This is a genomic window from Pseudomonas sp. FG43 (genome assembly GCF_057809175.1).
On record NZ_JBMDJL010000005.1, the window covers coordinates 1 to 115,343 of the forward strand.

Consider the following 115,343-nt stretch of genomic DNA (forward strand, 5'->3'; position numbering starts at 1 on the left):
CACATTTTCAGCGCCTGAAACCGGGCTGTCGCGGCCAAGGCCCCTCCCACGGATTGTGACTCCAGCCACCCGTTTTTTTTGAAATCAGCCTCTTAACTGATCAGCATTACGGTGTAGTAGCCCACAAAAAAGCCCGCATCGCTGCGGGCTTTTTTGTGGGGTTCAGACTTAGAAGCGGAACACTTCAAGGTCTGTACGTATCGGTGAAGCCATCGGGATCTTCGGCTTGTCGGGCTCTTTGGCCTTCACAACCGGCACCTTCTTCGGCTCGTCGACGACTTGCCAGGAAATCGGCTTGACCGCGACGCTGACCTGTTCGGCAAGACGTTGCAGCAGAATACCCTGCGCCCTGACCTGATCGGCAGAGCCACCAGTGTGAACCTCTTCCAGGTGGACAAGGCGGCTGTCGCGGACATTGCCCTTGCGGTCCAGCAAACGCCATTGCGCATCGAGCACGGCAGGTTGCTTGGCCCCCGAATCAAGGCGGGTGATCGACAACACGATCTGTACATCCGGATTGAAATTCGCGACAGCAGGAGCGAGTACGACTCGCTGGCTATCGAGCTTCCAGGCCAGTTGACGCAGAAGAAGCTGGTCAATGTCCGAAGACAGGTTGCCAGCCCAACGGCCATCAGGTGAAGCCGTCAATGTACCGTCAGGTTGACGTTGCAGCAGGGTTTCACGTTGCAGGTAGTCAGCAACTGAAACCGGACCCAGCAAAACAGCAAGCCCCGTGCTCTGTTTTGGCTGGCCCGGGTCACCACTGTCCAGCTGATACAGCGCGGTAGGCTGATGCATACTGCAACCAGCCAACCCCAAAACGCCCGTCATCAACAAGACAAAGGGAAGGCGTAGAAAATTCATCGTCCCATCCAGGTGGCCGCCTCAGGCGGCCACAGTGTAGATACTTATAGGCTCATGCAGGCACTGCGCCACGCCGAGACCCCAAGACACCATATCATCCGTGAATATTCGCCATGACTCCAGCGATTATGCGTCGATCTTCATGGCAAAACGAAGACCGCTGGCTCTAAATGAATATTCCTAGCTGTTTTCCACCAACAGGGCATCCACACGCTGGAAGCCTCTTGGCAGTTTGTTCCCTCGTCGACCACGTTCTCCTTTGTAATGTTCAAGGTCTTCGGCCTTGAGCGACAGAGTACGCTTGCCAGCCTGAAGCACCAGCGTAGCGCCTTGCGGGATTACCGCCAGATCTGTCACATACTCTTCCCGGCTCGCGACACGCTCGCCTGGAATACCGATGATCTTGTTGCCTTTGCCCTTACCCAACTGAGGCAAGTCGCTGACTCTGAAAACCAGTAATCGGCCTTCAGTGGTCACGGCTGCCAGCCAGTTATGTTCACGATCTGCCACAGGCCGCGGCAGAATGACTTTCGAGCCTGTCGGCAGGCTCAGCAATGCCTTGCCAGCCTTGTTCTTGGCCTGCAAGTCTTCACCTTTTACCACAAAACCGTAACCGGCATCCGACGCGATAACGTACAGCGCTTCATCTTCCGGCAACAGCACGCACTCGAAGGTCGCGCCTGGCGGTGGTTGCAGTTTGCCGGTCAATGGCTCGCCCTGACCACGCGCATTCGGCAAGGTATGGGCTGCCACCGAGTAGCTGCGCCCGGTCGAGTCGATAAAGACGGCAAACTGGTTGGAGCGCCCGATGGCCGAGGTCTTGAAGCCATCGCCTGCTTTATAGGAAAGCCCTGTGGCGTCGACATCATGGCCCTTGGCGCAACGCACCCAGCCTTTTTCGGACAATACGACCGTCACCGGTTCGGTCGGCATCAGTTCGTTTTCGGACAACGCTTTGGCTTCGGCACGCGCAACGATAGGCGAGCGACGGTCATCGCCATAGGTTTCGGCGTCGGCAATCAGCTCGCTACGCACCAGTTTGCGCAGCTTGGACTCGCTGCCCAGCAGGGCCTGAAGCTTGGCCTGCTCCTTGAGCAAGGCATCCTGTTCACTGCGCAGCTTCATCTCTTCCAGACGCGCCAACTGACGCAGACGGGTATCGAGAATGTAGTCAGCCTGGATTTCTGTCAGACCAAAGCGCGCGATCAGCTCTGCACGCGGATGTTCGGCGGTACGGATGATGTGGATAACTTCATCCAGGTTCAGATACGCCGTGAGCAAACCGTCCAACAGGTGCAGGCGATGCTCGACCTTGTCGAGACGGTACTGCAAACGACGGCGAACGGTTGCGATACGGAATACAAGCCACTCGTTGAGCAGTGCTTTCAGGTTCTTGAGCTGTGGCTTGCCGTCCAGACCGATGATGTTGATGTTCACCCGATAGCTGGACTCAAGCTCGGTCGTGGCGAACAGATGCTGCATCAACTCGTCGAGTTCGACCCGGTTGGAGCGCGGGATAATCACGATGCGGCACGGGTTTTCGTGGTCCGACTCGTCACGCAGGTCTGCGACCATCGGCAACTTCTTGGCCTGCATCTGGGCCGCGATCTGCTCCAGCACCTTGGCGCCCGATACCTGATGCGGCAGCGCAGTGACCACGATGTCGCCATCTTCAACGCGATACACGGCACGCATGCGCACCGAACCGCGACCGCTTTCGTAGATTTTCAGCAGGTCGGCGCGTGGCGTGATGATTTCCGCCTCGGTCGGGTAATCCGGGCCTTTGACGTGCTCACACAGGTCTTCGATGCTGGCCTTGGGGTCATCGAGCAGATGCACGCAGGCACTGGCCACTTCACGCAGGTTATGCGGCGGCACATCAGTGGCCATGCCCACGGCGATACCGGTGGTGCCATTGAGCAGGATATTCGGCAAACGTGCTGGCAAGACAGCAGGTTCATCCAGGGTTCCGTCAAAATTCGGAACCCAGTCCGCAGTTCCCTGGCCCAGCTCGCTGAGCAGCACTTCGGAATAACGCGACAAACGGGCTTCGGTGTAACGCATGGCAGCGAAAGACTTGGGATCGTCCGGCGCGCCCCAGTTACCCTGCCCGTCCACCAGCGTGTAGCGATAGCTGAATGGCTGGGCCATAAGGACCATGGCTTCGTAGCAGGCCGAGTCGCCGTGCGGGTGAAACTTGCCGAGCACGTCGCCCACGGTACGCGCCGACTTCTTGTGCTTGGAGTCAGCACCAAGGCCCAACTCGCTCATGGCGTAGACAATGCGTCGCTGTACAGGCTTGAGGCCGTCACCGATATGCGGCAAGGCACGATCCATGATTACGTACATGGAGTAATTGAGGTAGGCCTGTTCGGTGAAGTCAGCCAGTGATCGGCGTTCTACGCCATCCAGGCTGAGGTCAAGGGAGTCGCTCATGCGGGCCTCATCATTTTGTCGTCTGACGCAGCAGCAAGGTGCCGCCGCGCTGGGTAAATTCGAGTTGTTTCATTGCACTCATGCCAAGCAATATCTGTTCGCCCTCAAGGCCGGGCGCTACAAAGGCACGCACGTTGCGCAGGACGATATCGCCCACTTGCAGGCTGTCGAGCACTGCCCGATAGCCACGGCTTTCGCCATTGGCGGTGCTCACCGTAACCGGTACGCCTCGTGACAGGCTCAGCTTATCGGCCACCTCAGAGGGTATCGCCACATCGGTCGCACCGGTATCGATCATGAACTCCACTGGCCGACCGTTGATCTGCCCGGTACTGACGAAGTGCCCCTGACGATTGGCCAGCAATTGCACTTCTATATAACCCTTGCCGTGTTGCGAAGCGACATGGGTATTGGGGTTCTGTTGCCGGTCTTCCCAGTCGCCGAAAAAGCGCGTGGCCAGAAACAGCCCGGCGCCCCAGGCAAGGAACATCAGGATCTTGCCAGCACGCTTGCCGGGAAGCGGCTGATTCATTGCGTGGCGCTCCAGCCACCAGCCGGCGCTGCAAAGCGCCAGACAATCGGGCGTTTCTCGCCGTCGGCACGGGCGCTGAAGTTATTGTCGATACCGATCCAGGCACCGGTTTCATCCACCACCAAGGCCTCAGTCAAACCATAAGGCTGATCGTAGACACGCTTAGGCAGCAAGGCTTCACTGGCGAAGGACCAGCAGCGCTCGACCTTGGCCGTTTCCAGCGTCCGGCGGCAGATGCGATAGACCGAGCGCTCAAGGGTGTACAGCTTGCCGTTGAACAGTGAAATATCCGAGAAATCCTTTGTGGATAACTTGTCGCCCTTCAACTGCGGTGGAGGGGTGACTTGTCCGGGATCTGCAAGCAACACGCAGCTTTCCTTGCAGCTCCACTTATCCTGTTCACGCCGCACTACTAATAAGCCGCGACTCTCGCGTTCGGCCGCCAGCCAGATCCGGTCACCCGCCGCATTGACGGCAATGCCTTCGAATATTGCATTGAAACGTTGCAGCATGCCTTGAGCGCGAGCCTGATCCACCATCGCTTCTGGCAGATCGAGCCAGACAGGCTCCCCCGTGACAGGCACTTTCAAAACCGTGCCGTGAGCCTCACTGACCAGATAGCGATTACCAGCGGCATCGCAGCTCACGCCTTCAAAGTCCATGCTGCCGCCACGCACTACCGACGACAGGCTGGCCATGGAGCGCAGATTCAAGGGCAAATAGCTGACCGGCTCAGGCACGACCATGGTGTGCGGCTCAGCCACCCAGGTAGTCTTCGAGGTATCGAGACTATAAAGCAGCGTGTCGTCACGATCCGAGACAGTCCACAGCCGCCCATTGCACATCACCAGCCCTGACAGATTGCCACCAGTCATGCCATCCACCGGATGCTCGGACACCAGTTTCAGCTCTTCAAAGGGCGCAGCAAAAGCCGGTGCAGTCACCAGCATCAGGGCGGCAAGCCAATTTCTCGTCAAGTCAGGACCTCGGCAAGGTTGCCTTTGGATTCAAGCCAGGTCTTGCGATCGCCAGCGCGTTTCTTGGCCAGCAGCATGTCCATGATTTCAGAGGTCGCGGCGAAGTCATCCAGCGTGAGCTGCACCAGACGCCGGGTGTTCGGGTCCATGGTGGTTTCACGCAGCTGTGGCGGGTTCATCTCGCCCAGGCCTTTGAATCGGGTGACCTGTGGCTTGCCACGTTTCTTCTCGGCCACCAGACGATCCAGAATGCCGTCACGCTCGCTTTCATCCAGGGCATAGAAGATTTCCTTGCCCAGATCGATGCGGTACAGCGGCGGCATGGCGACATACACATGACCCGCATCCACCAGAGGGCGGAAATGCTGGACGAACAGCGCACACAGCAGCGTCGCGATGTGCAGCCCGTCCGAGTCGGCGTCGGCGAGGATGCAGATCTTGCCGTAACGCAACTGGCTGATATCGGCAGCCCCCGGATCGACACCGATGGCAACCGCGATATTGTGGACTTCCTGGCTGGCCAATACTTCGCCACCATCGACTTCCCAGGTATTGAGGATCTTGCCGCGCAACGGCAGGATGGCCTGGAACTCCTTGTCACGTGCCTGCTTGGCCGAACCACCTGCGGAATCACCTTCCACCAGGAACAGCTCGGAACGCGCCGGGTCCTGTCCGGCACAGTCGGCCAGTTTGCCGGGCAGCGCAGGCCCTTGGGTGATGCGCTTGCGCTCGACTTTCTTGCTGGCTTTCAGGCGACGACCGGCGTTGTTGATCGCCAGATCCGCCAGTTGCAGGCCCAATTCGGAGTGAGTGTTCAGCCACAGGCTGAAAGCATCCTTCACAACGCCGGAAACAAAGGCTGCCGCCTCACGGGACGACAGACGCTCTTTGGTCTGGCCTGAGAACTGCGGCTCCTGCATCTTCATCGACAGCACGAAGGCAATCCGCTCCCAGACGTCTTCCGGTGCCAGCTTCACGCCACGCGGCAGAAGGTTGCGGAACTCACAGAACTCACGCATCGCGTCCAGCAAGCCCTGGCGCAGTCCGTTGACATGGGTACCGCCCTGCGCGGTCGGGATCAGGTTGACGTAGCTTTCCTGAACACTGTCGCCACCCTCGGGCAGCCAGAGCAAAGCCCAGTCCACGGCTTCCTTGTTACCCGCGAAGCTGCCGCAGAACGGCTCGTCCGGCAGGCGCAGGAACTCGGTGACCGAATCCTGAAGATAGGAACGCAGGCCGTCTTCGTAATGCCACTCGACCTTTTCGCCAGTGGACTTGTCCTCGAAGCTGACCAGCAGCCCCGGACACAGTACCGCCTTTGCCTTGAGCACGTGCTTGAGGCGGCTGACGGAGAATTTGGGGCTGTCGAAATACTTGGGGTCCGGCGCGAAATATACGCTGGTGCCGGTATTACGCTTGCCCACAGTGCCGACAACGGCCAGTTCCGAGGCCTTGAAGCCGTCGGCAAAGGTCATCTCGTACTCATTGCCATCACGCTTGACCCGAACCCGGACCTGAGTCGAAAGCGCGTTGACAACGGAAATCCCGACACCGTGCAGGCCGCCGGAAAACTGATAGTTCTTGTTGGAGAACTTGCCCCCGGCGTGCAGCTTGGTGAGGATCAGTTCAACACCGGACACACCTTCTTCGGGGTGAATGTCCACCGGCATGCCGCGACCGTCGTCGGACACTTCCAGCGAGTTGTCGGCGTGGAGGATCACCTGGACCGATCTGGCATGGCCAGCCAGCGCTTCGTCGACACTGTTGTCGATCACTTCCTGGGCAAGGTGATTCGGCCGCGCGGTGTCGGTGTACATGCCCGGACGCTTGCGAACCGGGTCGAGGCCCGAGAGGACTTCGATGGCGTCTGCGTTATAAGAGCTAGCGCTGGGATTGGCCATGGGTTCTCATCATCAATAATTCATGGATATGCAGGAGCGCGTTTGCTTGCACAACAGCGCGGTGTCTGGGACACAGCGCAATTTCCTGCGATTACAACCTGGATAGATCAATTGCCCGCAACAGATCGGGCGCAAATCCGGCAAAACTCAGCAAAGCCGGCATCTGCTCGGCAAAGCCTTGATAACTGTGGTCGCCACCGGCCTGGATACGCAGTGCGCAGGCGCGGTAAAACGCTTCGGCGCGGCGGTAATCAAGGGTTTCATCACCGGTCTGCAACCATACCTGAATACGCTCAGGGTCCAGTGGAGCCGGTACTTCAAGCTCCGCCAATGCCGTTATGTGGTCGCGGGTCAATTCCCAGCTCTCACCGGTATACAGGTTTTGCTGGGTACCGAGGTAGCCATCGAACAACTGGTGCGGATTGACAGCCGGATTGATCAGGACCGCCTTGAGGCCGTGCCGATGCGCCAAATGAGTCGCATAGTAGCCGCCGAGCGAGCTGCCGACCAGCAAAGGCCGCCCAAGCGCCTGGATTGCGGACTCCAGTTGAGCCATGGCCTGACGTGGATGGTGGTGCAGTTCAGGTACAAGCAGTTGCTCACCCACACCCAATGAGCTCATCAGGGCGATCAACAGGCTGGCCTTTTTCGACAGAGCCGAGCTGTTCAGGCCATGAATGTACAGCAATGTTGGTGTGTCGCTGATCAAGCCGTCTCTCCCGAAGCCCGGAACAAAACCACGTAGTTTACAGGGATGTACGACTCAAGGCCTTACTGGAATGCGTCGTTCGACAGCGCTCAATAGCCGGTGCCGCCATAGTCGACTTTGAATTGCATGCCGACAACACGGGAAACGCCGGTTTCGAGCTGCCCGTCATCATGCAGGCGCAGCCAGCGATAGCCCGGCGCGGCGGTATCGAGGGTGAAATCCACACTGCCCGGCGCGAACTGGATACAGGTGGACGGCGAAGCCAGTAGCCTCACCCCGTTACGCTGCTGATCGAACTCCTGATGCACATGCCCCCACAGCACGGCCCGCACCTGGGGAAAACGGTCCAGCACCGCGAACAGTGCGTCGGCATTACGCAAACCGATAGGTGCCATCCAGTCACAGCCGATTGGCACCGGATGATGGTGCAGGCAAACCAGATGATGTCGATCCGGCGCCTCGCTCAAGGACTGCTCCAGCAATTGCAATTGCTGCTCCTGCAGGAAACCGGGCACCGAGCCGGGCACCGCCGAATCCAGCAGCGTGACTCGCCAGCGGCCGACATCTACCACAGGTTCCTGAAGGTCACTGTGCTGCGCGGCATGAGCCATTTGCGGCAATTCATCGTGATTACCGGGAAACCAGCGCGCAGGGGCTGCGATCTGTTCGCTGATCTGACGAAACGCCTGATAGGACTCCACGCTGCCGTCCTGGGAAACATCGCCACTGGCAATCACAAGGTCGATGCCTTGCTGCTCGGCCAGTACCAGCTCAACGACCTTTTCCAGACTGTCACGGGTATTCATGCCCAGCAACGTACCGTCCGTTTCAGCAAACAAATGGCTGTCGGACAGTTGCACCACTAAAACTGATGATGATCGGGATGCGCTCGGCAAGGCCGTCTCCTTGAGCGAATTCAGCGCGATTATGAGATGCGGGAAGAGGCAGGTAAATCAGGAAAATGGACCTGGATCACATTTGGCAGAGCAGGCAGGTTTCAGCGTACCGCTTCAAACTCGTGACCACACGCCAGACAGTGGCTCAGCCACTCGCCCAGGAAGAGGTTGAGCTGCGCCTTTTCGTCAGGTTGATGCATGTCGGCATTGGGGTACGGATAAATCCCCCGAAAACGTCGGGCATGCTCGGCACCGATGACTTCGGCCATGCGCGCATCGTGGTAGACCTGGACTTCAAGGCGCGGGACCGGCAGCCAGGGCAGGCTGTGCTCCTGGCGGACTTGCAGGGTTGTGGTGTACGGGCAGTCGAGCAGCACTTCGACAGCAAGGACGCCAAGCATCTGGTCGCCCTGGGTCACCGCCACCCGGCGCGAGCTTTGCTGGTTACGCATGTCGGGAAGCAGACGCATCAAGCGCGCGTAGTTGGCCTCGCACGCCGCCTGTAGCCCGGCAAGATCGACACGGTAGCGCTCGCGCAAAAGATTCACGACCATAACCCCCTTATTTCAGCGCGGTTCAACGCCAGCCATTGCAAGGCAATGATCGTTGCCGCATTCATGATTCGTCCGTCAGCCACGGCTTGTATCGCATCGTCGAACGACCAGACCGTCACGCGGATATCTTCGCCCTCGGACTCAAGCCCGTGCAATCCGCCTGCCCCATGACTGTCACACTGCCCCATGAACAGATGAACGAATTCGTCACTGCCACCGGGCGAAGGGAAGTACTTGGTTATCGGCCATAACGCGCTGAAGACAAGCCCAGCTTCCTCCTCTGCTTCGCGATGAGCAACTTCTTCCGGCTGTTCATCCTTGTCGATCAAGCCGGCCACCAGCTCGATCAGCCAGGGGTTGGTACTCTTTTCAAGTGCGCCCACGCGAAACTGCTCGATCAGCACCACTTCATCACGCCTGGCGTCATAAGGCAGCACGCAGACGGCATCATGACGAACGAACAGTTCGCGGCTGATTTCCTTGCCCAGGCCACCGGCAAACAGCTCGTGGCGCAGGTACAACTTGTCGAGCTTGTAGAACCCCCGGAAGCAGCTTTCGCGCCGGGTGATCTCAAAAGCCGTTGGCGTTGATCGGGTGTTCTGAGGCATAGGTTTCTCGCTTACGACCATCTTTGACTTCGGGCCATCCTAACGCGCATCGACTCCCGGATGCAGCCCCCTTGAAGATGCAGGGTAGACGGCCATGGCCTAAAACACTTCTAATCCGCCAAGTGGCGAACCGAAGACGTTGTTTGCAGTCCAAGCAGCCTGCATGCGAACAACGCAACCGCCTCCATTGATATCGCCAAGGACCAACATGTCGTTATTGAGGATCACTTCACTGGCTTGTCTGGGCCTGATGCTGGCTGCCTGCCAAAGCATTTTCACGCCCAACATGCGCACCCCGCTGCAAGTCCAGCGCGATGCTTCCGAGCTGATAAAGCCAGGTTGCACCACCACCGATTGCCCGCTGGTCAATGTCGACACCGTACACTTTCCCGACGAGCCAAGGCTGGACGCCATTGTCCAGAAGACCTTGCTGCAACTGACCCGCACGGATTCAGGCGCACCGCTGCCGGCCTCGATCAAGGATTATCAGGAACAGTTTCTGAGCCGCGCCACAGGTCGCAACAGCAGCTATCTGCAAGCCAAGGTACGCGAACAGCATGACGGTATCGTGGTGGTCGAGCTGTCGAGTTATCTGGACACCGGCGGTGCCCATGGCAACCCTGGCAGAGCGTTCATCAACTACTCACGCCAGCAGCAGAAAGTCCTGACCCTGGCCGATATGGTAGTTCCAGGCAAGGAAAACGAGTTCTGGGAAAAGGCCGAGCTGGCCCATCAGGCCTGGCTGGTTTCTACCAAGATGAATCAGGACAGTGAGTTCATGCAGACCTGGCCGTTCAAGAGGACGCCCAACATTGCCCTGACGTATGGCTCGGTGATTCTGAAATATCCGGTGACCACCATTGCGCCCTACTCCATGGGCCATATCGAGCTGAAGATTCCTTATCCGCAGCTCAATGGGGTTATCAGGCCGGATCTGTTCCCCGGCCGCGGCTGAAAATCTGTAGGAGCGACTTCAGTCGCGAAAATTCGCGAATGAATTCGCTCCCACCAGTTGATCAGACTTTCTTGTAAAGCTGGCTGCCTTCCTGCTTGAAACGCTCCGCCTGCTCACGCATTCCTTCTTCCACGGACAGGTCGACCGCCGCGATTTTCTGGTTGGCCGCGTACTCGCGCACTTCCTGAGTGATCTTCATCGAGCAGAACTTCGGCCCGCACATGGAGCAGAAGTGTGCAACCTTGGCCGAGTCCTTGGGCAGGGTTTCGTCGTGGTACGAACGAGCGGTGTCCGGGTCCAGGCCGAGGTTGAACTGGTCTTCCCAGCGGAACTCGAAACGCGCCTTGCTCAAGGCATTGTCACGAATCTGCGCGCCCGGATGACCTTTGGCCAGATCCGCCGCGTGGGCCGCAATCTTGTAGGTGATGATCCCGGTCTTCACATCATCCTTGTTCGGCAGCCCCAAGTGTTCCTTGGGCGTCACGTAGCACAACATTGCGCAACCGAACCAGCCGATCATCGCCGCACCGATGCCGGACGTGATGTGGTCATAACCGGGCGCGATATCCGTGGTCAGCGGGCCGAGGGTGTAGAACGGCGCTTCGTCGCAGCACTCAAGCTGCTTGTCCATGTTCTCCTTGATCAGTTGCATCGGCACGTGGCCCGGGCCTTCGATCATGGTCTGGACGTCGTGCTTCCAGGCAATCCTGGTCAGCTCGCCCAAGGTCTCCAGTTCACCGAACTGGGCTTCGTCGTTGGCGTCGGCAATCGAACCGGGGCGCAGGCCATCGCCCAGCGAGAAGCTGACGTCATAGGCCTTCATGATTTCGCAGATTTCCTCGAAATGCGTATAGAGGAAGTTTTCCTTGTGATGCGCCAGACACCACTTGGCCATGATCGAACCACCACGGCTCACGATCCCTGTGACGCGCTTGGCGGTCAAAGGTACGTAGCGCAGCAACACGCCGGCATGGATCGTGAAGTAATCGACGCCCTGCTCGGCCTGCTCGATCAGGGTGTCGCGGAACAGTTCCCAGGTCAGGTCTTCGGCCACGCCGTTGACCTTTTCCAGCGCCTGATAGATAGGCACGGTGCCAATCGGGACCGGCGAGTTACGGATGATCCACTCACGGGTTTCATGGATGTGCTTGCCGGTGGACAGGTCCATGACCGTGTCCGACCCCCAGCGAATGCCCCAGGTCAGCTTGGCCACTTCTTCTTCGATGGAAGAACCCAGCGCGCTGTTGCCGATATTGCCGTTGATCTTCACCAGGAAGTTACGGCCGATGATCATCGGCTCCAGCTCGACGTGGTTGATGTTGGCCGGGATGATTGCGCGACCACGGGCGATTTCTTCACGCACGAATTCAGCGGTGATTTCCTTCGGGATGCTGGCGCCGAAACTGTGGCCGGCGTGCTGTTGTTTCAGCAGCCCCGCAGCGCGTGCTTCCTGAAGCTTCATGTTTTCGCGGATGGCGACGTATTCCATCTCGGCAGTAATAATCCCCTGACGCGCATAGTGCATCTGGCTGACATTGGCGCCCGCCTTTGCACGACGCGGGTTACGCACGTGGGCGAAGCGCAGGGCTGTCAGCTCGGGATCGTCCAGGCGTTGCTGGCCGAAGTGGGAACTCAGGCCGGCCAGACGCTCGGTATCGTTGCGCGAGTCGATCCAGGCCGAACGGACGTCGGCCAGGCCTTTGCGCACATCGATGACCACATTGGGGTCGGTGTAAGGGCCTGAGGTGTCGTAAACCGTGACCGGAGCGTTGATTTCGCCGCCGAAGTCAGTGGGCGTCACATCAAGGGTGATCTCGCGCATCGGCACGCGGATATCGGGGCGAGATCCCTGGACATAGACTTTCTGCGAGCGGGTAAAAGGTTGTACCGATCCAGAATCGACCTGGGCGGACTCACTCAAGTGGGGGGCGTTTTTTGCTTTTGTACTCATCACGGCTCTCCAGACGGTTTTATTGTCGGAGTAACCTGATAAACGGACGGACGCACCCTGACAGGTGCTGAGTATCGACGGGCGTGTTACTGTTCATTTTTTGAACAGCCGACCCCGGACGACACTCAAGAGGACTCGCCGGGAGACGAGAAATCTTGTTCCCTACGCAGGCGCTAACCTGATCAGGTTCAACGGGATCCGGTTTAACCGATCTCAGCCTCACAGCAAGGCACCCCGACAAGAACGTCGCAAGTCTATGATGGTCGGCCCTGCAAACACCAGCCTATTTATGCCGCCAGCGATAAATGGCCAATAGCCGATTGTTGCAGTCAAGTTCTGGCTCTACACTCGCTAACCCGGTTTTGCATCAAACCGGCATCATTACCATGAACAGGGAATGCATCATGTTGCGCAAACTTTCGTTGGTCATTGCCGTGTCGTGTGCCTGCAGCGTACAGGCACGGGCAGCGGATGCGCCTCTTCCGACAAAGACCGGGCTGGTCAATGTCTACCAACAAGCCGTGGACAACAACGCCGACCTTGCAGCGGCGCGCGCCGATTACGACGCCCGCAAGGAAGTGGTGCCCCAGGCCCGCGCTGGCTTGCTGCCCAACCTGTCGGCCAGTGCTCAGGCCAACAACACCCGCACCAGCATCGACCAGCCCAGCGCCATTGCCACCCGCAGCGGCACGGTCTATCAGGCGACCCTGAGCCAGCCGATCTTCCGCGCCGATCGCTGGTTCCAGTTGCAGGCCGCCGAAGCCGTCAATGAACAGGCCGCTCTGGAACTCTCGGCCACCGAGCAGAACCTGATCCTGGAGTCAGCCCAGAGTTACTTCGCGGTATTGCGCGCCCAGGACAACCTGGCGTCGACCAAGGCTGAAGAGGCTGCTTTCAAGCGCCAGCTGGATCAGGCCAACGAACGGTTCGATGTCGGCCTTTCCGACAAGACCGATGTCTTGCAGGCCCAGGCCAGCTACGACACCGCACGGGCGAACCGGATCATCGCCAAGCGTCAGGTGGACGATGCCTTCCAGGCGCTGGTGACGCTGACCAATCGCGAATACAACTCCATCGAAGGCATCGTCCACACCTTGCCGGTACTGGCCCCGATCCCCAACGATGCCAAGGCCTGGGTCGATACCGCCGCCCAACAGAACCTGAACCTGCTGGCCAGCAACTATGCCGTCAGCGCCGCCGAGGAAACCCTGCGCCAGCGCAAGGCCGGCCATGCACCGACACTTGATGCGGTCGCTACTTACCAGCGCGGCGACAACGACGCACTGGGCTTCAGCAACCCCAACTATACGGGCCGCAACTATAGCGGCGATGTGGAACAACGCAGCATCGGCGTACAGCTGAATATCCCGATCTACAGCGGTGGCCTGACCAGTTCGCAAGTACGCGAAGCCTATTCCCGCCTGACCCAGAGCGAACAGCGCCGTGAAAGCCTGCGCCGTCAGGTGGTGGAAAACACCCGCAACCTGCACCGGGCCGTGAATACCGATGTGGAACAGGTGCAGGCCCGCAAGCAGTCGATCATCTCCAACCAGAGTGCTCTGGAAGCCACGGAAATCGGCTATCAGGTCGGGACCCGCAATATCGTCGACGTACTCGATGCACAGCGTCAGCTCTATGCCTCGGTGCGTAATTACAACAACACCCGCTATGACTACATCATCGACAACCTGCGCCTGAAACAGGCGGCCGGCACTCTGAACCCGGGAGACTTGCAGGACCTGTCGCGCTATCTGAAATCCGACTACAACCCGGACAAGGACTTCCTGCCACCGGATCTGGCTGCAGCGGCGCAGAAGAATTTCGAGAAACCGGCACAGCGACAGTAAATGCCAAGCTCGGGTGTAGGAGCGAATTCATTCGCGAAGGCCAAATTCGCGAATGAAGTCGCTCCTACAAACGCAGGGCAACTCCATCCAGCAGGCGCTGCAACGCGCCTTGATTGGCCTTCATCACTCCCGTCCCGGCATCCGCCATGGTCCGCGCCAGTTTTGGCTGATCGAACAGACGCTGCACCGCTACCGCCAGCGCAACCGAGTCACTCACCTCTTCCAGCGCCCCGGCCTGACGCAGCAAGGCGGCAATTTCCAGGAAGTTGAACAGGTGCGGACCGCTCAGGACGGGCTTGGCCAGTGCCGCGGGCTCCAGCAGGTTGTGTCCGCCATTGGGCACCAGGCTGCCGCCGACGAAGGCATTGTCTGCCAGCGCATACAGAAACAGCAGTTCACCCATGGTGTCGCCCAGCAGCACTGACGTATCAGGCGTGACTGCCTGCCCGGATGAGCGCCGCACGGTTGTGAAACCTTGCTGCTGACACAGGGCATGCACGCTGTCGAAACGCTCGGGATGGCGCGGCACCAGAATCAGCAAAGCCTCGGGATGGCTCGACAGCAACTGACGATGGGCCGCCAGTACGCTTTCGTCTTCGCCAGCATGGGTGCTTGCTGCAATCCAGACCGGCCGCTGCGTCGCCTGCCACTGCTCGCGCAGTTGTGCAGCCTGAACGGGAAGCTGCGGATCGATACTCAGGTCGAACTTGATCGAGCCGGTCACCGTCACGCATTCAGGACGTGCGCCCAGGTCACGAAAGCGCTGGGCCTCCGCCTCGGTCTGCACGGCAAACCAGCTCATGGCTGCCAGCATCGGGCGGGTCAGCCCTGCAAAGCGAGCGTAGCCACGAGCCGAGCGCTCCGACAGCCGCGCATTGGCGAGCACCACGGGAATATTGCGCCTGGCACACTGGTGAATGTGATTGGGCCATAACTCGGTTTCCATGATGATGCCGAGGCGAGGCTGCACATGATCCAGAAAGCGTCCCGCCGCCCAAGGCAGGTCATAAGGCAGATAACAGTGCTGGATCCGTGGCTCATTGGCGAACATCGCCTTGATCCGCTCCGAACCTGTCGGAGTCATGCAGGTCACAGTAATCGGCAACGCCGGGTATTGCGCCAGCAAGGCACGAATCATGGGAGCCGCGGCGATGCTCTCGCCCACAGACACCGCATGCACCCAGATGCCACCACGCTGCATCGCAGGCAGGCCAATAGCAAAACGCTCGCCGATTCGCTGGCGATACGCAGGCGCCTTGCGTGCTCGCAACCACAGCCGCAGGGCAACCAGCGGCAAGCCAAGATGAAACAACAGGGTATAAAGAGTTCTATTCATGGGCGCGGAGTTTATCAGCACGCCTCATCAAAGCCACGACCTCGTGCAGGCGTGAACACACTTGCCCGTGGCGTACGGAATGCCATGGCCGCCGGAAGAAATCGCTAAGATACGCAGCCCCCAAGGAGAGACACCATGACTGCCTACTATCTGCTGGCCATCGCGATCTGCGCCGAAGTCATCGCCACCACATCCATGAAAGCCGTCAAAGGTCTGAGCACACCGCTGCCTTTGCTGCTGGTGATCGTCGGCTACGGCATTGCCTTCTGGATGCTGATTCTGGTGATGCGCACAATTCCGGTGGGCATTACCTATGCCATCTGGTCAGGCATGGGGATCGTCATGGTGAGTATCGCGGCGTTCTTTATCTATGGTCAGAAACTGGATCTTCCGGCCTTGCTGGGCATGGGAATGATCGTGCTCGGGGTGGTGGTCATCCAGTTGTTCTCGAAAACCGCCGGGCATTGAAATCGCGATCCCCTATAATGGCCCATTCTTCACGCCACTGAGGTGTCCATGCCATCTGTTATTTCCACTGACGTCCTGATTGTCGGAGGCGGTGTTGCCGGTCTCTGGCTCAATGCCCGGTTACGTCGTCAAGGGTTCTCGACAGTCCTGGTAGAAAGCGCGAGCCTGGGTGGCGGGCAAAGCCTGAAGTCACAGGGCATCATCCATGGCGGTGCCAAGTACGCTCTGCATGGTGCGCTGTCAGGTGCCTCCGAAGCGATTGCCGACATGCCGCGCCGCTGGCGTGAATCCCTCAATGGCACAGGCGAGCTGGATCTGTCGGGTGTTCGTCTGCTGTCCGAGGCCCACTATCTATGGTCGCCCGGCACCATCGCCGGCAACCTGACCAGCTTCTTCGCCAGCAAGGCTGTGCGCGGGCGCGTGGATCAGGTCAAGGGCGAGCAACTGCCGCCCGCGCTGCAAAACCCGAAATTCAAAGGCAAGGTGTATCGACTGGCCGAACTGGTGGTCGATGTCCCCAGCCTGATCGAGCGTCTTGCCAAGCTGGCCGGTGACAGCCTGCTCGCCGCTCAGCAGATCGAACCCCTGCATGACAATGGCGAGCTGGCAGGCTTGCGTGTGGATGGTCGCGAGATCCGCGCTCAGCGAGTGGTGCTCAGCGCCGGTCCGGGCAATGCGGACCTGCTTGAAACCCTGGGCATTTCCCAGCCCAGGATGCAGCGCCGCCCCTTGCATATGGTGCTGGTCAAAGGCCCGACCCTGAAGCCGTTGTACGCTCATTGCCTGGGCGGCGGCCCCAAGCCGCGCATTACCGTCACCACTCATCCTGCGGCCGATGGTCAGTGGGTCTGGTATCTGGGCGGCGACCTTGCCGAAGCCGATGGCGTGGCCCGCGAACCCGCCGCCCAGATCGCAACAGCCCGCAAGGAGCTGGAGTCGCTCCTGCCATGGATCGACCTGAGCCAGGCGCAGTGGGCCACCTTGCGTGTCGATCGGGCAGAACCGGCTCAATCAGGCCTGGTGCGTCCAGACAACGCCTTTCTGGATGTCCAGCAGCGCCTCATGGTCGGCTGGCCGACCAAACTGGCCCTGGCACCGGACTTTTCCGACCGTGTCCTGGCAGCCCTGTCGAACGATGGCATCCATCCGACGCCTCAGCCATCCACGACCGACCTGCCCAAACCGCCTCTGGCGATACCTGTCTGGGATCAACTGCTGCCATGACCGTCAAAACCCTGCATGACCTGCATCGCCCGTTGGGCAGCACCGGCCTGAGCATTTCGCCACTGGGCCTGGGCACCGTCAAACTGGGCCGCGATCAAGGCGTGAAGTACCCCAATGGCTTCACGATCCCCGACGATCAGCAAGCACAAATGCTGTTGAAGATGGCCCGCGACATGGGCATCAACCTGATCGACACGGCACCGGCCTACGGCACCAGCGAAGAACGCCTTGGCCCGCTGCTACGCGGCCAGCGTCAGGACTGGGTGATTGTCAGCAAGGTGGGAGAAGAGTTCGAGAGAGGGCAATCGCGTCATGACTTCAGCGCGGGGCACACACGACTGTCGGTGGAGCGCAGCCTGAAACGTCTTGAAACCGATTTCATCGATCTGGTTCTGGTGCATTCGGACGGCAACGATCTGGCGATTCTCAACGAAACAGAGGTCTATCAGACGCTGGCCGATCTCAAGCGCGAAGGCAAGATTCGTGGCTTCGGCTTTTCCGGCAAGACGGTCGAAGGAGGCCTGCTGGCATTGCGCGAAGGCGACTGTGCGATGGTCACCTACAATCTCAATGAGCAGGGTGAAAAGCCGGTTCTGGACTACGCTGCTGCCCACGGTAAAGGGATTCTGGTGAAGAAAGCATTAGCCAGCGGTCATATATGCCTGAGCCCCGGAGTCGACCCGGTCCAGGCCAGTTTTCAGTTGCTGTTTGAACATCCGGGTGTTGCCAGTGCTATTGTCGGGACCATCAATCCCCTGCATCTGGCCCATAACGTTGCAAGTGCAGCTGCTGTGATTCGCCGTCAAGCCTGATGTAGGCGGCCGACCCCAACGCAAGAAGGAGCCGATATGCCGCGAACCCTGATCCGCAAAAACCCCAGCGACTTCAAGACCCTGCCGTTATTCGTCGAAGCGACTCCCGAGAGCCTGAGTTATCAGAGCGTCGGGATGCCGTTGAATTTTTCCCAGACCTTGCAGCGGCGCCGCAAGATCGAAGTGCCGGACAACGAGCGCTTTGCAACCGAACTGGCCAACCTGGGCGTGTCGATACGGCTGACCCTGCACTGGCAGAACCGTGATTACTGGGTATTGGTCAGGCAGCGACGCCAGGACCGTGGCGACGTGGTGCTCAAGCTGATTTCCGGTTATGTACCGGCTCACGAAATCACCCTGCCGCTGCACACTGCCATTCAGGAAGTCGCCGAAGAATGCCTGATAGAAACGCCTCAAGGCTGGCTGAGCGGGCGCTTCAACGACACCTGGTTGCCGGCGCCTTATGCCGCAGCGCTGCATTATCGCGAGGCCATGCCTTTTCGACTGAGTTCTCTGTCGGGTGCGGCACGACCGGTGCGTTGCGGCAGCATGACCCTGATCGAACGTCCTCGCGCCTACGTGCATTTACCGACAGCGTCACTGCAACTGATCTACGACATGCGCCTGGAGATTCCCAAGGAAGCACGCCCTCTGAGCCTGTTTCATGTGGATGAAACCCTGGAAAAAGAACAACTGGTCGCCCGCCTCAATCGCAGCAAGCCCGATCTGTACCTGATGCCTCTGGAAAACGGAGTGCCGCTGCCCGAGCTTTATACCCTCAAGCAGGACAAGCTGGCGCCGGTCAGTACACGCGGTTTGTATCTGGCAGAAAGCTTCGCCGCCCAGGATGGCTGGGTGGTGCATGAAGAGCGGATTCGCTGGAAGGACTGGCTTCGGCAACAAGGCCTGACGCCACCTCCCAGAAAGAGCAGCCTCAACAACCTGACCGGCAAGGCCAAGGAGTTACTGCAAATGGCGCGCAAGAGCCTGAGTAAATAAGCCGTAGGAGCGAATTCATTCGCGAAATGGCCTTTCGCGAATGAATTCGCTCCTACGGGTGGTCCGCGTCACTGACCGCGGATTTTCTCGACAATGGCTGTGGTCGAGCTGTTTTCCACCAGCCCCAACACCTTCACTTCACCGCCATAAGCCTGAACGATTTCAGCGCCGACCACCTGGTCGATCCCGTAATCCCCGCCCTTGACCAGCACGTCCGGTTTGACGTGGCGCAGCAGGTTTTCAGGCGTGCCTTCAGGGAAGCTGATCACCCAGTCCACAGCGCCCAGACCGGCCAGAACGGCCATGCGGCGGTCAACGCTGTTGATGGGGCGGCCCGCCCCCTTGAGGCGGCTGACGGATGCATCGTCATTGATCGCAACGATCAGGCGATCACCCTGAGCACGAGCCTGTTCCAGATAGGTCACATGCCCTGCATGCAGAATGTCGAAACAGCCATTGGTGAAGACGATCTTCTCCTGATGCGCACGAGCGTCGTCGATGGCCAGCAACAGTTGCTCCAGCCCCAGGACACCACGCTCGGAACCTTCTTCACGCTGGATAGCACGCCGCAGCTCCGGGGCGCTGATCGCCGCAGTACCCAGCTTGCCGACAACGATGCCCGCCGCCAGATTCGCCAGAGCAACGGCATGGGGCAGATCCTCGCCAGCAGCGATGGCAGCCGCCAGAGTGGAAATGACCGTATCTCCGGCACCGGTCACATCGAATACTTCACGGGCCCGAGCGGGCAGATGCAAGGCCGGGTGCTCAGGGCGCAGCAGGGTCATGCCATGCTCACCGCGCGTCACCAGCAGAGCACCAAGTTCCAGGTCGTGCATCAACTGCGCGCCCTTGGCGACCAGATCACCTTCGTCGACACAATGACCGACGATAGCCTCAAACTCGCTCAGGTTCGGAGTAATCAGGCTGGCACCGCGATAGATGGCAAAGTCCTTGCCCTTGGGATCGGCCAGCACCGGAATGCCACGATCACGCGCAGCCTTGATCAGCACCTGATGGTTTTTCAGCGCGCCTTTGCCGTAATCGGAAAGCACCAGCACCTTGATGCCATCGAGCAAGGTATCGACTTCCACGCTCAAGGCCAGAGCATCGGTCATGAAGGGTTCTTCGAAGTCGATGCGCAGCAATTGCTGGTGACGGCTCATGACCCGCAACTTGACGATGGTCGGCTGATGGGCGATGCGCTGGAAGTGCGCACGCACGCCGGCAGCCTTCAAGCTATTGGCCAGACTGTTGGCAGCCTCGTCTTCGCCCGTCACACCGACCAGCGAAGCAGGTGCGCCAAGAGCGGCAATGTTCAGGGCAACGTTGGCAGCACCGCCTGGACGATCTTCGATCTGATCGACCTTGACTACAGGCACCGGCGCCTCAGGAGAGATCCGTGAGGTACCACCATGCCAGTAACGGTCGAGCATGACGTCGCCGACCACAAGGACAGGCGCTTGATCGAAACGCGGCATGGACAACTTCATGGAAACTCCGAGGGCAAAAAACGACGCGGATCATAACATAGCCAATTTGGCTCAAGACGCCAGCAAGCAGCTATACCTTTTCAGTGGAAGACCGGGGCTTTACGTCCTGCACCCAGAACAACTCATGCCGCCGTACAGCCTTGCGGAAAAACTCGTTATCTCCGGTAGCAGGCCAGCGCCGGCCAGCCAGTAACTGTTGTATCCACCGCCGGACCTGCTTTTTGAAAGGCAGCGGATCCTGCAGGTCATGCTGCATGGCCAGAGCCATTGCCTTGTCAATGCGTTGAGCATCATCCAGAAGGATGCTGCAGACAGGCAATGGCTTCACAGGAGCCGTCGCAGGTGGCAAGGCGATGCCATACCCCGCAGGTCCCATGGGCCAGCGATCATTGTCATGCAAGTGATTGGCATACAACAACAACGTAGCGGGTCGCCACTCACTCAACTCAATGGCCTGCAGCAACGCTTCGGTCGCCGCGACATGGTCACGGTGAGGATCCAGCTCCAGATGCGGCGTGACAACTACTTGCGGTCTGAAATGTTCCAGAACACGCACAATGTCAGCCACCAGATTCGTCCAGGTGGGAAGGCCATCGGCCTCGGAGGGCAAGGAAAACGCCGAAGCCTGACGCCAGAGACGAATATCGCTTTCCCCAGACTCACGGGACCCGAACGGCACTGCCGGCTGCTCCTGCATTTCGGCAAGGCGCAGGCAGTAATAACCCAACTGGACACAATGGTCCTGAGCCACACCGCCCCATAAAGGCACAGCCAGGCTATCCCAGGTCCGCAAGCGCCCCTTGAGCACCGCAGCTTGCACAGGGTCCAGCCCCAAACGACGATAACTGTCGGCTTCTATCTCGCCCTGAGTCAGGGTCATGATCGCAGCGTCAGGTGCGCGACTGTAAAGGCCGAAGGCAGCAAGCTCTGCATCATCGGCATGAGGTGCCAGCACCAGGAGCGACTGGGCGCTGTAATCGGGGTTGCTCATGGCATAAAGCGTGAGCGAGCCGACGGACTTGCAGCGGCATGGCGCAAAAGAAAGCGTCCCTTGCAGCAAGGCAGCTTCCTGGCCGGACAGGTTCAAATAGCGCTTGCCTGCGACACCGCGCTCAAAATCCTGACGATCACTGCCCAGCCGCACGTAAGGATCAAGCCAGCGTCCCAGCCAGCTGGCTTTCAACTCGACAGCCAGAATCAGTGTATCGCCGCCTGACAGCGATGTGCCGGCCGCCAGCTCCAGCTTGCCATTGCGCAATCCGACTTCGAGGGTTCGGGCGCTGTCAGGGAAGTCGTAGCAGTAGTCGCTGTCCGGCTCGTAGAACAAGTGATCTGCAAACCAGGCTTCGTGAGCCAGCCACGCCAGAAACACAAGCGCAGGCGGCAACCACCATGCCACAAGAACCCCCACCAGAATCAGTACACCCAGCACCAAAACGGCCAGGTAACGCTTGCGTCGCCTGTGGCGTTTAAGCAACTCGTCCTTACGCCCGCTCATGGCAGCCCTCATCTTTAAATCTGATACACCGGATGAGTGTTACACCACCGGCTTTTGTATTCCCGATCAGCGCGCCCAAACGAATAACGCAAGGGTTTGCCTAGGGAATCTGCATATTCCCATTGAGCCTGAGTGTTCACAAAACTCAGAACACTGCCTGGGCTCAACTCATTGAACTGCGGATCGACACCGCCGTTCACGTACTCAAGACTTACCCATTCAGGAGCCTCGACACGGTACAGAACCTGTATGGCCGCAGGACGGTCGGCAACGTACACGACAGAACCTGTCATGAACTCCCGCAGAAGGGAAAACACATCGACCAGATGGTCCTTGCCGGGCACATCAAAACCCCAACGCTTGTGAAACAGATCGGCGTAGATCGACGCCTGTTCCTGGGAGGTCAGTTCACTCATCTGGCGGATCAGCCCGCCAGCTTCCTCCAGCAGGCGTTGTTCACGGCGCTGGTTATAACGGAACTTCTTGCTGTATTCCTCGGGGCGACGGGCCAGCGCCAGACCTTCGGACTGGATGCGCAGGTTGCCGATCCGGCCACTGTTGAGCTCCGAGACATAGCGCATGCGGTGCCGCACTGGCACGCTGCAATCCTGGGCCACGGGCAGGATGATCTCGGAGTTACCCAGATCGAACATGCCCCGCAACCCTTTGCGCTTGGTGACATCACGCGAAAGGGCAATATGACGCCCCCAGGAAGGCAGCGCGGCAATTGTCTGGCCATCGCGCACTACGCCCAGATAACGCACGGGAATACCGACCAGCGATGACAATCGTTCTATGACCTGAGGATGGGTGGCAACGCTGCCACCATAGCGCGCCCAGACCTGGGCATACTCGTCTGCATCGATAGGGGTCCAGCCACGTTCACGCCAACTGCGAAGATGCCCGAGAATCAAAGGGCGCCTCCTGTAACGCCCTCGCTTTCTTCCTTGAAATCCTTCTCGTGAAGACGCGCGTAGTAACCATTGAGAGCAAGCAATTGCTCATGGGTACCGCGCTCGACAATCTGGCCACGGTCCATGACCAGGATCAGATCAGCCTTCTCGATGGTCGTCAGGCGGTGAGCGATGACCAGAGTCGTGCGGCCCTTGACCACTTCATCCAGTGCAGCCTGGATATGGCGCTCGGATTCGGTATCGAGTGCCGAGGTCGCTTCATCGAGGATCAGCAGCGGCGCATTCTTAAGCAGGGCACGAGCAATCGCCAGACGTTGACGCTGACCACCGGAAAGCAGAACACCGTTCTCGCCCACCAGGGTCTCGTAACCCTGAGGCATCTGTACGATGAACTCGGCGGCATAGGCGGCTTCGGCGGCCTTTTGCACATCTTCGATGGGCGCACCGGCAAGATCACCGTAGGCGATGTTGTTGGTGACGGTATCGTTGAACAAGGTGACCTGCTGGTTCACCAGCGCGATGTGCTGGCGCAGATTGTTCAGTTTGTAATCTTCTACATCGACACCATCGAGAAGGATCTGCCCTTCGCTGTGGTGATAGAAACGCGGAATCAGGTTGGCCAGTGTGGATTTCCCGCTACCCGAGCGTCCCACCAGCGCGACCATCTGCCCCGGCTCGGCAGTGAAGGAAATATCCTTGAGCACCGGCGTCTCGACATTGGGATAGGCGAACGTCAGGTTACGCACTTCCAGACGACCGGAAACATGTTCCTGCTCGCATGTGCCGCTGTCCACTTCAGGCTCTTCGTCCAGTTGCTCGAAAATGTTTTCGGCAGCCGCCAGGCCTTTCTGGATGGTCGCACTCACTTCCGAAAGCTGACGAATCGGCTTTGGCAACAGGCCTGCCGCAGTGATGTAAGCGATCAGTTCACCAGCAGAAGCATCGCCACGCATGTACAGCACCAGATACATCAGAATCGCCATCGCCACATAAATGACAAGCTGCAGCATCGGCGTGTAGATGGACTGCGTGCGGGTCATGCCGAGGCTGCGGTTCATGTTACTGGCGCTGGCATCCTGAAAACGCTGCTTCTCGTATGTCTCTCCGCCGAAACTGCGTACAACCCGATAACCCTGAATCGCCTCTGAAGCGACATGGGTAACGTCGCCCATCGCTTCCTGGATTTTCTTGCTTTGCTTGCGAAATTTCTTGCTGGCGCTGCTGACCATGACCGCGATGATCGGCAGGATGGCCAGCATGACGAGGGTCATTTTCCAGTTGCTGTACAGCAGGTAACCGATCAGGAATACAACCGTGAACCCTTCACGAATCACCACTTTGATTGCATCGGTGGCCGCACCGGTCACCATGGTCACGTTGTAGGTGATACGTGAAATCAAGTGGCCGGAATTGTGGTTATCGAAATAACGGTTTGGCAGGGTCAGCAGGTTATCGAACAAGGAGCAACGCAGGTCATGAACAACCCCGCGAGCCACTTTGGCCAGGTAATAGTTACCCAAAAATGAGCCTATGCCTTGGTAGACCGCAATGAGTACAATCAGCAGCGGCACCCCGAGGATCAGCGACACACCGAGAAACTTGGTGCCGTCCGGCTCCTGCAAGGCGTTGAGAAAGTGTTTGAGCATGTCGGCCAGCATCGGCTGACTGGAGGCGAACAAAAGAAAGCCAATGATACTGACGGCAAACGCCCTCCAGTAGGGGAGCACGTATTTCAACAATCTCAGATAGATTTTCATGCTTGACTGCTGGGTAGAACTGGCCATTAACGCGCCCCGTACCATTCAAAAGAGAGACAGATGCGCATTGTAACAGCGAACCAAATGCAAGATTGGCTAACCGAAGGGACCGTACTGGAAAAAGACAGCCATGGCCCCAAGGTCATCAGCCTTGCCAGCGGTGAGCTATTGAAGATTTTTCGCAGCAGGCGCCATCCACTGCTGGTTCGCCTGAACCCCGATGCACAGCGCTTTTATCAGCAAAGCTGTCGCCTGCGCGAACGAGGCATCAGCACGCCACAGGTCAATGATGTTTTCTGGGTAGAACCTGCAAAAGGTATCAGCGCATGCCTTTATCAACCCTTGCCAGGCACCCCGCTGGACTCACTCTACAAGCAGTCGTTTGAAGCCTTCATGAACCTGCTGCCCGAGCTTGCCCAGTACATCCATTTCCTGCATCAACGTGGCATCTATTTCCGCTCATTGCACCTTGGCAATGTGCTGCGTACGCCCGACCAGGGTTTTGGGCTGATCGACTTCCTCGACACCCGCTTCAAGAGAAAGCCGCTAAGCAAATCGATGGTCAGACGCAACTTCCAGCATCTGCAGAACTACCTGCGACGCAGCAAGATTTCCGACTTTCCGTGGGAAGAGCTGATGCGATCTTATGAGCTGGCAGCGACCAAGACAGCCGCCTGAGACAAGCCCTCTCCCGATGCGAGAGGGCGGATCAGCAAGTACGGTTATCCTTTAGAGAAAAGCTTAAGCACTAACCGGTCAAGAAGACTCATCGGGCCGCCCGCCGAAAACTCACCCGATAGATGCTGAAAAACAACTTCAGACTGTTTGAAGTAATCAAGATGCTGCCTCGCGAAAAGCATCCCCTGTTCAGCTATACGGGCAAGTAGTGCGGGGTCGCTGCGTAACAAAGCCAGCTTCTCCGAGAACTCGTTATCGTCACTGTAGAGCATGACGTTGACGCCATCCTCAAGCCCAAGAGCCTGCTCTTCACCGTGCCCTTGGCGGTAGGCCAGCAATACACAACCGCAAGCCATGGCCTCGAAGTTTTTCGCCATATATTCGCCAAGCCCGATATCGGCACTGACAAATACTCGAATGCGATTGAGCGCTTCACGATACTCATCGCCGGGCGCAGTTCGCATGAGCTCAAGCTGATAACGATCAACAGCCTGCTGCAGGAAATCACGCCGCTCACGGTATGTATCACTGCCCAGACGACCGATGAACCCTAGTTCGATATCGCGCTCGGCACCATTGGCATACAGCGAGGAAGAGTTATAACCCTTGGCCAGAAAACGGGTATCAACGCCCAGTTCCCGAAAGCGCTCGGCCACCCAAAAGCCCGTCATGATTATTTTGGCGTGGGGAATCTTGCGATAGAAAGCAGAGAATTTTCCCTGCCACCGAGAACCGGAAATGAATTCCTGGCAGGCGTCTTCCTCGTAGATCAGCAACCCTGAAATACGCTTGAGCTGGCGAGCCTGCTTGCACAGGTATCGGAAGAGCAGATCAACCACGACCCTGTCATAGAGCGAGAAATCGATCGCACTCAATACACGGCCCAACTGTTTGTGCTGGTCACGGTCAACGTGGCGCACTTCCACATCGGCAAAGCGCTTGAGCCCTTCCCACAACTGGCGGTTGTCGGGTTCTCTCGGAGTACAGGTCAGCACCAGAATGCGCATCAGCGCTTCCCGAACTTGAGCGCCTTGCGCAAGTAACTCCACTTCAGAGCCTGCAAGGGACTGAAACGAAGAGCACGCAGATAATAACGACGCGCTACGGAGTAATCGCCAGCCAGTTGAGCGGCACGGAACAACGAGAGATAGACCTGAGCCGAATAGCGAGGCAGAAGAGACCTGCACTCGTCCGGCAGGTGCGCAAATACTTCCTTGATCAACCCTGTGGCCACGCTTTCTTCATCGGCACGGCTATGGCGCAAGCTATCGGCGTGCTTATAGATACGCGCTATTGGCTGATGAACCAGAGCAACCGGAGCACTGACCAGGGCATAGGCAAACACCGGTATATCCTCGCCCGAGCGCAGGCTTTGCGGATAAGGGCGCTTGAGCAGAAGATCGCGCCGCAGCAGGGTGCAGCAATGGGAAACAGCGATTTTCTTCTGCAACAGATACCGGCGCACCAACTGCTCCGGGCTGCCCTGGGCCGGCGTCGGCTGGCGAACCCGCTCACGCCCGTCCGGGTAGACCGAGATCTGGCCTCCCAGCACCAAACCCGCATCAGGATTGTCAATCACCGCCTTGCGCATCGAAGCCAGCGCATCCGGCAACAGCTCGTCATCGGCGTCCAGCATCAGGGCATAGCGCCCCCGAGCCAGGCGCACACCATGATTACGCGCTGCCGCCGCCCCCGCATTGGCTTGATGCACAACGGTCATGCCACTGCCATGGCGGGCCTGATAATCATCAAGCACCCGCTGGGTATCGTCGGTGGAACCATCATTGACGACAACCAGCTCAACATCGTCGGTCAACTGAGACAGCACTGAATCAATCGCTCGCGGCAACAACAAGGCATAGTTGTAAGCGGGGATGACGACGCTGATCAGTGGCTCAGGCATTCTCGTACGTATCCACGCCGTCCTTGACGACCAGAATGTCTTCCATGATCAGGTACTGCAGATCCGACCCGAAGAACATGTTCAGCGCATCGGTGGGCGAGCAGATCATCGGCTCACCGCGACGGTTGAGCGAGGTGTTGAGCGACACACCGTTGCCGGTCAGGTTTTCCAATGCCTTCATCATGTCGTAGTAGCGCGGGTTGTATTCGCGCTTGAGTACCTGGGCACGGGACGTTCCGTCTTCGTGGACGACTTCCGGCACGCGGGTCTTCCACTCTTCAGCCACTTCGAAGGTGAAGGTCATGAACGGCGCCGGGTGATCGATGGTGATCATCTGCGGCGCCACGGTGTCGAGCATCGACGGGCAGAAAGGCCTCCAGCGCTCGCGGAACTTGATCTGTTCGTTGATGCGGTTGGCAACGCCCGGAATGCTTGGGCAACCGATGATAGAACGACCACCCAGCGCACGCGGACCGAACTCCATGCGGCCCTGGAACCACGCCACCGGATTGCCTTCGACCATGATTCGGGCGATGCGCTCGGGGGTATTTTCGATCTGGCGCCAGACCGGCTTGTCCGGGTGACGGGCGCAGGCTGCGATCACGTCCTCGTTGCTGTAGGCCGGGCCGAGGTAGACGTGCTCCATCTTCTCGACCGGCACGCCACGAGCGTGAGAGACATAAGCCGCTGCACCGACCGCCGTACCGGCGTCGCCGGAGGCTGGCTGGACGAACAGTTCTTTCACTTCCGGACGGGCAATGATGCGCTGGTTCAGCTTCACGTTCAGCGCACAGCCGCCCGCGAAGGCGATCTTGCCGGTTTCCTTGAGGATGTCACCCAGGTAGTGATCCATCATTTGCAACGCCAGTTTCTCGAACAGCGCCTGCATGCTGGCGGCGTAGTGGATGTAAGGCTCATCGGCCACATCGCCTACACGTTTCGGACCCAGCCATTCGATCAGTTTCGGCGAGAAGTAGAAGCCCTTGCCGTTCTCTTTATAGCGACGCAGGCCGATGACGTTGGCCAGCTCGGTATTGATGATCAGCTCGCCGTTTTCAAAGGTCGCCAGACGCGAGAAGTCGTACTTGCTGGCATCGCCATACGGCGCCATGCCCATGACCTTGAACTCGCCGTCGAGCATCTCGAAACCGAGGAATTCGGTGATCGCGCCATACAGGCCGCCGAGGGAGTCCGGGTCGAAGAATTCCTTGATCTTGTGGATCTTGCCGTTTTCGCCATAGCCGAAGAAGGTCGTGGCGTACTCACCCTTGCCGTCGATACCCATGATCGCGGTCTTTTCCTTGAAACCGGAACAGTGGTAGGCGCTGGAAGCGTGGGCCAGGTGGTGCTCGACCGGCTCGATCTTGATCTTTTTCGGATCGAAGCCCAATTGCTCGAGGCACCAGACGATCTTGTTGCGGTAGCGCTTGTAACGGCGGTTGCCCATCAACAGTGCATCGAGTGCGCGGTCAGGTGCGTACCAGTAACGCTTGGCGTAGTGCCAGCGAGCCTTGCCGAACAGGCTGATCGGCGCGAACGGAATCGCCACCACATCGACGTCCGAAGGCTTGATGCCTGCCTGCTCCAGGCAGAACTTCGCCGACTCGTAGGGCATGCGGTTCTTTGCATGTTTATCGCGAACGAAACGCTCTTCTTCAGCCGCCGCAATCAGCTTGCCGTCGATATAAAGCGCTGCGGAAGGATCATGGCTAAGGGCGCCGGACAGGCCAAGGATCGTCAATGCCACTAGGGTCTAGCCTCTTTAGTCTGCATGCAGGCGCATCGCGCCCGATAAAAGGTGTGCCCCCCGCACTGCGGGCCAGGGACAGCTAAAGCGCGCGATTATAGCGTAATGACCGGGGATTTGGCTCGGGGACTGAAAGCCGATCCGAATATATAGACAGGCTTTGCATCCAATAACTATCTACGCCCTCGCTGCGCACTGCTTCTGATTGATTGAGCCCATCACTGTCGGCCCGACGGCCCTCAATCAAACCTCAGCGCTTGAAGTGCTCAACGGAAAGTAGACACATGGAAACATTGCCCCCTCCAACCGGGCTCCCCGACGATACATTGCCAGCAGCCTCGGCCGCCCTCAAAAGGCTCGCAGAGCTGAGTACCAGCCTGCAGACAGAGTTGGGCGAACTGCCTACAGCGCAGGATACCTTGCTGGATGCAATCACGACCTCGGACACCTCACAGCGAGAGCTGGAAGTAGCCCGCCTGTTGCAACGCATCGATGATTACTGGGATTCGCCCAGCGCGTCAGACGGAACCCGTTACGAGAAATTCCTGACCGGCATGCAGCAAACCCTGCGTGACGAACTCAGCGTCAAGATCCACGAACGAGATCTCACCACACAATATCTGGCGTGCCTGCCCGCCTCGCGCCGTCGGTCGGACAGTCCGACGGCGGTTCCTCCCAAAATCTTTTCTCTGCATGTAAAGCTTCAGGAGCAAGAGCAGGTCGAAGTGGCCGGCGCTCTGGTAATGAGCCAGGATCAGGGTCATACCTTGCTGATAATGCCGGGCATCGGCGCAACGGGTTTCACCAGCCAGGCACAGATGCTTGAAACCCTGCCCGACTGGCTAAACAGCCCGACCTTGAGAGATGCCCTGTTCAACTGTATCGAGCAGCGCCATCAGGACGTGCTGACAGAGATCGGCAACGATCCTGATCTGCATCTTGAGCCGTTCACGGCAGCCGACCTGCTGCTCACGCCCATCAGCGATTCTCCCTACGCTCACGCCATGGACAGGCTGATCGACAAACAGCGCAAAGATGTCCGCTACGCCTGCATGTTGACGAGCGTCGATAACCGGGAAAAACATCAGGCACTGATCCAGAATGCCATTGGCATGCGCGGCCTGTTCGGCCCCGGAGCCCTGCTGGAACTGCGCGAACTGGCCTCTCTGGAAAGCCGCTATCGCCGCAGCCTGCCGGACTGGATCAAGATGGCCAGCCAGGATGACCGCAGCACCTATGCCGAGCGCCTGCAGCAGTATGATCAGGCACGCGCAGTCACGGTGAGCGCCCTCAATGCGGCGGCATCCCCGGAGCAGTTTGCCAGGGCACAACTGCGCATACGGATGGCAAACGATCTGGGTTACGACCTGGACCCGAGCACCATCAAGGCCAACACTCAGCGCACACTTCCAGTGACAGGCGAAGCCTACACGGTGACCCGCTCATTGACGGAACTGGCGCTGTACGGCCTGCATCCGGGCGACGGCAAAGCCGGTTCGGAATTTCTCGGGCACACGACGCTCAGCCTTGAAGACGCGCCGCTGGCAGAAGAGCACTCATCCTTGACCCCGGCCTATCTGGTCAAGGTCATCGAAGAACTCGACCTGCGGCTGACCTTCGCAGCCTTTCAACAGGCGCAGTACCGTAAAGAACACAATCAGCAACTCATGCACTTGCTGACTCGCAGACAGATAAGCGCCCTGGCTTACGCCGCCAAAATGCAAGGCCATATCCGGCCCGAGGATTTCACGATTGTCGAAACGGTCACGAATCCGGCACAGGGCAACACGGATTTCCGCCTGATCGTCCAGCAGGTCAAACTGAACCGCCAGGTACTGAGCAAATTGCTGGTCGTTCGCCAGGAAACGACAACAGGTCAGTTGGAGCGCCTGATCATGGTTGCAGTGGACGCTCCGCAGACTCAGTGTTTCTGGGCCTTCGACAATCAAACCCAACTGCGCAATGAACTGGTCGGCTGGGTGGTTTCGGACAAGCTGTGCGACTACCTGCTCAATCAGGTGGAGGTTGCGGCTCGCGCCGGGCTTGCAGCGCAACTGGCGGCTTTGAAACTCAAACCCTACCCGCCCGAGGGCTTCCTTGAACTGGTCAGCCTGTCAGGCTTTGATGCTGGCCTGCGCATTCTCGCCGAACAGCACATTCGTGTGGCGTTATCCGAGCAGCAGCGACACACGCCTGACTGGTATCGGCATGCCACCCCGGCACAACGCCAGGAACTGGTGGCTCTTGAGGATGCAGCCAACGGCGCACGCAAGAATTACGACGCCAAACCGCATACCCATATGCAATCCTTCAAGGCCTACACCCATGAACGGGCAAGCAGGCAGATCAGCAAACTGCTCGACGTACCGGTAGGCCGCGTAGATCCCGACCTGATTGTGATCAGCAGCGAGCGCGAGACGCTGACCTATACCGACATGCTGCTCAATGGCTACGACGACAGCATCGGCATCATCCGCAGTACCGCCGACACCCAGGCAACCTTCCGTGGCCCGGAGGGCGTGAACCTGAGCGCGCTGTCGCCTGTGAAAGTCGCCGAGTCGGTACGCAACCAATGGCTGGCCGACGACTACATCGCTCTCGTGAAAAACACCCTGCTCAATACCGGCTCGCAAGGTTATGAATACCGTCGCAAGACCAGCCTGCTGATGACACAGCTACAGATGAAAGCGGCGGCCTTGCGCAGCCTGCTCAAGGGACATATCAGCGCGACGCAGTATCAATGGCTTTGGGATTCCATCGACCACGCCCATCTGAGCGATGCAAGGACGCGCGAGCAATACCCGCTGTATCCGTTACAGATCCATGTGGATAAACCCTTTATCGCCTCAGGCGTGGGAGGCATCGATCAACTGGTCATTCCCGACACCAACCTGATTCACGTCGAAACAGTGCAAGGCTGCATCGCCATCCTTCCCATGTCCATCAGGCAGGCGTCGCTTCTCTACACGCCACAGGCACCGGACGGCATAGAGTTCCGCCTGTTCAGCAGTTTCACCGATTCACTCGGCACACCGGGCATGATCGACTACTACAAGGACCGCTGCCGCCTAAAATCACGCAAGGCCCTGTCGTTCTTCCTGAGAGACATGCAGAAGGGCAACGCCAGCAAGGCACCTTTTCTACCCAGGGAATCCATTTCCGACTTCGCCGACACCTGCTTCAATCGCCCGATCCTGCGCAAACTGCGGGATGTGGAAGAAACCACCACCGGGCGCAATGACATGCTGGCCAAACTGATATGGGTCAGCATCGAGGTGATAGCCACCATTGTCACTCTGCCCTTTCCGCCTGCCAGCTTTGCCGTGGGTGCCTTGCTGTCCCTGCATGACACAGTTCGTGCGCTCCAGTCCTTGCGTGACGGCGACAGCGAAACCGCCAGCGCCTACATACTGACCGCCATGCTCAACAGCTTCGGCGCGGCAGGTGATCTGCATTCAGGCCTCAAGGGTTTCGGCGGCGTGGTACGCCAGATCGGTCCGCCACCTTCACCCGACTCGGCTCTACGCCCGGTGAAACGTGTGCCCTCGTTACCCCGCTACGAAGACCTGTATCCCATAAACCTGCACGACGAAGCCCTTCTGGTCGGCAAACCGGATACCAACGGTTACTTCCCGGTCCTGCGCACTATCAGCAGTTCCTCGACCGAGGTCAGTAGTACCGGACAATTCGTAAAACCCGGTGCCCGCGGCACATGGCAAACGCCGGCCCCTGCACTCGATACCGCATCCGCCTCCGCTACGGGCGTGCGCGACGGGCTTGAAGTGCATCTTTCATTGAGTAACGTACCGCGTATCGGCGACGGTCACGCCAAAGGCATCAGCACAGTCAACGGCAGGCAGTACATCGAGCTTTCCGGCAAGACCTTTGAGGTCCAATACGACGCGCAGATCCGCAGTTGGCAGATCATCGACCCGGCCAACCCGTTCGCTTTTTTCGGCAAGCAGCCCGTATACCTGGATGAACACGGTACATGGCAGCTCGCTGACCGTCAGCAGTTACGAGGCGGCGGACGGGACAGCCCGCAGAACTACAGACCGTTGCCAGAAGCAGAAGCCACCGGCACAGGCACGACGCCTGGCGACTACGAGTTGCCGGCACAGATGCAACCCCACATGGAGCTCATTATCAGCGGAGAGGGCTATGACCCGAGCGGGCTGGGCATGATGCAGTACTTTGAAACCTACTTCGTGGAGATGCGCCTGAGATTCACCGTCCTCAGGGAAAAGCTCTACCACGATGCCCATGCCTTTTTCAGTGCGCCGTCATTACCACCACGCCCTTCATTACCGACGCTTGAGTCCGGGGCAAGCCTCGACACGCTGTTCGAGAGCCTGCTGGCACACAATAGCGGCCTGGTCCTGAGCGAAGCGCCCAGGTCGGTCGCCAGCAAGCGCCTGCTTATCCAGAACATGCCTCTTCTGGCCAAGGAACGGGTCGAGATTCTGTACATCGAGCATCTGTTCACTGACAAGCATCTGCCAAAACTTGCCCGCTATCGCCAACTGGGCAAGAAGACCCGCTCCGGCTCCCATGAAATCAAGGAGCATCTGGAATATCTCAACGACAAGGCCCTGAATAACCAGACAACAGAGTACGACTATTACCACTTGATCAAGATCGCCCACAGACATGGCATCGAAGTGCGCCCGTTCAGCTCTTCGATCAGCTATCCGCTCATCCGGCACCCCGTAGCGGCTGCCGCAGGCGATACAGCAGCCAGCCAGAAAATGAGCAATTTCTTTGGCCATAAACTCATCAGCAGCGACGTAGCGAGTGAGCCATCAAGACGCTGGATCGCCCTTCTGGATGAAAAGCTGGCAACCACCCATGGCCAGATTCCTGGTATTGCCGAGCTTCAAGGCGTGCCCAGCGTTCATATCCAGGACGTTGCGAGCGGCAGCCCGACACGGATCAAAACCACTGCAGGCTCAGCGCCAGCAGACCCGGCAGCCCGTTGCGACTTCACGATAGAGTTCGCCAACCCGTTGACCATCCCCCCCGCAAAAACATTACCCGAGAGCACCCTGCTGGACATGGCTCTGTTCAAGGAACTGGGCAACAGGAAAAGCATCGAGAACCCACAACTCTGGTCGGGCGAATACGGTTTTCGCTGGGCTGACACCAAGGGCTGGTTGCGTATAGAGCCCGATCACTGGACGCCCAACAGTCCATCGAGCGCCATTCAGAAGTCGCTGGCAGATGCCACGTACGAAGTCCCGCTGGAGAACAGAAGCACTCTGTATCAGTTGGCGAACTTCGAGCATAAAGGGCTGGATCAGCATTACTTTTTCATGGACCCGGAACTGAGCGCGGTACGGGGCAAGTTTTTCCAGGTGCGCGCCAAGCTGCAAGCCGATGCCCGAAATATTGCAGCCATCGAACTGCCTGTGCGCCCGAAAATGCCTAACGTAGAGTCAAAGGTTCCATTGCCGGACTTTCTACAGACGCTGTACCAGCACACCGATGGCCTGGTGATTGGCGAGTCTCACTCTTCAGTGGCCAGCAAAAAGCTGATTATCGACAACCTGCCATTGCTGTCGCAGCAGAAGGTCAAGACGCTGTACCTGGAGCATTTGCTGGCTGACCTGCACCAAGCGGATCTGGACCGTTTTTTCGAGACCGGGCAAATGAGCAAGACCCTGCTGCATGACCTGAAAAGGCTCGACAGAGGACACTATACCGACCCGAACAGGATCTATACCTTCGAGCAATTGGTACTCAAGGCCCAGCAGAATGGCGTGGAGATCCGTGCGATCGACTGCTCGGCGAGCTACCACCTCAAGGGCATCCTGGGAGAAGCACCTACCACTCGTCAGCAAATGATGAATTACTTTGCGCACCTCACCATTCGCAAACATCAGGAAGTCATGGGCTCACACAAATGGATCGCTCTGGTGGGCAACACTCACGCCAACACCTACCAACAGATCATACCGGGCATCGCCGAACTGGAAGCCGGGATCGGCCTGCGCGTTATCGATACCCCGCCCGGACAATCCAGAGGCGTGATAGCCGATCCGGGCGACAGGATCAGACGCGGCCTGATCCCTGAAACCGTGCCGATCAAAAGCGATTATCTGGTGGAAATGGAAATCCCGGGAGCAACCCAGGCTATCGTCACACGCCCTGTGCAAACGCTGCCCGTCGAACAGCGACTGACCCGGCCCGGAATGTTCCTGATCGAACAATCGGAGGACGGCCTGCAAACCATCGTCCACCGATCACGGGACACCTTCATTCACCGCACGCCGATACAGGTCAATGCCGAAGGCAAGCTCTACATCGACCGCCCGACCTGGACCAACACCCACATGACGCCTTACAACAACATGTTTGCGCTGGTGGCGGCACTTGAGGAGTTGAACCTGATGCACGTGACCTGACTGGTGGCAGGCAAGTAAGGATCACAATTCGTGGGAGGGGCCTTGGCCGCGACAAGTCAGTTTCAGGCAATGCAAATGTGTTGCCTCAAGCTGGTCGTCGTGGCCAATGCCTCTCTCAATTCATGACTGATCGGCATTGGCAACTACCCAGGCAAGCGCTCCTCCAGCAACTGGTGCAGCGCACTTCCTGCGGGCCAGTTACGCATGAAGCGCGCCCGGTCGCGGGCATATGCGGTTGCAAACGACGACTGGGAGCTGTGTTGCTGCATGGCGTCCAGATCGATCAAGGCCCAGCGGTCTTGATGCCAGAACAGGTTATGGCCCTTTAAGTCACCATGGCTGATGCGTTCGCGGATCAGTTGCTCGAAGAGCAGGTCCAGTGCCAGCAGTTCATTTTCCGGCACATCACCCGACTCAACGTAAGGCGCGAACCGCTTGATGATATCCGGCCCCGACAGGAACTCGGTGACCAGATACGCCTTGCGGCGCAAGCCCAGTACACGCTGCTCCAGCACCGCCAGCGGTCTGGGCGTGGCGATCCCCAGGAACTCCAGGCGATTGGCTTCACGCCAGGAATGCCACGCACGGCTCGGACGCCAGAAGCGTTTTAGCCAGTGGGCGAAGTGCTTGATGTTGTAGCGTTTGATGAGCAGTGTGCGGCCATTGACCTCGACACGACCTACAGTCGCAGCACCGCCGGTCTTGTACAGATGGCCTTTGTCCAGCAAGTCGTCGGCCTGCTCCAGAACGGGCAACAGGGCAGACTCTTCTTCGCGGCGGATCGCCCGGAATTGCGAAGCCGTGTCTTCGACGCTGAACAGGCTGCAATCACGCCCGGTCTTGTTCAGGTAATCCTTCAAGCGCCAGCTACGCACCTTGTCGATCTGCTTTTGCAGGGCCTCCATGGGCAAGGCATGTTCGGCGTTGCTCAACAGATAATGCACCAGCAGTTCTTCGGTAAACGGCTCCAGTGCCTTGGGCAACTGGGCGAAAAACACGCCAAGGTTTTCCAGCACGGCCTGACGGGATAACGGCTTGCCTGCCTCTTCGACACGAATGCCCGCGCCGTCAATCAGGTACAACTGGCCGCTATGGCGCAGCAGGTTGTCCAGATGCAGGTCTTCCTGCCACAGGCCTTTGGCATGCAACCGGGCAATGGCTGATAGCGCTTCACCCAGCACAAGCTGTTGCTCATCGGCCAGCGGCGGCAGGTTCTCAACCTGATTCCAGGCATCACCCAGGCTCTGGGCGTTATCCAGAAACTCGAACAACAACCAGCCGCCTTCGCCTTCCTGCAAGCCATCGGCCAGTAGCAGAGGCGTGGTCAAGCCCTGTTCGGCCAGCAGGCGGACGCCATCCAGTTCACGCTGAAAATGCCGGGCAGCCTTATTGCCCACCAGCAGCTTCGCCAGCACCGTACGACCGCGCCAGACACCCGCGCCGACATAGCGTTGACCCGGCAGCACCCGCAATAGCGTCAAGAGTTGCAGATCGGCCGGACCAATGGTGTCGGCCAGGGTCACGTTCAGAGGCAGCTCAGGTGTGCGTCCGGCATTCTTGAGTTCAGACAAACGCATCAGCGCGCCTCTTTGTTGTCACGGTGGTGAAGGTCGCGCTTGTGCTTGCCACGCTTGCCCAGACGCAAACACCAGGCATCGACCTGGGCGCTGTCGGGAGCCGCCTGCAGATAGGCAGCCAACAATACCCGCAATTCGCTATCCCCCCACGCCGTCGCACGTCGCAACAAGGGCTCCAGATCCTTGATCAGATCACGCTTGCCGAAGAAAACCGGGCGGGTCTTCTCCAGATCGATCAGCTGTGCCTGATAAACGTCGCCCTGAGCCTGCAGAAAAATATGCTTGGGGTAGAAGCAACCATGAACCTGTCCGGCCTGATGCAGCTTGCGAGCCAGTTGCCCGCAAGCCTGAAGAATCGCAGTGTGCTGACTGGCACTCAGCCTGGACCATTGCTCAAGCAAGACATACAGGTCAGTCCAGCCATCCAGAGCACGGGTCATCAGAATTGCACGATGCTCGCCATTGACCTTGCTATCGCCATAGAACACGGCCTGCAACGCTGGAATACCCAGCTTCCGATAGCGGCTGATATTGCGAAACTCGCGGGAGAACGATGGCTCACCAAACGGATGATGCAGCGTATAGGTCAGGTAATTGCTCTGACGCTTCAGATAAAAGCCCTGACCTTCCAGCTCCAGACGAAACACACTGCTCCAGCCGCCGCGACCGGTATTGGGTTCATCAACAGCGTCGAGCTGTATGTCCCATAGCGACTGAAAGTCGATCAGACCATGACGCTCAAGCAGGGCACGGTCGGAATCGGCAATGAAAACGCTCATTCACGCCCCTCGAAAAAACTGACGACATGACGGATGCGCTTCTTGTCGGAAGCGTTCAAACGATCCCGCTGACGGTACTGCAAGTAGAAGCGCAGACGTTGGGTCGCGGACAAATGGTATTTGGCGACCTTGTCCAGGCAGGCCAGATCCTTGGTGACTCGATAGCGAAGCATGAAGCTCCACCAGAACGCACCGTTGGGGCAATCGATGAAAAACAGCCTGGACTGGTCGTCGACCAACAGATTGCGCCACTTCAAATCGTTATGGGTGAAATGCTGGTCATGCATGATCCGGGTGCAGCGCGCCAGTTGCCGACTGATGACATCGACCCAGGCACGATTCGACAACCGGGCATCCTTGTGCCGCGCCAGCTCGGACAGGTCTTCGGTACGGGGAAGTTCGCGTGTGATGAGCGCGCCGCGATCATAGGCCGCGCCCTTGCGCTCCAGGCCCCAGGCCACCACGTCGGCAGTCGGGATACCCCATTTGGCGAAACGCTTGAGGTTTTGCCATTCGGACTTGACCCTCGGGCGGCCCAGATAGCGGCGCAGGCCTTTCCCTGCGCCGGTGTAGCGCTTGACGTAATAGGTCACGCCGCCACGCTCCACACGAATCACTTCGGAGAGCAGATCGCTGGTCAGTTGTTCGCCCTGCAAGGCAAAAACCGCATCCAGGTTGCCAAAGTCCTCAGCCAGGAAGGCGTATTCCGGCTCAAGATTCCAACCAGCCATCAGAGCGCATCTCCGTAACGCAATTTACGCTGATACAACTTGTCCGCCTTTTTATCCAGCCAACGCAGCAATGAGGCTTCCCGAGCCAGTACTTCACGTAATGGCTTCTGGAAATACCCCTTGAGAAAACGCAATTTGTCGCGTTTGGTAAGACCTATGTCCAGCGCCGAGAAATACAGCGCGGCCAGATCCTTGTTACGCCAGCGCGGCGTGATTGCACGGCGGGTCTGGGCACGGTGCAGGTCGATGACTGACAGTTTGAAATCATCGGCCGTCACCGGCTTGTCGGTATGCAACAGGAAGTGGCAGATGTAGCAGTCCCGATGGTTTACACCGGCGCGGTGCATCATCCCGACCATCCGTGCGACTTCGGCGATGAACGCCCGCTTCAAGCGCGGTTCGGGCGGCTCGTTGCGCCAGTTGATGCTGACATCTTCCAGGCTTTCGGTGGGTGCCAGCTCTTCGGTGACGATGAACGAATGCTGAGCCGCCGGATTGCTGCCACGCTCGCCATAGGCCACGGCGGTCATGGTCGGCACGCCGACTTCCTTGAGACGCGCTATCGCGTCCCACTCCTTGCCCGCTCCCAGCACCGGCAGCTTGGCGGTCACCAGATTCTTGGCGATTTCACCCCAGCCGATACCACGGTGAATCTTGACGAAATAACCGCGGCCATCGACTTCGGTACGCAGCGTGCGACGACCTTCCAGCTCGCGATAGACCTGTCCATCCAGAGCCTCGACCTCGGCAAATGCATCTCGCCCGGCCCACCGGCTCTTGAAGGGTTCAGCGAGGAACAGCTTCATTGATAGTGCTCCGCCAGAATCACATCGGCAGCGTGCTGCGGCATGCTGTAAAGGTCAGCCGTATCGGCGAACGCCAGACCATTGAGGCCCCAGGTGCGGCGCGCCGCATCGTCTTCGAGCATCTTTACCAGATATTCGTTGAGCTGCGCCTGCTCGAACGGGTCATCCAGCACCAGACCACTGTCGGCTTCGGCAATGTAATGAGCATAACCACAGACCGCACTGACCAGCACCGGCAAGCCGGCCACCAGCGCTTCAAGCAGCACAGTGCCAGTGTTCTCGTTATAGGCCGGATGAATCAGAAGATCGGCGCAGAGCAGGAAACGCGGAATATCGCTACGCCCTTTCATGAAGGTCACCTGTTCGCCCAGCCCCAATGCTGTGCTTTGCAGCTGGAATACTTTGGGGTCGTCCTGGCCGATTACAAACAGGCGCGTGCGTTTTTTAAGTTCGGCAGGCAAGGCGGCCAGCGCCTTGAGGCTGCGATCCACGCCTTTGGTCTTGAAACCCGATCCGATCTGCACCAGCAGCAGGTCGTCGTCGGCCAGCCCGAATTCCTGACGGAACCCGGCGCGAATATCCGGCGCATCGAGCGGCGCACGGCGGTCCTGGGAAATACCCGGCGGCAGCAGGTGAAAGCGCGACAATGGCGTGTCGTAGTGCTTGATGAACAGCGGCTGCTGCACTTCGGAAATCATCAGCACCTGAGTTTTCGCGTCTTTGGCGAATACCGCCCGCTCGTATTCGGCAAAGTGGCGATAACGGCCCCATTTGCGATACAGGGAGTTGCGCAGGTTCTGCGCCTTGTCCTCGAAACAGCCGTCGGCGGCGTAGTACACATCAAGACCGGGCATCTTGTTGAAGCCGATCAGGCGATCCACGGGGCGCTTGGCCAGGTCCGCTTCCATCCAGGCGCTGAGCTTTTCGTTGCGCCGATGGTTGAAGAACGCCTTGACCGGCGCGACCAGCACCTCGAAGCCAGGCGGCACATCGCCTTCCCAGATCAGGGTGTAGACCCGAATCTGGTGCCCGCGCTCCTGGCACTCCAGCGCAATACGCATGAAGTCGCGTTGCAGGCCGCCGAACGGGAAATATTTGTAGAGTACGAAAGCCAGTTGCATCAGTTGTGTTCCTTTGCCAGCAACAGCGCGCCCAACTGGCTCGCTACCCGCTCGGGATTCAAACGAGTGAAGCACATGGGCCACTCGCGTTTCAGGTCGAACCGCAACTGATCGTCAGCCGTCGGTTGATAAGTACATTTCTTTTGCAGGCAAGGAGCACATGCCGGGTAATCACCGGCCAGATGCACCTGGGACTTGCCGTAGGCACCGGTAAGGCCCGGATTGGTCGGCCCGAACAGGGAAATGGTCGGAACATCCAGCGCCGCAGCCAGATGACCGATGCCGGTATCCACCGCCACGCAGGCCTGGGCACTGGCCAGTACACGGGCAACGCCCGCCAGATTCAGCTTCGGCAAGACCTGCGCATTGCCCAGGCCTTCGGCGATACGCTCGGCGCGGGCCTTTTCAGCCGGGTTGCCCCATGGCAGGCGCACGTTCAGGCCTCGCGCAGCCATCAGCTCCGCCAGTTGCCGCCAATAATGCTCGGGCCAGTGCTTGGTTGCCCAGGTGGTGCCATGCAGAAACAGCACGAATGGCGCCTCAAGCGTTTCATCCAGTGCCGACAGACGCTTGAGGCCATAATTGCCAAGGCCCGCAGGCAGTTCATAGCCCAGAGCCTGAGCGAACAACTGCCGCAACCGCTCAACCGCGTGCTGCCCACGTGCCACCGGGTAAGGCCGGTCGTAGAAACGGCTGGCAATGGGCTCGCGTGCCGAGTGTTTGTCCAGGCCAGCAACCGGAGCGTTGACGTAACGGGTCAGCCAGGCGCTCTTGAACAGGCCTTGGGCATCAATGACCACGTCGTAATGTGTCTCGCGCAGACGCTGCTTGAAACCCTGCCACTCACCGGTCTTGAAGGTCTGCCACAGGTTCTTGCGCCAGCGACGGATCGCCACCGGAATCACCTTGTCCACCGCCGGGTGCCAGGTCGGAATTTCGGCGAAGCCTTCTTCCACCACCCAGTCGAACTGAATGCCCGGCAGAGCCTGCGCCGCATCGGTCAACGCTGGCAAAGCATGAATCACGTCGCCCAGCGAAGAAGTCTTTATCAGCAATACCCGCAAAGTCAGGCGACCTCCACCGGGGTGCCGCCCAGACGGCCCAATGCCTGGACCACGGAGTTCGGCTCAAGCAGGCGCATGCAGTTGTAGTGACCAAAACGGCATGTGCGCTCGAAACAGGGGCTGCATTCGATCCCCAACTGCACGATCTCGACCTCATCGGCCAGAGGCGGCGTGAAACCGGGCGATGTAGAGCCGTAGACCGCCACCAGCGGACGATTCAGCGCAGCCGCCACGTGCATCAGCCCGGAGTCGTTGGACACCACGGCATCAGCACAAGACAACAGATCAATGGCCTCGGCCAATGAAGTTTCACCGCTGAGGTTGACCGCCTCTTCACGCAGGCCGGGGATCAGATAGTCGCGAATGCTCTCGCCGACCGGATGATCCTTCTTCGAGCCGAACAGCCAGACTTGCCAGCCTTCACGAATCCGGGACTCGGCCACCTGTGCGTAATGCTCGGACGGCCAGCGCTTGGACTCACCGAACTCGGCACCCGGGCATAGCGCCAGCACCGGTCGGTCCAGCGTCAGGCCGAACTTGGCCAACGCGGCATCACGAACAGCGGTGTCGATTTGCAGGCTTGGCTTCGGATAAGGGCGCGGCAACTCTGCGTCCTTGTCGAACGCCATGGCCATGAAACGCTCGATCATCAGTGGATAGCGCTGTTTGTCCAGAATCCGCACGTCATTGAGCAGGCCATAGCGGAACTCGCCACGCCAGCCGGTGCGCTTGGGAATACCCGCAAAGAAAGGCACCAGCGCGGACTTGAGCGAGTTGGGCAGCAGGATGGCCTGATCGTACTGACCGGCCAGGGATTTGCCGATCCGGCGTCGGGTCGACAGCTCCAGCGCGCCATGCCCCAGCGGAAAGCTCAGGGCGGCACGCACTTCAGGCATGCGCTCCAGAAGCGGACGGCTCCACTCCGGAGCCAGCACATCGATTTCGCACTCAGGATGACGCTGCTTCAGACACTGGAACAGCGTCTGCGCCATCACCATGTCACCGACCCAGCTAGGCCCAACGATCAAAATTTTCATGCTCGATCCAAAAACAGCCAGGGAGGCTTGTCAGGTTGCGTGACCTTCCCACACAACCTGACGCCTCCCTGTCATAGCTATCTATATATAGCGTTCGATAAACCGTAGGAGCGAATTCATTCGCGAAGGGGCCTGAAACATTTCAAAGCACTTTCGCGGATGAATCCGCTCCTACAACATGGGTTCAGGTCAGTCCCAACCCTGCCCAGATCCGCATCACTTCGCGCCGCTCGACTTCAAACTGATCACCGGCCACTGTTCCGGCCTGGTTCTGCAATGCCTGACGGTGCGCCGCTGCACGGTATGCCTTATAGGCTTCGCGCAACAGGCTGGCATCGGCATCAGGCAGCAACCCGGCCTCTTCCAGGCCTTCGAGAATACGAATGTTATCGGTGTAGCGCAGCAAGGCGGGATGCTCTCTGGACCACGCCAAGGCCGCGTATTGCACCATAAATTCGATATCGACGATACCACCGGCATCCTGCTTGAGGTCGAACGACATTGCCGGATCGAAAGCATTGGCCGCCGTTCCTGCTGCGGTCAGTCGAGTCCCCAGGTTATCGCGCATCTTGGCGCGCATCTCGCTGACTTCCGAGCGCAGTTTGTCCAGATCGCGCTCGCGGCCCAGAACCGAGGCCCGGACTTTGGCGAACTCGTTCCCGACATCCGGGCTGCCGATCAGTACCCTGGCACGTACCAGCGCCTGATGTTCCCAGGTCCAGGCTTCATTTTCCTGATAGCGAGCAAAAGCCCCCAGCGAGCTGACCAACAGGCCTGATGCGCCGGATGGCCTCAGGCGCATATCTACTTCATAAAGCTGGCCGGAGTTGGTCTGAGTCGTCAGCAGGTGAATGATCCGTTGACCAAGGCGGGTGAAGAACTGCGCGCCATCGATAGGCTTGGCACCATCGGTTTCAGCCTGCGGATCACCATCATGGATAAAGACCAGATCCAGGTCCGAGCCATGTCCCAGCTCGATACCTCCCACCTTGCCGTAACCGACAATCACAAAACTCGGGTTGCACAGGCTGCCATCGGGGCGCGAAGGCGTGCCGTGCCGGGCAACGGTATGTCGCCAGGCCAGCGCCAGAACCTGTTCCAGAATGGCCTCGGCCAGCCAGGTCAGGTAATCGCTGACCTTCATCAGCGGCAAACTGCCAGATATCTCGGACGCCGCAACCCGCAGACGGTGGGCGAGCTTGAAATGCCGCAAGGCCTCCATCTGCTGCTCAAGATCGTCCTCGGGAATACGGATCAGCCTTTCACGCAGCTCGGCCGCCAGTTCGGGCGCCAACGGGGGATTGAACAGGCGTCCCTCGTTGAGCAACTCGTCGAGCAGCAGCGGGAAGCGCGCAATCTGTTCCGCGATCCACGGGCTGGCAGCGCATAAAGTCAGCAAACGCCGCAGCGCATCGGGATTTTCCGTGAGCAGCACCAGATAAGCCGAACGCCGCGCTACCGCTTCGACCAGCGGCAATACTCGCTCAATGACCAGATCCGGGCTTTGATGTTCTACGGCCTGGGCAAGAAGACGGGGAATGAAGGCATCCAGACGCTCGCGCCCCAGGCGCTGCATCGAACGTAACTGTGGACTGCCGCGCAGATTGGCCAACTGGCGGATCGCCTTGTCGGCATCGACGAAGCCGGCTTGTGACAACTGGCGACAAGCCGCCTCTTCATCCTGAGACTCCTGCCACAGCGGCAACCACTCACCGCCCACGATGACTTCGCCTTCATCCTGCTGCTCGTCATCGGCATCAGAGTCCGGATCGGCAATGACCTGGCGGAAATGCCATGAAACCCGGCTACGCCAATGCATCAGTTGCTCATGGAACGTCGGCCAGTCGGCAAAGCCCATCATCAAGGCAATGCGCGCCTGATCCTGCTCGTTGTCCGGCAGCATCTGCGTCTGGCGGTCGGCAATGGCCTGGATCGCGTGCTCGGTGTAGCGCAGAAACTCGTAGCCTTCGCGCAATTCGTCGATCACGGCAGAAGGCAGATAGCCCTGGCCTTCCAGGGTTTTCAGCACCTTGAACAATGGCCGCTGCTGCAAGCTCAGGTCACGGCCGCCGTGAATCAACTGGAAGGCCTGGGCAATGAATTCCACTTCGCGGATGCCGCCAGCGCCAAGCTTGATGTTCTCGGCCATGCCCTTGCGCCGGACTTCCTGCTGGATCAACTGCTTCATGGTGCGCAGCGCTTCGATGGCAGAGAAATCCAGATAACGGCGGTACACGAACGGACGCAGCATTTGCAGCAATTGCTCGCCAGCCACCTGATCGCCGCCCACCACCCGCGCCTTGATCATGGCGTAACGTTCCCAGTCACGGCCCTGATCCTGATAATACTGCTCCAGCGCATTGAAGCTCAGCACCAGCGCCCCGGATGAACCGTAAGGCCTAAGACGCATATCGACGCGGAACACGAAGCCATCGACTGTCACCGGGTCCAGTGCCTTGATCAAGCGCTGGCCCAGGCGAATGAAAAATTCCTGATTGTCCAGCGCCCGCTTCGCACCGACTGTCTCGCCGCCTTCGGGATAAGCGAAGATGAGGTCGATATCCGAAGACAGGTTAAGCTCCACGGCACCCAGCTTGCCCATGCCGAGGATCACCATCTGCTGCGGCTGGCCGGTACGGCGCCCGGTCGGCGTGCCGAGCAACTGGCAGTGACGCTCGTACAGCCATTGGTACGCCAGGTCGATGGAAGCATCGGCCATCTCGGACAAGTCACGGCAGGTTTCGATCAGATCTGCCTGACGAGTAAGGTCACGCCATATAATCCGCACTTGCTGACGCATGCGCTGGCGACGTAGATTACGCCCCAGTTCATCATCGCTGCTGGCAGCCAGTAAGGCGGCAGCTATTTGCCCGCGCAGTTCGCCCACACTGAAACTGCGCTCCAGCTCGCCCGATCCGGCCAGCTCCAGAAGCATGCGGGGATCGCGGCAGACCTGTTCGGTGACGAAATCACTGGATGCACAGACGCGATCGAATGCATGGCGGCGCGACTCGGGCCAAGCCTCGAAAGACGTCAGTGCATCACTTGGCAAACCAGCAAGCGCTGTACGAAATGTCTGTTGTGCGCGGGTAACTAAAGGCAGCAGGATGGCCGGAAAATCGGCCAGCGAAGGTAGGCTCATGGTCTATCCTTGATCGGCGTGCAATGGGCTACCTGCAATGTCCGCAAGTTTCATGCGCAACCACCGAATGTAGAACAAAGGTTATAAATTGCTGAAAAATTTGATTCACTAGCAGCAGACACCAATTTTTCACCAAGAATTATAAATCTCACATCAACGGTAACGTTTTATCTCACAACACGACAGGAGCGATTTGGTCGCTTCTCTGTAGTTTTACTACTGGGTATGTAACTCGAAGGGCTGAAATGGTCGTCGATTTGTAGTAAAACTACACGCCGCCGGAACAACCCTCCGGTAATCCAAGAATTTTATGTCGTCTGCCCAAAAGGCCAGTCGCAAACTCAGGCAACCGATTCTGGAAGCCTTTCCGCCCTGGAGCAAGCCATGCAAGACCTCGATCCCGTCGAAACCCAGGAATGGCTGGACGCCCTGGAATCGGTTCTCGACAAAGAAGGCGAAGACCGTGCTCATTACCTGATGACCCGTATGGGCGAACTGGCCACTAGAAGTGGTTCGCAGCTGCCTTACGCCATCACCACGCCATACCGCAACACCATTCCAGTCACCCACGAAGCACGCATGCCTGGCGACCTGTTCATGGAACGCCGCATTCGCTCGCTGGTACGCTGGAACGCATTGGCAATGGTCGTAAAGACCAACCTGAACGACCCGGACCTGGGCGGTCACATTTCCAGCTTCGCTTCCAGCGCAACGCTGTATGACATCGGCTTCAACTACTTCTTCCAGGCTCCAACCGACGAGCACGGCGGCGACCTGATCTACTTCCAGGGCCACGCATCGCCAGGCGTCTATGCCCGTGCGTTCCTTGAAGGTCGCATCAGCGAAGAGCAGATGAACAACTTCCGTCAGGAAGTCGACGGCAAAGGCCTGTCCTCGTACCCGCACCCATGGCTGATGCCTGACTTCTGGCAGTTCCCGACCGTATCCATGGGTCTGGGTCCAATCCAGGCGATCTACCAGGCACGCTTCATGAAGTACCTGGAAAACCGCGGCTACATCCCGGCAGGCAAGCAGAAAGTCTGGTGTTTCCTGGGCGACGGCGAGACCGACGAGCCGGAATCCCTGGGCGCCATCGCCCTGGCCGGTCGCGAGAAGCTGGACAACCTGATCTTCGTCATCAACTGCAACCTGCAGCGCCTCGACGGCCCGGTTCGCGGCAACGCCAAGATCATCCAGGAACTCGAAGGCGTGTTCCGCGGTGCAGCATGGAACGTCAACAAGGTCATCTGGGGCCGTTTCTGGGACCCACTGCTGGCCAAGGACACCAACGGTGCCCTGCAACGCCGCATGGACGAAGTCATCGACGGCGAGTACCAGAACTACAAGGCCAAGGACGGAGCGTTCGTTCGCGAGCACTTCTTCAACACGCCTGAACTCAAGGCCATGGTCGAAGACCTGTCCGACGACGAAATCTGGAAACTCAACCGTGGTGGCCACGACCCGTACAAGGTCTATGCAGCCTACCATCAGGCGGTCAACCACAAAGACCAGCCGACTGTCATCCTAGCCAAGACCATCAAGGGTTACGGTACCGGTGCAGGCGAAGCCAAGAACACCGCGCACAACACCAAGAAGGTCGATGTCGACAGCCTGCGTCACTTCCGTGACCGCTTCGACGTGCCGATCAAGGACTCCGAGCTGGAAAACCTGCCGTTCTTCCGTCCGGAAGAAGGCAGCGCCGAAGCCAAGTACCTGGCCGAGCGCCGCAGCGCCCTGGGCGGTTTCGTGCCACAGCGCCGCGCCAAGAGCATCAGCATCCCGACGCCACCACTGGAAACGCTGAAAGCGATCCTGGACGGCTCGGGCGACCGTGAAATCTCCACCACCATGGCTTTCGTGCGCATCCTGGCGCAACTGGTCAAGGACAAGGAAATCGGTCAGCGCATCGTTCCGATCATCCCGGACGAAGCCCGTACCTTCGGTATGGAAGGCATGTTCCGTCAGTTGGGCATCTACTCGTCCGTCGGCCAGCTCTACGAGCCAGTCGATAAAGACCAGGTGATGTTCTACCGCGAAGACAAGAAGGGCCAGATCCTCGAAGAAGGCATCAACGAAGCCGGCGCCATGTCGTCGTTCATCGCTGCCGGTACTTCGTACAGCAACCACAACCAGCCGATGCTGCCGTTCTACATCTTCTACTCGATGTTCGGCTTCCAGCGCATTGGCGATCTGGCATGGGCCGCTGGCGACAGCCGTACCCGTGGCTTCCTGATCGGCGGCACCGCCGGGCGTACCACGCTCAACGGCGAAGGCCTGCAGCACGAAGACGGTCACAGCCACATCCTGGCCTCCACCGTACCTAACTGCCGCACCTATGATCCAACCTACGGCTACGAGCTGGCGGTGATCATCCAGGACGGCATGAAGAAGATGACCGAAGAACAACAGGACATCTTCTACTACATCACCGTGATGAACGAAGCCTACACCCAGCCAGCCATTCCGGCCGGTGCAGAGGAAGGCATCATCAAGGGTATGTACCTGCTTGAGGAAGACACCAAGGCTGCTGCGCACCACGTCCAGTTGCTGGGCTCGGGCACCATCCTGCGTGAAGTCCGCGAAGCAGCGAAGATCCTGCGCGACGAGTTCAACGTCGGCGCCGACGTCTGGAGCGTCACCAGCTTCAACGAACTGCGCCGTGACGGCCTGGCGGTAGAACGCTCCAACCGTCTGCATCCTGGCCAGAAGCCGAAGCAGACTTACGTCGAGCAATGCCTGGGCGGCCGTAAAGGTCCGGTCATCGCATCCACCGACTACATGAAGCTGTTCGCTGATCAGATCCGTCAGTGGGTTCCATCCAAGGAATACAAAGTGCTGGGCACCGACGGCTTCGGCCGTAGCGACAGCCGCCGCAAGCTGCGTCACTTCTTTGAAGTCGACCGCAACTTCGTGGTGCTGGCAGCCCTGGAAGCCTTGGCTGACCGTGGCGACATCGAACCTAAAGTCGTGGCCGAGGCCATTGCCAAGTTCGGTATCGATCCTGAAAAACGCAACCCACTGGACTGTTAAGAGTCTGCTTCAAAATCGGTAACGTGCGCCGATCAAAGGCGTGAAACAGCCGAGGATGCGGAATTTACACCTGTAAATGAGCATCCAACGCTGTTTCGTTGCAACTGGATACGGCGCAATCGAGAATGAACAGGTTCTGCGAAGGAGAAACATTGTGAGTGAGTTAATTCGCGTACCCGACATCGGCAACGGTGAAGGTGAAGTCATTGAGTTGCTGGTCAAGGTCGGTGATCGCATCGAAGCCGACCAAAGTATCCTGACCCTTGAATCCGACAAGGCGAGCATGGAAATCCCTGCTCCCAAGGCCGGCGTCATCAAGGTTCTGAAGGTCAAGCTGGGCGACCGCCTGAAAGAAGGCGACGAGCTGTTTGAACTGGAAGTCGAAGGCGAAGCTGCTGCTCCGGCCGCTGCTGCCGAACCTGCACCGGCTCCTGCCGCCGCCGAGAAACCGGCCGAAGCTCCAGCCGCTGCACCTGCGCCAGCACCAGCTGCCAGCGCCACCGTTCAGGACATCCACGTTCCGGATATCGGTTCGTCGGGCAAGGCCAAGATCATCGAAGTTCTGGTCAAGCCAGGCGACAGCATCCAGGCCGACCAATCGCTGATCACTCTGGAATCCGACAAGGCAAGCATGGAGATCCCGTCTCCTGCCGCTGGCGTGGTCGAGAGCGTCGAAGTCAAGCTGGAACAGGAAGTCGGCACCGGCGACCTGATCCTGAAACTGAAAATCGCAGGCGCCGCGCCTGCCGCTGCACCAGCTCCGGCTGCCAGCGCTCCGGCAGCGGCCCCGGCCAAGGCTGAAGCAGCTCCGGCTGCCGCGCCTGCTGCCAAGCCAGAAGCCGCTCCAGCTCCAGCAGCCGCTCAAAGCGGTGCCAAGGTTCACGCAGGCCCGGCAGTTCGCCAACTGGCTCGCGAGTTCGGCGTCGAGCTGAGCGCTGTCAGCGCAACCGGTCCACACGGCCGCGTGCTGAAAGAAGACGTACAGGTTTACGTCAAGGCCCAACTGCTGAAGGCCAAGGAAGCACCTGCTGGCGGCGTAAGCGGCGGCACGGGCATCCAGCCGATTCCTGAAGTCGACTTCAGCCGTTTCGGCGAAATCGAAGAAGTGCCGATGACCCGCCTGATGCAACTGGGCGCGAGCGGTCTGCATCGCAGCTGGCTGAACATTCCGCACGTCACGCAATTCGACCAGGCCGACATCACCGACCTGGAAGCTTTCCGTGTTGCGCAGAAAGCCGCTGCCGAGAAGGCTGGCGTCAAGCTGACCGTTCTGCCACTGCTGCTCAAGTCCATCGCGCACCTGCTCAAGGAACTGCCAGACTTCAACGCCTCGCTGGCACCAAGCGGCAAAGCGGTCATCCGCAAGAAATACGTGCACATCGGCTTCGCCGTGGACACCCCGGAAGGCCTGCTGGTCCCTGTGATCCGCGACGTCGACCAGAAAAACCTGCTGCAACTGGCAGCCGAAGCAGCCGCACTGGCTGAAAAGGCACGCAACAAGAAGCTGACCGCGAACGACATGCAAGGCGCATGCTTCACGATCTCCAGCCTCGGCCACATCGGCGGCACCGGCTTCACGCCGATCGTCAATGCACCGGAAGTCGCGATCCTGGGCGTTTCCAAGGCAACCATCCAGCCAGTCTGGGACGGTAAAGCCTTCCAGCCGAAACTGATGCTGCCTCTGTCGCTGTCCTACGATCACCGCGTGATCAACGGTGCAGCTGCTGCCCGCTTCACCAAGCGCTTGAGCGAATTGCTGGCGGATATCCGCACAATCCTGCTGTAAGCCAGAGCAGGCCCGCCGCATGGCGGGCCTTGCTGCTTGTTTGCGAGCCCACGCTCGAACCTCACCCCGCCTTCAACAGTTTGTTCAAGCGGGGCTTTTTTTGCCTGTTGTCCCGGTTATATACCTCGGCAAAGCCCCCGTTTTCTGAACTGACCGCCTGTATTACCGAGCCAGGTCAACCGACCGACACTTTTATAGCACTAAGCCACCGCGCTCTCTTGTAAGCCCGCGCTGCATGATGCAACCTTGCCGTACGCGAAAGTGACAAGGGCCAATGCCCTCACGCGATCAGTATTCCGGAAGCGAGTTTGTTCATGAAAAGCCAAACCGATGCTGCCGGCAGAACGGCAGCCGAGGTAGTAACGCAATTGCCGGTGCCTTCGCGCCTGGGCATGCTGCGTTTCGAGCGGCTTAATGAAGCCAATTGGGCGCTGCTGTTTCTCGATCCTAACTGCGAAAAACAGTTCGGCCTGCCTGCCGTGGAACTCTGCGCCCTGATCGGTTCGCCCTACGCCAGCCTGATGGAGCCGGAGGCGCGCTATCAGCTGCATGACGAGATCCAGCTACAACTGGCATCCGCTCCGTTTTATCTGGTCCGCTATACGCTGCACACCCCCAAAGGCCCGCTGGGTCTTCTGGAAATCGGTGAAGCCTACAAACAACACAATCGTCATCTGCTGCGCGGGTATTTCCTGGTCGTCGAAGGGCTGCTTGCCGAAAGTGAACAGACGTTCGGCCCGGATCTGGAAACCCAGAACTCACGCCTGCAGATTGCTCTGGAACTCAATCAGCGTGCGCAGCGTGACCAGCTCGCTCATCTGGAGCGTGTCCGCGCTCAGCAAGAGCTGATCCTGCGCCTGACACGCCATCGCTACAACACTGCCAACTCGGTGCTTGAAGCCGCAGAACTGATCACCAAAAGCGCCTGTGATATCTACGATGTCGACCGTGTCGGTATCTGGAGCCTCCACGAGCAGCGTATGGAGTCGATTGCCGACTATCACCGGCAAAGCTGCGATTATCAGGTGCGCAAACCACTTGATATCAGTCAGTACCCCAATTATCTGGACGCCTTGCACAACAGCCGGGCAATCGATGTCAGCAACGTGCAGAACGATCCACGCACTCGCGAGATCGCCGACACTCTCTTGCCACAAGGCATCAATGCCATCCTGGACGCCAGTATCCGCATCGATGGCCAGGTCGTCGGTGTTCTGTGCCTTGAGCAGACCGGCTCGACCCGAGAGTGGCAACCTGACGAAATAACCTTTGCCGGCGAGCTGGCCGACCAGTTCGCGCAAGTCATCAACAACCACAGCCGACGTGCCGCAACCAATGCGCTGTACCTGTTCCAGCGTGCCGTCGAGCAAAGCGCCAACGCCTTCCTGCTGGTCAACTGCGACGGCGTGGTCGAGTACGTCAACCCAAGCTTCACGGCCATCACCCAGTACAGTTCCGAAGAAGTTCACGGCCACAAGCTGTCGGAACTGCCGGCGCTGGAAAACCTCAATGCATTGCTGCTCGACGCCAACTCCAGCCTGACCAAAAGCAACAGCTGGCAAGGCGAGTTCAAGAGCCGTCGCAAGAACCTGGAACCCTACTGGGGCCAGTTGTCGATTTCCAAGGTCTATGGCGACAACCGCGAGTTGACGCACTACATCGGCATTTACGAAGACATCACCCAGAGCAAACTCGCGCAGCAGCGCATCGAGCGCCTGGCTTACACCGACAACCTGACTAACCTGGGCAACCGGCCAGCCTTCATCCGCAATCTGGATGAGCGCTTCGCCAGAGACAGCGATACGCCCATGAGTCTGTTGCTGGTGGATATCGACAACTTCAAGCGAATCAACGACAGCCTGGGCCATCAGACGGGCGACAAGCTGCTGATCAGCCTGGCTCGCCGCCTGCGCAATACCCTCAGCCCGTCCGATATACTGGCGCGGTTTGCCAGTAACGAGTTTGCCGTGCTGCTCGACCAGAGCGGGCTTGAAGCCGGGCAGAACGTTGCCAGTCAGGTGCTGGCGACTCTGGACAAACCGATGTTCGTCGATAACCAGCTCATCAGCGTCACCGGTTCAGTCGGCCTGGCCTGCGCGCCGCTGCATGGCCGGGACCCGCAGACCCTGATGAAAAACGCCGGTCTGGCGCTGCACAAGGCCAAAGCCAACGGCAAGCATCAGGTTCAGGTCTTCACCGAAGCGCTCAACGCCGAAGCCAGTTACAAACTGTTCGTCGAGAACAACCTGCGTCGAGCCCTGACCCAGAATGAACTCGAAGTCTTCTACCAGCCCAAACTGTGCCTGCGCAGCGGCCGTCTGCTGGGCATGGAAGCCCTGTTGCGCTGGAACCACCCGGAAAAAGGCATGATCCGGCCGGACCAGTTCATCAGCGTTGCCGAAGAAACCGGCCTGATCATTCCAATCGGCAAGTGGGTGGCACGTCAGTCCTGCCGCATGAGCAAAGCGCTGACTGCTGCCGGATTCGGTAACTTGCAGGTGGCGATCAATGTCTCGCCCAAGCAGTTCTCCGACCCGGACCTGGTCTCTTCCATCGCCTCGATTCTTGAAGAAGAAGCACTCGATGCGTCTCTGCTGGAACTGGAACTGACCGAAGGCCTGCTGCTGGAAGCCACCGAAGACACTCGCCAGCAACTCGACTCGCTGAAAAAACTGGGCCTGTCGCTGGCGATGGATGACTTCGGTACAGGCTATTCGTCCTTCAGTTACCTGAAGAAATTCCCCATCGATGTGATCAAGATCGACCGCAGTTTCATCCGCGATATTCCGGATGACGAGGACGACATGGAAATCACCTCGGCGGTGATCGCCATGGCCCACAACCTCAAGCTCAAAGTCGTGGCCGAAGGCATAGAAACCGCGGCTCAATTGAAGTTTCTGCGCCGCCATCGCTGCGACGTGGGCCAGGGCTATCTGTTCGACAAGCCGATCCCCGGCGAAGAACTGATCGAAAAACTGCAACGCTACCCGCGCCGACCGTCGGCCTGACTCCCCTTCCCTGCACACCGGACTCTCGGGCACACTGTCGGACTGTTTATCCCTCTAATCTGTTTTCACTTATCGAGAGGATATGGTTCATGACTCTTCGCTCGGAAATTCTAGTGAACAAAAATGTACTCCCTACCGCCCAGCAAGCACTGCCAGGCCGTGAAACACCTATCGCCGTTCCGGAACAGCACTTCGTCAACGGCAACCCATTGCTGGGGCCATTCTCGGGCACGGTTGAGTTCGCGATCTTCGGCATGGGTTGCTTCTGGGGCGCGGAACGACGCCTATGGCAACAACCTGGCGTGGTCAGCACCGCTGTGGGCTATGCAGGCGGCATGACACCAAACCCTACCTATGAAGAAGTCTGCTCGGGCCTGACCGGCCATAGCGAAGTGGTTCTGGTGGTGTATGAGCCAGAGGAGATCAGCTACGAATCGCTGCTCAAGATATTCTGGGAAGCGCACAACCCGACCCAGGGCATGCGTCAGGGCAACGATATCGGCACTCAGTACCGTTCGGTGATCTACTGCACCAAGCCAGAACAGCTCGATGCAGCCAAAGCCAGCGAAAAAGCCTTCCAGGCCGAGTTGAGCAAAGCCGGGCTGGGCGAGATCACCACCGAAATCGACCAGGCTCCGACCTTCTACTACGCCGAAGCGTACCACCAGCAATACCTGGCCAAGAACCCACAGGGTTATTGCGGACTGGGCGGGACAGGCGTCTGTTTGCCGGCGTAGCCGGAAGCTAAAAGCCGCAAGCTGCAAGCTGCAAGCGCTTTTAACTTGAAGCTTGCGGCTTACAGCTTGCAGCTCCCCCCTATTCCGCTATCAACCAATCCATCTTCCAGCCACCCTGGGTCTGTCCCAGTTTCGCGGCCAGGTAAGGCATCAGTTCGCGCAGTTCCTCTTCAAGCCCCCAAGGCGGGTTGGCGATCGCGAGACCTGAGCCGTTTAGGCTTGCGGGGGTGTCCAGTGGGTGAACATACAGCTCGACGCGCAGGAGCTTCGGCGCGCCGGTTTCGGCCAGGTCCTGGTAGAAGCGCTTGAGCTGGCGCTGGTCCTTGACGGGATACCAGATCGCAGCAACAGTCTGGCGCATGCGGCCGATGGCTTCCTTGAGGGCGACCGCACAGCGTTTCATCTCATCAAGCTGCTCGAAAGGCGGGTCAATCAGCATCACCGCACGCTTTTCGGCAACCGGCAGCAAGGCTCGCGGAACATGCCAGCCTTCACCCAGATGTACGGCAACCCGACGATCACCCTTCATGTTTTCCTTGAGCAACTGCCCGTCCTGAGGGTGCTTCTCGTTGAGCAGCACGCGCTCACGTTCACGGGTCAGGCGACGGGCCAGTTCCGGTGATCCGGGGTAATAGCGCAGTTCGCCATCGGGGTTCATGTCGTGCAGCACTTGCAGGTAATCGGCGGCCAGCGCAGGCAGGTCCGGCGCGTTCCACAGGCGCCCGATACCTTCCAGCCATTCACCGGTGCGGGTGGCCTGATCGCCCTTGAGATCGTAAAGCCCCAGCCCCGCGTGGGTGTCGAGGTAGGCGAAAGGTTGCTCCTTGCGCGCCATGAGGGCGATCAAGCGAGTCAGGGTCAGGTGTTTGAACACATCGGCATGGTTGCCAGCGTGGAAGGCGTGACGGTAATTCATGGCAGCTCCTGGAAGGCTGCGCAGTTTAGCAAAACTCGGGCGGGAACAAGACAGTGCTTTCAAGGGTAAGGGTGAATGGCTTTAATCACCCTTCCGGTAAGTTGCGCTTTACAAGATCCAGCATTGCCACACTACAAGGCATAAATGGAAATCCACTTCCTGTCAGGATGAGTGGTATAGAGACGATTACCCTGACGGTTCAAGACAGCGTCCCCTACAGAGTGAAAGAAGTCGATGCGCGTCGCTGTTTTCTCCGTCGTATCGACTCTATACAAATCAAAATTACAGGAATGAATGGCGTACACATACTTATCGTCCGCTGTTCCCCCGATGATATTGACCGGGTAACCCCGTGAACCAAACTCCAGTGTGTACAGGATCTTGTGAGTTGCCGTGTCCGTCACAAACATCTCATCAAAACCGCCGACATAAAGCTGTCTGCCATCCGAACTGACTGCCATGGAGCAGGGATTTCTGAAACCTGGAATATCCACTTGCGAATAATCCCGTGTATCAATCATCGCTACGGCACTGTCGGGATCATCGGCAAGTTCTGAAGCATAGATGTAGTGCCCATCCGGGCTGACTGCCATGACCAGAGCCGCATTCGACATTCTGCCCAGGTCAAAATTACTCTCGGCATTGTAATCAACGGCATCCACCATGCGGATAAGACCGCCCGGCGCGTAACGGAAAGACAAGCATATAAAACTCCCGTCCGGGCTGGCCGCAATTCTATCGACCCCCTCCGAATCGAGGATAGCGACGAGCTTGTTGCGCTGGATATCAATGACAGAGCATTCATCTTCCCCGGCCACATAGAGCTTGCGTCCATCCGGGCTGACAGCCACATCGCCCACACAGCCTCTCTGCAGGCTGGATACAACTTCACGGCTGTCAATATCGATAAAACTGACCCGACTCCCGTCTTCATGAGAGACAAAAAGCATCGTGTCATCAGGGCTTACATCTATCTCCTTGGGTGCGAAACTCAAAGGAATACTGGCAAGAAGTCTTGCCTCATGCGGAGGTGATAGCGGAAAGGGAAACTCTGTTCTTTGGCTTGGAAAAACCGTGCCTGGAAATATTTTTCTTTGCATTTAACCCACCAATCCCTTGGCCTGTTCAGACCATCATTCGAGAAAACAGGTGCTGCCTTTAAAGCGTCAAGCATTAGCCAATCAATCATGTGCTTCACTGGATGAGTCATTACCCAGTCGAGCCCTCCTTTTTAGCCAGAAATAACAGGGGATTATTGAATACCCAAGGCGATAAGTTGGGTACTGTCAGAAATGACAGGTGAAACGAAAAAAACCGACCATTGATCGACTTTCCTCTGATAGAACCTGACTGAAAACGACATGCTCGTAGGTAATCGAGCCATTCACTGCAAGCGGGGTTGATGCGGCAGCAGCGCACTACCAGAATCGAGGCCTTACCCGATCAAAGGAACACTCGTCATGATGCATGCGGATTTGATTGATCAAGAAGACTTGCTGAGCCAGCTCAGGGCACTGGGGTTTGAGATGCCCAGTGGCGCAACAGCCGAGCAGGCCTGTACGCAAGCGGTGTGTGGCCTGACCGATGAACGCGCAACAGCCTTGCGGCGTCTGGTCGAACAATTGCTGACCGGCAGTGCAACCATATTGCCAGCGGTACGTCAGGCCATCGATCAGCAATTGCTGCCAGCACTGGCGACCTATAAACAGAATCACGGCTAAAGCAGGAAAGAAACCGGGCGCATGCTCGATGCGCCCTCTGTGGAATCAATACTCGATCCGCACATCCCCCTTGGGCACGCTACAGCACGACAGGATGTAACCTTCTTCGACATCCTCGTCGGTAATCCCGCCATTGTGCTCCATCTCTACTTCGCCACTGAGTTTCATGACCTTGCAGGTTCCGCAGATGCCCATGCCGCAGGCCTTGGGAATCATCAGGCCCAGCTTGGAAGCCGCTGCATGGACGGTTTCGCCCGGCGCGACGCGGATACTCTTGCCGGTGTCGGTGAACTCAACCTGATGCAGGTCAGCCAGATCGATATCCGGCGCATCCGCAGCGATCTCGGCATGTTCCACGGCCTCGGCGCGGACTTCCGGTGGCGTCGCGCCAAACGACTCTTCATGGTACTGCGCCATGTTGAAGCCGCTTTCCTGCAACATGCGCTTGACCGCACTCATGTACGGCGTCGGCCCACAACAGAACACCTCGCGATCCTTGTAGTCCGGCGCCATCAGCTCCAGCATTCTCTGGTTCAGGTAACCGCGATAACCGGCCCATGGCTCGCCGAGGCCGTGCTTCTCACAGATCAGGTGCAGGCTGAAGTTATCGATCCGCGAAGCCATGTGTTCCAGCTCGCGGTGATAGATGATGTCCTTGGGTGAGCGGGCGCTGTGTACGAACACCATGTCGACATTGGCGTTGGTGTCGTAGAACCAGCGGGCCATGGACATGACCGGGGTGATGCCGACGCCACCGCTCAGGTAGAGAATCTTCGGGTTCGGGAAGTCGATGGCATTGAACAACCCGACCGGCCCGTGTACCGCCAGCTCCTGGCCTTCATGCAGCGTATCGTGCAGGTAATTGGAAACCTTGCCGCCCGGCACGCGCTTGACGGTGATGGAGAAACTGTACGGCACCGACGGCGAGCTGGAAATGGTGTATGAGCGCATGATGGGCAGGCCATCGATTTCCAGCTCCAGGGTAACGAACTGGCCCGGCTTGAAAAAGAACAGGATCGGCTGGTCGGCCATGAAGCAGAAGGTCCGCACATCCCAGGTTTCCTGGATCACCTTGACGACGCGCACAAGATGGCGGCCATTGGCCCATGTCTGGGTGGTTACCGGGTTGAGAAAGCTCTGGGACATACTTGATCTCCACGACCGACTGTCGGCCTTTTATGATGGGGATTCTGCGTAACGCGCAGGAGGCGCATTTACCTATCAACGACATTCACGTACTTACGGCGACCAGCCCCCATAGACCGTGGCTTCCCTAGTCGGGAACGGATTCGGCCATGTCGCCCATGGATAAGGTTCAGTCCGCGCCCAGCTCCACACTCCGGAACAGCCACGAAAGAATTCACAAGCATGAGCGATCCCGAATCGTCTTGCGTGCAGTGCTGCAAAGAACCGTATTAGCCACATTCGCAGGCCGCCATAGATGCGGTCATGAGGGAACTTGAAAAATGGACATCACCGCAACCTTGAGCCTTGGCGACCCACTGGAACCAGCACGCAAGGCCACTGCCGAGATGCTGCAGAATCGCGAACGCACCTATTCGCTGCCGCAGCCTTTCTACAGTGATGACCGACTGTTTGAAATCGACATGCAGGAAATCTTTCACAAAGAATGGCTGATTGCGGGGATGACGTGCGAAATCCCGGCCAAGGGCAACTACCTGACGTTGCAGATCGGCAAGAACCCGATCCTCGTCGTGCGCGCCCCGGACGGCAGCGTAAATGCATTCCACAATGTCTGCCGTCACCGCGGCTCACGCCTGTGTACCGGCGAGAAAGGCAAGGTCGCCAAGCTGGTCTGCCCTTACCACCAGTGGACGTACGAGCTGGACGGACGCCTGCTGTACGCGGGTACCGAGATGGGCGACGACTTCGACATGAAGAACTTCAGCCTCAAGCCCGTGAACGTCAAGACCGCAGGCGGCTATATCTTCATCAGCCTGGCGGAGAATCCACCCGCCATCGATGAGTTCCTCGCCACGCTCAAGCACTACATGGAACCCTACGACATGGAAAACACCAAGGTGGCGGTACAGACCACCTTGATGGAAAAGGCCAACTGGAAGCTGGTGATCGAAAACAACCGCGAGTGCTATCACTGCAACGGCTCACACCCGGAGCTGTTGAAAACCCTGCTGGAATGGGACGACGTCACCGACCCGCGTGCCGATCAGACCTTCAAGGACCATGTGGCCGCCTCCGCCGCAGCCTGGGACGCCGAGAAGATTCCCTACGCACACGCCAGCTTTGGCCTGCGCAACCGCATAGTGCGCATGCCGCTGCTCAAGGGCACCGTGTCCATGACCATGGATGGCAAGGTCGGCTGCAAGAAGCTCATGGGCCGTATCCAGAACCCGGATCTGGGCTCGATGCGCATCCTGCACTTGCCGCACTCCTGGAACCACTGCATGGGCGATCACATCATCGTCTTCACGGTATGGCCGATCAGCGCTCAGGAAACCATGGTCACGACCAAGTGGATCGTCCACAAGGATGCCGTGGAAGGCGTCGATTACGACGTGGAGCGCATGCGCCAGGTCTGGGATGCCACCAACGATCAGGACCGTCGCCTGGCCGAAGAGAACCAGCGCGGCATCAACTCCAGCGCCTACCAGCCAGGCCCGTACTCCAAGACCTATGAGTTCGGCGTGGTCAACTTCATCGACTGGTACAGCTCCCGCGTCCTGGAGAACCTCGGTGCAGAACCGGCGCCATACCTCAAAGGCGTAGCGGTCAACCACGAGTAACCCTGACGGAGTTGGATGTTGATCAAAAAACATCCAACTCCCTCGCAGGCCAGCTCTGCCGCCCTCTTCCGGGGTCAGCGAACAACTTATCCACAGAGCAACCCACAGCAATTGTGGGAAAGTCATCTTCCCGGCTCTCGAAAATCCAGAAAAAACCGTGACTTAGTAATTGTTGCAAATACGGGACAACCTGATCATTTTTTGAACAAACCTTTGAAAGCCTTGTATTCAGTGGGCTGTAAAGGAACACGAACACCTTATCCACAGAAGCGCCAACAGACTTTGGGGGCAACTTCGGATCTGGAGGCTATGGACTGTGGAAAACTGCTCAAGACGTGATGCAGCAAGGCTTCAAAGCGAGCTTTATGCCGATTGACGATCAATTGATCATTTTTTATACGAAAGCTTGTAAGCCACGTTTTATATGGCTCTCAGGAGATCACGAACAACTTGTCCACAGAGAGGCCAACAGAGATTGTGGGCAATTGATTGAGTGCGTGATGATCGGTGGATTGTTTATCCACATGGAAAAGTCAGTAAAAACCGCAAGTTAGGTTGATCATTTTTCAACCAGAGGCCTGTAAGGCACGGTTTACATGGGGTTCAGCAACCCGCGAACACGTTATCCACAGGTGGGCGCACAGGGAATGTGTGTAACTGCGGTGGATAACCGCGTAGGAGTGAATTCATTCGCGAATGTGCTATTTCGCGAATGAATTCGCTCCTACGGTTTTTATCGGATGACGCCTTCTTCGACCAACAGCTTGAGGATCGCTGCGGCACCCTCTTGCGGGCTGACGCCCTTGAGGACTTGCCCGGTGCCGCCGCTGGCCTTGGCGGTTGCGGCTTTCATCCGATCGGCGCCGCTCTTGGCCTTGATCACTTTCAGGCGTTTTGGGCGAGGTTTAGCCGGTTGCAGAGCATGAGCTGTGAGTAACTCATCCACAACCACTTCCACCTCCTCCACACCCAGGGCTCCACGCTGCGCCGGGCCATACGCGCTCTGACGTGGCTTGGGCGCTGCGTTATCCACAGTAGCCAGAAACGGCAGGCGAACCTTCAGGCGTCGCCGCTGGCCTCGCGGCAAGGCTTGCAGAACAAGGGCCACGCCGTTGTCCAGCGACTCAACCTGAGCCAGCCCCACCACCAGCGGCCAGCCAAGCCTTTCCGCCAGCAGAAACGGCAGCATGCCCGAACCTTCACCGGTTTCCGCCTGGCTGCCGGTGAGGACAATCTGTACCGCCGAATCGCGGATGTAATCGGTCAGCGCAGGCAATGCATCCGCGCCTTCTGGCTGCTCCAGCACCTGCAACTCATCCAGCCCCATGCCCATATAGGCCCGCAATACCGGTTCCAGGGCATTGCCCGCATGCAACACCTGCAAGTTATCCCCAGCCAGTTGCAGACCCAGTTCCACGGCGCGGGCATCCTGCTCGGCGCGGCGGGCGCGTCCCGAAGCCGGATGGGAGCCGATGGACACCAGGCTCATGACCTGCAATGCGCTCTTGTTCAATGAAGAATTATCCACAGACGCACTCGCTTGCTCAGGCCGCATCACGTTTTGCCTCATTGCGATAAGCCTCGACCGCGTCGATCAAGGCATTGAGGAGTTCTGCGCTCTCACCGATCACCGACAGATCGGCACGTTTGATCATGTCGCAGCCGGCATCCAGGTTGATCGCAATCACCTTGTCACAGGCGCCGATGCCTTGCAGGTGCTGGATCGCGCCCGAGATCCCCACAGCCACATAGACCCGTGCCGTGACCCAGGTGCCGCTGGCACCGACCTGACGATCCCGGCTCATGAAGCCGTCGTCCACAGCTACCCGGGATGCGCCCTCGGTCGCACCCAAGGCAGCCGCTGTGCGATGGAACAAGTCCCAATCCTTGACGCCATTGCCGCCCGAGAAGATGAACTCAGCCTCGGCCATGGGGATAACTGCCGGATCGACCGCAACAGCACCGAGATCTTCAATGCGTGCCAGACTGCGGGCCACAGGTGTGGATAACTCCACCGGCAGCGCTTCATGTCGGGTTTCACTGACCGGTTCGGCGCACTCGGCAGCCGCCAGAATCAGACGGGCCAGCGGGCGGGCCAGATCTTCACGCCCCGCGCCAGCACGCCCGATGCACTGCTCATCCTTGACCTGCCAGACGCGAGTCGCCGGGCGCTCGCCCAGGCTGGCAGCAAAACGCCGTCCCAACTCCCCGCCGCCGCTGCGGCTGTCAGGCAGCAGCCAGTGCCGAGGGTTGAACTGGTTATCCACAGCCCGCAGCCCTTGCACGCGCTGCTCAGGTGAATAACCGCTGAATTCATCGCCATCGAGCACCAACAGGCGATCGATACCTGCTGTATCGAAAGTGCTTTCCTTGTGCTCACCAAACACCACCGCCAATACAGCACCATCGACGCCTGCCAGTTGGTGAGCCATTCCCAATAGATCACGATCGTGACTGCTCAGGCGGCCACCGACCATATCGGGTACAACCGTGATGTAAAAAGCAGGCTCCAGTACTTGATGCAGCGGCAGGCTGACTTCGACGGCTGCCGAACGCTTGGCCGTACCGCCCTGCTGTGCGCCACTGCGGTCGATGCGCTTGATGCCGTTGGGGCCGATAAAACCCAGCCCATGCACGTTCTTGCGCACCAGACCGTTGGGCCCCATCCAGCTCGTTTGTACGGGCTGCATCGCCGCATGCAAGGGATGCAGACGGTTACGGGCAATCCATTCTGCACGCGGGTCGCGGCGGATAATGTCGCTCATCAATGCACCTCCGCAGGTTCACGCCTGGCAGGCGCTGGCTTGCTGGCCACCGGCTCTTCAATCAAGGCATCGGCCACCAGTTCGGCAATATCCTTGATCAACGGACGCGGCTCGACCACACCTTCAAGCATCGCAGTGCATTGTGGGCAACCTACTGCCACCAGTTCGGCACCGGTTTCGCGGATATCTTCCATACGCATGTCGGGAATCCGCTGCTTGCCGGGAATGTCGGTAATTGGCGCGCCGCCACCGCCACCGCAGCAACGGGAGCGGAAGCCGGAGCGCTGCATTTCCTTGACCTCGATGCCCAAGGCGCGCAACACCTCACGCGGCGCTTCGTACTCGCCGTTATAGCGCCCCAGATAACACGGGTCGTGATAAGTCACGCTGGAGCCTTTGTGTTGACCGAGCTTGAGGGCGCCGCCCTGAAGCAGCTCAGCCATGTAAGTGCTGTGATGCTGCACGAGGTAGTCGCCACCAAAAGCGCCGTACTCGTTTTTCAGCACATGGAAGCTGTGCGGGTCGCAGGTAACGATGCGTTTGAAGCTGTACCGGGCCAGTGTCTGGATATTGCGCTTGGCCAGCATCTGGAAAGTCGCTTCATCGCCCAGACGACGGGCCACATCGCCACTGTCGCGTTCTTCAAGGCCCAGCACGGCGAAGTCGACCTTCGCGGCTTTCAGGACTTTGACGAAGGCGCGCAGCGTGCGCTGGTTGCGCATATCGAACGCGCCATCGCCGACCCAGAACAGCACGTCGGTGGTTTTCTTCTCGCTGAGCAGGTCAAGGTTCAGGTCCGCCGCCCAGTTCATCCGCCCGCCCGGAGCGAACCCACCGGGGTTATCGGTGGCGATCAGGTTATCCAGCACTTCGGCGCCCTTGTTGGGGGTCGCGCCTTTTTCCAGGGTCAGGTGACGGCGCATGTCGACGATGGCATCCACGTGCTCGATCATCATCGGGCACTCTTCCACGCACGCTCGACAAGTGGTGCAGGACCATAGCGTCTCGGCATCCACCAGCCCGTTGACGATAGGCTGATGCGGATTGCCGCCATGTTCGCCGATGGGCTTGCCCTTGCCGTCGAGGGATGGATACGGGCTGCCTGCAAATCTGGCATCGGTGCCGCCCGCCAAGCCAACCACCATGTCCTGAATCAGCTTCTTGGGGTTCAAGGGCTGCCCGGCAGCAAACGCCGGACAAGCCGCTTCGCATTTACCGCACTGCACACAGGCGTCAAAACCCAGCAACTGGTTCCAGGTGAAGTCCTTGGGTTTTTCCACACCCAGAGGCGCGCTCGGGTCAGCAAGGTCCAGCGGCTTCAGGCCGGTGGAGCGACCACCACCAAAGCGCTCGGCACGCCGGTGCCAGGCCAGGTGCAAGGCTCCGGCGAAGGCGTGCTTCATCGGCCCGCCCCAGGTCATGCCGAAAAACAGCTCGCTGACGCCCCACAGCACGCCCACACCCAGAATCACGGCCAGCAACCAACCACCGAAGTTCTCGGGCAGAATGCCCGCAACCGGCAAGGTCACCAGAAAGAAGCTGGCAGAAAACGCCATCAGGCTTTTCGGCAGACGCATCCACGGCCCTTTGGACAGACGCGCTGGCGGATTCAGCCGGCGACGATAGACAAACACCGCCCCCACGAACATCACTGCCGACATCAGCAGCAAGGCATAACCCAGGAAGCGGTTATGCAAGCCGAAACCATGCACCAGAATCGCCAGCACGATAGACGCCACCGCCCCACCGGCCGTAGCGACGTGGGTGTTGGCAATGTATTTGTCCCGAGCGACGACATGGTGCAGATCGACCATATAACGCTTGGGCATGGCCAGCAGCCCGCCCAGCAGATCGACCTTGGAAGCCCGACCATTGCGCCACATTTTGACCCGCCGCAAAGCCCCCAGCACCGCAAGGGCCAGGGCAGCGAAGAGCAGGAGGGGGAGAATGGTGCTCAACATCAGAATAACCTCTGGCGAGGTGCAAGCCACAAGCCGTAAGCGACAAGTAAAAGCACAGCAGATCCGCTGCCCTCTCTTGCTGCTTACAGCTTATGGCTTGCAGCTTTCCTCAAAAATCCTTACACAACCGCAATCCGTCATAGATCGCTGCATGGGTATTACGCTGGGCCACGCAGTCGCCGATGCGGAACAGCAGGTAGCCGTCACCTGGTTGGCTCAGCGAAGGTTGTGGCTGGATGGCGAACAGGGCCTCGATGTCGATCTGGCCTTTGTTGCGCGAACCTTCCTTGAGTCCGTAATAAAGCTCTTCATCCGGGCGCACACCGTTTTCGACGACGATCTGATCAACCACCCGCTCCTCTTTGGCGCCGGTGTATTCGTTCTCCAGCACGGCAACCAGCTTGTCGCCTTCGCGGTAGACCTTTTCCAGCATCATGTCCCCGGTCATGATCACTTCCTTGGGGTACATGCTGCGGTAGTAGGTCGGGAACGAGGTGCCGCCAATCGCGACGCCGGGTTTGATGTCATCGGTGACGATCTCGACCTGCGAGCCCTTGTCGGCCAGGAAGTCGGCCACGGACATGCCGGTGAACTCACAGATGGTGTCGTAGACCAGCACGTTCTTGCCCGGCGCGACCTTGCCATCCAGCACGTCCCAACTGCTGACCACCAGCCCTTCGGCCGCGCCCCAGTGCTCGTTCTGCTCCAGAAACGGATGACCGCCCACCGCCAGCACCACGATGTCCGGGCGCAGGTCGAGAATGGTCGCCGCATCGGCAGCGGTGCCCAGACGCAGATCGACTTTCAGGCGCGCCAGCTCCAGCTGGAACCAGCGGGTGATCCCGGCAATCTGGTCACGTTGCGGTGCCTTGGACGCCGTGGTGATCTGCCCGCCGATGAATTCCTTCTTCTCGAACAGCGTGACGTCATGGCCACGTTCGGCAGACACGCGAGCGGCTTCCATGCCAGCAGGACCGGCACCGACAATCACCACCTTGCGCTTCGGCCCGGCGGATTTCTCGATGATGTGCGGCACGCCCATGTACTCACGGGACGTGGCGGCGTTCTGGATGCACAGTACATCCAGCCCTTGGTACTGGCGGTCGATGCAGTAGTTGGCACCGACGCACTGCTTGATCTGATCGACCTGCCCCATCTTGATCTTGGTAATCAGGTGCGGGTCGGCGATATGGGCGCGGGTCATGCCGACCATATCCACATAGCCACCTTCCAGAATCCGGGTGGCCTGATTCGGATCCTTGATGTTCTGCGCGTGCAGTACAGGCGCCTTGACCACTTCCTTGATACCGGCCGCCAGATGCAGGAACGGCTCCGGTGGATAACTCATGTTGGGGATAACGTTGGCCAGGGTGTTATGGGTGTCGCAGCCCGAACCTACGACGCCGATGAAGTCGATCATGCCGGTGGCGTCGTAGTATTTGGCGATTTCCTTCATGTCCTCATGGCTCAGGCCATCAGGGTGGAATTCGTCGCCGCAGATACGGATGCCCACACAGAAATCAGGCCCCACTTCCTTGCGTACAGCCTTGATCACTTCCAGGCCAAACCGCATGCGGTTCTCGAAACTGCCGCCCCACTCATCGGTACGCTTGTTGACGCGCGGGCTCCAGAACTGGTCGATCATGTGCTGGTGTACGGCGGACAGCTCGACGCCATCCAGGCCACCGGCCTTGGCGCGTGCCGCAGCACTGGCGTAGTTGCCGATTACTCGCCAGATTTCTTCCGGCTCGATGGTCTTGCAGGTCGCACGGTGTACCGGCTCACGAATACCGGACGGCGACATGAGGGTCGGCCAGTGATCGCCGTCCCAGCGCGAACGACGCCCCATGTGGGTAATCTGGATCATGATCTTGGCGCCGTGCTTGTGCATGGCGTCGGCAAGGTTCTGGAAATGCGGGATGATCTTGTCAGTGGCCAGGTTGACCGACTTCCACCAGCCTTGCGGGCTGTCGATGGCCACACTGGAAGAACCGCCGCAGATCGCCAGGCCGATGCCGCCCTTGGCTTTCTCTTCGTAGTACTTCACGTAACGGTCGGTGGTCATCCCGCCATCGGTGGCATAGACCTCGGCGTGAGCGGTACTCAGGACGCGGTTGCGGATCGTCAGTTTGCCAATCTGGATCGGCTGGAACATCGCTTCGAAAGCCATAACACGATCCTCGACTTACAACGGTTTGACGACAAACAGACCGTCGTCATGACCTTCTTGCGAACCGCCGTAAACCTGCTCGGCAACGGTACGGATCGAGCTGCCGCTGGCGGCCAGGATCTGATCGATTGCTCCGGCGAACCAGCCAGTGAACATGTAATCGACCTTGCGCCCGACCTTGCCGTACACATACACGAACGCCGAGTGCTCAAGCTTGACGCTGGCGGTGCCCTTTTCCAGATCGATATCCTGAATCTTGAACAGCCCCCAGCCACGCTGCGACAGGCGATTCATGTAGTGCTCGAACACCGCAACGCCTTCAATGCCGTGGCATTCGGCCTCTTTTTCGCACCAGTGCCAGGCAGATTTGTATCCGGCCTTGTAGAGAATCTCGGCGTAGGCCTCGGCACCCAGCACCTCTTCAATACCCATATGGTTATTGACGAAGAAATGGCGCGGCACATAGAGCATCGGCAATGCATCGGAGGTCCAGACGCCGGTTTCGCTGTCGACTTCGATAGGCAGTTGCGGGGCGATTTTAGCCATGGGGTCAAACTCCAGAAATTCGGGTTACGCCCACTGCGCACAGGGCAGCGGGGTTATCAATTCAATAAGGTGTGGGTGGCGGTTATTCGCCCCAGACGTCTCGGAGGACGTTGACCCAGTTCTCACCCATGATCTTGCGCACAACACGCTCGCTATGGCCGCGCTTGAGCAGGGTTTCGGTCAGGTTCGGGAATTCGCCTACGGTGCGGATGCCCAGCGGGTTGATGATCTTTCCGAAGTTGGTCAGCCGACGGGCATAGCCCTTGTCGTGAGTCAGGTACTCAAAGAAGTCCTGGCCATGACCCTGGGTGAAATCGGTACCAATACCGATGGCGTCTTCACCGACGATGTTCATGGTGTACTCGATGGCTTCGGCGTAGTCGTCGATGGTCGACTCGATGCCCTTGGCCAGGAACGGCGCAAACATGGTCACACCGACAAAGCCGCCGTGATCGGCGATGAACTTCAGTTCTGCATCGGACTTGTTGCGGGGATGTTCCTTGAGCCCGGACGGCAGACAGTGGGAATAGCAGACCGGTTTTTTCGATTCGAGGATGACTTCTTCGGAAGTCTTGGAGCCCACGTGAGACAGGTCGCACATGACGCCGACACGGTTCATTTCAGCGACGATCTCACGACCGAAACCCGACAGGCCACCGTCGCGCTCGTAGCAGCCGGTGCCCACCAGATTCTGGGTGTTGTAGCACATCTGCACGATGCCAACGCCCAACTTCTTGAAGATCTCGACGTAGCCGATCTGGTCTTCGTAGGCATGGGCATTCTGGAAGCCGAACAGAATGCCGGTCTTGCCCAGCTCCTTGGCCTTGCGGATGTCGGCGGTGGTATGGACCGGCATCACCAGATCGCTGTTTTCGCGCATCAGCTTCTGGCTGGTGCAGATGCTGTTGATCGTGGCCTGGAAACCTTCCCACACCGATACCGTGCAGTTGGCCATGGTCAGGCCGCCCTTGCGCATGTCTTCAAACAGCTCGCGATTCCATTTGGCGATAATCAGCCCGTCAATAACGATGCTGTCGGCGTGCAGTTCGGCTGGGCTCATCAGGCTGTCCCCTTTTTAGGTACTTGCGCGCCGAATCGGCTGTCGGCGCTATTGGGGTCAGCATATGCCGGAGGGTCCGGCGAGCCGGGTGCAAAAACGACAGGGGGTTTGCCGAAAGCGTCAAGATGCGACAAAGGGCAATCGGACGCTGCCAGCCTGCGTCGTAAACCTGTTCTTTGCCTCGCGCTTAGGCCAGAATTCACTGCATCAATGGATCGGAGCCACTCGATGAAAACGATTTTCCTGACCTTGGCCCTTATGGCGACAGCCGTGACGGGCGCACAAGCCGCTCAAGACCCGGACAGCACGCCGTGTGATGGCGTCGACAACGATAACCAGACGCTGGAATGCTCGGTCTACAGCCGGCACACCGCAGAAGAGCTGCTCAAGGAAAACTTTCAGAACCTGCTCAATCGCGTCCAGTCGCAATTTGTCGCCAACAAGTCGCAATACAACGACTTCACCAGCAAACTCAAGGCTGCCCAGCAAGCCTGGGAAAAGCTGCGCGACGCCGATTGCGCGGTCGAAGTCTTCCCGTCAGCCGCTGGCAGCAAGGCTTACAACATCAACGAAAACGACTGCATTGCCCGCATGAGCGACGAGCGCTCGGAATATCTGGAATCAATTGCGCAGGAATAACGCCAGCGATGAGATAACCTGTTCCTTTATATGAACCGAAGGCACCAGGCATTCCCATGATTATTTGTGGTGTAGAAATCAAAGGCAGTGAAGCCATCTTCGCCCTGGCCACCCGTCAGAACGGCGGCATCTCGCATTTGCCGCTGGCAACCCGAAAGATCGCGCTGGAGGATGACGACGAGGCCGCCAACGTCAAAGCCTTCGCCGCGCAGATCGCCAGTTTCGTGCGGACCAACGGCATCAGCCATGTCGCGATCAAGAAGCGCAGCAAGAAAGGCGAATTCGCCGGTGGCCCGACCACCTTCAAGATCGAAACCGTCTTCCAGCTTCTGGCCGATTGCGACGTAATCCTCGTATCCCCCCAGACCATCAACGCCCAGAACAAGAAACACGACTTCGCCCTGCACGATACGTTGAACAAGTATCAGCATGAGGCTTACAAGACGGCGTGTGCAATGCTCATGAAATAGGCGCCAACCGGGCGGTGATGCGCTCGCGAGGGGCCTGAAATCTGCGGCCACTCGCCCGAGCGCCAACTCCCTCAGACAAAATGCCCCGCTCGTCTCTATGGCTCATTTCATATTTTTCTGATCACTGAAAACCCACCGAAATGGCGATATGCCACTGCATGAGCTATACATCGCCGACAGCACACGATTAGAAGGAACTATCCATGCGATCCGACCGGCCCTTGCGCTCTAGCCGTTCCGCACTTTCATACGCATGCATACCGTTGGCATTGAGCCTGTTCACAGCAACGCAACCAGCCACAGCCTACGACATGAACCCTATAGATGTGGAATGCTGGGGGCAGTCCGCTTTCTGCTCGGTAACCAAACTGACCGAGGGCTTGAAGTATCCGGTGCATGAAACCATCACCCTCCTGGCCTATGACTACTATCTGGATCCCGAGAACACCGAGGGAGGAAGGGCCAAGACCTCCGCGGAGACACTCAAACAAAGAGGCGTACTCAGAGATCTTGTCCTAGGTAGCCAATGGAACGACGACCCTGATTCATTGCTGCGTCAGAACGTGACCCGGGCTTATCAATGGTACGCACTATTCAAGGACGCCCAACAACAGGCGCAATGCAAGGAAAACAGCGCACTCCCTTCATGTCGTGCAATCACCGTCACTGCCAACCCGATGATGCTGTACAGAAGCCATTTCGGCGATTTCCAGTTCATTCATTCGATGGCCTCATCACAACAGGAAACGGCACTCGATACCCAGGCAAAAATGCTGGCCTGGGCCAAGTTCACCTACACCCTCTCGATATCTTCCAACAACTTGGCCAAAGAGCCCATCGACGGCCCGGCCATCACTGCCTTCTCGGATATCGCTAGCTATCTCGGGAAACCAGGCTGGACAGTAGGGGCACTGTTCGACCCCATTCCCGGAGGTGAATGGAAACGTTCATTCAGGCCAGGAAAGTTTGGTACTTACGTCGCATCCGGGAATCCCAGAGTGCAGCATAGCTACAAGAGCCAGTCTGAGGCCGTCAGCGTCAAGCACATGGCTCTCGGCTCGCTGCTGCATATGATCCAGGACTCGTACTCGGACGCACACACGGAACGGAAAGGGAGTTGTAACCCACTGACCCGGGAGAAAGGCGCAATCATCTCGTTCCGCAACTACGTCTACCAATCCAGCGACGACCATGCCCACGCCGATATCAATCCCAAGTGGCTGGAAAACGGAAAGCTGAAAAAAAACAACCCGCTATGGGCTTCTGCCAAGTTGATCCAGTACTCCTTTTCGAAAACGCCTTGGGAAGGAGAAGTTGAGGCATTCCTGAAAAATGAGGTGTTGGCTTTGAGCAACCCAGGTAACGCACCGACCACCGGCGACCTACCCTGCTATTTGGGTACGCAGTGATCACCTCCAAGCATCAGGATTAAAAAGCGAGCCCTGCTCAAAAACGATGCCGAGCTATGGCAGTCGAGATATATGCGTCGGGCAGGTAAAAATTTTTGTGAGATAGCCTCCGCGGATGGGTCCCTCCTTTTGGGGCGTACTTCAGACTGCCGTCGCGGCCAAGGCCCCTCCCACGAAACCTGTGGGAGGGGTCTTGGCCGCGACTTCACAGTTGAAACGCCGCTAACAAAAAACCCGCATCTCTGCGGGTTTTTCATTACTGGATCAACACTCAGTTGATCTTGGCATCCAGCTCGCCTTTGGCATAACGCTCGAACATGCGATCCAGGGAGATCGGCTTGATCTTCGAGGCGTTGCCAGCGGTGCCAAAGGCTTCGTAACGGGCGATACAGACGTCACGCATCGCGACGACGGTCTTGGCCAGGTATTTGCGCGGGTCGAACTCGCTGCGGTTCTTGGCCATGAATTCACGGATGGCACCAGTGGAGGCCAGACGCAGGTCGGTGTCGATGTTGACCTTGCGCACGCCGTACTTGATGCCTTCAACGATTTCTTCGACCGGCACGCCGTAGGTTTCTTTGATGTCGCCGCCGTACTCGTTGATGATCTTCAGCCATTCCTGAGGAACGGACGAAGAACCGTGCATCACCAGGTGGGTGTTGGGAATGCGCTTGTGGATTTCCTTGATGCGCTCGATCGCCAGGATGTCGCCGGTAGGCGGCTTGGTGAACTTGTAAGCGCCGTGGCTGGTGCCGATGGCGATTGCCAGGGCATCGACCTGGGTCTTCTTGACGAAGTCAGCAGCTTCTTCCGGGTCGGTCAGCATCTGGCTGTGATCCAGGATGCCTTCTGCGCCAACGCCGTCTTCTTCACCGGCCATACCGGTTTCCAGAGAACCCAGAACGCCCAGCTCGCCTTCCACGGAAACGCCACAGGCGTGAGCGAAAGCCACTACGCGACGGGTTACGTCAACGTTGTATTCGTAGCTGGCAGGCGTTTTGCCGTCTTCAGCCAGGGAGCCGTCCATCATGACCGAGCTGAAGCCCAACTGGATCGAGCGCTGGCAGATGTCCGGGCTGGTGCCGTGATCCTGGTGCATGACCACCGGGATGTGCGGGAACTCTTCGACTGCCGCAAGGATCAGGTGACGCAGGAACGGGGCACCGGCGTATTTGCGGGCGCCGGCCGAAGCCTGAACGATCACCGGGGAGTCGGTCTTGTCGGCCGCTTCCATAATGGCGCGCATTTGTTCCAGGTTGTTTACGTTGAAAGCTGGAACGCCGTAACCGAATTCGGCTGCGTGGTCCAACATCTGGCGCATGCTGATAAGTGCCATTGTCTGTATCTCTCCCGGTCGGGTCGTTAATCGTGCAAGCCTGCCGTAGTGGCGACTGCTATTCAAGTTATACGCATTGGCCACAGGGCCATGCGGTGGTGGAACATCGGCTACGACTTATCTGGCCTTGCAGCCGCGTCCGATCAAATCGTTGGTGGCGTCCCAATAAATCAGGCCTTCGCTACCTTTGTTGGCAAACGCCAACACATTGTTACTGTAGAGCGTCCCGCTGGCAGCACCAGGTTCGGCCTTGAGCCTGAAAACCTGATCGCTCTGGTTCAGGCGTACATCCACTTCCTTTTTGGCCGAATCGGCAAAGCGCCAATGAACTTCGGCCTTGCTGTCACACACCCAATGGTTCCAGGAATCACTGGATTGCGGCGCCTTGGTGGTCGCACAACCGCCAAGCACTGCAAATGCCGCAAGGGCAATCAAGCCTTTCATCACGTCTCCTGGCCTGCCCCGGAAAGCCCGGCATGTGCCGCTCGCTTCTGTACTTCAGGGGCAGTTCTGTTCCTGATTACGGTCACTGGCCGGTTCACCCGTTACATGTGCCTCGACCCGCTGACTGTTTTCGGTCGTCGGAACACTCACGGAGGCCGGGCTGAATATTTCACAGGTACGGGCTTTAGAGCCCGGACTGCTGCAACCTGCCAATACAATGCAACTCACAAGAGCCAGGGTGGCGATTTTCATGGCGAAACTCCTTCTCGAAAAAGATCCCACCTTTTAATGACCGCCAAAGCTCGCAGATGTTGCCAGCGAGCTTTCAACCTGACTCAGAGACAGCCCACATCTCCCGTGCGCGGCATGAACTCGTAGCGGTCCCATACTTCCTGACCGCCACGCTTGTAGATCACTGGCACGGTTTCAGCCTGCCAACCGGCCTGATAGCAACTCAATTGAAGCAGCTGCGCCTGAGGCTCAGGTTCCGAATCGTTTATCTCAGGCTTGCTCGCACAACCGGCCAGCACACCTGCGATAAGCAACAGCGGTAACGTCCTGACCATGAACTACTCCCTTTCCTGAACCGGAAAATCAGGCCTTTGCACGCTGCTCAAGCACTTCAACGGCTGGCAGGACCTTGCCCTCGACGAACTCGAGGAAGGCGCCACCACCGGTAGAAATGTAGGAAATCTGCTGTGCAACGCCGTACTTGTCGATGGCCGCCAGCGTATCGCCGCCACCAGCGATGGAGAACGCTGCGCTTTCGGCAATGGCCTTGGCCAGTGTCTTGGTCCCTTCACCGAACTGATCGAACTCGAACACGCCGACCGGACCGTTCCACAGGATAGTCCCGGAAGATTTCAGCAATTGGGCAAACTGGGCAGCAGTCTGCGGACCGATGTCGAGAATCATGTCGTCATCGGCAACGTCAGCGATGAGCTTGACGGTTGCGGCAGCGCTTTCAGCGAACTCCTTGGCAACCACCACATCCACCGGCAATGGCACGCTGACCTTGGCGGCGATGGCACGGGCGGTGTCCAGCAGGTCCGGCTCATACAGCGACTTGCCGACCTTGTGACCGGCTGCTGCCAGGAAGGTGTTGGCGATACCGCCGCCGACGATCAACTGGTCACAGATTGCGCTCAGGCTGTTGAGCACATCCAGCTTGGTGGAAACCTTGGAGCCGGCAACGATGGCCGCCATTGGCTTGGCCGGAGCGCCCAGGGCCTTGCCCAATGCTTCCAGCTCGGCCGCCAGCAGAGGACCTGCCGCAGCGACCTTGGCAAATTTGGCAACGCCGTGGGTCGAACCTTCGGCGCGGTGTGCGGTACCGAAAGCGTCCATCACGAATACGTCGCACAGAGCGGCATACTTCTGCGCCAGCTCGTCAGCGTTCTTTTTCTCGCCCTTGTTGAAGCGCACGTTCTCGAACAGCACGACATCGCCAGCCTTGACGTCGACGCCATCAAGATAGTCGGCAACCAGCGGGACTTCACGGCCCAGCGCCTTGCTCAGGTAGTCGGCAACCGGCTTGAGGCTGTTCTCGGCCGAGAACTCTCCTTCGGTCGGACGACCCAGGTGCGAGCAGACCAGTACGGCAGCACCCTTTTCCAGCGCCAGCTTGATGGTCGGCAGCGAAGCAAGGATTCGGGCATCGCTACTGACAACGCCGTCCTTGATCGGGACGTTGAGGTCTTCGCGAATCAGCACACGCTTACCTTGCAGATCGAGGTCGGTCATCTTCAACACGGTCATGAGGCGTTCCTGTTTTTTACTGTTGTTGATCAGCGACGCGCAAGAAATGGTCTGCAACGTCGAGCATCCGGTTGGCAAAACCCCATTCGTTATCGAACCAGGCCAGCAGGTTTACCAGCCGGGGGCCGGAAACTCGGGTCTGACTCGCATCGACAATGGCCGAATGAGGGTCATGGTTGAAATCACAACTGGCATGCGGCAACTCGGTGTATGCCAGCAGGCCTTTGAGAGGGCCGCTGGTGGCGGCCTCACGCAAGATACGGTTGATTTCCACAGCATCGGTATCACGTGCCGTTTGCAGCGTGATATCCAGGCACGAGACGTTGACCGTCGGTACGCGAACTGCTTTGGCCTGAATTCGGCCCGCAAGTTCCGGCAGGAGCCGCTCAATTCCGCGTGCCAGACCAGTGGACACCGGAATTATCGACTGAAAAGCCGAGCGCGTACGGCGCAAATCCTCGTGGTGATAAGCATCGATCACCGGCTGATCGTTCATTGCCGAGTGGATGGTGGTGATCGAAATGTATTCAAGGCCCAGCGCGTCATCCAGCAACCGCAGTAAAGGCACGCTGCAGTTGGTGGTGCAGGATGCGTTGGAAACCAGTCGCTCGGTGCCGGTCAGTTTCTGCTGATTGATACCGAACACGATGGTGGCATCCACATCGGACTCGCTGGCCATCGGTTGCGAGAACAGCACCCGCGACGCACCCGCATCGAGAAAGCGCTGGCCATCTTCGCGGGTGTTGTAGACGCCCGAACATTCAAGCACCAGATCCGCACCCAACGCCGCCCAGTCGATACCTTCCGGCGTTGCGCTGCGCAGAACCCTGATCCGGTGGTCGTTGATGTGCAGGTATTCCCCGTCGACCCGCACATCGCCGGGGAAACGGCCATGAGTGGAGTCGAAACGGGTGAGATATTCGAGGCTGGCCATATCGGCCAGATCATTGATCGCGACCACTTCAAAACCTGCCCGGGCACCTCGCTCACAGAGCGCGCGCAAGACACAACGACCGATTCGGCCATAGCCGTTCAGAGCAACTTTGTAAGGGCGGTTTTGGGGCATGGTGGTGCTCGCAAGACAAATCGTACTGCGCATAAACCTGTAGGAGCGGACTTGTCCGCGAAAACACTCAGCCAGACGATACAAAAGTATTGGCTGGGCTGGCCTCTTCGCGGATGAATCCGCTCCTACAAGATTATTGCGACCTTTCTCAGTCTTCCAACAACTCTTCAGCCGTGCTCAGGATGTTCTCCAGAGTGAAGCCGAACTCCTCGAACAACGCAGGTGCTGGTGCCGACTCACCGAAAGTGGTCATGCCGATCACGCGGCCTTCCAGACCGACGTACTTGTACCAGTAGTCAGCGTGGGCAGCTTCGATAGCGATACGAGCGCTGACCTGCAATGGCAGAACGGCTTGCTTGTAGCCTGGGTCCTGAGCTTCGAAGACGCTGGTGCAAGGCATGGAAACCACGCGCACCTTGCGGCCTTGAGCGCTCAGGGCGTCGAACGCCTGCACGGCCAGACCGATTTCCGAACCGGTAGCGATCAGGATCAGCTCAGGCTCGCCCGCGCAGTCGCGCAGTACGTAGCCACCACGGGCGATGTCCGCCAGTTGGGCTTCGTCACGCGCCTGGTGAGGCAGGTTCTGGCGCGAGAAGATCAGCGCCGACGGGCCGTCATTGCGCTCGATGGCGTATTTCCAGGCCACAGCCGATTCCACGGCATCCGCCGGACGCCAGGTGTCCAGGTTCGGCGTGGTACGCAGGCTGGTCAATTGCTCGACCGGCTGGTGAGTCGGGCCGTCTTCGCCCAGACCGATGGAGTCGTGGGTAAACACATGGATCACGCGCTTCTTCATCAGAGCGGCCATGCGCACAGCGTTACGGGCGTATTCCATGAAGATCAGGAAGGTCGCGCCGTAAGGGACGAAACCGCCGTGCAGGGCGATACCGTTCATCATTGCCGCCTGACCGAACTCACGCACACCGTAATGCAGGTAGTTGCCGTTGGCGTCTTCGCCGGTGATGCTCTTGCAACCTTTCCAGATGGTCAGGTTGGAACCGGCCAGGTCAGCCGAACCGCCCAGGATCTCAGGCAGCAGCGGGCCGAAAGCACCCAGAGCGTTCTGGCTGGCTTTACGGCTGGCGATGGTTTCGCCCTTGGCGTTGACTTCAGCCACATAAGCAGCCGATTTTGCAGCGAAGTCGGCAGGCAGCTCACCGCTCATGCGACGGATGAACTCGTTGGCCAGCTCAGGGAAAGCAGCGGAGTAGGCAGCAAAACGCTGATCCCAGTCAGCTTCGGCAGCCAGGCCTTTTTCCTTGGCATCCCATTGGGCATAGATATCAGCCGGGATCTCGAAAGGACCATGGTTCCATTTCAGCGCAGCGCGGGTCAGAGCGATTTCATCAGCGCCCAGTGGAGCACCGTGGGACTCTTCCTTGCCCTGCTTGTTCGGCGAACCGAAACCGATGGTGGTCTTGCAGCAGATCAGGGTCGGCTGCTCGCTCTTGCGGGCGGTGTCGATGGCGGTCTTGATTTCGTCGGCATCATGACCGTCGACATTGCGGATGACCTGCCAGCCGTAGGACTCGAAGCGCTTCGGCGTATCGTCGGTGAACCAGCCTTCGACTTCGCCGTCGATGGAGATGCCGTTGTCATCGTAGAAGGCAATCAGCTTGCCCAGGCCCAGAGTACCGGCCAGGGAAGCAACTTCGTGGGAAATACCTTCCATCATGCAGCCATCGCCCATGAACACGTAGGTGTTGTGGTCGACGATGGTGTGGCCTGGACGGTTGAACTGTGCTGCCAGAGTCTTTTCGGCAACGGCAAAGCCGACGGCGTTGGCAAAACCCTGCCCCAGCGGGCCAGTGGTGGTTTCGACGCCCGGGGTGTAGCCGTATTCCGGGTGACCCGGCGTGCGGCTGTGCAATTGACGGAAGTTCTTCAGGTCGTCGATGGACAGATCGTAGCCGGTCAGATGCAGCAACGAGTAAATCAACATCGAACCGTGGCCGTTGGACAGAATGAAGCGGTCACGGTCGGCGAACGCTGGGTTGGCCGGGTTGTGCTTCAGATAATCGCGCCACAGAACTTCGGCGATATCCGCCATGCCCATGGGGGCACCGGGGTGGCCGCTGTTGGCTTTTTGCACGGCATCCATGCTGAGGGCACGAATGGCGTTGGCACGCTCACGACGGCTTGGCATCGCTGATCTCCTGGAGAATGAAGGAATGGGATCGGAAAAAAGGCGACCATTTTCTCTCAGGCACTGCCTGGGAGCAATGAAAGATAGTCGTTGGCAGGTGTTTTTCCTGCCTTGTCGCCTTATTTACCCTCATTGATGCAGTCTGGCTGCGCCAATAACGTGATGGACATCACGGACAGTTGCCCCATCAACCAATATCAAAACTTTTTGATATTGCTATTGCAGCCTGACCGGTCGCTAACTAGACTGCGACCCCATGAACCTATGCGTACCTGCAATTAGCCATGACGACTGCGACGACCTCTCTGCCTTGTGCAAGGCCGGCGGCGACCCTCTACGGCTGAATGTATTGCGCGCCCTGGCCAACGATTCGTTCGGCGTACTGGAGCTGGCGCAGATATTTGCCATCGGCCAGTCAGGCATGAGTCACCACTTGAAAGTGCTGGCACAAGCCGCTCTGGTGGCGACGCGCCGGGAAGGCAACGCAATTTTTTACCGCCGCGCCCTGCCCCATACCGAACTGACCGGCGGCAGGCTGCACGCGGCCCTGCTCGACGAGGTGGATGCCCTGACACTGCCGCAGGAAGTCAGCCTGCGCATCGACCTTGTGCATCGTCAGCGCGCCCAGGCCAGTCAGGATTTCTTTGCCCGTACTGCAGAAAAGTTTCGCGCCCAGCAGGATTTGATCGCCGGCCTTGGCCAATACCGTGACAGCCTGCTGAGCCTGCTGGACAAACTGAGCTTCACCGCCCAGGCAACGGCACTGGAAGTCGGCCCCGGCGACGGCGGCTTTCTACCGGAACTGGCCAGGCGCTTCGCCCATGTCACCGCCATGGACAACAGCCCGGCGATGCTGGAGCTGGCCCGCGATGTCTGCGAGCGCGAGAAGCTGGACAATGTCGAGCTGGTACTCGCCGACGCCCTCACGGGCACTAAAGTGAGCGCCGACTGTGTCGTTCTGAACATGGTGCTTCACCATTTGGCAGCACCGGCCGAAGCCTTGAGGCAACTGGCCGATCGATTGCAACCCGGCGGTAGCCTGCTGGTAACAGAGTTGTGTAGTCATGACCAAAGCTGGGCCAGGGAGGCCTGTGGCGATCTTTGGTTAGGTTTCGAACAGGATGATCTGGCCCGTTGGGCCATCGCTGCGGGGCTAGTTCCCGGGGAAAGCCTGTATGTAGGCTTACGTAATGGTTTCCAGATCCAGGTTCGCCATTTTCAGCGACCGGCTGGCAACACTCACCATCGGTAAAATTCAGGAAACCCGTAGAGATGAGCGAATACTCACTTTTCACCTCCGAGTCCGTGTCCGAAGGACATCCAGACAAGATCGCCGACCAGATTTCCGACGCAGTACTGGACGCTATCATTGCCCAGGACAAACACGCTCGCGTAGCAGTGGAAACACTGGTCAAGACTGGCGTTGCAATCGTGGCCGGCGAAGTTACCACCACTGCCTGGGTTGACCTGGAGCAGATCGTTCGTGACGTGATCAGCGACATTGGCTACACCAGCTCCGACGTCGGTTTCGACGGCGCCACCTGCGGCGTGATGAACATCATCGGCAAGCAGTCTCCTGACATCAACCAGGGTGTGGACCGTGCCAAGCCTGAAGATCAGGGCGCCGGCGACCAGGGCCTGATGTTCGGCTACGCCAGCAACGAAACAACTGAACTGATGCCTGCGCCAATCGCGTTCTCGCACCAGTTGGTGAAGCGTCAGGCTGAAGCCCGCAAATCCGGCCTGCTGCCATGGCTGCGCCCGGATGCCAAGTCCCAGGTGACTTGCAGCTATGAAAACGGCAAGGTCGTGGGCATCGACGCAGTCGTTCTGTCGACCCAGCACAACCCGGAAGTCTCCTACAACGATCTGCGCGAAGGCGTGATGGAACTGATCGTCAAGCACGTGCTGCCAGCCGAGCTGCTGCACAAGGACACTCAGTTCCACATCAACCCGACTGGCCAGTTCATCATTGGCGGCCCGGTGGGTGACTGCGGCCTGACCGGTCGCAAGATCATCGTCGACAGCTACGGCGGCATGGCTCGCCACGGCGGCGGCGCGTTCTCCGGTAAAGATCCATCCAAGGTTGACCGTTCCGCTGCCTACGCTGGCCGCTACGTTGCCAAGAACATCGTTGCTGCCGGCCTGGCCGAGCGCTGCGAGATTCAGGTTTCCTACGCTATCGGCGTCGCTCAACCGACTTCGATCTCGCTGAACACCTTCGGCACCGGCAAGATCAGCGATGACAAGATCATCAAGCTGGTTCGTGACATCTTCGACCTGCGTCCATACGCAATCACCACGATGCTCGACCTGCTGCACCCGATGTACCAGGAAACCGCTGCCTACGGCCACTTCGGTCGCACGCCGCAAACCAAGACCGTGGGTGACGACACCTTCACCACGTTCACCTGGGAAAAAACCGACCGCGCCGACGCCCTGCGCGCTGCTGCCGGTCTATAATACGCTTTAACGCTTCAACACAAAGCCCCGGACGACCTGATCGTTCGGGGCTTTGTTGTTTCTGCCAATTGCGAAAGCCTTGAATCCGCCGGTGACCTCGGTCGAGCCTGCCGGTATTTTTTCTTACAGCCGAAACTTAGTTTGAAATGTCCAGTCTGTATAGATAATAGCGGAATGCCACATTCGCAACAGTTTAAAATCAAAAGTCCGCTTTAATGACCCGGCCTTAACGAGGTGTCCCGCACACTAAGCCATTAATGGTTTCCCCGCCCCCAACAAATCAATCACTCTCGCAGAGTCGAGTGAGGCTGATTACTTTGCCAGTTATTCCTGCACTTATTGTAAGGAACATCATGAAACTCAAGGCTATCCTGCTGGGCTCCATTCTGATTGTTTCACCGTTCTATCAGGCTTTTGCCGATAATTGCAGAGCCAATATCTTTGGTGGTTATGACTGCCGTTATGACAATGGAACAACCTCAACCAGCAGGTCAAATATCTTCGGTGGGCAAGATACACAATACAGCGACGGCAGACGTTCAAATAGCCGTTCAAACATCTTCGGCGGGCAAGACACTCAATACAATGATGGCACCCGTTCAAACAGCCGCGCCAACATCTTTGGCGGACAAGACACACAATACAGCGACGGCAGAAGTTCAAACAGCCGCTCAAACATCTTCGGCGGACAAGACACCCGAAACAGTGATGGCAGCAGCTCAAAAAGCCGTGCAAACATCTTCGGCGGGCAAGATACAACCAATGAGAAATAACCGGGCCTCAAGCCCGCCGCGACACCAATAACACCGAAGCTGCTCCCGCAAGCAACCCGGCGCAAGCGCGATTGAACAAGCGCTTGCCGCTGGGTCGTGCAAACAGACGACGGGCATGCACGCCCATGTAGCCGTAAAGACAGATAGCGACACACTCCAACACAATGAACAGCCCGCCCAGTACCGCGAACTGGCTGGTAACGTGGTTGGTGTCATCGATGAACTGCGGCAGGAAGGCCGTGAACAGGAGAATCGCCTTCGGGTTGCCGATGGCTACCAGAAACTCCTGACGCGCCAGGCTCCACATGCTTGCAGAAGCACCGCTCATATCGCCCTGATCCTGAGGATTGGCTCGCCACAACTGCACTGCCAGGTAAAACAGATAGGCTGCGCCGAAAATCTTGATCACATGAAACAGCCATTCGGACGTATGCAGTACCGCCGCCAGGCCCACTGCGGCCAGCGAGATCATGATCACGAAAGCCAGCAATCGACCCGCGCCACCGACACATGACCTGACAAAGCCATAGCGCGTTGCGTTACTGATCGACAGCAGATTGTTCGGGCCGGGCGCCATGTTGAGAGCAAAACAGGCAGGAATGAAAACGGCGAGAGTTGATATATCCATTGAGCACCCGATCAAGAGCTGGACTGAATGCCTATTCTGCACGCCTGCAATAAAGACTAAAGACACAGCCATCCACGTAAATCACAGACATCTGTACCTGCCGAAAAAACCTGTAACCACCTTGTCCGCCGCAACAACGAACAGTGACTAGCCTCAAGGCCACTCCCTCAAGGCAAGGACGCTTCGATGTTGAACGCTGTACGTTTATTGAGCTGCGCAACCCTGTTTTTCAGTGTGTCGGCAGCCTTTGCCAACCCATGCCCTGACTGGTCACCGGCAAAGGCCAGCAACGAGATTCTGGCCCTGCAACATCAGGTTAGCCAATGGGACGATAGCTATCACCGCCAGGGCGTCTCGCTGATAGAGGACGAACTTTATGACCAGTCACGCCAGCGCCTGAGCTTTCTACAGTCCTGTTTCTCCTCGACCAGACCCTCCACTGACAACCCGCTGAAAACCGCCCGAGGCCCGCTTACTCACCCTATCCCGCATACCGGCGTGAACAAACTGGCAGACGAGCGAGCGGTGCAGGAGTGGTTGAAAGACCGAAAAGGCTTGTGGATACAGCCCAAGGTCGATGGGGTAGCGGTATCGCTGGTGTATGAAAACGGCAGGCTCAGCAAGGCAATCAGTCGCGGTGACGGCCTCAAGGGCCAGGACTGGACACGCCATGCACAAGGGATCTCTGCCATTCCCAAGCAACTTCCCCAGCCGGAAGCGCTGGTTCTGCAGGGCGAGCTGTACTGGCGTCTGTCAGGCCATGTTCAGGCCACTTCGGGCAGCATCAATGCTCGCAGCAAGGTCGCGGGGCTGATGGCTCGACAAGACATGAGCGACAAAGAAGCGACCAGTATCGGGTTATTCGTCTGGGACTGGCCAGCCGGCCCGGCAGACATGAAGGAGCGGATCGCCGGCCTGAAAGCCATGGGCTTCAGCGACAGCGCCATCTATACCCAGCCGCTGGAAAACTTCACCCAGGCCAGTGAATGGCGCAACCACTGGTATCGCACTGCCCTGCCATTCGCCACTGACGGCGTCATCATGCGTCACGGCGAACGGCCGCCTGTGCAGCGCTGGCAAGCCAGGGCACCGTACTGGATCGCCGCCTGGAAATACCCTTACGCTCAGGTGCTGGCCGAAGTACGCAAGGTCAACTTCAATATCGGACGCAGCGGCAGAATCACGCCCGTACTGGATCTCAACCCGGTGCGTCTGGATGACCGGACAATCAGCAAGCTCAGCGTCGGCTCCCTGCAACGCTGGCAAGCACTGGATATCCGCCCTGGCGATCAGGTTTCCCTGAGCCTGGCGGGCCTTACCATCCCGCGCCTGGACAAGGTAGTTTCACGAAATATCGAACGAATTGAACTGACGGTTCCGCAACAAAGCGATTTTCATGGTCTGAGTTGCTGGCAGCTAACGCCGGGATGTGAAAGTCAGTTCCGGGCCAGGCTGGTCTGGCTCAGCAGCAAGAAGGGGCTGGCACTGCCTGGAGTGGGCCCGGGAAGCTGGGACAAGCTGATCGAGGCCGGAGAAATCAACGGTTTGCTCGATTGGATGACCCTGAATCGTGGGCAGCTTGCTAAAATTCCGGGTTTTGCAGAACGTAGCGGCACTAAACTGTTCGACAGCTTGCAAATAGCGCGTGAAAGATCGTTCCAGACCTGGCTTGTCGCTATCGGCCTGCCCCCGGCAGGCGGGATAAATCCGGGCATGGAATGGCACGAACTGGCTGCACGAAGTATCGAGCAATGGCAAAACGAACCGGGTATAGGCCCAGGAAGGGCCAAAAGACTCTGGGAGTTTTTTCAGGACCCGCAGGTGCAGGCATTGCGCGAGCAGCTACGGGAGCAAGGTATCGCAGGCTTTTAATATCGTTTTTTTCATCGCCCGCGTGCCCGGACGTTATGGTTTTTCAAGGAGTTCACATGAAGTTTCTTTCCACCCTGATTCTGATCGGCAGCTTTACGCTGTCAGCGTCGCCCTTAATGGCTGCCGAACAAGCCCCGCCCGTGTCGGAGTGCCTGGTTAAGAGTCAGGAGATCAATAACAGGATTCAAGAAGCCAAGGCCGAAGGCAACAAACGTGAGCAGGCGGGCCTGGAAAAAGCCCTGAGCGAAGTCAACGCCAACTGCACCGAGACTTCACTGCTCAAGCAACGGGAACAGAAAGTGCTGGATGCCAAGCGCGAAGTGAGCCGCCGCCAGACCGACCTGAACAAGGCCATGGCCAAAGGCGATCCGGAGAAAATCGACAAGCGTAAGGAAAAGCTCGCGGACTCACGCAAGGAATTGCAGGACGCCCAGACCGAGCTTGAAAAAGTCCAGTAGGTGCCTGGTTTCAATGATTCCTGAACTCCCGATGACACGCCTGGCACGCAGCCTCGACCTTGTCGACCGCTGGTGTCAGGTTACTGGCTGAAAACGGCCTGACGCCGGACACAGCCACCAGTTCGCCTGTCGCCGCTTCGAGCGAGCGGGCCATTTCCTGAAAGCGGGCCTGTTTCTGCCAGACCGCATCCGTCGCGCTTGTCTGGTCAGGCTCCTTGATCTGCGGGAAATGTTTCCAGGGCTCATGGGCCAGGCTGTCCAGCCGGATGGCACCCTCGCTGAAACGCTGGCCATCGAAAGCTATGCGTCCGCGCAACATGCCGCCCAGATCCTCGCTGGTCTTGAGCATTTCCTTGAAGATCGCCTTGCGTTGCCCCAAGGGTGAATCGGGGTCGACACCGCCACAGGCGCTCAATAGCAGACAGGACAGCAGGGCAACACACAGTCTTTTCAAATCAATACTCGATACATCAAATGGACAGTGGTGGCCAAGGTCCCTGGCCACCACTGGAAAACACTCAGGCAGCCGGGAAAGCGGAAGCGCCAAACAACCCGACCACAAGACCCAACCCGATCAACCAGACGATGGAACGCATGGTAGCCAGATCGGCAAGGTAGAAGATGATGTAGAGCAAGCGGCTGGTAATGAATAGAACAGCCAGCACGTCGATAGTGACCAACTGCGCATTGCCCGCGATATGGGCAATGATCACGGCCGCCGCGAACGCCGGGGTGATTTCATAGCTGTTCAACTGCGCCGCATGGGCGCGCTTGGGAAAGCCCTCAAGATGATCGAGAAAGTTTCGCGGGTCGTGATTATGTCGAGACGTGAATTTGCCATTCCCGTACTTGGCGATGGCTGAACAAACGATCGGCAGAAAAATCGCGACCAACACACACCAGAATGCAACTGTCATACCTATTTCCTATAGCTGGAACTTCATTAGAAACATGCCGAACAACACCAGCCCGCAAGCCAATAGCCGAGGGCGACCAAAAGGTTCTTTCAGATAACGCATACCAAACAACACCACCAGCACCACGCTGACTTCGCGCAATGCCGCGGCCTCGGCAACCGAGCCCAGTTGCATGGCCCACAGCACCAACGCATAACTGAACAGGACACACAGCCCGACACACAGCCCCAACTGCCATTGCTCACGCCAGAACAACATGAAGGCCGGGCGCTTGTGGCAGACCGCAAGTAACGGAAACGGCCAGGCGCTGATCAACGTCAGCCAGACCAGATAGTCCAGCGGATGCGCACCCAGCCGGATGGCTTGCCCGTCGATCCAGGTGTAGCTACCGATACATACGCCAATCAGGCCCACTACGGGCAACATCGACCAGGGCAGGCGAGCACCGCCACCTCCATGCCAAAGCAGGCAGACCATGCCACAGGGGATCATCACAATCCCGAAGATCTGCTGGGCGTTCAATTGCTCGCCCGCGAACATCAAGGTCAGCCCCAGCACGACCAACGGCGAAAGCCCGCGCATCAGCGGGTAAACCAACCCCAGATCACCTACCCGATAAGCCTTGATCAGCAGATAGCGATAAAGCAGCTCAAGCACTGCCGAAACCACCAGCCATGGCCAGATATGCCGTTCAGGCACCGTGACAAAGCCCAGCGCCAGTACTGCACAAACCAAGGCCACTGCATCCATGCTGGCAATCACAAGCAGTCGTTCGACACTGAACTTGACGAGGGTGTTCCATGTTGCATGCAGTACCGCTGCCATCAACACCAGAGCAGTTGCCAGCACTCTTTCTCTCCTTGAAACAATTCTCCGCAACGGCAGGAATGACCCCCGAGCATAGAGGATTCAGCGAGTGCCCACAGCCTTGCCATGGAGAGAGCTGCTGCGATTGTCGGAGCGATTGGCTAAGATGCCACGACCGCCGCTTGCCGCTGGCGGGTCATGGATGCACAGGAGTAACAATGTCCACCGAAGAGGATATCGCCATCGTTGGCGGTACACCGATGATCCCCGATCAGCGCCGCGAACTGATGCTTCGTCAATTGCGCAAGCACCAGGTACTCAGCGTGCATCAGTTGATGGAGATGTTCGACTGCTCGCACATGACCATACGCCGCGATATCGCCGTGCTGGAGCAGGAAGGACGTGCCTATTCGGTGACCGGCGGCGCACGTATCGCCAGCCAGGTTCACAGTGAACCCAGCCATCAATCCAAGGCCGTCGTGGAGTTGCCCCACAAGCAAGGCATGGCCAGGCTCGCGGCCGGGCTGTTGCACCCGGACATGACCATTTATCTGGATGCCGGCACCAGTACTCTGGAGATCGTGCCGCATATCGTGGCGCTGTCCGGCATGACGGTGGTCACCAATGATTTCGGCATCGTCAACGCTCTGGCCGATGCCGCCCATGTGGATGTCATCCATACCGGTGGTCTGCTCGACCATCCCAACCGCTCCAGCGTAGGCGGCCTGGCTGCCGCGACGCTACGCCAACTGGCGACCGATGTTGCGTTCCTGTCCACCAGCTCATGGGACCTGCAACGGGGCACCACCACGCCGTCGGCGCTTAAAGTCGAAGTCAAACAGGCAGCCATGCAGTCGGCATCACAAACCGTGTTGATCGCCACCAGCTCCAAATACGGCACGTTCGGCATGTACAAGGTCTCGGCACTTGAGCAGTTCGACACCATCATCACCGATGCCGCGCTGGCAGAGGCCGCTGCCGATGGCATTCGCAAGCATCGTATCGAGCTGTTGCTGGCACCGGTCGGTAACAAGCGCTGACTGATTTCGCGAATGAATTCGCTACCGGGTAATGCCGATCAGTTAAGGCACAAGCAAAACCTGTGGGAGGCAGCTTGCTGGCGAAAAGGCCTTGAAACCGGCAGATATTCTGCGCCTGTACACTGAAGTCGCCAGCAAGCTGCCTTCCACAAAGTTATTTATGACCTTAACTAACCGGCATTACTCCTACCGGAGTGGTGTGAATTCATTCGCGAACCGCTCATTCCGATAAGCGTCAATTGCCAGCATCCACGCGCTCTGACAGAATCGCGAATAGTTCTCGTTATTTAACACATTCCCATTCGAGGCCATTCGTGTCGTCAGCCCCAAGCACTCATAACGAGATCGTTGGCGTGTTGTATCGCGACCATCGCAGCTGGCTGCTGGCCTGGCTTCGACGCAATGTGGCCTGCCCACAGCGGGCTGAAGACCTGAGCCAGGACACTTTCGTTCGCCTGCTCGGGCGTGATGAACTCAAGGCCCCGAATGAACCCCGTGCTTTTCTGGCAGCCGTCGCCAAAGGCCTGCTGTTCGATTATTTCCGTCGCGCAGCACTGGAACAGGCTTATCTCAACGAGCTGATGCTGATCCCGGAAGCGGAGCACCCTTCCCCGCAGGATCAATTACTGATCCTTGAAGACCTCAAGACCATCGACCGCATGCTGGGCAAACTGTCGAGCAAGGCACGGGCGGCGTTTCTGTATAACCGTCTGGACGGCCTGAGCCATGGTGAAATAGCCGAACGGCTGGGCGTTTCGGTTTCACGGGTCCGGCAATATCTGGCCCAGGCCATGCGCCAGTGCTATGTCGCCCTCTACGGCGAGCCGACATGAAACTCGCAGGCTCCAGACCCGTTTCGGCGCAAGTTCTTGATGCCGCCATTGCCTGGCAACTCTGCCTGGACTCCGGCGACGGGATCGAGCAGGACGAATTCAGCAAATGGCTGGCCGCCAACGAAGAACATGCCAGGGCCTGGAGCCAGTTGGGCATGCTTAACCAGCGCTTCGCCATACCCTCAGGCCCGGCACGCAAGGCACTGCAACAAGCGCCCGGCACCCTTCGCCGTCGCGTGCGCAAGCTGGGCGGCGGGCTGGCCGGGTTGATGTTGAGCTGCGGGCTGGCGCTGTTCATGAGCGAGCGCTATCTGCCGCTGGATTACTGGCTCGCCGATCAGCGCACCGCTACCGGCGAACAACGTGACATTCGTCTGGCAGACAACACGCTGATCCGCCTCAACACCCACAGCGCAATCGATGTGCGTTTCGACGCGAAACAGCGCCGGGTCGTGCTCCAGGACGGCGAAATACTGGTCGAGACCGGCAGCCATGACGACCCGCGCCCCTTTATCGTCGAAACCAGCGACGGCAGGATGCGCGCTCTGGGCACGCGCTTTCTGGTCAGGCGCGAAGCCGATGGTACGCGCCTGAGCGTGCTGCAATCGGCAGTCGCGGCCAATCCGCGTGACAACGGGAACGAACAGGTCTTGCGCGAGGGTCAACAGATCCTGCTGACCCCAGACGGGCTCGGCCCGCTGCTGAGCCTGCCTTCAGGCGCCGATGCCTGGACCCGCGGCATGCTGGTGATGGACAACGCACGCCTGGGCGACATGCTCGACGAACTGAGCCGCTACCGGGTCGGCTACCTGGGAGTATCGCCTCAGGTGGCGGACTTGCGGATTACCGGGAGCTTCCCGTTGGGCAATACCGACCTGGCCCTCAAGGCCTTGTTGCCGACCTTGCCGGTGCAGATCGAACAGCACACGCCATGGTGGGTGAAAGTCCAGGCACGGAGCGAGAAAAACGACAGCGTTGCGCCCGAAAAACCCTGAGTCCGAATTTATTTTCAAACAGCCCTGTCACTTTCTCAGACTCATGCGGCAGAGAGGCAATAGATACCGTTTGCCCTGGAGCCTTGTATGTCTCGCCCGCTTGAAACCCTGATGCGTCCCAGCCTGTTGGCATTGGCAATCGCCCTTGGCGTACCGCTGGTGAGCACTTCACCCATTGCCGCCGAACAGGCTTCAAGCGTTCGCGCCTACAACTTGCCGGCCGCTGCTCTGTCCACCACGTTGAATCAGATTGCCAGTCAGGCTGGATTGGCTCTGGCGATAGACCCGTCACTGGTCAGCGGCCGCACATCGGCACCGGTGCAAGGCCAGTTCGAGGCCACCGCAGCCATGCGTCAGGCATTGCGCGGAACGGGCCTGCAATTGGTACGGAGCACGTCGGGCACTTACAGCCTGGAAGCCGCACCGGAAGGAACCATGGCCTTGCCGGAAACCAACATTCAGGGGTTTCAGGGCGAAACTGAAACGGCATGGGGCCCGGTCGAAGGTTATACAGCGACCCGCACAGCGGCGGGCAGCAAGACGGATACACCCATCGTGGAAGCGCCGCGTTCGATCTCGGTCGTGACCCGCCAGCAGATGGATGACCGCTCGGTGCTCAACCTCAACGACGCCCTGCGCTATACCGCTGGTGTCGTCAGCAGCGGTTATGGCTCCGACTCGCGCAACGACTGGCTGCGCATTCGCGGCTTCGTCCCGACCCAGTTCCTCGATGGCCTGCCGATGCCGGTCGGTTCCTATGCCAACCCCAAACCCGAGCCCTGGAACCTTGAGCGCATCGCAGTCCTGCGCGGCCCATCGTCTTCGGTCTACGGCCAGACACCGCCAGGCGGCATGCTCGACATGGTCAGCCGCCGCCCGCAAGCCGAAAGCAGCAACGAAGTCGGCCTGCAGGTCGGCAACAACGAACACAAGCAGATCAATTTCGACAGCACCGGCAAGATCGACGATGAAGGCCAGTTCCTGTATCGCGTCAGCGGTGTCGTGCGTGACAGCGGCTCGGCCATCGACCACATCCCGGACAAGCGCTACAACATTGCGCCCAGCGTGACCTGGAATATCGATGACGACACGCACCTGACGTTCATCTCGCAGTACACCCGCGACGATACCGGGATCACCGGCCAGTTCCTGCCCTTGCAGGGCACCAAACTGGATTCGGCTGCTGGCAGGATTTCCCATCACAAGAACCTGGGTGATCCGGACTGGGAATTCTATGACCGCACCTATTACGCACTGGGCTATGCCTTCGACCATCGCCTGAACGATGTCTGGCAGTTCCGCCAGAACCTGCGCTACACCAAGAGCGATCTGTCGTTCCAGGCCCTGAGCGTCGCCAATGGCGCGACTGCGGTCGACGCAGACGGCAATATTGGTCGCAGCACCGGTATCGTCAACGAAGACATCAGCCAGTTTGCCGTGGACAACAACTTCCAGGCCGACTTCCAGACCGGTGCGCTGAGCCACACCGTATTGCTGGGCCTGGACCATCAGCGCTCCAATACCAATTACCAGTGGAAGTATGGCTGGGGTAACGTTCCGGGCACCAACGTCAACCGCCCGGTGTACGGCGCAGATTTCTCCAACGTGCTCTACTCGACGCTGTACGACTACAACCAGAAAACCCAGCAGACCGGCCTCTATGCACAGGACCAGATCTCTCTGGACAAGTGGCGCCTGACCCTGGGTGGACGTGAAGACTGGATTCACACCGGCACGAAGTTCTATAACAACAACGACGTGACCAGCACCCAGCGTGACAGCAATTTCAGCACCAACGCTGGCTTGAGCTATGTGTTCGATAACGGCTTCACGCCTTACATTTCCTATACCGAGTCATTCCAGCCAGCCTCCGGCGCAGGCGTCAGTGCGACCGAATCGTTCAAGCCGACCGAGGGCCGTCAGTACGAAGTCGGCCTGAAGTACCAGCCGGTCGGCTCCAAAACCCTGCTGACTGCGGCAGTGTTCGATCTGCGCCAGAAGAACGTGTCGATCACCGAAAACAGCATCACCAGCCAGATTGGCGAGATCAAGGTCCGTGGCCTGGAACTTGAAGCCACTTCGGACGTGACTGATAACCTGAAACTGATCAGTTCCTACACCTACACCGACAGCGAAATCCTCAAGGGCGACGACAAGGGCAGCCGCGTCCCGCAAGTACCGCGTAATCAGGCCACCGCCTGGGCTGACTACACCTGGCACAACGGCACACTCGACGGCTTTGGCGTCGGTGCAGGCGTACGTTATGTCGGTGACACTTACGGCAACCAGAGCAATACCGACCTTGGGCATGTGGGTTCCTACACCGTATATGACGCCTCGGTGCATTACGATCTGGGCCGCCTGGCCAGCAGCCTTAAAGGTGCTTCGATAGCCGTGGATGCCAAGAACATCTTCAACAAGGATTACCTGGCTACCTGCGATGGTTTCTGGTGTTACTACGGCGATCAACGCAACGTCGTCGCCAGCGTCAATTACAAGTGGTGATTCAGCCACGGCATCTCTATTAAAGTGAGAACCAAAGGCCCCTGATTGTCAGCGGGCCTTTTGCTTTTGGAACATGCAATGAAAAGTCAAACCGTGCGCCGCTGGTCCATCGTTCATACCTGGAGCAGCCTGATCTGTACGCTGTTCCTGCTGATGCTGGCGATCACCGGCCTGCCGCTGATCTTTCATCACGAGATCGACCACCTGCTGGGCGATGCGCCGCACTATCGGGAAATGCCCGCCGACACGCCACGCCTGAACCTTGAACAACTGGTCCAGGCCGCAGAAACCCATCGCTCCGGTGAAGTACTGCAATACTTCGGCTGGGACGAAGACGATCCCGACGGGGTCATGGCGATTACGGCGGCGACGGCTGGCACCGAGCCCAATTCGTCCCACACCTTCGCCCTGGATGCACGCACCGGCGAAGCCCAGGAAATGCCTTCGGCCAACGGCGGCTTCATGATGGTCATGCTGCGCCTGCATGTGGATATGTATGCCGAACTGCCGGGCAAACTGTTGCTGGCGTTCATGGGCCTGCTGTTTGTGGTCGCTATTGTCTCCGGGACCGTGTTGTATGCGCCCTTCATGCGCAAGCTTGAATTCGGCACCGTGCGCGCAGGCAAATCCACCCGCACCCGCTGGCTGGACCTGCATAACCTGATTGGCGTCGTAACCCTGACCTGGGCGCTGGTGGTCGGCGTAACCGGGGTTATCAGTGCCTGTGCCGACCTGTTGATTGCCTCATGGCGCAACGACGCGCTGGCCACGATGATCGAGCCATATCGCGATGCGCCGCCGCTGCTCCAGCGAGCGCCTGCCACAAACCTGCTGGAAATCGCCGAAGCCGCCGCGCCGGGAATGAAACCGGACTTCATCGCCTTCCCCGGCACACGCTTTTCCAGCGAGCACCATTACGCCGTGTTTCTCAAGGGCAATACGCACCTGACGGCTCACTTGGCGACACCGGTCTTGATCGATGCGCAAACCCTGAAAGTCACGGCCATCGTCGAACGGCCCTGGTACATGGATGCCCTGGGCATGTCCCAGCCCCTGCATTTCGGGGATTACGGCGGCATGCCGATGAAAATCCTGTGGGCGGTGCTGGATGTGCTGACCATCATCGTGCTGGGCAGCGGTCTTTACCTGTGGTGGGTACGCCGTCGAACGCAGGTGAAAGCATGAAAAAGGGTTCGACCTTTGCCGTGCCCGGTCTGGTTGGCGTACTGACAGGCGCGGGCTTGTTCATGGCTCTGCTGGGAGATGGCTGGTGGGATACCCTGGCCTGGCTCGGGATGGGGATTGCCGCGGGGCTGAGTATTCGGGGGTTGATGAAACGTCGGGGATGACTCTGTGGGAGAGGCCTTGGCCGCGACTTCATTCACAGGCGCTGAAAACTGGAAGCTGATAAAAGAGCATTGGCCTCACCGGCCCCGTCGCGGGCAAGCCCCCTCCCACAAGGAATTCATTCGCGAAAACCGGATTGCAGACCCACAGCCCGCTGACTAGTCTATGAATCTGTACCCGCCGAGGAACATTCATGTCAGCACCTACCATGACGTTGTATTCCAACCCAGCCTCTCCCTTCGCCCGCAAGGTGATTGTCCTGCTGCATGAAACCGGACAGTTCGACAGAGTGAAGTTGCAGACGATATTGCTCACCCCCGTCACGCCCTCTGCCGAACTCAATGATGACAACCCTGCCGGCAAGATCCCGGCATTGCGCCTGGCTGACGGCAATATCATTCATGACAGCCGGGTGATCTTCGACTATCTGGATCACCAGCATGTAGGAAACCCGCTCATTCCCCGCGAAGGCTCGGCGCGCTGGAGGCGCCTGACCCTGGCTTCACTGGCCGATGCATTGATGGACGCCGCCCTGTTGATTCGTTATGAAACCGCGCTGCGACCCGAGGAAAAGCACTGGGACCAGTGGCTCGATAACCAGCAGGAAAAGATCGAGCGCGCCCTGAGTTATTTCGAGCAGGATGCAATCACCGAACTCAGTTCAGCCTTCGATGTAGCCTCCATCAGCGTGGCCGCCGCCCTGGGTTATCTGGACTTCCGTCAACCGGACCTGCGCTGGCGCAGCAGCTATCCGCGACTGGCTACCTGGTACGCCGATGTCAGCCAGCGGCCATCGATGCTGGCGACCCGACCGTTCGTTTGAGTGATCGACAGCCTGTTCGCCTGACGCACAGCGTCGGGCCGAACCGGCGTTGGCGAACAGGCTCCTGATCCCTTCGATCAAATACCTTGCCTGCACCTGCTCTTCGCGCAGCCCGAGCCAGTTACTCATGGCCGGCCTCCAGAACGGGCTCAGTGGTTTTTACCGACTTGCCCGGCGTGATGCTGTACCAGTCGAGCCTGCGGGTCAGGACCATGAACACACCCAGCAGGCCGAACAAGAGCAGCGCGCCCATCAGCAAGGCGTAGTCTTCAGCACTGAGCAGCCCGTAGAGCAAGCCATACAACGCCGTCAGACCAGCGGCGAACCCCAGGCCATGCAGCACGCCACCCAGCACGTAACAGACATAGAAGCCGATCAACAACACGCAGGCCACAGCCGACACCAGATAGGCACTGGCAAACCCGATGTGCTCGGACAGTGACAGCAACAGCAGGAAGAACAACGCCAGCGCCGCGCCCACCAGAGCATACTGAACAGGGTGTACTGCCATGCTCTTGAGGACTTCGAAGAGGAAGAAACCGGCGAAGGTCAACGCGATAAACAACAGCGCATATTTGATCGCCCGGTCGCTCTTCAGGTATTGATCGACCGGCTCGATGAAGCTGACACCGAAACTACGGTTCTTGAACTCCTGGCACTTGTTTGCCTGCTGGCAACGGCTCAGCGCGTCTTCCAGGTTGGTGGAGAAGAACGACGTCTGCCAGTTGGCACTGAAGCCTTCGACGGAAATATCCCGGCGTGCAGGCAGATAGTTGCCGATAAAGCTTGGATGCGGCCAGTCGGCAGCCAGTTTCACCGTGCTGGATTTGCCCACGGGGATGACCTTGAATTGCCCGGTGCCTTGCAGACGCAGATCGAAAGCGAACTCCAGACTGGTCTGCTGTTTGCCATCCTGCATCGGCAGATTGACGCTCACGCCCTCGCCCAGCCAGCCCAACCGTGTACCGGGGACGAAATCCAGAGCCTGGCCTTCCAGTTGTAGTTTCATGGCACTTTCTATACCGCGGACATCGCTGATGCCCACTGCCAGAAAAGGACGATCGAACTCGTAATCGGCCAGGTTCTCGGTGATCCCGAAGTTCTCGGGCAGCACAAAATGGCCACTGACGCGATTGTCTGCATGGTAGAGACGAGCTTCGTAGATGCCCCGCGAACGCAACTCTGTCTGGACCTTGCCATCGAGCTCGAAGCGCTCCGGCAAAAAATACAGGTAACCCTTTTCCTGCGCAGGCTCCAGATAAGACTCGTTGGTCTGCACATTGGTCTTCCAGACCCGCACCGCCTTGCGATAAGGCACCGCCATGACCGGCCCGCTCAGCTGTTGGCTGAGGCTTGAGCTGCTGGCGATATTCTGCAGTACCGAATCGCGTTGCTTCTGCCGCTCCGCGATCAGGTTCCCGATCATCATCAACGGAATCAACAGCAGGATGACCAGCGCAGCGATCATTCCCAGTTTTACAGCCAGACTTCGGTTCATGGGGCTCTCCCTGTTTTCGATAGGGAAAGTCTGGAGGCGCTATGTGGAGCGATGATGGGGAGCGTGTGGAGATTGTGTGTTTGTATCGCGAACGAACCGACTACAGCGACAAGGTCACCAGAACCCCGCCTTCAACATTTCCGACATGCAGTTCGCCGCCATGCAATTGCACGACCTCTTCGACGAAGTTGAGCCCCAGCCCGGTGCTCTTGCGGCCACTGTGCGGTCGGGGCAGTGAATAGAAACGTTCGCAGAGACGCGGCAAGGCGTAATCGGGAATCGGTGCTGCGGTATTGAAGAGAGTGACGCGAATACGCTCACCGATTCGCTCGGCCGCCAGACGCAAGGTCCCGCCCGACGGAGTGAAATCCAGGGCGTTGTCCAGCAGGTTGGCCATCGCCTGACGCAACAGGAACCGCTCGCCCAGCAGATACAGGTCGGTGCCGATCAGTTGCTCGATCTGTAAACCCTGGCGTTCGGTGCGAACACCGCGCTCGCCCAACAGTTCATCGACCAGCTCTGCCAGCGGCACGGCCACTTTCTCTTCCAGGCCCTGACGCTGCTCGACCATGGCCAGGTTTAGCAAGCGTTCGATCAATTGCTGCATGCGCTCGCTTTCACCATCGATATTGCTGACGAAGCGCTGGCGCTGCTCGGCGGGCATTTCATCCTGCAATAACTCGGCAGCACCGCGAATCGCTGCCAGAGGGCTTTTCAGCTCGTGGGTCAGCGTATGCACATAGCGCTCGACATAGGCCTTGCCTTCCAGTTGGGTACGCATGTGTTCGACCGCTGTGGATAACTGCTCCAGCTCGCCACCGCGATAATGCGGTAGCTCGGCACGACGCCCTTCACTGACCGCCTGGGCATAGTCGGTCAGGCGGCGTAATGCCGAGCTGAGCCACCAGGAAAACAGCGCGCCCAGCAACAGGCCCAGGATGATCAGGCCGATGCCGTACCACAGCAGACGACGCTCGGCCCGGTCCACATAGGGTTGTAGCGAACTGTTGGGCTTGGCCACGGTAACGACGCCGATGATCGTGTCGTTGTCGCGAATCGGCGCTCCGACATACATCACCGACGAGTTGGTGTCCTCGGGATCGCTGCGGGTCGAACGGGCACCGTATTCGCCACGCAAGGTCAGGTAGACATCGTTCCAGCGCGAATAATCCTGCCCCGTCGCTTCGCCGATGGAATCGAACAGCACAATGCCTCTGGCGTCGGTAATGTAGATGCGGTTGTTGACCTGAGTCTTGGGCAAACCCCAGATCTTCGCGGCCGGCTGGCGCAGGCCGTAAGCCTTGAGCGCATCGGGAAAACGGCTCTGGTTCAAGGTGCCGTGGCTGACATCACTCTGGAGGATTTCAGCCAGCAGGTTGGCAGTGTCCACCAGCGTTTCTTCGGTGGACTGACGCACGCCGGGGCGCACTTCTTTCATGACCGTACTGAGCACGAAGTAACCGGTCAGGGCGATGAACACCGCATAGACCAGAAAAATCCGGATACTCAGGGACATCAGCTGTGGCCTGGGCTGTAGCTGTAACCGAGGCCACGATGGGTCTGGATCGGCTCTGCATCGGCGGCAACAAGACGCAGCTTTGCACGCAGGCTTTTGATATGGCTGTCGATGCTGCGCTCATAACCGGCATCGCACGCCACGCCCAGCGCATCGAGCAATTGCTCGCGGCTGAATACCCGTTCGGGTTGCTCCAGCAGGCACTGCAACAAGCGGAACTCATGCCGGGTCAGGCTCAAGGCCTGGCCACGATAAGTGATCTGTACGCGCTCGCGGTCGACTTGAAACACTTCGTTGTCGCTGCCTGCCGCCGTGGCCGTGCGAGGCAGCATGCGCTTGAGGATAGCCCTGACCCGCGCCGCCACTTCACGAGGGCTGAACGGCTTGACCACATAATCGTCAGCGCCGATTTCCAGGCCTACGACCCGATCGATTTCGCCATCCCGGGCACTGAGGAACATGACCGGGACGTCGCTGAAACGGCGCAATTGCTTGCAGGCCTCAAAGCCGGTGATATCCGGCAAGCCAATGTCGAGAATGATCAGGTCGGCCGGTGTGCCGCGTTGATGCTCGACCGCCGCCTGACCGAGGCCCAGCCAGGTCGTGGTAAAACCCTCGCCTTGCAGCGCATAGACCAGCGTGTCGGCTATCGCGGCCTCGTCTTCGACAATCAAAATATGCGGCATGGCATCCGGGCGCTTGAGATAAGGCCGCAAGGATTCGCGATTTCAGCCCTCGACGTCAATCAGCAATCGGGTTTGTCAGCGGTATAGCGACGCGCCGGGTTTACCGCTGCATCGAACTCGCGCAAGGCCTTGGCGCCGATCAGCAAGGGGTAGTTGAAGTGGCTGCGATCCACCAGATTCACTTCGACAGTGCGCTTCTTGTTGCCCAGGCACAGTTCAAGGTCAACAACAGGACGTTTGGTGGGGTCGATGACTTCATCGTCGTCATCGCCTTCCGAGCGGCCCTTGATCTTGCTGATACGCGAAACCTTGTGCTCATGGACCTTATTGTCCGCGTCCTTGGTGGCCAGACGGAAACGTACCCAGTCCTCGCCATCACGCTGGAACAACTCGATGTCCTTGGCCGACAACGACGCAGTCAGCGCACCGGTGTCCATCTTGGCCTTGAAGGTCTCGCCGATCTCGGGAACCTTGATGTTTTCATAGCGACCATACAGCGTCGGTTCGGCGGCCATGACAGGCAACGCCAGCAGGGACAATAGCGCCAGAATCGGTTTCACGTGGCAGGTTCCTCGCAATGTGCAGCGTCTGATTGACGCCCGGTTTTAGACAGCGAACTTGAAGTTTGTTCGGAGATGATCAGCATAATCGTCAGCGCGTGAAACATTTGTAAGCACCTGTGTAATTGGCGTCGCAGATCAGTGTCTCTATCATTGCCAACCTTGAAGAGACTCAAGAGATCCTTATGCGTCGTGTGCTTTCTGGCTGTTTCGTCACACTGCTTCTGCTGATCAATACCCTCGTACTGATTGGCCCGCTACTGGTTTTCGCGCTGCTCAAACTGTTGTTTCAGGGCCACATGCGTGATCACTGCTCAGCGGCAGTGATGTGGATTGCCGAAACCTGGGCCGAGATCAACAAGCTCATCTTTGGCGCATTCACTCCGACCCGGTGGGAAATTCGTGGCCATGAAGGCCTGCGCAGCGATACGTCTTATCTGCTGATCTGCAACCATCAGTCATGGGTCGATATTCCGGCCTTGATCCAGGCGCTCAACCGCCGCACGCCGTTCTTCAAGTTCTTCCTGAAAAAGGAACTGATCTGGGTGCCGTTCCTGGGGCTGGCCTGGTGGGCACTGGATTATCCGTTCATGAAGCGCTACAGCAAGGCGTTCCTGGCAAAGCACCCGGAACTCAAGGGCAAGGATCTGGAAATCACCAAATCCGCCTGCGAGCTGTTCAAGCGCCAGCCGGTGACCATCGTCAATTATCTGGAAGGCACACGTTTCACCAAAGCCAAGCATGCGGCCCAGGCATCGCCCTACCGCAACCTGCTCAAACCCAAGGCCGGAGGTGTGGCGTTCGTGCTGGCTGCCATGGGTGAACAACTGGATGCGATTCTGGATGTGACGGTGGTGTATCCGGGTTCACGGATTCCGGGGTTCTGGGACATGCTGTGCGGGCGAGTGCCCAAGGTGATCGTCGACATCAAGACCCGCGAACTGGACCCGGCCCTGTGGCAGGGCGACTACGAGAGCGATCCGGTGTTTCGCGAGAAGATCCAGAACTGGGTCAACCAGCTCTGGATCGAAAAGGATGCGCACATCAGCGCATTGCGTACCGAATCAGCTACCGGCGCCCCATAGGCCGCTCAGGCTCTGCAATGCGGAGCCGCTGGCACCTTGCTGACCGAGGTATTGCAGGATCACCGGCACAAACTGGCTGACCATGCTGCTGTCCATACCCAGCGCCTTGAAGGCATTGTTCACGTCGCCCATGCTTTGCACGTTGCCGAGCGCGCTGTTGAGCACAGAATTGCTCCCGGATTTATCGCCACCACCCAGCAGGCTGCCAAGCCCGCTGCCACCCAGACTGTCCAGGGCCGAAACGCCCGACAGTTGATTCAAACCCGGAACGGATTGGGTCAGTTGCGAGTAATCGGCACCGGTCAGTTTGTTCTTCGCCAACCCAAGCAAGGCGCCCGTGCCGCCAACGGCCTGTTCCGGGGTGACGTTCAGTTGTGTGCCAAGGGCATTGAGCAGGCCTGCGGCTTCAGGTGCCGCAGTGGCTTTCTGATTACCGCCTGTGGCGTTGGAAACCGCATTCGCTGCGTCATTCAGATTGAACGCAAAAGCCGGGCTTGCCGCCAGGGCCATCAATGTAGCAAGTGCCATACCGCGAGCAGTATTCATTACAGTCAACCTCTAACCGAAACCATCCAGTGGTGGATGATAAAACAGACGGTTTGACTGGAGGATGGAGGGCTTGTTCCCGGATGTAACGGCTGAAGAGTGGTTCTTTCCCATGAAGACGTGCCGTCTGTGATGATGCCGTCGCGGCCAAGCCCCTCCCTCGGGGGCATTGGCCGCGACAGGGCTCAGGCGGCGCTGAACAGTTTGTGCGGATCGATCACGAATTTCTTCGGCACGCCCGCATCGAACTCGCCGTAGCCACGTGGCGCGTCATCCAGGCTGATGACTTCGACACCCACCACATCGGCGATCTTGATGCGATCCCACATGATGGCCTGCATCAATTGACGGTTGTACTTCATGACCGGCGTCTGGCCGGTATGGAAGCTGTGGGACTTGGCCCAGCCCAGACCGAAGCGGATGCTCAGGCTGCCCATTTTCGCGGCAGCATCCACAGCGCCCGGATCCTCGGTAACGTACAGGCCGGGAATACCGATCTTGCCGGCAACCCGCACCACGCCCATCAACGAGTTGAGAACCGTGGCCGGTGCTTCGGACTGCGCACCTGCATGACCATGGCCACGCGCTTCAAAGCCCACGGCATCGATGGCGCAATCCACTTCCGGTTCGCCCAGCAGCGCGGCGATCTGCTCATGGAGCGGCGTATCCAGCGACAGGTCGGCAATCTCGAAACCCTGAGCCTTGGCATGAACCAGTCGCTTGGGATTCACGTCCCCCACAATCACCACCGCAGCGCCCAGCAAACGTGCCGAAGCGGCAGCCGCCAGACCGACAGGCCCGGCACCGGCGACATATACGGTGCTGCCAGGGCCGACCCCGGCCGTGACGGCGCCGTGATAACCGGTTGGCAGAATGTCGGACAGGCACGTCAGGTCGCGAATCTTCTCCATGGCCGCATCGCGGTCAGGCAGCTTCAGCAGGTTGAAATCGGCGTAAGGCACCAGCACGTATTCGGCCTGGCCACCAACCCAGTCGCCCATATCGACATAACCATACGCCCCACCGGCACGTGCCGGGTTGACGGTCAGGCAGACGCCGGTGTGCTGCTCCTTGCAACTGCGGCAACGACCGCACGCCACGTTGAACGGAACGGATACCAGATCGCCGACCTTTAGATTTTCGACATCGCGCCCGGCTTCGAGCACTTCGCCAGTGATTTCATGACCGAGCACCAGCCCGGTCTGGGCAGTGGTACGACCGCGAACCATATGCTGGTCCGAGCCGCAGATGTTGGTGGAAACAACGCGCAGAATGACTCCGTGTTCGATGCGCTTGCCTCTTGGATCCTGCATTTTCGGGAAAGGAATTGTTTGCACCTCGACCTTGCCAGCGCCGAGATACACCACACCGCGATTACCAGACATGCTTTCACCTCTGTATTTTGTTGTTGGAAAAAAGAGGGGTTAGCTGCAAGTGGCAAGCCTCAAGCGGCAAGAGGATCTCGCCAGCCTTCAGCTTGCTGCTTGTAGCTTTTCGCTTTTCACTTGCAGCTTAAAACTTGCAGCTTGCAGCTTCAGAGCACTACCGTCCTGTTCGCATTCAAGAACACCCGCCGCTCAATGTGATACCCGACGGCGCGTGCCAGTGTCAGTCCTTCGATATCCCGGCCTTTGGCAATCAGGTCTTCGGGGTAATGGCTGTGGTCTACCACTTCGACTCCCTGGGCAATGATCGGACCTTCGTCCAGGTCGTTGTTGATGTAATGCGCCGTGGCGCCCACCAGTTTCACGCCCTTGTTGTAGGCCTGATGGTAAGGCTTGGCACCCTTGAAACCCGGCAACAGCGAGTGATGAATGTTGATCGCCTTGCCGTCGAGCTTGCGGCACAGGTCCGGTGACAGCACTTGCATGTAACGGGCAAGGATCACCAGTTCCGCGCCGGACTCTTCAATGACCTGCCAGACCCTGGCCTCTTGAGAAGGCTTATCGTTCGGGTCGAGTGGGAAATGGTAGTACGGAATTCCGTGCCAGCCAGCCAGAGGCTCAAGATCGGGGTGATTGGAGACCACCGCGACTACATCCATGGACAGTTGATTGATGCGCTGGCGGTAGAGAAGATCATTCAGGCAGTGATCGGCCTTGGAGACCATGATGACGACTTTTGGCCGATAGTTCGGGGCAGTCAGCTCGAAGATCATGCCAAAGGCTTCGCCGCGTTCGGTCAGGCCAGAGCGAAATGCAGCTTCATCGAAACCGTCAGGCTGGCGGAATTCGACGCGAATGAAAAAACGTCCCGACAACCGATCATCGAACGAATGGTGCTCGGTGACATAGCACCCCTGCTCGAACAGATAGCGGGTCACCGCATCCACCGTCCCCAGCACGCTGGGGCAATCGGCAGTCAAAATCCATGTATCGGGGGCGCGACTCATATAAAAGAGACTCCTGCCTCATCAATTGTGATCTGTGGGAGGGAGCTTGCTCGCGACAGCGGTTTTCCAGACAACAAAAATATGTCCATGGCCCGCTATCGCGACTAAAACGGATCGCCGCTCGGCCGCTCCTACGCCTTGATGGTCAATCCGTACTCGGCACTGGCATCCTGCAACCACAGCCACCAGTAATCCGAGAAGCTGCGACGGATCAGCAGCTCCCAGGTTTCTTCGCCGGTGCGGCGGATCACCAGTTGCGACTTGGCGAACACAGTGCCGACGGCCTTGCCCACCGGGAAGTTGTCGGGGTGTACGTCATAGCTGGTGGACTTCATCAGCACGTCACGAACGTTGGGGCCGGTCAGTTCCAGGATGGATTGGCCACCGCTGACATTCACCACCGAGATATGCAGCCCCGCCAGAGCTTCGCGCAGGCGTTGCTCGGTGGCGAACTCTTCGCCTGTGGGCACGATCAGCAGCCACTCGTCCGGGCCAAGCCATTGCAGCGAGCTTTCGCCACTGCTTACCAATGTGAGCGCGGCAGGCAGTTCCATGCCCAGAGCCTTGTGAACTCCGGCAGCAAACGCCGGATCACGGGCGTCGCCACGAAGGGTCAGATGGCCGAGCAGTTTCTTCTCGCGCAGCGTGACGCCGGGATTGGCGCGGCCTTTGCCGACCAGACTGCCGAGGTCGGCGTGGAACAGCGGCGATTCAGCCTTTACGCCCGCTTCGGGGCGCTGTTGGTATACGTTGACTGTGGTCATGGGACACCTGTCATGAATTCTGTTTTGTACTTGTAGGAGCGAATCGGGCGGCGCTCCGCTTATTCGCGAATGAATTCGCTCCCACGGTGTTATCAGGACCGCGTTTTACTCAACGTTCTGCTGATCGCCTTTCGGGTCGAAGAACACCGAAGAAACGATTTCGGCTTCGATCACGCTACCATCGGCCAACGGTGCAAAGACCCGCTCGCCCATACGCTGCAAGCCGCCTTTGACCACACCCAGCGCGAACGAATAACCCAGTGAATTATGGGCATAGCTGGAAGTGACGTGGCCGACCATGGTCATAGGGATCGTCTGTTGAGTGTCAAAGACCAGTTGCGCGCCTTCCGGCAGCCATTTGGTCGGATCGACCGGTTTGAGGCCCACCAGTTGCTTGCGTTGTTCACGCACACAGTCTTCGCGATTCATGCCGCGCCAGCCGATCCAGGAAAACGGCTTGGTACGACCCACGCACCAGCCCATGTTCAGGTCGTCCGGCGTCATCGAGCCGTCGGTATCCTGACCGACGATGATGAAACCCTTCTCGGCCCGCAGCACGTGCATGGTCTCGGTGCCGTAAGGCGTCAGGTTGTACTTCTTGCCGGCCTCGACGATCTTTTCCAGAACGCCCATGGCGTAATCAGCCTGGATGTTGACCTCGTAGGACAGCTCGCCAGTAAAGGAAATACGGAACACCCGCGCCGGCACGCCAGCAACGTGGCCTTCCTTCCAGGTCATGAACGGAAACGCTTCACGGCCCAGATCGATATCGGTCACTTCACTGAGCAGCTTGCGGCTGTTGGGGCCGGACAGCGTCAGGGTCGCGTAATGGTCGGTAACCGAGGTGAAATACACCTTCAGGTCCGGCCATTCGGTCTGCTGATAGATTTCCAGCCATTGCAGAACGCGAGCAGCGCCGCCCGTGGTGGTGGTCATGATGAAGTGGTTGTCAGCGACGCAGGCTGTAACACCGTCGTCGAAGACCATGCCGTCTTCCTTGCACATCAGGCCGTAACGCGCCTTGCCCACATCCAGTTTGGTCCAGGCGTTGGTGTAGACGCGGTTGAGGAACTCCCGGGCATCCGGGCCTTGAATGTCGATCTTGCCCAGGGTCGAGGCATCCAGCAGGCCGACACTTTCGCGCACAGCCTTGCATTCACGGGCGACGGCGGCATGCATGTCCTCGCCGTTTTTCGGGAAGTACCAAGGCCGTTTCCACTGGCCGACATCTTCAAATTCGGCACCGTTCTTGAGGTGCCAGGCATGCAGAGCGGTAAAGCGCACGGGCTCGAAGATATGCCCGCAATGGCGACCGGCTACGGCACCGAAGGTCACCGGCGTGTAGTTCGGGCGGAACATGGTGGTGCCCATCTCGGGGATGGAAACCTTCAGCGAATGGGCAGCAATGGCCAGACCATTGACGTTGCCAAGCTTGCCCTGATCGGTGCCGAAACCCAGTGCGGTGTAGCGTTTGACGTGTTCGACCGACTCGAAGCCCTCGCGGGTCGCCAGTTCGATGGCTGCGGCGGTGACATCGTTCTGCAGATCCACGAACTGCTTGGGCGCACGGGCCGTGCCTTTTTCGTGAGGTACATGGAACAGCGCCAGCGTCGGCTCTTCTGCGCGGCTCAAAGCCTTCGGCATGATGCCTTCCACGGCCTTGAAGCCTGCTTCGCTGGCAGCACGAGCACCGCCTTCAAAGCCGTCGGCCAGCGTATCGGCCAGACTGTAAACACCGTTCACACCGCCGACGCACACACGTTTCTGCGGAGCTTCGCCCGGAACGAAACCGAGGATGTCTTCACGCCAGACCGGCTTGCCACCCAGATGCGAAGCCAGGTGTACGATCGGGCTGTAACCACCGGAGCTGGCAACCAGATCACATTCCAGCCATTCGCCGGGGCTGGTGACGCTCAGTGTCTTGACGTCGATGGCGGCAACACGGGCAGCAGACACCCGCTTGCTGCCACGGGCTTCGATCACGGCGCTGGACGTCAGGATACGAATACCCTTGGCCCGCGCCTCTTCGACCAGCGGGCCACGCGGGTTGTGGCGCGCATCGGCAATCGCCACCACTTGCAGGCTGGCGTCGATCCAGTCCAGAGCAACGCGGTAGGCGTGGTCGTTGTTGGTGGACAGCACCAGCTTGCGGCCCGGAGCCACGCCATAACGACGAACATAAGTGGAAACCGCACCGGCCAGCATGTTGCCCGGCCCATCGTTGTTGCCGTAAACCAGTGGCCGCTCATGAGTACCACTGGCCAGCACGACACGCTTGGCGCGTACGCGATGCATGCGCTGACGTACCATGCCGAGTGGCGCACGATCACCCAGGTGATCGGTCAGGCGCTCATGAATGGTCAGAAAGTTGTGGTCGTGATAGCCGTTGACCGTGGCGCGAGGCAGCAGGGTCACGTTCTTCAGGCCCTTGAGCTCGTCGATAACAGTAGCGACCCATTCAGCAGCCGGTTTACCGTCAAGGCTCTCGCGGCTGTCGAGCAGGCTGCCGCCGAACTCTTCCTGCTCATCGGCCAGAATCACCCGTGCGCCACTGCGCGCAGCAGCCAGGGCAGCAGCCAGACCGGCAGGCCCGGCACCGACGATCAGCACGTCGCAGTGCTGGTTCATCGCATCGTAAGTGTCCGGATCGTTCTCGGTCGGCGAACGGCCAAGGCCGGCTGCCTTGCGGATGTACTTCTCGTAAGTCATCCAGAACGATTGCGGGTACATGAAGGTTTTGTAGTAGAAGCCCGGTGGCATCAGCTTGCCGCCGACCTTGCCGAGAATCCCCATCACGTCATTGTTCACACTCGGCCAGCCGTTGGTGCTGGTCGCAACCAACCCTGAATACAACGCCTGCTGCGTGGCACGCACGTTGGGTATCTGGGTCGCTTCGGTCGCGCCGATCTGCAATACCGCGTTCGGCTCTTCGGAGCCAGCCGCAAAAATGCCGCGAGGCCGGGAATACTTGAAGCTGCGGCCGATGATATCCACACCGTTGGCCAGCAGCGCAGCGGCCAGGGTATCCCCCTCGAAACCCTGATAAGACTGACCGTTGAAGGTGAAATTCAGCACCTTGCTACGGTCGATACGGCCACCGTGGGGCAGTCGGTTTGTCTGGCTCATGCCTTGTCTCCCTTGGCCGTGAACTGTGGCTTGGTGCCAATCGGATAGGTTTCCAGAATCTCGTAGGTCACGGTGTCGCGGGTGGCATTGAAGTACTGGCGGCAACCGGCAGCGTGAATCCACAGTTCGTGGTGCAGGCCACGTGGGTTGTCACGGAAGAACATGTAGTCGCCCCACTCTTCATCAGTGCAGGCGTTCGGGTCCAGCGGACGCGGGATATGCGCCTGACCGGAGCCGTGGAATTCCTCTTCGGAGCGCAGTTCGCCACAGTGAGGACAGAAGATATGCAACATGAAAAGCTCTCCTTCTTAAAACCTCGTGAGAACGTAGCGAGCGAAGGTAATACAAGGCAAAAACAGGCGAGAAAGCGGAGTTTAGAATTCTAAATGAGCATTTCTCGCCTGTTTTTAACGCCGTATTACCGAGCGCAGTAGTTCTCACGTGGTTTTTGTTAGTGGGCGACCGCGGCAGCACCGTGCTCATCAATGAGAGCGCCATTGTGGAAACGCTCGATGGAGAAAGGCTTGGCCAATGGGTGCATTTCGCCCTTGGCAAGGCTGGCGGCAAACACGTTGCCTGAGCCGGGAGTTGCCTTGAATCCACCGGTGCCCCAACCGCAGTTGAAGAACATGTTCGGTACGGGAGTCTTGGAAATGATCGGGCAGGCGTCCGGCGTGGTATCGACGATGCCACCCCACTGGCGGTTCATGCGCACTCGCGACAGCACCGGGAACATTTCGACGATGGCCTGGATGGTGTGCTCGATCACCGGGTACGAACCGCGCTGGCCGTAGCCGACCCAGCCGTCGATACCGGCACCGATCACCAGGTCGCCCTTGTCGGACTGACTGATATAACCGTGAACGGCGTTGGACATGATCACGCTGTCGATGATGGGCTTGATTGGCTCGGAAACCAGCGCCTGCAACGGATGGGATTCAACCGGCAGACGGAAGCCTGCCAGTTTCGCCATGTGCCCGGAGTTACCGGCCGTCACCACGCCGACACGCTTGGCGCCGATGAAGCCCTTGTTGGTTTCTACACCGATGCAGACACCGTTTTCCTTGCGGAAACCGATCACTTCGGTCTGCTGGATCAGGTCCACGCCCAAGGCATCGGCGGCACGGGCAAAACCCCAGGCCACGGCATCGTGACGGGCAACGCCGCCACGGCGCTGGACCGTTGCGCCGATGATCGGATAACGGGTGTTCTTCGAGCAGTCCAGGTACGGAATCTCTTCGGCAACCTGTTTGCCATTAAGCAGTTCGCCGTCCACACCGTTCAGGCGGTTGGCGCTGACCCGACGCTCCGAGTCGCGCATGTCTTGCAGCGTGTGGCACAGGTTGTACACGCCACGCTGGGAAAACATGACGTTGTAGTTCAGGTCCTGAGACAGGCCTTCCCACAGCTTCATTGCATGCTCATAGAGATGAGCCGACTCGTCCCACAGGTAGTTGGAACGCACGATGGTGGTATTGCGCGCCGTGTTACCGCCGCCCAGCCAGCCTTTCTCGACCACGGCCACGTTCTTGATGCCGTGCTCTTTGGCCAGGTAATAGGCCGTCGCCAGACCATGACCGCCACCGCCGACGATCACGACGTCGTAGACTTTCTTGGGCGTCGGCGTGCGCCACATGCGCTGCCAGTTTTCATGATGGCTGAGGGAGTGTTTGAAAAGGCCGAAGCCTGAGTAATGCTGCATGAAAGGCTACTCCTGACTCAGCGATAAACCGGGAAATCGGCGCACAGTGCTGCGACCTGACTGGCGACATTGGCCTCGACATCGGCATCGCCGAGGTTGTCGAGAATGTCGCAGATCCAGCCTGCCAGCTCGATACACTGGGTCACTTTGAAACCGCGACTGGTGACGGCCGGAGTGCCGATCCGCAGGCCCGAAGTCACGAACGGCGACTGCGGATCGTTCGGTACAGAGTTCTTGTTGACGGTGATGTGCGCACGGCCCAGAGCAGCGTCCGCATCCTTGCCGGTCAGGCCCTGACGGATCAGGCTGACCAGGAACAGGTGATTGTCGGTTCCACCCGATACCACATCGTAACCACGGTCCACGAATACCTGCGCCATGGCCTGGGCGTTATCGATCACTTGCTGCTGATAGGCCTTGAAGCCTGGCTCCAGCGCTTCCTTGAAGCAAACGGCCTTGGCGGCGATGACGTGCATCAACGGGCCGCCCTGCCCACCGGGGAATACGGCGGAGTTGAGTTTTTTCTCGAGTTCTTCGTTGGCCCTGGCCAGGATCAGGCCACCACGCGGACCACGCAGGGTCTTATGGGTGGTGGTGGTCACCACATCGGCGTATGGCAGCGGGTTCGGGTACAAGCCAGCCGCCACCAGACCGGCAACGTGGGCCATGTCGACGAACAGGTAAGCGCCCACCTTGTCGGCAATTTCGCGGAAACGCGGGAAATCCAGGGTTTTCGAGTAAGCCGAGAAACCGGCAATGATCATCTTTGGCTTGGTTTCCAGGGCAATACGCTCGACTTCGTCGTAATCGATCAGCCCGGTATTGGTGTCGATGCCGTACTGCACAGCGTTATAAAGACGACCGGAAAAACTGACCTTGGCACCGTGGGTCAGGTGACCGCCGTGGGCCAGGCTCATGCCCAGAACGGTATCGCCAGCTTGTAGCAAGGCCAGATAGACAGCGGCGTTGGCCTGACTGCCGGAGTGCGGTTGAACGTTGGCGTAATCGGCACCGAACAATTGCCTGGCCCGCTCGATTGCCAGTTGCTCGACCTTGTCGACATGCTCGCAGCCACCGTAATAACGCTTGCCCGGATAGCCTTCGGCATATTTGTTGGTCAGCCCGCTGCCCTGAGCCTGCATCACACGCTTGCTGGTGTAGTTTTCGGAGGCGATCAGCTCGATATGGTCTTCCTGGCGCTGCTCCTCGGCATTGATCGCAGCCAACAGTGCATCGTCATATCCCTGAATCTGGTCTTGCTTGCTGAACATCGCGGTTCTCCCAGCGGCGGCGTTGCGCCTGGCTTGTCGGCAGGGCGTTGAGCTGCCCTTTGGATGCGATGGTAGGGCCGACGCAAACCGGCCAAATGCCTATGGACGCCACACAAAGGTGCGTTTACGACATGGCTTGGCGGGGAGAGACAAATCGATTGGCGGGAGCACCTGCCGGTAGGAGCGGATTCATCCGCGAGGCGTCATTGAGGGCGATGTATTTGCTTTGACTGTACGGTGTTTTTTGCGAATGAGCGGAGCGCCGCCCGATTCGCTCCCACGGAGATGCGTGGGAGCGGGTTCACTGATTAAAACTCAGGCAGGCTTGTCAGCGCGGAACATGGTGCGAATGCCACGCACGGCCTGACGGATGCGATCCTGGTTTTCAATCAGGGCGAAACGCACATGGTCGTCGCCATATTCGCCAAAACCGATACCCGGCGACACACAGACCTTGGCTTCGGCCAGCAGCTTCTTGGCGAACTCCAGCGAGCCGAGGTGCGCGTAGGCGGGAGGAATCTTGGCCCAGACATACATCGACGCCTTGGGATTTTCCACCATCCAGCCCAGTTCATGCAGGCCTTTGACCAGCACATTACGGCGCTGACGATACTGCTCGGCAATATCCAGCACGCATTGCTGGTCGCCTTCGAGTGCAGCAATCGCGGCCACCTGCAAGGGCGTGAAGGTGCCGTAGTCGTGATAGCTCTTGATCCGCGCCAGAGCACTGACCAGTTCCGGGTTGCCGACCATGAAGCCGATACGCCAGCCCGCCATGTTGTAGCTCTTGGACAGGGTGAAAAACTCCACCGCAATGTCCTTGGCACCGGGGACCTGCATGATCGACGGAGCCTTCCAGCCGTCATAGACGATGTCGGCATAGGCCAGATCGTGAATCACCAGCACGTCGTATTGCTTGGCCAGTGCGACCACGCGCTCGAAGAAATCCAGCTCCACGCACTGGGCGGTGGGGTTGGATGGAAAGCCCAGGATCATCATCTTCGGCTTGGGGATCGAGCCACGAATGGCCTTTTCCAGCTCGGCAAAGAAGTCCACACCTGGCACCAGCGGTACCGAACGCACCTGGGCGCCGGCAATCACGGCACCGTAGATGTGGATCGGATAACTGGGGTTGGGCACCAGCACCGTGTCGCCCTGATCGAGGGTGGCGAGCATCAGGTGCGCCAGGCCTTCCTTTGAGCCGATGGTGACAATGGCTTCGCTTTCCGGGTCGATATCGACCTCGTAGCGCTTCTTGTACCAGTTGGAAATGGCCCGACGCAGGCGAGGAATACCCCGTGAAGTCGAATAGCCATGGGTGTCTTCGCGCTGGGCAACGGTGACCAGTTTTTCGACGATATGCGGTGGCGTCGCCCCATCGGGGTTGCCCATGCTCAAGTCGATAATGTCTTCACCACGACGACGAGCAGCCATTTTCAGCTCGGCAGTGATGTTGAACACGTAAGGGGGGAGTCGATCTATGCGCGCAAAGCGGCGCGGCAAACCTTGGTCAGCCATGAGTATCTCGCAGACGTAAGCGCCCGGAACCGTCCGAGCGACGTTGGCCACATGAGGCGGCCTGCGGCGAAGATAAGTGCAGTCATGGCAATTTGTCTACAGATATCTGCAGGAGCGAATTCATTCGGGAAAGCATCAGTGGGTCAGATACAGATGTGGCGCCTGGACTGGCCTCTTCCCGAATGAATTCGGTCCTACGGGGTTGAGGGTGTAGTAGGAGCGAATTCATTCGCGAAGGCGTCAGTGGGTCAGATACAGATGTTGCGCCTGAACTGGCCCCTTCCCGAATGAATTCGGTCCTACGGGGTTTGGTTAGAGAGCCAATAACTCTCGCAGCCCCAGCAGGACCAGAAAGTGTCCGGGATAGATCGCATAAGCCCAGCGCCGCATCGGCATGACCGAAAAAACCGGTTTCATACGCAGCAGTGCAATCCCCATCACTGGCGCGATCAGGCAGGCGATGATTGAGCCGATGGAAATCGGGTCGCCCCACGACGCGCCAGCAAACATATCGGGCCAGGCATTGCCTGCGACACAGAGCACCGCTGGAAAAACCGCGTACCAGAGCGGTTTCTGCAAGACCAGCAGCAACACCAGCGGCAGCAGCACACCAGCAAATCCAAACATCAGGTGTTGCTGAAATATCGCGGAAAACAGCAAGGCGGTGATGGCCATGAGTCGGGTCGTGACATTGCGATGTCGCCAGCCCTGCGCAACCAGAAGCCCCAGCAACAAGGTCGGCATCACATTCAGGGTCGTGGCGTCGACCATGAACAGTCGATAGGGAATTTCCGACAGCACCGAGAACGCCAGCACCCATCCCAGATAACGCCATTGCACACGTGGCGTCACCAGTGCCGCGCTACGGCGCGCCAGGTTGACGGCAATCGCCAAACAAAACCATGGAAAGGCCAGGCGCCCCGGCACGTAGAGAACATTCACCGCCCAGCCCACATAGCGCAGGTGATCGAGCACCATGCTCAGCATCGCCAGCCATTTGAGCAGATCCAGCGCCTTGTCGCGTCCCGGTAGAAAAGGCGGGTTTGAAAGATCCATATCGCTCCCGAAAATAAAAGCATTTCAACCATTAACAATGGCATGACCCGACGCCACATTGTTCGCTAAAGTGCGCACCATAAACGACCACAAGGAATCGGCCATGACAGACCAAAGCCAACAGTTCGCCAGCGATAACTATTCCGGCATCTGCCCCGAAGCCTGGGCGGCCATGGAGCAGGCGAACAAAGGGCATCAGCGTGCCTATGGCGATGACCAGTGGACTGCCCGCGCTTCCGACGATTTCCGTCGACTGTTCGAGACCGATTGCGAAGTGTTCTTTGCCTTCAACGGCACAGCGGCCAACTCGTTGGCACTGTCGTCGCTGTGCCAGAGTTATCACAGTGTCATCTGTTCGGAAACTGCCCACGTCGAAACAGACGAATGCGGCGCACCGGAGTTCTTCTCCAACGGCTCGAAACTGCTCACGGCCCCCAGCGCCGGCGGCAAGCTGACGCCCGAATCGATCCGCGAAGTGGCGCTCAAGCGCCAGGACATTCACTACCCAAAACCCCGCGTCGTGACCCTGACTCAGGCGACCGAAGTCGGCGGCGTCTATCTGCCGGAAGAACTCCGGGCGATCAGCGCCACCTGCAAGGAACTGGGCCTGCACCTGCATATGGACGGAGCCCGCTTCTCCAATGCCTGTGCTTATCTGAACTGCTCACCCGCCGAACTGACCTGGAAATCGGGCGTCGATGTGCTGTGCTTTGGCGGCACCAAAAACGGTATGGCGGTGGGCGAAGCCATTCTGTTCTTCAATCGGGATCTGGCCGAAGACTTCGACTATCGCTGCAAACAGGCCGGGCAACTCGCCTCGAAAATGCGCTTCCTGTCTGCACCGTGGGTCGGCCTGCTGGAAAACGACGCCTGGCTCAAGCATGCCCGCCACGCCAACCATTGCGCGCAATTGCTGGCTGAGCTGGTCAAGGATATTCCAGGCGTGGAACTGATGTTCCCGGTGCAGGCCAACGGCGTGTTCCTGCAACTCTCGGAACCGGCCATTGCCGCACTGACCGCCAAGGGCTGGCGTTTCTACACCTTCATCGGCAAAGGCGGCGCACGCTTCATGTGCTCCTGGGATACCGAAGAGGCACGGGTACGGGAACTGGCGGCGGATATTCGATTGGTGATGCAGGGTTAAGAGTTATCGCCTTGTGCAGAATGTGTGGGAGCGAAAGCTTCGCGGATAAATCCGCTCCCACAACCTTTAACACTCAACCCTGCGAAATCGTCTTGGAAATCACATCAACCGTGGCGCTGACCTGTTCCTGATAGCGTGCCAGTTCGACCTTGTGTTGCTGCTCAAGCTCGATCTGCTGCGAACACAGATTCAACGCTGCCAGCACCAGCAGGCGGTCGCCGATCAGGGTCGGGTATTTGCGCTTGGTGTCGGCCAGGGAAGTCTTGAGCATCGCTGCCGCTTGCAGAAGCGTCTGATCCTCGCCTGCCGGAGCCTTGACCGAATATTCGTTACCCAGAATAGAAAGGACGGTTACCCCGTTTCTGTCGTGGTTCATGCGCTGACAGCACTGGCGCTGGTAGCACGCTCAACCAGCGCTTGAATACGCGCCGCGGTGCTGCCTTGCTTCTCTTCTTGCTCCATCAAGCTCAACTGCAGGCTGTCGTTCTCATCCTTGGCTTTGGCAAGTTCGGCGCTCAATTGCGCATTTGTGTCTTGCAGTTGCTGGTTCTGTTGCACCAGGTCACCGACAAGTTGTTCCAATTGGCTAAGGGAGGCTTCCAACATTCTGATTTCTCGAGCAAATTTCAACGGGCGCACACGATAAAGAAAAGTCACTGCGCATGCTAGGGCCTGAACAACTCTATAAAGCAACGGTTCAGGCGCAATGTGACTACGTTTAAGGCATCGGGTTCCTGCTGTTCGTCAGAACGCCGTCGCTGCGACAAAAGCGCACAGCAAAATACCCGACAACAACACCCGGAAAACGCTCCACCCATTGATTTCAAAGACTTGCAGGGTTTTTTCAATTTTTCCGGAAAAGCGCCATAAATTGATTCCCGTCAAAACACGTGCCCTCGCCTCAAGACTTTCGTCGTAGAACCGATAGGCAAACATCACGTATTTGCCTTTGCTTTTATACGACGCATGGAACGCGCCTTACTTATGGGAACTTCCATGTCACTACGTAATATGAACATCGCGCCGCGCGCGTTCCTCGGGTTTGCCGTGATCGGCACCCTCATGTTGATTCTCGGCATTTTCGCGCTTTCGCAGATGAGCAAGATCCGCGTGGCGACAGAAACCCTGGCCGAGAACAGTGTGCCCAGCATCAAAAGCCTGGACCGGTTTGCAGAGGTGAGTATCCGCCTGCGGGTTCTTTCCTATCGCCTGCTGGTCAACCGCGAACCTGATATTCAACAGAAAACCATCGACCTGCTGGCCATGCGCAACAAGCAGATCAGCGAAGCACAGGTCATCTATGAAAAGCTGATTGGCGATCCCAAGGAGCAAGCACTCTATAACCAGTATGTGCAGTTGCTCGGTCAATACCGTCAGCTCGAAGAGCGTATGAAAATCCTGACCCGTGCCAACAGGATCGATGAGCTGCAAGACCTGCTCAATAACGAAATGCTCAGTAACTCCGACCAGATGAACGTGGTACTCGGCAAGCTGGTGGACATCAACACGGAACAGTTGAATGACACCAAGCGTGAAGCCGCTCAGGAATATACTTCGGCCTTCAATCTGGTTATCGGCATGCTGGTCGTCGCCACGCTGCTGACCATTCTGTTCGCCTGGCTGCTGACCAAAAGCATTACCAGCCCGATTTCAGCAGCATTGCATGCGGCCGAAACCATTGCCGAAGGTAATCTGACACGTCCGATCAAGGTTGATGGCACCGACGAAGCCGGTCGTTTGCTGCTGGCCATGGAAACCATGCAAGGCAAGCTGCGCGACACCCTGCAACGTATTTCCGGTTCTGCGACTCAACTGGCCTCAGCGGCAGAAGAACTGAATGCGGTGACCGACGAAAGTGCTCGCGGCCTGGCACAACAGAACAACGAAATCGAACAGGCAGCTACTGCGGTCAACGAAATGACCAGCGCCGTCGAAGAAGTTGCCCGCAACGCAACCAGCACGTCCGAAGCCTCGAAGAATGCTACCTCGTCAGCCGGTGATGGCCGTGATCTGGTCGTGGAAACCGTCAATGCCATCGAACGCATGAGCGGCGACGTGCAAAGCACGGCCGAACTCATCAGCAACCTGGCTAATGAGTCCCGCGATATCGGCAAGGTGCTGGATGTGATTCGCGGTCTGGCCGACCAGACCAACCTGCTGGCCCTCAACGCCGCCATCGAAGCTGCCCGCGCAGGTGAAGCCGGACGTGGTTTTGCGGTAGTGGCCGATGAAGTCCGCGCCCTGGCGCACCGCACCCAGCAATCGACCAGCGAAATCGAACGCATGATCGGCAGCATCCAGGGCGGCACCGAACAGGCCGTGAACTCGATGCGCAACAGCACCGAACGCGCGGAGTCCACCCTGAGCATCGCCAAAGGCGCCGGACTGGCACTGGAGACCATCCATACGGCGGTAGAGGAAATCAACGAACGCAACCTGGTCATCGCCAGCGCCGCCGAAGAGCAGGCTCAAGTTGCCCGTGAAGTCGACCGCAACCTGGTGAACATCCGCGACCTGTCAGCCCAGTCGACGACAGGTGCCAACCAGACCACAGCAGCCAGCAACGAACTGTCGCGCCTGGCAGTCGACCTGAACAGCATGGTTTCGCGGTTTAGCTTGTAATGCCTCGCGAATGAATTCGCTCTCATCAAACATAAACGCAACATGATGAATTAAAGGGTTTTTCTGTAGGAGCGGACTTGTCTTGGGCGGCATTCCGACGATCGAGTGCGAAGCGCTCGCAAATCTACGACTGCTACGCAGCCGATCGCGGACAAGTCCGCTCCTACATCGCCCTCTGTTTGCTGCGCGACAGCGCGGCGCCAAGGTGCACAACCCGTAGGAGCGAATTCATTCGCGAAAATATCGCCCGAAATATCCTGCCAGACATTAGATAAGCACTGCTCTGTCATCCAGCTAGATTCGGTCTCTCTGAATCATTAGCCAAGGATGGCAAAAGATGTCAAAACATGCGCAGGCCTGCCGTCTTAGACTCGGTCGATACTCTCAAACCGGGCAAATTTATCTAGTCACATCGGTAGTGCAAGAGCGCACTCCAATATTCAATGATTTTCGCCTGGGGCGACTTGTGGTCGAAGAGTTCAGGCGTGCTCAGATTTGTGGCCAAGCCAAGTCATTGGCCTGGGTCATAATGCCTGATCACTTTCATTGGTTGTTGGAGTTAGGCAATTGCTCCCTTGATCAACTTATGAAGCAGGTCAAGGCATGCAGCTCTCTGTCCATCAACAGAGCAACTCAAAAAGAGGGACAGTTATGGCAGAAAGGCTTCCATGACAGGGCGATCCGACGTGAAGAAAATCTGCAAAACGTGGCACGTTATGTTGTTGCCAACCCCCTTCGTGCAGGTTTGGTAACACGACTTGGAGACTACTCGCTATGGGATGCCATTTGGGTTTAAGCCTTCGCGAATGAATTCGCTCCTACGCGCGCGGATGAAGTAGGAGCGAATTCATTCGCGAAAGGGGCCTTACAACCTCACGCTCGCAAATGTCGATTCGTTACGCGCCTGACTCAATGCCGACATCGGGCCGGACAGCGGGGCCAGTAC

98 protein-coding genes, 1 pseudogene and 1 riboswitch (1 of these 100 running past the window's edge) are annotated in these 115,343 nt (G+C 58.5%); of the genes and pseudogenes, 35 read left to right on the forward strand and 64 right to left on the reverse strand.

The genetic code is table 11. The features are described from left to right. Positions 1–168 precede the first annotated feature (168 nt). The 9 genes from ACODS3_RS07580 to ACODS3_RS07620 all read right to left on the reverse strand — a co-directional run bounded on the left by ACODS3_RS07580 (position 169) and on the right by ACODS3_RS07620 (position 9,477). On the reverse strand, positions 169–864 hold the full coding sequence (locus ACODS3_RS07580; RefSeq protein ID WP_489033934.1) for a PqiC family protein: 696 nt from the start codon (positions 862–864) through the stop codon (positions 169–171). Between the two features lie 180 nt (positions 865–1,044). Beyond that, entirely contained in the window at positions 1,045–3,300 is a 2,256-nt protein-coding gene (gene parC, locus ACODS3_RS07585) for a DNA topoisomerase IV subunit A (protein ID WP_489033935.1), read from the reverse strand. Positions 3,301–3,310: 10 nt separating this feature from the next. Then, positions 3,311–3,832 (reverse strand): retropepsin-like aspartic protease family protein, encoded by a 522-nt coding sequence (locus tag ACODS3_RS07590; protein ID WP_201018203.1) that lies wholly within the window; start codon positions 3,830–3,832, stop codon positions 3,311–3,313. Continuing rightward, positions 3,829–4,809 carry an esterase-like activity of phytase family protein gene (locus ACODS3_RS07595; protein ID WP_489033936.1) on the reverse strand — a complete coding sequence of 327 codons (981 nt, stop codon included), beginning with the start codon at positions 4,807–4,809 and terminating at the stop codon, positions 3,829–3,831. Before ACODS3_RS07595 ends, ACODS3_RS07590 begins: the two co-directional genes overlap by 4 nt. Then, positions 4,806–6,710, reverse strand: coding sequence for a DNA topoisomerase IV subunit B (gene parE, locus ACODS3_RS07600; RefSeq protein WP_025258276.1), 1,905 nt, complete (start codon positions 6,708–6,710; stop codon positions 4,806–4,808). Before parE ends, ACODS3_RS07595 begins: the two co-directional genes overlap by 4 nt. Before the next feature lie 91 nt (positions 6,711–6,801). Beyond that, positions 6,802–7,419: a YqiA/YcfP family alpha/beta fold hydrolase gene (locus ACODS3_RS07605; RefSeq protein ID WP_489033937.1), complete on the reverse strand. Its 618-nt coding sequence runs from the start codon at positions 7,417–7,419 to the stop codon at positions 6,802–6,804. Positions 7,420–7,508: 89 nt separating this feature from the next. Continuing rightward, entirely contained in the window at positions 7,509–8,315 is an 807-nt protein-coding gene (cpdA, locus tag ACODS3_RS07610) for a 3',5'-cyclic-AMP phosphodiesterase (RefSeq protein WP_489033938.1), read from the reverse strand. 101 nt (positions 8,316–8,416) lie between these two features. After that, a complete protein-coding gene (locus ACODS3_RS07615; RefSeq protein WP_201018207.1) occupies positions 8,417–8,869 on the reverse strand; it encodes a DUF1249 domain-containing protein in 453 nt (150 codons plus the stop codon). Then, positions 8,860–9,477, reverse strand: a complete 618-nt coding sequence (locus tag ACODS3_RS07620) for an NUDIX domain-containing protein (RefSeq protein WP_201018208.1) — start codon at positions 9,475–9,477, stop codon at positions 8,860–8,862. Before ACODS3_RS07620 ends, ACODS3_RS07615 begins: the two co-directional genes overlap by 10 nt. Positions 9,478–9,685: 208 nt before the next feature. On the opposite strand from ACODS3_RS07620, the gene ACODS3_RS07625 reads away from it, so the two are divergent. After that, positions 9,686–10,432 carry an RsiV family protein gene (locus ACODS3_RS07625; RefSeq protein WP_304574790.1) on the forward strand — a complete coding sequence of 249 codons (747 nt, stop codon included), beginning with the start codon at positions 9,686–9,688 and terminating at the stop codon, positions 10,430–10,432. Between the two features lie 61 nt (positions 10,433–10,493). Here ACODS3_RS07625 and thiC read toward each other — a convergent pair whose 3' ends face one another. Further along, positions 10,494–12,383 (reverse strand): phosphomethylpyrimidine synthase ThiC, encoded by a 1,890-nt coding sequence (thiC, locus tag ACODS3_RS07630; RefSeq protein WP_201001733.1) that lies wholly within the window; start codon positions 12,381–12,383, stop codon positions 10,494–10,496. A gap of 142 nt (positions 12,384–12,525) precedes the next feature. Then, positions 12,526–12,630, reverse strand: a riboswitch (TPP riboswitch). Between the two features lie 157 nt (positions 12,631–12,787). On the opposite strand from thiC, the gene ACODS3_RS07635 reads away from it, so the two are divergent. Continuing rightward, positions 12,788–14,230: a TolC family outer membrane protein gene (locus tag ACODS3_RS07635; protein WP_489033939.1), complete on the forward strand. Its 1,443-nt coding sequence runs from the start codon at positions 12,788–12,790 to the stop codon at positions 14,228–14,230. Positions 14,231–14,294: 64 nt separating this feature from the next. On the opposite strand, the gene waaA is transcribed toward ACODS3_RS07635, so the two are convergent. Further along, positions 14,295–15,566: a lipid IV(A) 3-deoxy-D-manno-octulosonic acid transferase gene (gene waaA, locus ACODS3_RS07640; protein ID WP_489033940.1), complete on the reverse strand. Its 1,272-nt coding sequence runs from the start codon at positions 15,564–15,566 to the stop codon at positions 14,295–14,297. A gap of 135 nt (positions 15,567–15,701) precedes the next feature. On the opposite strand from waaA, the gene ACODS3_RS07645 reads away from it, so the two are divergent. The 4 genes from ACODS3_RS07645 to ACODS3_RS07660 are packed head-to-tail and all read left to right on the forward strand — an operon-like array spanning position 15,702 to position 19,069. After that, the gene (locus tag ACODS3_RS07645) at positions 15,702–16,034 is read left to right on the forward strand and encodes a DMT family transporter (RefSeq protein WP_400696906.1); all 333 of its coding nucleotides are present in this window, start codon (positions 15,702–15,704) and stop codon (positions 16,032–16,034) included. A 48-nt stretch (positions 16,035–16,082) separates the two neighbouring features. Next, on the forward strand, positions 16,083–17,258 hold the full coding sequence (locus ACODS3_RS07650) for an NAD(P)/FAD-dependent oxidoreductase (protein ID WP_489033941.1): 1,176 nt from the start codon (positions 16,083–16,085) through the stop codon (positions 17,256–17,258). Next, positions 17,255–18,070 (forward strand): aldo/keto reductase, encoded by an 816-nt coding sequence (locus ACODS3_RS07655; protein WP_489033942.1) that lies wholly within the window; start codon positions 17,255–17,257, stop codon positions 18,068–18,070. Before ACODS3_RS07650 ends, ACODS3_RS07655 begins: the two co-directional genes overlap by 4 nt. 36 nt (positions 18,071–18,106) lie before the next feature. Beyond that, on the forward strand, positions 18,107–19,069 hold the full coding sequence (locus ACODS3_RS07660) for a metal ABC transporter ATPase (RefSeq protein WP_201018213.1): 963 nt from the start codon (positions 18,107–18,109) through the stop codon (positions 19,067–19,069). 68 nt (positions 19,070–19,137) lie between these two features. Here ACODS3_RS07660 and hldE read toward each other — a convergent pair whose 3' ends face one another. The 4 genes from hldE to msbA all read right to left on the reverse strand — a co-directional run bounded on the left by hldE (position 19,138) and on the right by msbA (position 24,755). Next, positions 19,138–20,559: a bifunctional D-glycero-beta-D-manno-heptose-7-phosphate kinase/D-glycero-beta-D-manno-heptose 1-phosphate adenylyltransferase HldE gene (gene hldE / locus ACODS3_RS07665; RefSeq protein WP_489033943.1), complete on the reverse strand. Its 1,422-nt coding sequence runs from the start codon at positions 20,557–20,559 to the stop codon at positions 19,138–19,140. 70 nt (positions 20,560–20,629) lie between these two features. Then, positions 20,630–22,057, reverse strand: a complete 1,428-nt coding sequence (locus tag ACODS3_RS07670; RefSeq protein WP_489033944.1) for a PIG-L deacetylase family protein — start codon at positions 22,055–22,057, stop codon at positions 20,630–20,632. Between the two features lie 14 nt (positions 22,058–22,071). Beyond that, the gene (locus tag ACODS3_RS07675; protein ID WP_489033993.1) at positions 22,072–22,968 is read right to left on the reverse strand and encodes a GNAT family N-acetyltransferase; all 897 of its coding nucleotides are present in this window, start codon (positions 22,966–22,968) and stop codon (positions 22,072–22,074) included. After that, complete coding sequence (gene msbA, locus ACODS3_RS07680) at positions 22,968–24,755, reverse strand: lipid A export permease/ATP-binding protein MsbA (RefSeq protein ID WP_304574793.1); 1,788 nt, start codon at positions 24,753–24,755, stop codon at positions 22,968–22,970. Before msbA ends, ACODS3_RS07675 begins: the two co-directional genes overlap by 1 nt. Before the next feature lie 57 nt (positions 24,756–24,812). On the opposite strand from msbA, the gene ACODS3_RS07685 reads away from it, so the two are divergent. Next, on the forward strand, positions 24,813–25,406 hold the full coding sequence (locus ACODS3_RS07685) for a BUD32 family EKC/KEOPS complex subunit (protein ID WP_304574794.1): 594 nt from the start codon (positions 24,813–24,815) through the stop codon (positions 25,404–25,406). Positions 25,407–25,450: 44 nt separating this feature from the next. On the opposite strand, the gene ACODS3_RS07690 is transcribed toward ACODS3_RS07685, so the two are convergent. From ACODS3_RS07690 to ACODS3_RS07700, 3 genes are read right to left on the reverse strand one after another with little or no spacing between them, the layout of a single operon-like run. Beyond that, complete coding sequence (locus ACODS3_RS07690) at positions 25,451–26,413, reverse strand: glycosyltransferase family protein (RefSeq protein ID WP_201018217.1); 963 nt, start codon at positions 26,411–26,413, stop codon at positions 25,451–25,453. Further along, on the reverse strand, positions 26,413–27,309 hold the full coding sequence (locus tag ACODS3_RS07695; RefSeq protein WP_201018218.1) for a glycosyltransferase family A protein: 897 nt from the start codon (positions 27,307–27,309) through the stop codon (positions 26,413–26,415). Before ACODS3_RS07695 ends, ACODS3_RS07690 begins: the two co-directional genes overlap by 1 nt. Continuing rightward, complete coding sequence (locus ACODS3_RS07700) at positions 27,302–29,056, reverse strand: carbamoyltransferase family protein (protein WP_201018219.1); 1,755 nt, start codon at positions 29,054–29,056, stop codon at positions 27,302–27,304. Before ACODS3_RS07700 ends, ACODS3_RS07695 begins: the two co-directional genes overlap by 8 nt. 284 nt (positions 29,057–29,340) lie before the next feature. Between ACODS3_RS07700 and ACODS3_RS07705 the strand changes: the two genes are divergently transcribed. Beyond that, positions 29,341–35,460, forward strand: coding sequence for a membrane-targeted effector domain-containing toxin (locus ACODS3_RS07705; protein ID WP_201018220.1), 6,120 nt, complete (start codon positions 29,341–29,343; stop codon positions 35,458–35,460). Positions 35,461–35,603: 143 nt separating this feature from the next. Here the strand turns inward: ACODS3_RS07705 and ACODS3_RS07710 are convergent, their stop codons facing one another. The 8 genes from ACODS3_RS07710 to glnE all read right to left on the reverse strand — a co-directional run bounded on the left by ACODS3_RS07710 (position 35,604) and on the right by glnE (position 45,717). Next, positions 35,604–37,037, reverse strand: coding sequence for a lipopolysaccharide kinase InaA family protein (locus ACODS3_RS07710; RefSeq protein WP_201018221.1), 1,434 nt, complete (start codon positions 37,035–37,037; stop codon positions 35,604–35,606). Next, a complete protein-coding gene (locus ACODS3_RS07715) occupies positions 37,037–37,816 on the reverse strand; it encodes a lipopolysaccharide kinase InaA family protein (protein WP_201018222.1) in 780 nt (259 codons plus the stop codon). Before ACODS3_RS07715 ends, ACODS3_RS07710 begins: the two co-directional genes overlap by 1 nt. Then, positions 37,813–38,547: a lipopolysaccharide kinase InaA family protein gene (locus ACODS3_RS07720; protein ID WP_489033945.1), complete on the reverse strand. Its 735-nt coding sequence runs from the start codon at positions 38,545–38,547 to the stop codon at positions 37,813–37,815. The genes ACODS3_RS07715 and ACODS3_RS07720 overlap by 4 nt, the downstream gene beginning before the upstream one ends. Then, positions 38,547–39,353 (reverse strand): lipopolysaccharide core heptose(I) kinase RfaP, encoded by an 807-nt coding sequence (rfaP, locus tag ACODS3_RS07725; protein ID WP_201018224.1) that lies wholly within the window; start codon positions 39,351–39,353, stop codon positions 38,547–38,549. Before rfaP ends, ACODS3_RS07720 begins: the two co-directional genes overlap by 1 nt. Further along, positions 39,350–40,474, reverse strand: coding sequence for a glycosyltransferase family 4 protein (locus ACODS3_RS07730; RefSeq protein WP_489033946.1), 1,125 nt, complete (start codon positions 40,472–40,474; stop codon positions 39,350–39,352). The genes rfaP and ACODS3_RS07730 overlap by 4 nt, the downstream gene beginning before the upstream one ends. Further along, positions 40,474–41,538, reverse strand: a complete 1,065-nt coding sequence (waaC, locus tag ACODS3_RS07735; RefSeq protein ID WP_025258250.1) for a lipopolysaccharide heptosyltransferase I — start codon at positions 41,536–41,538, stop codon at positions 40,474–40,476. Before waaC ends, ACODS3_RS07730 begins: the two co-directional genes overlap by 1 nt. A gap of 2 nt (positions 41,539–41,540) precedes the next feature. Then, a complete protein-coding gene (waaF, locus tag ACODS3_RS07740) occupies positions 41,541–42,575 on the reverse strand; it encodes a lipopolysaccharide heptosyltransferase II (RefSeq protein WP_095067242.1) in 1,035 nt (344 codons plus the stop codon). 184 nt (positions 42,576–42,759) lie between these two features. After that, entirely contained in the window at positions 42,760–45,717 is a 2,958-nt protein-coding gene (gene glnE, locus ACODS3_RS07745; protein WP_201018226.1) for a bifunctional [glutamate--ammonia ligase]-adenylyl-L-tyrosine phosphorylase/[glutamate--ammonia-ligase] adenylyltransferase, read from the reverse strand. 384 nt (positions 45,718–46,101) lie between these two features. Between glnE and aceE the strand changes: the two genes are divergently transcribed. From aceE to msrA, 4 genes are all read left to right on the forward strand, one after another. Next, positions 46,102–48,747, forward strand: a complete 2,646-nt coding sequence (gene aceE / locus ACODS3_RS07750; RefSeq protein WP_201001704.1) for a pyruvate dehydrogenase (acetyl-transferring), homodimeric type — start codon at positions 46,102–46,104, stop codon at positions 48,745–48,747. 154 nt (positions 48,748–48,901) lie between these two features. Next, positions 48,902–50,533 (forward strand): dihydrolipoyllysine-residue acetyltransferase, encoded by a 1,632-nt coding sequence (gene aceF / locus ACODS3_RS07755; protein WP_201018228.1) that lies wholly within the window; start codon positions 48,902–48,904, stop codon positions 50,531–50,533. Positions 50,534–50,847: 314 nt separating this feature from the next. Beyond that, positions 50,848–53,541, forward strand: a complete 2,694-nt coding sequence (locus ACODS3_RS07760; protein WP_201001700.1) for a sensor domain-containing phosphodiesterase — start codon at positions 50,848–50,850, stop codon at positions 53,539–53,541. Between the two features lie 89 nt (positions 53,542–53,630). Further along, positions 53,631–54,278, forward strand: coding sequence for a peptide-methionine (S)-S-oxide reductase MsrA (msrA, locus tag ACODS3_RS07765; RefSeq protein WP_304574803.1), 648 nt, complete (start codon positions 53,631–53,633; stop codon positions 54,276–54,278). Between the two features lie 79 nt (positions 54,279–54,357). Here msrA and ACODS3_RS07770 read toward each other — a convergent pair whose 3' ends face one another. Together ACODS3_RS07770 and ACODS3_RS07775 are read right to left on the reverse strand one after the other, a co-directional pair. Continuing rightward, positions 54,358–55,194 carry a 23S rRNA (adenine(2030)-N(6))-methyltransferase RlmJ gene (locus ACODS3_RS07770; RefSeq protein WP_201018230.1) on the reverse strand — a complete coding sequence of 279 codons (837 nt, stop codon included), beginning with the start codon at positions 55,192–55,194 and terminating at the stop codon, positions 54,358–54,360. Positions 55,195–55,325: 131 nt separating this feature from the next. Beyond that, on the reverse strand, positions 55,326–56,294 hold the full coding sequence (locus ACODS3_RS07775) for a WD40 repeat domain-containing protein (RefSeq protein WP_236250193.1): 969 nt from the start codon (positions 56,292–56,294) through the stop codon (positions 55,326–55,328). 360 nt (positions 56,295–56,654) lie between these two features. Here ACODS3_RS07775 and ACODS3_RS07780 point away from each other — a divergent pair, with 360 nt between their 5' ends. Next, a complete protein-coding gene (locus ACODS3_RS07780) occupies positions 56,655–56,915 on the forward strand; it encodes a hypothetical protein (protein ID WP_095067247.1) in 261 nt (86 codons plus the stop codon). A 45-nt stretch (positions 56,916–56,960) separates the two neighbouring features. Here ACODS3_RS07780 and gbcB read toward each other — a convergent pair whose 3' ends face one another. Beyond that, positions 56,961–58,061: a glycine-betaine demethylase subunit GbcB gene (gene gbcB / locus ACODS3_RS07785; protein WP_201018231.1), complete on the reverse strand. Its 1,101-nt coding sequence runs from the start codon at positions 58,059–58,061 to the stop codon at positions 56,961–56,963. Positions 58,062–58,381: 320 nt separating this feature from the next. On the opposite strand from gbcB, the gene gbcA reads away from it, so the two are divergent. Then, positions 58,382–59,680 carry a glycine-betaine demethylase subunit GbcA gene (gene gbcA, locus ACODS3_RS07790; protein ID WP_201018232.1) on the forward strand — a complete coding sequence of 433 codons (1,299 nt, stop codon included), beginning with the start codon at positions 58,382–58,384 and terminating at the stop codon, positions 59,678–59,680. Between the two features lie 15 nt (positions 59,681–59,695). Continuing rightward, positions 59,696–60,019, forward strand: coding sequence for a hypothetical protein (locus ACODS3_RS07795; protein WP_489033947.1), 324 nt, complete (start codon positions 59,696–59,698; stop codon positions 60,017–60,019). Between the two features lie 394 nt (positions 60,020–60,413). Here ACODS3_RS07795 and etfB read toward each other — a convergent pair whose 3' ends face one another. From etfB to ACODS3_RS07825, 6 genes are all read right to left on the reverse strand, one after another. Further along, positions 60,414–61,235: an electron transfer flavoprotein subunit beta gene (gene etfB / locus ACODS3_RS07800; RefSeq protein ID WP_489033948.1), complete on the reverse strand. Its 822-nt coding sequence runs from the start codon at positions 61,233–61,235 to the stop codon at positions 60,414–60,416. Continuing rightward, positions 61,225–62,445: an electron transfer flavoprotein subunit alpha gene (etfA, locus tag ACODS3_RS07805; RefSeq protein ID WP_489033949.1), complete on the reverse strand. Its 1,221-nt coding sequence runs from the start codon at positions 62,443–62,445 to the stop codon at positions 61,225–61,227. Before etfA ends, etfB begins: the two co-directional genes overlap by 11 nt. After that, positions 62,445–64,406 carry a dimethylglycine demethylation protein DgcB gene (dgcB, locus tag ACODS3_RS07810; RefSeq protein ID WP_489033950.1) on the reverse strand — a complete coding sequence of 654 codons (1,962 nt, stop codon included), beginning with the start codon at positions 64,404–64,406 and terminating at the stop codon, positions 62,445–62,447. The genes etfA and dgcB overlap by 1 nt, the downstream gene beginning before the upstream one ends. Positions 64,407–64,515: 109 nt before the next feature. Next, on the reverse strand, positions 64,516–66,576 hold the full coding sequence (gene dgcA / locus ACODS3_RS07815) for a dimethylglycine demethylation protein DgcA (RefSeq protein ID WP_304574809.1): 2,061 nt from the start codon (positions 66,574–66,576) through the stop codon (positions 64,516–64,518). A 15-nt stretch (positions 66,577–66,591) separates the two neighbouring features. Further along, positions 66,592–67,122 carry a DUF5943 domain-containing protein gene (locus tag ACODS3_RS07820; RefSeq protein ID WP_304574810.1) on the reverse strand — a complete coding sequence of 177 codons (531 nt, stop codon included), beginning with the start codon at positions 67,120–67,122 and terminating at the stop codon, positions 66,592–66,594. Between the two features lie 82 nt (positions 67,123–67,204). Next, entirely contained in the window at positions 67,205–68,182 is a 978-nt protein-coding gene (locus ACODS3_RS07825) for a dipeptidase (protein WP_117181710.1), read from the reverse strand. 228 nt (positions 68,183–68,410) lie between these two features. On the opposite strand from ACODS3_RS07825, the gene ACODS3_RS07830 reads away from it, so the two are divergent. From ACODS3_RS07830 to ACODS3_RS07840, 3 genes are all read left to right on the forward strand, one after another. Next, complete coding sequence (locus tag ACODS3_RS07830; protein ID WP_489033951.1) at positions 68,411–68,821, forward strand: lysozyme inhibitor LprI family protein; 411 nt, start codon at positions 68,411–68,413, stop codon at positions 68,819–68,821. Between the two features lie 56 nt (positions 68,822–68,877). Then, on the forward strand, positions 68,878–69,291 hold the full coding sequence (locus tag ACODS3_RS07835) for a DUF3010 family protein (protein ID WP_201018239.1): 414 nt from the start codon (positions 68,878–68,880) through the stop codon (positions 69,289–69,291). Between the two features lie 203 nt (positions 69,292–69,494). Next, entirely contained in the window at positions 69,495–70,700 is a 1,206-nt protein-coding gene (locus ACODS3_RS07840) for a hypothetical protein (RefSeq protein WP_489033952.1), read from the forward strand. Positions 70,701–70,971: 271 nt separating this feature from the next. Here the strand turns inward: ACODS3_RS07840 and fba are convergent, their stop codons facing one another. The 7 genes from fba to tkt form a co-directional block, all read right to left on the reverse strand. Further along, a complete protein-coding gene (gene fba, locus ACODS3_RS07845; protein WP_025258230.1) occupies positions 70,972–72,036 on the reverse strand; it encodes a class II fructose-bisphosphate aldolase in 1,065 nt (354 codons plus the stop codon). 117 nt (positions 72,037–72,153) lie between these two features. Further along, positions 72,154–72,480: an MliC family protein gene (locus ACODS3_RS07850; RefSeq protein ID WP_201001681.1), complete on the reverse strand. Its 327-nt coding sequence runs from the start codon at positions 72,478–72,480 to the stop codon at positions 72,154–72,156. Between the two features lie 54 nt (positions 72,481–72,534). Next, entirely contained in the window at positions 72,535–72,732 is a 198-nt protein-coding gene (locus tag ACODS3_RS07855; protein WP_201001680.1) for a hypothetical protein, read from the reverse strand. 83 nt (positions 72,733–72,815) lie between these two features. Then, a complete protein-coding gene (locus tag ACODS3_RS07860) occupies positions 72,816–73,046 on the reverse strand; it encodes a putative periplasmic lipoprotein (protein WP_201001679.1) in 231 nt (76 codons plus the stop codon). Between the two features lie 28 nt (positions 73,047–73,074). After that, positions 73,075–74,238 carry a phosphoglycerate kinase gene (locus ACODS3_RS07865; RefSeq protein ID WP_201018241.1) on the reverse strand — a complete coding sequence of 388 codons (1,164 nt, stop codon included), beginning with the start codon at positions 74,236–74,238 and terminating at the stop codon, positions 73,075–73,077. A 16-nt stretch (positions 74,239–74,254) separates the two neighbouring features. After that, positions 74,255–75,304 (reverse strand): erythrose-4-phosphate dehydrogenase, encoded by a 1,050-nt coding sequence (gene epd / locus ACODS3_RS07870; protein WP_201018242.1) that lies wholly within the window; start codon positions 75,302–75,304, stop codon positions 74,255–74,257. Positions 75,305–75,452: 148 nt separating this feature from the next. Further along, positions 75,453–77,450 (reverse strand): transketolase, encoded by a 1,998-nt coding sequence (gene tkt / locus ACODS3_RS07875; protein ID WP_201018243.1) that lies wholly within the window; start codon positions 77,448–77,450, stop codon positions 75,453–75,455. A 256-nt stretch (positions 77,451–77,706) separates the two neighbouring features. On the opposite strand from tkt, the gene ACODS3_RS07880 reads away from it, so the two are divergent. The 3 genes from ACODS3_RS07880 to ACODS3_RS07890 all read left to right on the forward strand — a co-directional run bounded on the left by ACODS3_RS07880 (position 77,707) and on the right by ACODS3_RS07890 (position 80,686). Beyond that, positions 77,707–78,702: an ArsR/SmtB family transcription factor gene (locus tag ACODS3_RS07880; RefSeq protein WP_201001673.1), complete on the forward strand. Its 996-nt coding sequence runs from the start codon at positions 77,707–77,709 to the stop codon at positions 78,700–78,702. A 20-nt stretch (positions 78,703–78,722) separates the two neighbouring features. Then, positions 78,723–79,913, forward strand: a complete 1,191-nt coding sequence (gene metK / locus ACODS3_RS07885; protein ID WP_201001671.1) for a methionine adenosyltransferase — start codon at positions 78,723–78,725, stop codon at positions 79,911–79,913. 353 nt (positions 79,914–80,266) lie between these two features. Beyond that, positions 80,267–80,686, forward strand: a complete 420-nt coding sequence (locus ACODS3_RS07890) for a hypothetical protein (protein ID WP_304574814.1) — start codon at positions 80,267–80,269, stop codon at positions 80,684–80,686. Between the two features lie 7 nt (positions 80,687–80,693). On the opposite strand, the gene ACODS3_RS07895 is transcribed toward ACODS3_RS07890, so the two are convergent. Further along, positions 80,694–81,314 (reverse strand): LysE family translocator, encoded by a 621-nt coding sequence (locus ACODS3_RS07895; protein ID WP_201018245.1) that lies wholly within the window; start codon positions 81,312–81,314, stop codon positions 80,694–80,696. A gap of 186 nt (positions 81,315–81,500) precedes the next feature. On the opposite strand from ACODS3_RS07895, the gene ligB reads away from it, so the two are divergent. Beyond that, positions 81,501–83,186 carry an NAD-dependent DNA ligase LigB gene (ligB, locus tag ACODS3_RS07900; RefSeq protein WP_489033953.1) on the forward strand — a complete coding sequence of 562 codons (1,686 nt, stop codon included), beginning with the start codon at positions 81,501–81,503 and terminating at the stop codon, positions 83,184–83,186. Positions 83,187–83,242: 56 nt separating this feature from the next. Continuing rightward, entirely contained in the window at positions 83,243–83,644 is a 402-nt protein-coding gene (locus ACODS3_RS07905; protein WP_201018247.1) for a DUF1090 domain-containing protein, read from the forward strand. 10 nt (positions 83,645–83,654) lie between these two features. On the opposite strand, the gene ACODS3_RS07910 is transcribed toward ACODS3_RS07905, so the two are convergent. From ACODS3_RS07910 to ACODS3_RS07920, 3 genes are read right to left on the reverse strand one after another with little or no spacing between them, the layout of a single operon-like run. Then, on the reverse strand, positions 83,655–84,104 hold the full coding sequence (locus tag ACODS3_RS07910; RefSeq protein WP_489033994.1) for a c-type cytochrome: 450 nt from the start codon (positions 84,102–84,104) through the stop codon (positions 83,655–83,657). Between the two features lie 58 nt (positions 84,105–84,162). Beyond that, positions 84,163–84,561: an MAPEG family protein gene (locus ACODS3_RS07915; protein WP_201018248.1), complete on the reverse strand. Its 399-nt coding sequence runs from the start codon at positions 84,559–84,561 to the stop codon at positions 84,163–84,165. 9 nt (positions 84,562–84,570) lie between these two features. After that, positions 84,571–85,410 (reverse strand): EamA family transporter, encoded by an 840-nt coding sequence (locus tag ACODS3_RS07920; protein ID WP_489033954.1) that lies wholly within the window; start codon positions 85,408–85,410, stop codon positions 84,571–84,573. 176 nt (positions 85,411–85,586) lie between these two features. Here ACODS3_RS07920 and ACODS3_RS07925 point away from each other — a divergent pair, with 176 nt between their 5' ends. The 7 genes from ACODS3_RS07925 (at position 85,587) to ACODS3_RS07955 (ending at position 92,911) form a co-directional block, all read left to right on the forward strand. After that, positions 85,587–86,408 (forward strand): DeoR/GlpR family DNA-binding transcription regulator, encoded by an 822-nt coding sequence (locus ACODS3_RS07925; protein WP_201018250.1) that lies wholly within the window; start codon positions 85,587–85,589, stop codon positions 86,406–86,408. A 314-nt stretch (positions 86,409–86,722) separates the two neighbouring features. Further along, positions 86,723–87,241, forward strand: coding sequence for an RNA polymerase sigma factor (locus ACODS3_RS07930; RefSeq protein WP_201001662.1), 519 nt, complete (start codon positions 86,723–86,725; stop codon positions 87,239–87,241). After that, positions 87,238–88,236 (forward strand): FecR domain-containing protein, encoded by a 999-nt coding sequence (locus ACODS3_RS07935; protein WP_304574818.1) that lies wholly within the window; start codon positions 87,238–87,240, stop codon positions 88,234–88,236. The genes ACODS3_RS07930 and ACODS3_RS07935 overlap by 4 nt, the downstream gene beginning before the upstream one ends. 87 nt (positions 88,237–88,323) lie before the next feature. After that, positions 88,324–90,741: a TonB-dependent siderophore receptor gene (locus tag ACODS3_RS07940; protein WP_489033955.1), complete on the forward strand. Its 2,418-nt coding sequence runs from the start codon at positions 88,324–88,326 to the stop codon at positions 90,739–90,741. Between the two features lie 78 nt (positions 90,742–90,819). Then, positions 90,820–91,926 (forward strand): PepSY-associated TM helix domain-containing protein, encoded by a 1,107-nt coding sequence (locus ACODS3_RS07945; protein WP_201018253.1) that lies wholly within the window; start codon positions 90,820–90,822, stop codon positions 91,924–91,926. Then, positions 91,923–92,090 (forward strand): hypothetical protein, encoded by a 168-nt coding sequence (locus tag ACODS3_RS07950; protein WP_201018254.1) that lies wholly within the window; start codon positions 91,923–91,925, stop codon positions 92,088–92,090. The genes ACODS3_RS07945 and ACODS3_RS07950 overlap by 4 nt, the downstream gene beginning before the upstream one ends. A gap of 191 nt (positions 92,091–92,281) precedes the next feature. Next, complete coding sequence (locus tag ACODS3_RS07955; RefSeq protein WP_201018255.1) at positions 92,282–92,911, forward strand: glutathione S-transferase family protein; 630 nt, start codon at positions 92,282–92,284, stop codon at positions 92,909–92,911. A gap of 121 nt (positions 92,912–93,032) precedes the next feature. Here the strand turns inward: ACODS3_RS07955 and creD are convergent, their stop codons facing one another. From creD to rloA2, 4 genes are all read right to left on the reverse strand, one after another. Continuing rightward, on the reverse strand, positions 93,033–94,409 hold the full coding sequence (creD, locus tag ACODS3_RS07960; RefSeq protein WP_489033956.1) for a cell envelope integrity protein CreD: 1,377 nt from the start codon (positions 94,407–94,409) through the stop codon (positions 93,033–93,035). Between the two features lie 100 nt (positions 94,410–94,509). Continuing rightward, the gene (creC, locus tag ACODS3_RS07965; RefSeq protein ID WP_489033957.1) at positions 94,510–95,925 is read right to left on the reverse strand and encodes a two-component system sensor histidine kinase CreC; all 1,416 of its coding nucleotides are present in this window, start codon (positions 95,923–95,925) and stop codon (positions 94,510–94,512) included. Beyond that, positions 95,925–96,611 (reverse strand): two-component system response regulator CreB, encoded by a 687-nt coding sequence (gene creB / locus ACODS3_RS07970; protein WP_201001648.1) that lies wholly within the window; start codon positions 96,609–96,611, stop codon positions 95,925–95,927. The genes creC and creB overlap by 1 nt, the downstream gene beginning before the upstream one ends. A gap of 59 nt (positions 96,612–96,670) precedes the next feature. Then, positions 96,671–97,171: a retropepsin-like aspartic peptidase RloA2 gene (gene rloA2, locus ACODS3_RS07975; RefSeq protein ID WP_201001647.1), complete on the reverse strand. Its 501-nt coding sequence runs from the start codon at positions 97,169–97,171 to the stop codon at positions 96,671–96,673. A gap of 185 nt (positions 97,172–97,356) precedes the next feature. On the opposite strand from rloA2, the gene yihG reads away from it, so the two are divergent. Then, positions 97,357–98,256 carry a 1-acylglycerol-3-phosphate O-acyltransferase, YihG family gene (gene yihG / locus ACODS3_RS07980; RefSeq protein ID WP_489033958.1) on the forward strand — a complete coding sequence of 300 codons (900 nt, stop codon included), beginning with the start codon at positions 97,357–97,359 and terminating at the stop codon, positions 98,254–98,256. On the opposite strand, the gene ACODS3_RS07985 is transcribed toward yihG, so the two are convergent. The 10 genes from ACODS3_RS07985 to ACODS3_RS08030 form a co-directional block, all read right to left on the reverse strand. Next, positions 98,236–98,802, reverse strand: coding sequence for a DUF2780 domain-containing protein (locus ACODS3_RS07985; protein WP_201001645.1), 567 nt, complete (start codon positions 98,800–98,802; stop codon positions 98,236–98,238). The genes yihG and ACODS3_RS07985 overlap by 21 nt on opposite strands. A 185-nt stretch (positions 98,803–98,987) precedes the next feature. After that, positions 98,988–100,187, reverse strand: a complete 1,200-nt coding sequence (gene fdhA, locus ACODS3_RS07990) for a formaldehyde dehydrogenase, glutathione-independent (RefSeq protein ID WP_489033959.1) — start codon at positions 100,185–100,187, stop codon at positions 98,988–98,990. Positions 100,188–100,336: 149 nt separating this feature from the next. Next, a complete protein-coding gene (gene purU, locus ACODS3_RS07995; protein WP_201001643.1) occupies positions 100,337–101,194 on the reverse strand; it encodes a formyltetrahydrofolate deformylase in 858 nt (285 codons plus the stop codon). Positions 101,195–101,325: 131 nt separating this feature from the next. Next, the gene (locus ACODS3_RS08000; RefSeq protein WP_489033960.1) at positions 101,326–101,958 is read right to left on the reverse strand and encodes a sarcosine oxidase subunit gamma; all 633 of its coding nucleotides are present in this window, start codon (positions 101,956–101,958) and stop codon (positions 101,326–101,328) included. A gap of 105 nt (positions 101,959–102,063) precedes the next feature. After that, positions 102,064–105,084, reverse strand: coding sequence for a sarcosine oxidase subunit alpha (locus tag ACODS3_RS08005; RefSeq protein ID WP_489033961.1), 3,021 nt, complete (start codon positions 105,082–105,084; stop codon positions 102,064–102,066). Further along, positions 105,081–105,377: a sarcosine oxidase subunit delta gene (locus tag ACODS3_RS08010; RefSeq protein ID WP_201001638.1), complete on the reverse strand. Its 297-nt coding sequence runs from the start codon at positions 105,375–105,377 to the stop codon at positions 105,081–105,083. Before ACODS3_RS08010 ends, ACODS3_RS08005 begins: the two co-directional genes overlap by 4 nt. A 158-nt stretch (positions 105,378–105,535) precedes the next feature. After that, on the reverse strand, positions 105,536–106,786 hold the full coding sequence (locus ACODS3_RS08015) for a sarcosine oxidase subunit beta family protein (protein ID WP_201018264.1): 1,251 nt from the start codon (positions 106,784–106,786) through the stop codon (positions 105,536–105,538). 17 nt (positions 106,787–106,803) lie between these two features. Beyond that, a complete protein-coding gene (glyA, locus tag ACODS3_RS08020; protein ID WP_201018265.1) occupies positions 106,804–108,057 on the reverse strand; it encodes a serine hydroxymethyltransferase in 1,254 nt (417 codons plus the stop codon). 315 nt (positions 108,058–108,372) lie between these two features. Then, a complete protein-coding gene (gene alaC, locus ACODS3_RS08025; protein ID WP_025258199.1) occupies positions 108,373–109,575 on the reverse strand; it encodes an alanine transaminase in 1,203 nt (400 codons plus the stop codon). A 312-nt stretch (positions 109,576–109,887) separates the two neighbouring features. Next, positions 109,888–110,631 carry a TraX family protein gene (locus ACODS3_RS08030; protein ID WP_201018266.1) on the reverse strand — a complete coding sequence of 248 codons (744 nt, stop codon included), beginning with the start codon at positions 110,629–110,631 and terminating at the stop codon, positions 109,888–109,890. 103 nt (positions 110,632–110,734) lie between these two features. Between ACODS3_RS08030 and ACODS3_RS08035 the strand changes: the two genes are divergently transcribed. Then, positions 110,735–111,775: a threonine aldolase family protein gene (locus tag ACODS3_RS08035; protein WP_201018267.1), complete on the forward strand. Its 1,041-nt coding sequence runs from the start codon at positions 110,735–110,737 to the stop codon at positions 111,773–111,775. Positions 111,776–111,848: 73 nt separating this feature from the next. Here the strand turns inward: ACODS3_RS08035 and ACODS3_RS08040 are convergent, their stop codons facing one another. The 3 genes from ACODS3_RS08040 to ACODS3_RS08050 all read right to left on the reverse strand — a co-directional run bounded on the left by ACODS3_RS08040 (position 111,849) and on the right by ACODS3_RS08050 (position 112,714). Beyond that, the gene (locus tag ACODS3_RS08040) at positions 111,849–112,151 is read right to left on the reverse strand and encodes a cell division protein ZapA (protein ID WP_201001633.1); all 303 of its coding nucleotides are present in this window, start codon (positions 112,149–112,151) and stop codon (positions 111,849–111,851) included. After that, the gene (locus ACODS3_RS08045; RefSeq protein WP_201001860.1) at positions 112,148–112,381 is read right to left on the reverse strand and encodes a hypothetical protein; all 234 of its coding nucleotides are present in this window, start codon (positions 112,379–112,381) and stop codon (positions 112,148–112,150) included. The genes ACODS3_RS08040 and ACODS3_RS08045 overlap by 4 nt, the downstream gene beginning before the upstream one ends. A 138-nt stretch (positions 112,382–112,519) precedes the next feature. Next, a complete protein-coding gene (locus tag ACODS3_RS08050; protein WP_201018268.1) occupies positions 112,520–112,714 on the reverse strand; it encodes a hypothetical protein in 195 nt (64 codons plus the stop codon). A gap of 72 nt (positions 112,715–112,786) precedes the next feature. On the opposite strand from ACODS3_RS08050, the pseudogene ACODS3_RS08055 reads away from it, so the two are divergent. From ACODS3_RS08055 to ACODS3_RS08065, 3 genes and pseudogenes are all read left to right on the forward strand, one after another. After that, positions 112,787–113,542: pseudogene (locus ACODS3_RS08055) on the forward strand (MCP four helix bundle domain-containing protein); the annotation flags it as partial. Beyond that, positions 113,534–114,397, forward strand: coding sequence for a methyl-accepting chemotaxis protein (locus tag ACODS3_RS08060; RefSeq protein ID WP_405046139.1), 864 nt, complete (start codon positions 113,534–113,536; stop codon positions 114,395–114,397). The pseudogene ACODS3_RS08055 and the gene ACODS3_RS08060, both read left to right, overlap by 9 nt. 337 nt (positions 114,398–114,734) lie before the next feature. Then, positions 114,735–115,193: an REP-associated tyrosine transposase gene (locus ACODS3_RS08065; protein WP_489033962.1), complete on the forward strand. Its 459-nt coding sequence runs from the start codon at positions 114,735–114,737 to the stop codon at positions 115,191–115,193. Between the two features lie 69 nt (positions 115,194–115,262). Here ACODS3_RS08065 and gbdR read toward each other — a convergent pair whose 3' ends face one another. Then, on the reverse strand, positions 115,263–115,343 hold the final stretch of the coding sequence (gbdR, locus tag ACODS3_RS08070) for a choline metabolism transcriptional regulator GbdR (RefSeq protein WP_201001626.1). It continues 1,023 nt past the right edge of the window; 81 of the gene's 1,104 nt are visible here — the last part of the coding sequence; its start codon lies beyond the right edge, outside the window — the gene reads right to left on this strand; its stop codon occupies positions 115,263–115,265.

Coding starts and splice junctions, on each gene's coding strand:
- ACODS3_RS07940 (WP_489033955.1), top strand. CDS start 88,324: ATGTCTCGCCCGCTTGAAACCCTGATGCGTCCCAGCCTGTTGGCATTG.
- ACODS3_RS07840 (WP_489033952.1), top strand. CDS start 69,495: ATGCGATCCGACCGGCCCTTGCGCTCTAGCCGTTCCGCACTTTCATAC.
- tkt (WP_201018243.1), bottom strand. CDS start 77,450: ATGCCAAGCCGTCGTGAGCGTGCCAACGCCATTCGTGCCCTCAGCATG.
- purU (WP_201001643.1), bottom strand. CDS start 101,194: ATGAGTCGCGCCCCCGATACATGGATTTTGACTGCCGATTGCCCCAGC.
- yihG (WP_489033958.1), top strand. CDS start 97,357: ATGCGTCGTGTGCTTTCTGGCTGTTTCGTCACACTGCTTCTGCTGATC.
- ACODS3_RS07915 (WP_201018248.1), bottom strand. CDS start 84,561: ATGACAGTTGCATTCTGGTGTGTGTTGGTCGCGATTTTTCTGCCGATC.
- ACODS3_RS07660 (WP_201018213.1), top strand. CDS start 18,107: ATGCCGCGAACCCTGATCCGCAAAAACCCCAGCGACTTCAAGACCCTG.
- ligB (WP_489033953.1), top strand. CDS start 81,501: ATGTTGAACGCTGTACGTTTATTGAGCTGCGCAACCCTGTTTTTCAGT.
- ACODS3_RS07775 (WP_236250193.1), bottom strand. CDS start 56,294: ATGCAAAGAAAAATATTTCCAGGCACGGTTTTTCCAAGCCAAAGAACA.
- metK (WP_201001671.1), top strand. CDS start 78,723: ATGAGCGAATACTCACTTTTCACCTCCGAGTCCGTGTCCGAAGGACAT.
- ACODS3_RS07685 (WP_304574794.1), top strand. CDS start 24,813: ATGCAAGATTGGCTAACCGAAGGGACCGTACTGGAAAAAGACAGCCAT.
- gbcB (WP_201018231.1), bottom strand. CDS start 58,061: ATGTCCCAGAGCTTTCTCAACCCGGTAACCACCCAGACATGGGCCAAT.
- ACODS3_RS07645 (WP_400696906.1), top strand. CDS start 15,702: ATGACTGCCTACTATCTGCTGGCCATCGCGATCTGCGCCGAAGTCATC.
- ACODS3_RS07715 (WP_201018222.1), bottom strand. CDS start 37,816: ATGAGCGTTTTCATTGCCGATTCCGACCGTGCCCTGCTTGAGCGTCAT.
- ACODS3_RS07670 (WP_489033944.1), bottom strand. CDS start 22,057: ATGAGCGGGCGTAAGGACGAGTTGCTTAAACGCCACAGGCGACGCAAG.
- alaC (WP_025258199.1), bottom strand. CDS start 109,575: ATGGCTGACCAAGGTTTGCCGCGCCGCTTTGCGCGCATAGATCGACTC.
- ACODS3_RS07945 (WP_201018253.1), top strand. CDS start 90,820: ATGAAAAGTCAAACCGTGCGCCGCTGGTCCATCGTTCATACCTGGAGC.
- rfaP (WP_201018224.1), bottom strand. CDS start 39,353: ATGAAGCTGTTCCTCGCTGAACCCTTCAAGAGCCGGTGGGCCGGGCGA.
- ACODS3_RS07830 (WP_489033951.1), top strand. CDS start 68,411: ATGAAAACGATTTTCCTGACCTTGGCCCTTATGGCGACAGCCGTGACG.
- aceE (WP_201001704.1), top strand. CDS start 46,102: ATGCAAGACCTCGATCCCGTCGAAACCCAGGAATGGCTGGACGCCCTG.
- ACODS3_RS07705 (WP_201018220.1), top strand. CDS start 29,341: ATGGAAACATTGCCCCCTCCAACCGGGCTCCCCGACGATACATTGCCA.
- ACODS3_RS07890 (WP_304574814.1), top strand. CDS start 80,267: ATGAAACTCAAGGCTATCCTGCTGGGCTCCATTCTGATTGTTTCACCG.
- ACODS3_RS07985 (WP_201001645.1), bottom strand. CDS start 98,802: ATGAATACTGCTCGCGGTATGGCACTTGCTACATTGATGGCCCTGGCG.
- etfB (WP_489033948.1), bottom strand. CDS start 61,235: ATGCGGCCTGAGCAAGCGAGTGCGTCTGTGGATAATTCTTCATTGAAC.
- ACODS3_RS07780 (WP_095067247.1), top strand. CDS start 56,655: ATGATGCATGCGGATTTGATTGATCAAGAAGACTTGCTGAGCCAGCTC.
- ACODS3_RS07820 (WP_304574810.1), bottom strand. CDS start 67,122: ATGGCTAAAATCGCCCCGCAACTGCCTATCGAAGTCGACAGCGAAACC.
- hldE (WP_489033943.1), bottom strand. CDS start 20,559: ATGAAGTTGTCCATGCCGCGTTTCGATCAAGCGCCTGTCCTTGTGGTC.
- ACODS3_RS07855 (WP_201001680.1), bottom strand. CDS start 72,732: ATGAAAATCGCCACCCTGGCTCTTGTGAGTTGCATTGTATTGGCAGGT.
- ACODS3_RS07635 (WP_489033939.1), top strand. CDS start 12,788: ATGTTGCGCAAACTTTCGTTGGTCATTGCCGTGTCGTGTGCCTGCAGC.
- ACODS3_RS07825 (WP_117181710.1), bottom strand. CDS start 68,182: ATGAGCCCAGCCGAACTGCACGCCGACAGCATCGTTATTGACGGGCTG.
- waaF (WP_095067242.1), bottom strand. CDS start 42,575: ATGAAAATTTTGATCGTTGGGCCTAGCTGGGTCGGTGACATGGTGATG.
- waaA (WP_489033940.1), bottom strand. CDS start 15,566: ATGAATAGAACTCTTTATACCCTGTTGTTTCATCTTGGCTTGCCGCTG.
- ACODS3_RS08040 (WP_201001633.1), bottom strand. CDS start 112,151: ATGAACCACGACAGAAACGGGGTAACCGTCCTTTCTATTCTGGGTAAC.
- ACODS3_RS07905 (WP_201018247.1), top strand. CDS start 83,243: ATGAAGTTTCTTTCCACCCTGATTCTGATCGGCAGCTTTACGCTGTCA.
- ACODS3_RS07730 (WP_489033946.1), bottom strand. CDS start 40,474: ATGCAACTGGCTTTCGTACTCTACAAATATTTCCCGTTCGGCGGCCTG.
- ACODS3_RS08045 (WP_201001860.1), bottom strand. CDS start 112,381: ATGTTGGAAGCCTCCCTTAGCCAATTGGAACAACTTGTCGGTGACCTG.
- dgcB (WP_489033950.1), bottom strand. CDS start 64,406: ATGTTGAGCACCATTCTCCCCCTCCTGCTCTTCGCTGCCCTGGCCCTT.
- fdhA (WP_489033959.1), bottom strand. CDS start 100,187: ATGTCTGGTAATCGCGGTGTGGTGTATCTCGGCGCTGGCAAGGTCGAG.
- ACODS3_RS07880 (WP_201001673.1), top strand. CDS start 77,707: ATGAACCTATGCGTACCTGCAATTAGCCATGACGACTGCGACGACCTC.
- ACODS3_RS07615 (WP_201018207.1), bottom strand. CDS start 8,869: ATGGTCGTGAATCTTTTGCGCGAGCGCTACCGTGTCGATCTTGCCGGG.
- msrA (WP_304574803.1), top strand. CDS start 53,631: ATGACTCTTCGCTCGGAAATTCTAGTGAACAAAAATGTACTCCCTACC.
- ACODS3_RS07720 (WP_489033945.1), bottom strand. CDS start 38,547: ATGGCTGGTTGGAATCTTGAGCCGGAATACGCCTTCCTGGCTGAGGAC.
- creD (WP_489033956.1), bottom strand. CDS start 94,409: ATGAACCGAAGTCTGGCTGTAAAACTGGGAATGATCGCTGCGCTGGTC.
- ACODS3_RS07835 (WP_201018239.1), top strand. CDS start 68,878: ATGATTATTTGTGGTGTAGAAATCAAAGGCAGTGAAGCCATCTTCGCC.
- ACODS3_RS07860 (WP_201001679.1), bottom strand. CDS start 73,046: ATGGTCAGGACGTTACCGCTGTTGCTTATCGCAGGTGTGCTGGCCGGT.
- parC (WP_489033935.1), bottom strand. CDS start 3,300: ATGAGCGACTCCCTTGACCTCAGCCTGGATGGCGTAGAACGCCGATCA.
- ACODS3_RS07850 (WP_201001681.1), bottom strand. CDS start 72,480: ATGAAAGGCTTGATTGCCCTTGCGGCATTTGCAGTGCTTGGCGGTTGT.
- creC (WP_489033957.1), bottom strand. CDS start 95,925: ATGTCCCTGAGTATCCGGATTTTTCTGGTCTATGCGGTGTTCATCGCC.
- ACODS3_RS07625 (WP_304574790.1), top strand. CDS start 9,686: ATGTCGTTATTGAGGATCACTTCACTGGCTTGTCTGGGCCTGATGCTG.
- ACODS3_RS08010 (WP_201001638.1), bottom strand. CDS start 105,377: ATGTTGCATATCTTCTGTCCTCACTGTGGCGAACTGCGCTCCGAAGAG.
- msbA (WP_304574793.1), bottom strand. CDS start 24,755: ATGGCCAGTTCTACCCAGCAGTCAAGCATGAAAATCTATCTGAGATTG.
- creB (WP_201001648.1), bottom strand. CDS start 96,611: ATGCCGCATATTTTGATTGTCGAAGACGAGGCCGCGATAGCCGACACG.
- ACODS3_RS08065 (WP_489033962.1), top strand. CDS start 114,735: ATGTCAAAACATGCGCAGGCCTGCCGTCTTAGACTCGGTCGATACTCT.
- ACODS3_RS07795 (WP_489033947.1), top strand. CDS start 59,696: ATGTTGATCAAAAAACATCCAACTCCCTCGCAGGCCAGCTCTGCCGCC.
- parE (WP_025258276.1), bottom strand. CDS start 6,710: ATGGCCAATCCCAGCGCTAGCTCTTATAACGCAGACGCCATCGAAGTC.
- epd (WP_201018242.1), bottom strand. CDS start 75,304: ATGCCCCAAAACCGCCCTTACAAAGTTGCTCTGAACGGCTATGGCCGA.
- ACODS3_RS07690 (WP_201018217.1), bottom strand. CDS start 26,413: ATGCGCATTCTGGTGCTGACCTGTACTCCGAGAGAACCCGACAACCGC.
- ACODS3_RS07950 (WP_201018254.1), top strand. CDS start 91,923: ATGAAAAAGGGTTCGACCTTTGCCGTGCCCGGTCTGGTTGGCGTACTG.
- ACODS3_RS07620 (WP_201018208.1), bottom strand. CDS start 9,477: ATGCCTCAGAACACCCGATCAACGCCAACGGCTTTTGAGATCACCCGG.
- ACODS3_RS07935 (WP_304574818.1), top strand. CDS start 87,238: ATGAAACTCGCAGGCTCCAGACCCGTTTCGGCGCAAGTTCTTGATGCC.
- ACODS3_RS07695 (WP_201018218.1), bottom strand. CDS start 27,309: ATGCCTGAGCCACTGATCAGCGTCGTCATCCCCGCTTACAACTATGCC.
- ACODS3_RS08035 (WP_201018267.1), top strand. CDS start 110,735: ATGACAGACCAAAGCCAACAGTTCGCCAGCGATAACTATTCCGGCATC.
- ACODS3_RS07770 (WP_201018230.1), bottom strand. CDS start 55,194: ATGAATTACCGTCACGCCTTCCACGCTGGCAACCATGCCGATGTGTTC.
- ACODS3_RS08030 (WP_201018266.1), bottom strand. CDS start 110,631: ATGGATCTTTCAAACCCGCCTTTTCTACCGGGACGCGACAAGGCGCTG.
- ACODS3_RS07895 (WP_201018245.1), bottom strand. CDS start 81,314: ATGGATATATCAACTCTCGCCGTTTTCATTCCTGCCTGTTTTGCTCTC.
- gbcA (WP_201018232.1), top strand. CDS start 58,382: ATGGACATCACCGCAACCTTGAGCCTTGGCGACCCACTGGAACCAGCA.
- dgcA (WP_304574809.1), bottom strand. CDS start 66,576: ATGGCTTTCGAAGCGATGTTCCAGCCGATCCAGATTGGCAAACTGACG.
- fba (WP_025258230.1), bottom strand. CDS start 72,036: ATGGCACTTATCAGCATGCGCCAGATGTTGGACCACGCAGCCGAATTC.
- glyA (WP_201018265.1), bottom strand. CDS start 108,057: ATGTTCAGCAAGCAAGACCAGATTCAGGGATATGACGATGCACTGTTG.
- ACODS3_RS07955 (WP_201018255.1), top strand. CDS start 92,282: ATGTCAGCACCTACCATGACGTTGTATTCCAACCCAGCCTCTCCCTTC.
- ACODS3_RS07655 (WP_489033942.1), top strand. CDS start 17,255: ATGACCGTCAAAACCCTGCATGACCTGCATCGCCCGTTGGGCAGCACC.
- ACODS3_RS08015 (WP_201018264.1), bottom strand. CDS start 106,786: ATGCAGCATTACTCAGGCTTCGGCCTTTTCAAACACTCCCTCAGCCAT.
- etfA (WP_489033949.1), bottom strand. CDS start 62,445: ATGAGCGACATTATCCGCCGCGACCCGCGTGCAGAATGGATTGCCCGT.
- ACODS3_RS07580 (WP_489033934.1), bottom strand. CDS start 864: ATGAATTTTCTACGCCTTCCCTTTGTCTTGTTGATGACGGGCGTTTTG.
- ACODS3_RS07760 (WP_201001700.1), top strand. CDS start 50,848: ATGAAAAGCCAAACCGATGCTGCCGGCAGAACGGCAGCCGAGGTAGTA.
- ACODS3_RS08060 (WP_405046139.1), top strand. CDS start 113,534: ATGCAAGGCAAGCTGCGCGACACCCTGCAACGTATTTCCGGTTCTGCG.
- ACODS3_RS07925 (WP_201018250.1), top strand. CDS start 85,587: ATGTCCACCGAAGAGGATATCGCCATCGTTGGCGGTACACCGATGATC.
- ACODS3_RS07590 (WP_201018203.1), bottom strand. CDS start 3,832: ATGAATCAGCCGCTTCCCGGCAAGCGTGCTGGCAAGATCCTGATGTTC.
- ACODS3_RS07710 (WP_201018221.1), bottom strand. CDS start 37,037: ATGCGTTTGTCTGAACTCAAGAATGCCGGACGCACACCTGAGCTGCCT.
- thiC (WP_201001733.1), bottom strand. CDS start 12,383: ATGAGTACAAAAGCAAAAAACGCCCCCCACTTGAGTGAGTCCGCCCAG.
- glnE (WP_201018226.1), bottom strand. CDS start 45,717: ATGAGCCTACCTTCGCTGGCCGATTTTCCGGCCATCCTGCTGCCTTTA.
- ACODS3_RS07650 (WP_489033941.1), top strand. CDS start 16,083: ATGCCATCTGTTATTTCCACTGACGTCCTGATTGTCGGAGGCGGTGTT.
- ACODS3_RS07865 (WP_201018241.1), bottom strand. CDS start 74,238: ATGACCGTGTTGAAGATGACCGACCTCGATCTGCAAGGTAAGCGTGTG.
- ACODS3_RS08000 (WP_489033960.1), bottom strand. CDS start 101,958: ATGACCACAGTCAACGTATACCAACAGCGCCCCGAAGCGGGCGTAAAG.
- ACODS3_RS08005 (WP_489033961.1), bottom strand. CDS start 105,084: ATGAGCCAGACAAACCGACTGCCCCACGGTGGCCGTATCGACCGTAGC.